92 protein-coding genes, 3 pseudogenes and 2 riboswitches (1 of these 97 running past the window's edge) are annotated in these 107,564 nt (G+C 33.4%); of the genes and pseudogenes, 33 read left to right on the top strand and 62 right to left on the bottom strand.

From position 1 onward, the window contains the following. Positions 1-429: 429 nt before the first annotated feature. Both KA894_RS09170 and KA894_RS09165 read left to right on the top strand, forming a co-directional pair. On the top strand, positions 430-753 hold the full coding sequence (locus tag KA894_RS09170) for a hypothetical protein (RefSeq protein WP_096808396.1): 324 nt from the start codon (positions 430-432) through the stop codon (positions 751-753). 155 nt (positions 754-908) lie between these two features. Further along, entirely contained in the window at positions 909-2,066 is a 1,158-nt protein-coding gene (locus KA894_RS09165) for an ArgE/DapE family deacylase (protein WP_119487717.1), read from the top strand. Between the two features lie 169 nt (positions 2,067-2,235). On the opposite strand, the gene KA894_RS09160 is transcribed toward KA894_RS09165, so the two are convergent. The 15 genes from KA894_RS09160 to KA894_RS09090 all read right to left on the bottom strand — a co-directional run bounded on the left by KA894_RS09160 (position 2,236) and on the right by KA894_RS09090 (position 19,049). Beyond that, positions 2,236-3,204 (bottom strand): alpha/beta hydrolase fold domain-containing protein, encoded by a 969-nt coding sequence (locus KA894_RS09160; protein ID WP_115341927.1) that lies wholly within the window; start codon positions 3,202-3,204, stop codon positions 2,236-2,238. 279 nt (positions 3,205-3,483) lie between these two features. Then, positions 3,484-3,999, bottom strand: a complete 516-nt coding sequence (locus tag KA894_RS09155) for a GNAT family N-acetyltransferase (protein ID WP_096808393.1) — start codon at positions 3,997-3,999, stop codon at positions 3,484-3,486. Positions 4,000-4,217: 218 nt separating this feature from the next. Continuing rightward, a complete protein-coding gene (locus KA894_RS09150; RefSeq protein WP_096808392.1) occupies positions 4,218-4,547 on the bottom strand; it encodes a thioredoxin family protein in 330 nt (109 codons plus the stop codon). 119 nt (positions 4,548-4,666) lie between these two features. Beyond that, on the bottom strand, positions 4,667-5,650 hold the full coding sequence (locus KA894_RS09145) for a D-cysteine desulfhydrase family protein (RefSeq protein ID WP_210133896.1): 984 nt from the start codon (positions 5,648-5,650) through the stop codon (positions 4,667-4,669). Positions 5,651-5,676: 26 nt separating this feature from the next. Further along, a complete protein-coding gene (locus KA894_RS09140) occupies positions 5,677-6,195 on the bottom strand; it encodes a VOC family protein (protein WP_115341926.1) in 519 nt (172 codons plus the stop codon). A gap of 138 nt (positions 6,196-6,333) precedes the next feature. Further along, complete coding sequence (locus KA894_RS09135) at positions 6,334-6,897, bottom strand: GNAT family N-acetyltransferase (RefSeq protein ID WP_096808389.1); 564 nt, start codon at positions 6,895-6,897, stop codon at positions 6,334-6,336. A gap of 274 nt (positions 6,898-7,171) precedes the next feature. Next, a complete protein-coding gene (locus KA894_RS09130) occupies positions 7,172-8,566 on the bottom strand; it encodes a YfcC family protein (protein ID WP_096808388.1) in 1,395 nt (464 codons plus the stop codon). Positions 8,567-9,131: 565 nt separating this feature from the next. After that, positions 9,132-10,874: a pyruvate oxidase gene (locus KA894_RS09125; RefSeq protein ID WP_096808387.1), complete on the bottom strand. Its 1,743-nt coding sequence runs from the start codon at positions 10,872-10,874 to the stop codon at positions 9,132-9,134. Positions 10,875-10,961: 87 nt separating this feature from the next. Beyond that, positions 10,962-11,648 (bottom strand): LrgB family protein, encoded by a 687-nt coding sequence (locus KA894_RS09120; RefSeq protein WP_096808386.1) that lies wholly within the window; start codon positions 11,646-11,648, stop codon positions 10,962-10,964. Then, a complete protein-coding gene (locus KA894_RS09115) occupies positions 11,649-12,035 on the bottom strand; it encodes a CidA/LrgA family protein (RefSeq protein ID WP_096808385.1) in 387 nt (128 codons plus the stop codon). A 445-nt stretch (positions 12,036-12,480) separates the two neighbouring features. After that, a complete protein-coding gene (cidR, locus tag KA894_RS09110) occupies positions 12,481-13,356 on the bottom strand; it encodes a cidABC operon transcriptional activator CidR (protein ID WP_115341924.1) in 876 nt (291 codons plus the stop codon). Between the two features lie 330 nt (positions 13,357-13,686). Beyond that, on the bottom strand, positions 13,687-15,147 hold the full coding sequence (nhaC, locus tag KA894_RS09105; protein ID WP_103372500.1) for a Na+/H+ antiporter NhaC: 1,461 nt from the start codon (positions 15,145-15,147) through the stop codon (positions 13,687-13,689). 307 nt (positions 15,148-15,454) lie between these two features. Then, on the bottom strand, positions 15,455-16,429 hold the full coding sequence (locus KA894_RS09100; protein WP_207606311.1) for an SMP-30/gluconolactonase/LRE family protein: 975 nt from the start codon (positions 16,427-16,429) through the stop codon (positions 15,455-15,457). Positions 16,430-16,611: 182 nt separating this feature from the next. Next, positions 16,612-17,895: a hydroxymethylglutaryl-CoA reductase, degradative gene (locus KA894_RS09095; RefSeq protein ID WP_103373437.1), complete on the bottom strand. Its 1,284-nt coding sequence runs from the start codon at positions 17,893-17,895 to the stop codon at positions 16,612-16,614. Next, a complete protein-coding gene (locus tag KA894_RS09090) occupies positions 17,895-19,049 on the bottom strand; it encodes a thiolase family protein (protein ID WP_119487715.1) in 1,155 nt (384 codons plus the stop codon). Before KA894_RS09090 ends, KA894_RS09095 begins: the two co-directional genes overlap by 1 nt. 103 nt (positions 19,050-19,152) lie before the next feature. Between KA894_RS09090 and KA894_RS09085 the strand changes: the two genes are divergently transcribed. After that, positions 19,153-20,325: a hydroxymethylglutaryl-CoA synthase gene (locus KA894_RS09085; RefSeq protein WP_096808379.1), complete on the top strand. Its 1,173-nt coding sequence runs from the start codon at positions 19,153-19,155 to the stop codon at positions 20,323-20,325. Positions 20,326-20,791: 466 nt separating this feature from the next. Here KA894_RS09085 and KA894_RS09080 read toward each other — a convergent pair whose 3' ends face one another. The 9 genes and pseudogenes from KA894_RS09080 to KA894_RS09040 all read right to left on the bottom strand — a co-directional run bounded on the left by KA894_RS09080 (position 20,792) and on the right by KA894_RS09040 (position 34,744). After that, a complete protein-coding gene (locus KA894_RS09080; protein WP_119487714.1) occupies positions 20,792-22,336 on the bottom strand; it encodes a BCCT family transporter in 1,545 nt (514 codons plus the stop codon). 286 nt (positions 22,337-22,622) lie between these two features. Then, a complete protein-coding gene (locus KA894_RS09075) occupies positions 22,623-23,156 on the bottom strand; it encodes a methylated-DNA--[protein]-cysteine S-methyltransferase (protein ID WP_119487713.1) in 534 nt (177 codons plus the stop codon). Positions 23,157-23,443: 287 nt separating this feature from the next. Then, positions 23,444-24,826, bottom strand: a complete 1,383-nt coding sequence (locus KA894_RS09070; protein ID WP_103372687.1) for an MFS transporter — start codon at positions 24,824-24,826, stop codon at positions 23,444-23,446. Between the two features lie 219 nt (positions 24,827-25,045). Then, the gene (locus KA894_RS09065; protein ID WP_119487712.1) at positions 25,046-25,738 is read right to left on the bottom strand and encodes an alpha/beta hydrolase; all 693 of its coding nucleotides are present in this window, start codon (positions 25,736-25,738) and stop codon (positions 25,046-25,048) included. 47 nt (positions 25,739-25,785) lie between these two features. Beyond that, positions 25,786-26,250, bottom strand: a complete 465-nt coding sequence (locus KA894_RS09060; protein ID WP_119487711.1) for a hypothetical protein — start codon at positions 26,248-26,250, stop codon at positions 25,786-25,788. A 348-nt stretch (positions 26,251-26,598) separates the two neighbouring features. After that, positions 26,599-27,774, bottom strand: a pseudogene (locus tag KA894_RS09055) (M20 family metallopeptidase). 78 nt (positions 27,775-27,852) lie between these two features. Beyond that, positions 27,853-29,250 carry an MFS transporter gene (locus KA894_RS09050; RefSeq protein ID WP_096808373.1) on the bottom strand — a complete coding sequence of 466 codons (1,398 nt, stop codon included), beginning with the start codon at positions 29,248-29,250 and terminating at the stop codon, positions 27,853-27,855. Between the two features lie 443 nt (positions 29,251-29,693). Then, positions 29,694-31,976, bottom strand: coding sequence for a transcriptional regulator AryK (gene aryK / locus KA894_RS09045; RefSeq protein WP_119487709.1), 2,283 nt, complete (start codon positions 31,974-31,976; stop codon positions 29,694-29,696). A 227-nt stretch (positions 31,977-32,203) separates the two neighbouring features. After that, entirely contained in the window at positions 32,204-34,744 is a 2,541-nt protein-coding gene (locus KA894_RS09040; protein ID WP_119487708.1) for an MMPL family transporter, read from the bottom strand. Positions 34,745-34,892: 148 nt separating this feature from the next. Between KA894_RS09040 and KA894_RS09035 the strand changes: the two genes are divergently transcribed. Next, positions 34,893-35,447: a TetR/AcrR family transcriptional regulator gene (locus tag KA894_RS09035; RefSeq protein WP_096808370.1), complete on the top strand. Its 555-nt coding sequence runs from the start codon at positions 34,893-34,895 to the stop codon at positions 35,445-35,447. Between the two features lie 49 nt (positions 35,448-35,496). On the opposite strand, the gene pruA is transcribed toward KA894_RS09035, so the two are convergent. Together pruA and KA894_RS09025 are read right to left on the bottom strand one after the other, a co-directional pair. Next, a complete protein-coding gene (gene pruA, locus KA894_RS09030; RefSeq protein WP_096808369.1) occupies positions 35,497-37,041 on the bottom strand; it encodes an L-glutamate gamma-semialdehyde dehydrogenase in 1,545 nt (514 codons plus the stop codon). Between the two features lie 416 nt (positions 37,042-37,457). After that, a complete protein-coding gene (locus KA894_RS09025) occupies positions 37,458-37,895 on the bottom strand; it encodes a DUF4064 domain-containing protein (protein ID WP_096808368.1) in 438 nt (145 codons plus the stop codon). A 185-nt stretch (positions 37,896-38,080) separates the two neighbouring features. On the opposite strand from KA894_RS09025, the gene KA894_RS09020 reads away from it, so the two are divergent. Together KA894_RS09020 and KA894_RS09015 are read left to right on the top strand one after the other, a co-directional pair. After that, entirely contained in the window at positions 38,081-39,772 is a 1,692-nt protein-coding gene (locus KA894_RS09020) for a BCCT family transporter (RefSeq protein WP_096808367.1), read from the top strand. A 252-nt stretch (positions 39,773-40,024) separates the two neighbouring features. Further along, positions 40,025-40,810: a putative hydro-lyase gene (locus KA894_RS09015; protein WP_119487707.1), complete on the top strand. Its 786-nt coding sequence runs from the start codon at positions 40,025-40,027 to the stop codon at positions 40,808-40,810. A 203-nt stretch (positions 40,811-41,013) separates the two neighbouring features. Here KA894_RS09015 and KA894_RS09010 read toward each other — a convergent pair whose 3' ends face one another. From KA894_RS09010 to KA894_RS09000, 3 genes are all read right to left on the bottom strand, one after another. Continuing rightward, positions 41,014-42,030 (bottom strand): PTS sugar transporter subunit IIC, encoded by a 1,017-nt coding sequence (locus tag KA894_RS09010; RefSeq protein ID WP_096808365.1) that lies wholly within the window; start codon positions 42,028-42,030, stop codon positions 41,014-41,016. Between the two features lie 435 nt (positions 42,031-42,465). After that, the gene (locus KA894_RS09005) at positions 42,466-43,029 is read right to left on the bottom strand and encodes a sugar O-acetyltransferase (protein WP_115341917.1); all 564 of its coding nucleotides are present in this window, start codon (positions 43,027-43,029) and stop codon (positions 42,466-42,468) included. Between the two features lie 88 nt (positions 43,030-43,117). Then, positions 43,118-44,314 (bottom strand): DUF819 family protein, encoded by a 1,197-nt coding sequence (locus KA894_RS09000; protein WP_119487706.1) that lies wholly within the window; start codon positions 44,312-44,314, stop codon positions 43,118-43,120. Positions 44,315-44,463: 149 nt separating this feature from the next. Here KA894_RS09000 and KA894_RS08995 point away from each other — a divergent pair, with 149 nt between their 5' ends. Then, entirely contained in the window at positions 44,464-45,885 is a 1,422-nt protein-coding gene (locus KA894_RS08995; protein WP_119487705.1) for an SLC13 family permease, read from the top strand. 146 nt (positions 45,886-46,031) lie between these two features. Then, positions 46,032-46,238, top strand: coding sequence for a hypothetical protein (locus KA894_RS08990; RefSeq protein ID WP_115341915.1), 207 nt, complete (start codon positions 46,032-46,034; stop codon positions 46,236-46,238). A 627-nt stretch (positions 46,239-46,865) separates the two neighbouring features. On the opposite strand, the gene KA894_RS08985 is transcribed toward KA894_RS08990, so the two are convergent. The 3 genes from KA894_RS08985 to KA894_RS08975 all read right to left on the bottom strand — a co-directional run bounded on the left by KA894_RS08985 (position 46,866) and on the right by KA894_RS08975 (position 50,714). Next, a complete protein-coding gene (locus KA894_RS08985) occupies positions 46,866-47,735 on the bottom strand; it encodes an SDR family oxidoreductase (protein ID WP_096808359.1) in 870 nt (289 codons plus the stop codon). Positions 47,736-48,076: 341 nt separating this feature from the next. Further along, complete coding sequence (locus KA894_RS08980) at positions 48,077-49,963, bottom strand: ABC transporter permease (RefSeq protein ID WP_119487703.1); 1,887 nt, start codon at positions 49,961-49,963, stop codon at positions 48,077-48,079. Continuing rightward, positions 49,953-50,714: an ABC transporter ATP-binding protein gene (locus KA894_RS08975; protein ID WP_103373060.1), complete on the bottom strand. Its 762-nt coding sequence runs from the start codon at positions 50,712-50,714 to the stop codon at positions 49,953-49,955. The genes KA894_RS08980 and KA894_RS08975 overlap by 11 nt, the downstream gene beginning before the upstream one ends. A gap of 233 nt (positions 50,715-50,947) precedes the next feature. Here KA894_RS08975 and KA894_RS08970 point away from each other — a divergent pair, with 233 nt between their 5' ends. From KA894_RS08970 to copZ, 3 genes are all read left to right on the top strand, one after another. After that, entirely contained in the window at positions 50,948-52,399 is a 1,452-nt protein-coding gene (locus tag KA894_RS08970; RefSeq protein ID WP_119487702.1) for a SulP family inorganic anion transporter, read from the top strand. Positions 52,400-52,573: 174 nt separating this feature from the next. Continuing rightward, the gene (locus KA894_RS08965) at positions 52,574-54,958 is read left to right on the top strand and encodes a heavy metal translocating P-type ATPase (protein WP_119487701.1); all 2,385 of its coding nucleotides are present in this window, start codon (positions 52,574-52,576) and stop codon (positions 54,956-54,958) included. 54 nt (positions 54,959-55,012) lie between these two features. After that, complete coding sequence (gene copZ, locus KA894_RS08960) at positions 55,013-55,219, top strand: copper chaperone CopZ (RefSeq protein WP_096808354.1); 207 nt, start codon at positions 55,013-55,015, stop codon at positions 55,217-55,219. A gap of 190 nt (positions 55,220-55,409) precedes the next feature. Here the strand turns inward: copZ and KA894_RS08955 are convergent, their stop codons facing one another. From KA894_RS08955 to KA894_RS08935, 5 genes and pseudogenes are all read right to left on the bottom strand, one after another. After that, positions 55,410-56,408 (bottom strand): D-lactate dehydrogenase, encoded by a 999-nt coding sequence (locus tag KA894_RS08955; RefSeq protein ID WP_103373056.1) that lies wholly within the window; start codon positions 56,406-56,408, stop codon positions 55,410-55,412. A 22-nt stretch (positions 56,409-56,430) separates the two neighbouring features. Continuing rightward, the gene (locus tag KA894_RS08950; RefSeq protein WP_119487700.1) at positions 56,431-57,588 is read right to left on the bottom strand and encodes an aminotransferase class I/II-fold pyridoxal phosphate-dependent enzyme; all 1,158 of its coding nucleotides are present in this window, start codon (positions 57,586-57,588) and stop codon (positions 56,431-56,433) included. Positions 57,589-57,650: 62 nt separating this feature from the next. Continuing rightward, a riboswitch (SAM riboswitch) is annotated at positions 57,651-57,759 on the bottom strand. A 148-nt stretch (positions 57,760-57,907) separates the two neighbouring features. Then, the gene (locus KA894_RS08945; RefSeq protein WP_119487699.1) at positions 57,908-58,648 is read right to left on the bottom strand and encodes an aggregation-promoting factor C-terminal-like domain-containing protein; all 741 of its coding nucleotides are present in this window, start codon (positions 58,646-58,648) and stop codon (positions 57,908-57,910) included. 519 nt (positions 58,649-59,167) lie between these two features. Beyond that, positions 59,168-60,210, bottom strand: a pseudogene (locus KA894_RS08940) (PTS sugar transporter subunit IIC). A gap of 334 nt (positions 60,211-60,544) precedes the next feature. Then, a complete protein-coding gene (locus tag KA894_RS08935) occupies positions 60,545-60,976 on the bottom strand; it encodes a 6-pyruvoyl trahydropterin synthase family protein (RefSeq protein WP_096811192.1) in 432 nt (143 codons plus the stop codon). A 129-nt stretch (positions 60,977-61,105) separates the two neighbouring features. Here KA894_RS08935 and KA894_RS08930 point away from each other — a divergent pair, with 129 nt between their 5' ends. Both KA894_RS08930 and KA894_RS08925 read left to right on the top strand, forming a co-directional pair. Further along, a complete protein-coding gene (locus KA894_RS08930) occupies positions 61,106-61,459 on the top strand; it encodes a DUF488 domain-containing protein (protein ID WP_119487698.1) in 354 nt (117 codons plus the stop codon). A gap of 13 nt (positions 61,460-61,472) precedes the next feature. Further along, the gene (locus KA894_RS08925) at positions 61,473-62,129 is read left to right on the top strand and encodes a DNA-3-methyladenine glycosylase family protein (RefSeq protein WP_096808348.1); all 657 of its coding nucleotides are present in this window, start codon (positions 61,473-61,475) and stop codon (positions 62,127-62,129) included. A gap of 342 nt (positions 62,130-62,471) precedes the next feature. On the opposite strand, the gene KA894_RS08920 is transcribed toward KA894_RS08925, so the two are convergent. Together KA894_RS08920 and KA894_RS08915 are read right to left on the bottom strand one after the other, a co-directional pair. Next, a complete protein-coding gene (locus KA894_RS08920; RefSeq protein WP_229718989.1) occupies positions 62,472-62,993 on the bottom strand; it encodes a M23 family metallopeptidase in 522 nt (173 codons plus the stop codon). 319 nt (positions 62,994-63,312) lie between these two features. Next, on the bottom strand, positions 63,313-64,251 hold the full coding sequence (locus tag KA894_RS08915) for a nucleoside hydrolase (protein WP_096808346.1): 939 nt from the start codon (positions 64,249-64,251) through the stop codon (positions 63,313-63,315). Positions 64,252-64,548: 297 nt separating this feature from the next. Here KA894_RS08915 and KA894_RS14935 point away from each other — a divergent pair. The 3 genes and pseudogenes from KA894_RS14935 to KA894_RS08900 all read left to right on the top strand — a co-directional run bounded on the left by KA894_RS14935 (position 64,549) and on the right by KA894_RS08900 (position 67,702). Then, positions 64,549-65,544 (top strand): annotated as a pseudogene (locus KA894_RS14935) (DMT family transporter). Positions 65,545-65,603: 59 nt separating this feature from the next. Further along, complete coding sequence (locus KA894_RS08905) at positions 65,604-66,173, top strand: TetR/AcrR family transcriptional regulator (RefSeq protein WP_210133894.1); 570 nt, start codon at positions 65,604-65,606, stop codon at positions 66,171-66,173. Between the two features lie 155 nt (positions 66,174-66,328). Then, positions 66,329-67,702: an MFS transporter gene (locus KA894_RS08900; RefSeq protein WP_182478018.1), complete on the top strand. Its 1,374-nt coding sequence runs from the start codon at positions 66,329-66,331 to the stop codon at positions 67,700-67,702. Positions 67,703-67,831: 129 nt separating this feature from the next. Here the strand turns inward: KA894_RS08900 and KA894_RS08895 are convergent, their stop codons facing one another. Then, a complete protein-coding gene (locus tag KA894_RS08895) occupies positions 67,832-68,614 on the bottom strand; it encodes a trypsin-like serine peptidase (protein WP_229718978.1) in 783 nt (260 codons plus the stop codon). A gap of 307 nt (positions 68,615-68,921) precedes the next feature. Here KA894_RS08895 and KA894_RS08890 point away from each other — a divergent pair, with 307 nt between their 5' ends. Together KA894_RS08890 and KA894_RS08885 are read left to right on the top strand one after the other, a co-directional pair. Then, the gene (locus KA894_RS08890) at positions 68,922-69,893 is read left to right on the top strand and encodes an LLM class oxidoreductase (RefSeq protein WP_210133892.1); all 972 of its coding nucleotides are present in this window, start codon (positions 68,922-68,924) and stop codon (positions 69,891-69,893) included. Beyond that, positions 69,877-70,110, top strand: a complete 234-nt coding sequence (locus tag KA894_RS08885; protein WP_096808342.1) for a DUF896 domain-containing protein — start codon at positions 69,877-69,879, stop codon at positions 70,108-70,110. Before KA894_RS08890 ends, KA894_RS08885 begins: the two co-directional genes overlap by 17 nt. A gap of 203 nt (positions 70,111-70,313) precedes the next feature. Here KA894_RS08885 and KA894_RS08880 read toward each other — a convergent pair whose 3' ends face one another. After that, the gene (locus KA894_RS08880; RefSeq protein WP_096808341.1) at positions 70,314-71,171 is read right to left on the bottom strand and encodes a fructosamine kinase family protein; all 858 of its coding nucleotides are present in this window, start codon (positions 71,169-71,171) and stop codon (positions 70,314-70,316) included. 231 nt (positions 71,172-71,402) lie between these two features. On the opposite strand from KA894_RS08880, the gene KA894_RS08875 reads away from it, so the two are divergent. Beyond that, on the top strand, positions 71,403-72,467 hold the full coding sequence (locus tag KA894_RS08875; protein WP_096808340.1) for a quinone-dependent dihydroorotate dehydrogenase: 1,065 nt from the start codon (positions 71,403-71,405) through the stop codon (positions 72,465-72,467). 103 nt (positions 72,468-72,570) lie between these two features. After that, positions 72,571-72,993, top strand: a complete 423-nt coding sequence (locus tag KA894_RS08870) for a universal stress protein (RefSeq protein WP_096808339.1) — start codon at positions 72,571-72,573, stop codon at positions 72,991-72,993. A gap of 117 nt (positions 72,994-73,110) precedes the next feature. Here KA894_RS08870 and KA894_RS08865 read toward each other — a convergent pair whose 3' ends face one another. From KA894_RS08865 to yut, 10 genes are all read right to left on the bottom strand, one after another. Then, positions 73,111-73,926 (bottom strand): Cof-type HAD-IIB family hydrolase, encoded by an 816-nt coding sequence (locus KA894_RS08865; protein WP_096808338.1) that lies wholly within the window; start codon positions 73,924-73,926, stop codon positions 73,111-73,113. Positions 73,927-74,180: 254 nt separating this feature from the next. After that, positions 74,181-74,594, bottom strand: a complete 414-nt coding sequence (locus KA894_RS08860) for a transcriptional regulator, SarA/Rot family (RefSeq protein WP_096808337.1) — start codon at positions 74,592-74,594, stop codon at positions 74,181-74,183. Positions 74,595-74,649: 55 nt separating this feature from the next. Continuing rightward, positions 74,650-76,116 carry a ribosomal protection-like ABC-F family protein gene (gene abc-f, locus KA894_RS08855; RefSeq protein WP_119487697.1) on the bottom strand — a complete coding sequence of 489 codons (1,467 nt, stop codon included), beginning with the start codon at positions 76,114-76,116 and terminating at the stop codon, positions 74,650-74,652. Between the two features lie 462 nt (positions 76,117-76,578). Next, entirely contained in the window at positions 76,579-77,490 is a 912-nt protein-coding gene (locus tag KA894_RS08850; protein WP_119487696.1) for an ABC transporter substrate-binding protein, read from the bottom strand. 250 nt (positions 77,491-77,740) lie between these two features. Further along, on the bottom strand, positions 77,741-78,433 hold the full coding sequence (locus tag KA894_RS08845; RefSeq protein ID WP_096808334.1) for an ABC transporter ATP-binding protein: 693 nt from the start codon (positions 78,431-78,433) through the stop codon (positions 77,741-77,743). Continuing rightward, positions 78,426-79,211 (bottom strand): ATP-binding cassette domain-containing protein, encoded by a 786-nt coding sequence (locus KA894_RS08840; RefSeq protein ID WP_107644148.1) that lies wholly within the window; start codon positions 79,209-79,211, stop codon positions 78,426-78,428. The genes KA894_RS08845 and KA894_RS08840 overlap by 8 nt, the downstream gene beginning before the upstream one ends. Next, positions 79,204-80,025, bottom strand: coding sequence for a nickel transporter permease (gene nikC / locus KA894_RS08835; RefSeq protein ID WP_115341869.1), 822 nt, complete (start codon positions 80,023-80,025; stop codon positions 79,204-79,206). Before nikC ends, KA894_RS08840 begins: the two co-directional genes overlap by 8 nt. Continuing rightward, complete coding sequence (gene nikB, locus KA894_RS08830; protein ID WP_096808331.1) at positions 80,025-81,002, bottom strand: nickel ABC transporter permease; 978 nt, start codon at positions 81,000-81,002, stop codon at positions 80,025-80,027. The genes nikC and nikB overlap by 1 nt, the downstream gene beginning before the upstream one ends. Beyond that, the gene (nikA, locus tag KA894_RS08825) at positions 80,999-82,483 is read right to left on the bottom strand and encodes a nickel ABC transporter substrate-binding protein (protein WP_369967501.1); all 1,485 of its coding nucleotides are present in this window, start codon (positions 82,481-82,483) and stop codon (positions 80,999-81,001) included. The genes nikB and nikA overlap by 4 nt, the downstream gene beginning before the upstream one ends. A 92-nt stretch (positions 82,484-82,575) precedes the next feature. Then, positions 82,576-83,493, bottom strand: a complete 918-nt coding sequence (gene yut / locus KA894_RS08820) for an urea transporter (protein ID WP_103372806.1) — start codon at positions 83,491-83,493, stop codon at positions 82,576-82,578. Between the two features lie 220 nt (positions 83,494-83,713). Between yut and KA894_RS08815 the strand changes: the two genes are divergently transcribed. Genes KA894_RS08815 through KA894_RS08785 form a run of 7 tightly spaced genes read left to right on the top strand, consistent with a single transcriptional unit; the run spans position 83,714 to position 88,771 of the window. Beyond that, positions 83,714-84,016, top strand: coding sequence for an urease subunit gamma (locus tag KA894_RS08815; RefSeq protein WP_046206693.1), 303 nt, complete (start codon positions 83,714-83,716; stop codon positions 84,014-84,016). Positions 84,017-84,029: 13 nt separating this feature from the next. After that, positions 84,030-84,443, top strand: coding sequence for an urease subunit beta (locus tag KA894_RS08810; protein ID WP_096808328.1), 414 nt, complete (start codon positions 84,030-84,032; stop codon positions 84,441-84,443). Then, positions 84,440-86,155 (top strand): urease subunit alpha, encoded by a 1,716-nt coding sequence (ureC, locus tag KA894_RS08805; protein ID WP_096808327.1) that lies wholly within the window; start codon positions 84,440-84,442, stop codon positions 86,153-86,155. Before KA894_RS08810 ends, ureC begins: the two co-directional genes overlap by 4 nt. Positions 86,156-86,166: 11 nt before the next feature. After that, complete coding sequence (gene ureE / locus KA894_RS08800) at positions 86,167-86,619, top strand: urease accessory protein UreE (protein WP_103372807.1); 453 nt, start codon at positions 86,167-86,169, stop codon at positions 86,617-86,619. Further along, entirely contained in the window at positions 86,612-87,301 is a 690-nt protein-coding gene (locus KA894_RS08795) for an urease accessory protein UreF (protein WP_096808325.1), read from the top strand. The genes ureE and KA894_RS08795 overlap by 8 nt, the downstream gene beginning before the upstream one ends. A 13-nt stretch (positions 87,302-87,314) precedes the next feature. Further along, positions 87,315-87,929: an urease accessory protein UreG gene (ureG, locus tag KA894_RS08790; RefSeq protein WP_096808324.1), complete on the top strand. Its 615-nt coding sequence runs from the start codon at positions 87,315-87,317 to the stop codon at positions 87,927-87,929. Next, the gene (locus KA894_RS08785) at positions 87,929-88,771 is read left to right on the top strand and encodes an urease accessory protein UreD (RefSeq protein ID WP_107644145.1); all 843 of its coding nucleotides are present in this window, start codon (positions 87,929-87,931) and stop codon (positions 88,769-88,771) included. The genes ureG and KA894_RS08785 overlap by 1 nt, the downstream gene beginning before the upstream one ends. A 271-nt stretch (positions 88,772-89,042) precedes the next feature. On the opposite strand, the gene KA894_RS08780 is transcribed toward KA894_RS08785, so the two are convergent. Together KA894_RS08780 and KA894_RS08775 are read right to left on the bottom strand one after the other, a co-directional pair. Then, a complete protein-coding gene (locus KA894_RS08780; RefSeq protein ID WP_096808322.1) occupies positions 89,043-89,249 on the bottom strand; it encodes a hypothetical protein in 207 nt (68 codons plus the stop codon). Between the two features lie 100 nt (positions 89,250-89,349). After that, positions 89,350-90,441, bottom strand: coding sequence for a YkvI family membrane protein (locus tag KA894_RS08775; RefSeq protein ID WP_096808321.1), 1,092 nt, complete (start codon positions 90,439-90,441; stop codon positions 89,350-89,352). A gap of 504 nt (positions 90,442-90,945) precedes the next feature. Between KA894_RS08775 and KA894_RS08770 the strand changes: the two genes are divergently transcribed. After that, the gene (locus KA894_RS08770; RefSeq protein WP_107644144.1) at positions 90,946-91,416 is read left to right on the top strand and encodes a thioesterase family protein; all 471 of its coding nucleotides are present in this window, start codon (positions 90,946-90,948) and stop codon (positions 91,414-91,416) included. A 102-nt stretch (positions 91,417-91,518) separates the two neighbouring features. On the opposite strand, the gene KA894_RS08765 is transcribed toward KA894_RS08770, so the two are convergent. The 3 genes from KA894_RS08765 to KA894_RS08755 are packed head-to-tail and all read right to left on the bottom strand — an operon-like array spanning position 91,519 to position 94,037. Next, positions 91,519-92,166: a TetR/AcrR family transcriptional regulator gene (locus KA894_RS08765; RefSeq protein WP_096808319.1), complete on the bottom strand. Its 648-nt coding sequence runs from the start codon at positions 92,164-92,166 to the stop codon at positions 91,519-91,521. A gap of 18 nt (positions 92,167-92,184) precedes the next feature. After that, complete coding sequence (locus tag KA894_RS08760; protein WP_107644143.1) at positions 92,185-93,330, bottom strand: ABC transporter permease; 1,146 nt, start codon at positions 93,328-93,330, stop codon at positions 92,185-92,187. Between the two features lie 2 nt (positions 93,331-93,332). Next, a complete protein-coding gene (locus tag KA894_RS08755; RefSeq protein ID WP_096811190.1) occupies positions 93,333-94,037 on the bottom strand; it encodes an ABC transporter ATP-binding protein in 705 nt (234 codons plus the stop codon). Between the two features lie 183 nt (positions 94,038-94,220). Here KA894_RS08755 and KA894_RS08750 point away from each other — a divergent pair, with 183 nt between their 5' ends. The 5 genes from KA894_RS08750 (at position 94,221) to KA894_RS08730 (ending at position 99,450) form a co-directional block, all read left to right on the top strand. Further along, positions 94,221-94,778 (top strand): TetR/AcrR family transcriptional regulator, encoded by a 558-nt coding sequence (locus KA894_RS08750; RefSeq protein ID WP_096808317.1) that lies wholly within the window; start codon positions 94,221-94,223, stop codon positions 94,776-94,778. Positions 94,779-94,879: 101 nt separating this feature from the next. Further along, positions 94,880-96,124, top strand: a complete 1,245-nt coding sequence (locus KA894_RS08745; protein WP_096808316.1) for an MFS transporter — start codon at positions 94,880-94,882, stop codon at positions 96,122-96,124. Positions 96,125-96,483: 359 nt separating this feature from the next. Beyond that, positions 96,484-97,773: a homocysteine synthase gene (locus KA894_RS08740; RefSeq protein ID WP_096808315.1), complete on the top strand. Its 1,290-nt coding sequence runs from the start codon at positions 96,484-96,486 to the stop codon at positions 97,771-97,773. A 453-nt stretch (positions 97,774-98,226) separates the two neighbouring features. Further along, positions 98,227-98,979, top strand: a complete 753-nt coding sequence (locus KA894_RS08735; protein ID WP_210133890.1) for a threonine/serine exporter family protein — start codon at positions 98,227-98,229, stop codon at positions 98,977-98,979. A 12-nt stretch (positions 98,980-98,991) separates the two neighbouring features. Next, on the top strand, positions 98,992-99,450 hold the full coding sequence (locus KA894_RS08730; RefSeq protein ID WP_096808313.1) for a threonine/serine exporter family protein: 459 nt from the start codon (positions 98,992-98,994) through the stop codon (positions 99,448-99,450). A 105-nt stretch (positions 99,451-99,555) separates the two neighbouring features. On the opposite strand, the gene KA894_RS08725 is transcribed toward KA894_RS08730, so the two are convergent. The 6 genes from KA894_RS08725 to KA894_RS08700 form a co-directional block, all read right to left on the bottom strand. After that, a complete protein-coding gene (locus tag KA894_RS08725; RefSeq protein ID WP_115341866.1) occupies positions 99,556-100,452 on the bottom strand; it encodes an ROK family protein in 897 nt (298 codons plus the stop codon). A 106-nt stretch (positions 100,453-100,558) separates the two neighbouring features. After that, positions 100,559-101,494, bottom strand: coding sequence for a mannose-6-phosphate isomerase, class I (gene manA, locus KA894_RS08720; RefSeq protein WP_096808311.1), 936 nt, complete (start codon positions 101,492-101,494; stop codon positions 100,559-100,561). Between the two features lie 16 nt (positions 101,495-101,510). Further along, positions 101,511-103,454, bottom strand: coding sequence for a PTS fructose transporter subunit IIABC (locus tag KA894_RS08715; protein ID WP_096808310.1), 1,944 nt, complete (start codon positions 103,452-103,454; stop codon positions 101,511-101,513). A 78-nt stretch (positions 103,455-103,532) separates the two neighbouring features. Next, entirely contained in the window at positions 103,533-105,395 is a 1,863-nt protein-coding gene (locus KA894_RS08710; RefSeq protein WP_103372811.1) for a BglG family transcription antiterminator, read from the bottom strand. A 265-nt stretch (positions 105,396-105,660) separates the two neighbouring features. Next, on the bottom strand, positions 105,661-106,593 hold the full coding sequence (locus KA894_RS08705; protein WP_096808308.1) for a lactate/malate family dehydrogenase: 933 nt from the start codon (positions 106,591-106,593) through the stop codon (positions 105,661-105,663). 53 nt (positions 106,594-106,646) lie between these two features. Next, on the bottom strand, positions 106,647-107,462 hold the full coding sequence (locus tag KA894_RS08700) for a MetQ/NlpA family ABC transporter substrate-binding protein (protein ID WP_107644363.1): 816 nt from the start codon (positions 107,460-107,462) through the stop codon (positions 106,647-106,649). An 86-nt stretch (positions 107,463-107,548) separates the two neighbouring features. Further along, positions 107,549-107,564, bottom strand: a riboswitch (SAM riboswitch) (it continues 91 nt past the right edge of the window).

Here is a 107,564-nt window from a genome sequence, read left to right as displayed (position 1 = left end):
CCTGTGTAAGTTTTTGTCGTTAAAAACATTGTACCGTAAAAGGACTGTTATATGGCCATTTTACTTTTACACAATTATACCGACTTTATCCAATAAACTCTTTTATAAAATTATATTTAATATAACAACAGTTCCTTTTATAACATTGATTTAATATAAAGTCTATAAGATATCTATAGATTAAATATGAAACACTATCTACATTTTATAAAAAGTTATATTTAATGCAATAACAATTCCTTTTATAACAATGATTGCATACTTTTATTAAAAAATAAATTTGAATGAAAAATTTTATAAAAATTTTTAACAACAAGTATTCACTCTTAAAAGAAATAAATACAATATTTACTTGAAATTTACATAGTATTAAAATTCAAATGTTATCTTGAAGTTGAAAGTAATCATAGGTTGTTTAGGAGGATGGATATGAGCAAGCCAGTAAAGTTAACTGTCTCACTGTATCTTATTGTCGTTGCACTTTTATGTTGTAGTTATTTAATTATGATTTTAGTAGGAAGTTTTCAAGGTAATGATATGCGCGGCGCAGTGCTTGATACAGATAACACAAGACATATTGAAAACGTGAATGAAACAAATAACGCATCGCAATCTACAAAATCATCTACACAACAAAATCGCTCTATTCCTAAAAATTGGCAGTCTCAACACATGAATCAACCTACAACTAATCAATTCGATACTATAAAAACATGGTCTTTAGATAACGCATCCTCTAAAAACCATGTTTAATTTTTAATAAAATCACTCGGCATATATTTTTAACAATACGTTCAAAATTCCTATAAAGATGCCTTTTTCAAATGTGTCTAATTTCAAAGTGTCTGATTTTTCAGATATAATAAAAGCGATAGATGTTTTATTAATTTTGGAAAAGGGGTTTTATGATGAGTAAATTTACTAAACAAGAAAGAATTCAAATCTTAGAAGATTTAGTAAGTATTAAATCAGTTAATGACAATGAAATGGAAGTATGTAAATATCTACAGAATTTATTATCAGAGCATGGTATTAAATCTGAAATTATTAAAATAAGTGATAGTCGCGCTAACCTAGTGGCTGAAATTGGTGAAGGCGCACCCGTGCTTGGTATATCTGGCCATATGGATGTTGTATCTGCTGGCGATGAAAACAAATGGACATACGATCCATTCAAACTTACAGAAGTAGACGGCAAACTTTATGGTCGTGGCTCAGCTGATATGAAATCAGGCTTAGCCGCGTTAGTACTCAGCATGATTGATATTCACGACCAAGGTTTATTAACACATGGGAAAATACGCTTACTTGCAACTGCTGGTGAAGAGATTGTTGGAGAAGGCGCAAAAGCATTTCATGATAAAGGTTATATGAAAGACGTGGATGCATTAGTTATTGCTGAACCTTCCCAAGATAGAATTATTTATGCTCATAAAGGATCAATGGATATTCGTGTCACTTCTCATGGTAAAGCTTCACACAGTTCTATGCCACAACTTGGTTTTAACGCTATTTCACCACTTGTTAAATTTGTTTACAAAGCAGATGAAGGGTTTAACAAGTTTAATAAAAATAATGACTTATTAGGTAATGCGATTATGAATGCAACGATTTTCAATGGAGGCAATCAAGTGAACTCCATTCCCGAACACGCAACATCCGAATTTAATATTCGTACCATTCCTGAACATGATAACGATCAATTTATTTCTTATTTCAATGAAATCTTAAAACAAGTTGCTACTGAAGAAACTGATATTGAAATTGACACTTATATGTCTAGACCCCCTGTTTACACTACAGGCCAAAATAAATTAATAGCACTTGCTGTTGAAATGGGTGAAAAATATCTCAATACAACATTACCAACAGAAGCTTCGCCTGGTGTGACGGATGCCTCAGATCTATTAGTAGATAAAGACGAAAACTTTTCATTTATTATGTATGGTCCAGGTACTGTCAGTCAGGCTCACCAAGTAGATGAGCATGTAGACAAAGAAGCATATTTAACATTCGTTGATCTATTTACGGACTTCTTCCCAGCTTATTTAAACGGTTCAAAATAATTCAACATGCTTATATCCTTTTTAAGGCCAAGCCATGATTTTTTATATCAGTCTCAATATAAAAAGAGCGAAGATACGCAACCACTATTTGATTGCATATCTTCGCTCTTTACTTTATAACTTTAATGATTCAATTGTAATTTCATCGCTGTAAAACAAAGTTTAAAATTTAATCTATAATTTCTTTTAATTTATGAATCAATTGTTCTCTTTCAGGAATAGGAAAAATAGGGTGAATGTGAAACAACTGATATCCAGGAATAAACGAATGCTGAATACCTTGTTCATTTAACATTTGAGATAATTTTACAGCATCTGGATAAAGTGTCTCTTTCGTTCCAATGGAAATCGTAATGCGCCCTAGACCATTGAAATCTCCGTAAATTGGTGAAACTCTCCAATCTGTTAAAGGTAATTTATCAGCCCACAAATTAATTAAATATTTACTCCCCTCAATTCCTAGCATTGGATCAATCTTTTCATACACACGTGCTTCAGGATGGCTTAAAGTGCCGTCTAATACAGGTGAAATCAGCACAATATCACTTGGTTGTGTTAAGTTAACCGTTTTTAAATACTGCGCAAATGATAATGCTATTTGACCGCCTGCAGAATCACCTATAATAGTAAGTTTTTGTGCATTCACTTTTTGTTCCAATTCGTTTCGATATATAGCTTCTAATAATTCAAATGTTTCTTTATATGTGGCATGCGGTATTTTTGGATAGATAGGCATGATGACTTTAGCATTAAAAGCCGTAGCGAGTTTATCTATATATTCAAAATGGTATTTAAGTGGATTTTGGAACCAAGCGCCGCCATGAACATAGATTAATGATCTTTGTTGATTATCTTCTTTATCATTTACCACATAAGTTGTGACATTTTGTATCATTTTTGTATAAACTGTATTTTCAAAATGATAATCTGTTCCTTCATATTTACCTTGAGTTTGATGCTTAACTGCCTCAAGTGCTTCTTGTGCGTATGTTGCCTTTTCAAATGCACGCTTCATCTTCGTAACTCTAAGCAGCATTTCATATAAAAAACTTTTATAACTACGTTTTTCTACAATTTCAGCGTACAAATATGAAGTAGCCACACCCATACTTGTAATAGTAGCTATTTTTTTTAACATCTCATATGACCTCCAATATATCATTATCTGAGAGCAAGACATAAGTTTTATTTCATAATAACAATGACATGCATCGCTTTACTTGGTATTCATAACTAGAAAAAACGGATATAAATAGATTTCAAATTTGCTATCTGCTGCCAGTAAAAATTTAATGCATCCTATTTATAAATCACTTTATTTTTTAGTAAAGTGTTTATCCTAAATTATATTAGTATGTATGAAATACACGAGTTATAAATGCTCTACATACAAAACCACATTTATCATGACGCAGTTTCATCCTATAGTTGAATCTAATAAAGATGCTTGATTAATCATCATGGACATATATAATTCATCATAATAATGATCATCCATAAAAATAGATTCGTGTTTAATGCCTTCAATTTTAAAACCCAATTTTTCATAAAATTTTACTGCTGGCGTGTTCGTTGTTATTACAGTTAACTCTAACCGTCTTAACCCTTTACGTTCTGCCCATTTTATCGTTTCTTGAAACATCTTAGTCGCCAAACCTTGATGATGCATTTCATTAATTACACCCGTTAAGATATAACCTATGTGTTTTATTTTAGCTAATCTACTAATGTGCACTGATAAATAGCCAACAATGTCATTTGTTTCTGTTTTTACACCGATATAAAAATTTTGCTTAATATCTTCTATTAATTTTTCTTTATTAAAACTTCTTTCATCCGGTAAATAGAGCATATATTGTGTTTCTTGATCAATCTTTTTCATACAAGTATACAGCGCTTCTGCTTCATCTGGGCAAATTCTTTCTATGCGCATAAATACTCCCCCTTTGACTCTATAGATTAATCTTATCATACAATATTTTTATTATAGATGACACTTATAATTTAATTTAACCCGTTTTTATTTCGAACTATTCATTTTCACTCAATAGTTTTAGCATAAATTGAAACATCCTATTATTACTTTTACAATAGTAAGCGAATAACAGGATGTCTAAGTGCGTTACGTGCATATTTATTTACTTTATAGTCTTATGTTTTTAAACTTTCGTACATCATTGTTAATTGGTGTTCTATTTGTTGCATATCAATAAATCTGCCTTGACGATGCATTTCTTTACCATTTAAAAAAATCAAATCTACCGGTACAGTGAAAATAGATAATTCACCTGCTATTGCTTCTACTTTGCTTTGATTAATTACACCTAATGGCACGCCAGGAAATCCACGTACTAAATCTTCTATTTGGGGCAAAACTGCATGACAAACACTGCAATTATCTCTCATTACGTGGACTACTGCGAGTGGGTTTTGCTCAATAAATGATTGGTATTCATCAATTGAAGTTAATATTTGAGTCATTTAGAATACCCTCCTTAAATATAAAGTGTTTTATATTATGAATCATATGCACTAGAATTAGCAATATTTATGCTCTAAACTGCAGATGGCATATTTCAATCAGCTATCTTTCCAGTCGTTTATAAATCTTTATTAAAAGTCGGGAGTAAACGTTGGATACGTGCTCTAGTTTCTTCAGTGTAACCTTGTAGACCACCTGTATGAATAAATAAAATCGCTTTTTGATCGTCATACTTTCCTTGTTTGATTTCTTCTACTAAACCACGAAATGCTTTTCCAGTATATGTTGGATCTAACACAACGCCTTCTTGTTGTGCGATATCAATATAAAATTGTAACTCTTCATCTGTTGCTTGAGCGTATCCTAATACGATATATTGATCATTAATCGATAGCGTATCAAATGTTGTTATATCTTCATCTAATTCATTAATGATTTCAATCACCTTATTTTTGAAAATAGACGCACTCTCATTGACAGCATATCCAATAATTTGAGTTGATAAATTATGTATATACTTTCCATACCACAAACCTGCATATGTGCCCCCAGAACCGACAGCTAGATTGATAGAATCAAATTGAACATTTAATTCATCTGCTTGCTTTACAATTTCTTCAAAAGCATTGATATAGCCATGAGCGCCAATCCAATCTGATGCACCGCTTGGTACTATAAAAGGCGTTTTATTTTCGCTTTCTAAATCTTTACTTAATCGTTCCATCGCTTTTTCCCGAGACTGATGTTCATCAATCACATGTATATGCGCACCTAACATAGCATCTAAGAATAAATTCCCTTCAAATGCTTTTAGCGCTCCTCTTAAAACAAGATGACATTCAATATTGTATTTAGCGCACAAAGCTGCTGTTGCTCTAGCATGATTAGAGGTAATGGCGCCCGTAGTAATAATCGTATCATAACCATTATCTAACACGTATTGTATGGTATATTCTAGCTTTCTCACTTTATTACCTGATATTTCAGTTCCAGTATAATCGTCTCTTTTAATATATATATCTTTACCTAATGTTTGGCTTAATGTTTCTAATTTTTGAATAGGTGTACTTAAATTGGCCACGTTTAATTTTCTTTGTAACATATCATTTCCTCCTTTATCTACATTATTCATGGTCTTGGTATAAATACTGTTGATTCACTATCTGATGGATAATAATAACCGTTAGGTATCGTCTGTAACTCGATTAAACTTCCCCATGGTGCTCTAACATATACTGTGCGGTTATCTTCAGTATCTTCGTACTTCGTATTACTATGCGGTTTTGATAATGGTTGACCACCAGCTTGCTTTATGCTTCTAAATGCCGCTTCAAAATCATCTACATAAAATGAGATGTGCGTAAAGCCAATATCTTGTAATGTATCTGCGTTGTTTTGTGTTGCACGCACAAATTCAAACATCTCTATATTCGGCCCATGATTAAACACCATCATTCTTTTTTTAATAATTTTGGCTCCATGTTCTAGTCCTAAGACGTGTTCAACAAATTCTCCACCTCTAGGATCATCCATCCTAGTTTGGCTGTCATAAGCAACCTGACCATCTAAAGCTTCTTTAAAGAAAGACGTTGCCTTTTCAATATCTGGAACAGTTAAACCAATATGGTTAATTCCTCTTGTTATCAAAACTTAAAGCCTCCTTTATACATTGCTGCTTACTTCATTTTCATATGTCATTTAATATAAAGATTACTTATTTAAAAACAACCTTATATAACCAACAATGATAGCGATTTAAAATATCTTTCATAAATATATATGATTTTAGTGATCTTGAGATAAATCAAAATCATCTTTCAATAACCTATACCGATTCATATCTCGGTAATGTTTGCCGTCATATATATCTTGAACATCCGTCGCGACAAAATGAAATCCGGCGTTTCTGGCTACTTTATTACTTGCCAAATTTCTAACGTCAGCAACAATTGTTAGTTTATTTAACCCTAGGTGGTGAAATGCATAACCACAAATAAATTTAACGCTTGCTGTAGTGATTCGTTTACCAGTATAACCTTTAGCAATCCAGTAACCAACTTCTGCTTTACTATTTTTAGTATCTATTTTATGTAAATCAATTGTACCAATGAGTGTATCTTCGTAATAAATTAAAAATAGTTGTCCTTTTTGTTCAGCTTGATGTTGAATCATCATTTTTAAATATGATTTTTCTTCATCTACTGTCATGTCTTCCGTTATAAAATCTAAAAATCTAGATAAATGTGAAAAGTTTTCTTGTATTGTTTGAAATAACGCTTTCGCCATTTGAAGATCCGGTGGTACTAGTGTGACTTTCGGCAAAATTGTTATAGATGGTCTGTAATGCATAGATTCACCTTCTTTAATAACGTCTTATTTATTATCATATTTGTAATTTCTGAATATTTCAACTTTTTAATGATTGATAACTTAAAAAATAAGAGCGACTTAGAAATCAAAAATCGTTGATTTCCAATTGCCGCTCCGCATAAGATTGACTTAATGCTATTATGAAAGTCATAAATTGATTTACAAATAAAATCTTTTATTTATATCATTTAACTTTTAACAACGTGTTCGCCTATAATTTGTTTCTAATAAGTTATCATTGGATATGTTACATTTAATAACCAATCATTAATGCAATAGACATGCCGATACAGCAAATAACTACCCAAACAACAATTAACTTCCAAGCAAATTTAAGCCATTGTGTATAAGTTATTTTCCCTACCGCTAATGCACCCATCAAGATGGCAGATGTCGGGAATAATACATTGCTAATCGCGTCTCCATATTGAAAGGCAAGTACCGTGATTTGTCTATTAATATTCAGTAAATCAGAGATAGGTACCATTAATGGCATAGTCGTTAATGCTTGTCCTGAACCGGATGGAATAAAGAAGTTTAAAAAGAATTGTAAAACAAACATAGTGATAATAACCATTGACGAAGGAACATCAGCAAGTAACGTGGTCATCCCGTGTACAATCGTATCGATAATGTGACCATTTTCTAAAATATAAATAATACCTTTAGCAAAGCCGACAATCATCGCGCCAAATAGAATATCCTTCATACCTTCTATCATCGCTTCAAACGTGCCATTAATACCTAAACCGCCTATTACGCCTGCAAGTAAGCCTGCCAATAAGAAATTTGCGCTCATTTCATTAAACGACCAACCATAAGTGAAAATGCCATATACATTTAACACTATCGCTGCAACAATAAGTAACAATCCTATGCCTTGACGCTTCGTAAAGCGAGGCGTTTCTATTGCTTTTCCTGACTGGCTTTCAGTTTGCTCTAATTCATACACAATACTTTTGCTTGAATCATGCTTAACTTTACGCGCATATAACATAACAGTTGTAACAGCTGCTAACAAAATAAAAACATAAATAACAGAACGCAAACCCCAACCTGAGAATAAAGTTAATTCCGCAACAGATTGAGCTACGCCCACTGTAAAAGGATTTAGCATACCTCCTATAAAGCCACTGGAGGCGCCTAATATAACCATTGCTGCGCCGGTCATCGCATCGTAACCTAAAGTTCTAGCAATAATAATACCAATAGGTACGAATATGATTGTTTCTTCTGCTAATCCGATAGAAAATCCTAATATTGAAAATATTGTCATCGTCAATGGAATCATTAACGCTTTGTATGAACCTAATACATTCATAGCTTTGTTCACACCATTTTCAAAGGCGCCTGTTTTATGTACAATACCAAACGCACCGCCGACTAAAAAAATGTAAAATACAATTTCGCCACCGCTGATTAGCCCTTCTGGTATCGCACGAAAAATATCAAAAAATGAGACACCTTGCTGTGATACTTCTTGATATGAGCCTGATACAACAAGCGTTTGTCCATCTTTTTTTTCGCGTGCATATTCTCCTGCCGGTATGATATATGTAAGTAAACTTGCTACTACTATAATGAATAGTAATAGTCCATATGTATGTGGTGTTTTAAATTTTAAATTTTTAAATAAAGATTTGAACATCTCAAATTACCCCTCACTTGGCGTTTCATATATTTGAAAAATTAACCCAAACTTCAACGAATGAATCCATCATTTCAATATAATTACTTATATCTATAATATTATACTTTATAGGTATTAAGCTGAATTTTCAATCAATTTTCAAATTATATCCTTATTTCATAGAACAAACTAACTTATAAAATAAATCAATAATAAAAAGAACCAAAATATCTTATGATGTCTTGCTCCTAATACTATATAAGCAGTAGACAACTAGACTAAAAATGTAAATAAAAAATTAATTCTAAAGCGTTACGCTTTTAGTTATTGCTTTGGGAGCACTTACGCATGCGCTTTACATGAGCTAAAGCTCATAATTCTTTTAACGTTTACCACACTTATGTATGAACTTGATTCATGTATCACTCTTAACTTAAATATCTTTGATATAAAAAAGAGACCCAGTTGGGTCTCTAATTGTTTTATAACCACTTCAACGTTTATACTTTGAGATTTTAACAAGACGCAAAGTCATTGAGCATAATATATTGTCTCTGCCACTCTGTCTACATTATCTACTTATTTAGAAGAAACGTTTAACAGCTGTAGAAATTGGAGGTAATTCATCTAAGTCTAATTTTTTATCTTCTGTAATAGATCTAAATGCCCATTTACCATAATTCATTGCTTCTTCATTTACAATTTTACCTGGTAATGGCGCTGCGGTTTCATCTACATAAACATTAACAATTGTTGGTCTATCTTCAGCCATAGCTGATTCGACAACTTCATCAATTCTGTTTGGATCTTTAAGTGTGTATCCTACGCCACCAAAGCTTTCAGCAAATTTTTCTAAATCAATATCAGTGAAGTCAATGGCATATTCTAATTCACCTGCAGCTTGTTGTTCATATTTAATGAATGAAAGTTGTTCATTGTTTAATACAAATAATGTCATTGGTAAATCATATTGCACTGCGGTAGCAAAATCTTGCATAACCATATCAAACGCGCCATCACCAATAATACCAACAACTTGACGATTTGGATATTCACGTTTTGCTGCTAATGCTGTAGGTAAAGCACAGCCCATTGTACCTAACCAACTTGAGATAATAAATTTATTATTTACTGTTAAGTTTAGATAACGCGTAGACCATACAGTCGCTGTTCCAACATCTATAGCAAATATAGCATCATCAGTTCTAACTTTATTAATTGCACCCATTAAACGTTCTGGTCTAATTGGTTTGCTGTCATTAGCCATGTCTTCAGCCATCCAAGCGTCCCATGTAGCTTTTCTTTCTAATATTTTATTTAAGAAATCGCGGTTAGCTACATGTTTAGCTGAATCAGTTAATTGTTGTAATGCGAGTTTACTATCACCTAGAATACCCACATTTATATCAAAACGATGTCCTATATTTTCTGGATTTGTATCAATTTGTATAGCTTTGATGTTTTTCTTAGGTAGATAATCTAAATACGGATAGTTAGTACCTACCATGATTAATAAATCTGCGTTTTGAATTGCTTGATATGAAGTTTTAGTACCAATTTTACCTAGGTTACCTAAATTATAAGGGTGTGCATCTGGCAGAATCGTTTTCGCTGGTAACGTTAAGATTGTTGGTATTTTGAATGCTTCTATAAATTCACGTACTTCATCTTTGGCATGTTTTGCACCAGTACCAAGTAGCACAACTGGTTTTTTACTTTTATTAATTAACTTAGCCGCTTTTTTAATACTGCGTGGTTTAGGCGCTACGCGTGCAGGTGGTGCAGTGTCTACTTTTTGGTCTGTAGTATCTTTTACTTTACGTGTTAATAAATTATTAGGCAAGATTAAAACGGCTACACCTTTTTTCTCATAAGCTGTACGGATTGCTTCATTTACAATACCAAATATATCTTTATCATCTTCAGATACTTGGTGTTTATACACAGCTACGTCATCAACCATTTTATTAATATTCGTTTCTTGGAATGCTTTTGTGCCTAATGCTGTACTATCTGTTTGCCCTGCTAGAATTAATTGCGGCACGTTATCCATTTTTGCATCATACATACCATTTAATAAGTGAATCACCCCTGGGCCACCAATACTGAGTGCAACACCGATTTTACCTGTTAATTTTGTATACCCTGCAGCAGCTAAACTAGCAACTTCTTCATGTCGCACATTAATAAATTCTATATTATTTCTTTCTGTTCTTAATCTATCCACTACTGCATCTATTGAATCACCAGGAATACCATATAAGTGATCTATATCCCATGCTTGTAATGCTTTTACTAATGCCTCATTTGCTTTAATTTTTGCCATTGTAAAAATTGCTCCTTCCGAATTTTAGCGATTTAATTTTTCATTACATAAAATAGTTAATATTTTTAATCATTGCTAGGCTTATACTTAGTATAAAAAGATCATGAGTATAGGCAGTACAATTGAACTCAATAACGCTGTCAAAATCATACCAATTGAACTAAAAGCACCTGCTTCTAAATCAATATCAAGCGCTTGTGCTGTACCAAATGCATGCGATGCGTTGCCAAATGTTAATCCCTTGGCAATTGATGTTTTAAACCTTCCAAATTTAATCAAATACGCGCCTAGAATACTACCTATTAAACCAGTAGCTATAATAAACAACACAGCAATTGCATCGACACCTCCCATTTGATGTGATACTTGAATACCAACTGCCGCCGTAATTGATCTTGGTAGCATCGTAACAATGACTTCTTTTGAATAGCCAAATGTTTTCAAAATGACGTATACAAATACGAAGTTCAATATCACAGCTGCAATAACGCTACTAAATATGATTTTTCCATTAGCTAATATTTTATGACGGTTTTGATACAGCGGATATGCCAAAGCGACCACTGTACAATTTAATAAATAGTGAATCCATTTACCGCCAATCATATATTGCTGATAATCTATATTAAATATTAATAGTACAATAATAATCCCAATGGATGACACTAGTGCTGGATTTAAAAATGGGCTTCTATATTTAAACTGTAATTTTTTTGCTCCAACGTACATACAAACTGTTAATACAATCATTATTATTGCTTTTAGAAATGTCATCTAATTTTGACCATTCCCGTATTGCTCAGTTTTAACCATTTTTTCAGCAATGTACCCTGAGATTAAAGCAACGCAACACGTGCCTATTACAATCATAATAAAGAATAAAATAAAATTGAGATTAATCATAGACGCAACATCCATAACACCTACTACAGATGGGACAAAGAAAAATACCATTGTTGCTAAGAAAAATTTAGAACCTTCTTCTACCCATTTTGTTGGAATTATTTTAAATTGAAGTAACAAAAAATATAAAATCAATCCAACAATACTACCTGCAATTGGAATATGGAAAATCATTTGAATCTTATTACCAATAAAAGTAATACCCATAATAATTAACGCTTGAAACATAATTTTGACTATCTTTAATGCTACCTGCAATACTCATCATCCTTTGTTCCTTTATTGTTTTATTCATTTCGTACTTTTATATATAACTATTTTATTGATTACATTATTAGTATAACGCGCCACAATTTATAATAAAAATATTGTTTTTTTATACTAGCTATTACTTTTATCTATGGAAACGTTTTTACATATTATGTAAGTCTATACTTTATCTAGAAATAGCCATATCTATCAAAATTATTTACGTTATGAACTATTTATAAATGAATGCTTATATCTAAAAAATAACGGGAGCAGCACGGGACCAAATAGCTTTAATTGGATTCCCGTTCCGACTCCCGCAAATTAACTAAATTACTGTAAAAAACGCTATAATCATTCAGTAATGATTAACCTCATTTGTATATACCTTTTTCATGCAACAAAATATCTACTTTAATAAAGCGGCTTGTTTGTTTTCTCGCTTGTCTATATATTATAGTCGTTGTTTCATAAAATCTATCCATTGCCTAGTTGCATAACTTAAATATTTGTCGCGCTTCCAAATCACGCCTAATTCCCAACGCATGCCAGGATCTTCAAGTGTTATATTTTTAAAATTACTATCCAATAAATTCACAATATTTTCAGGTAAAATACTCACACCTAAATGTGCGTTTAACAAGTTTTCAATAAAGTTCCATTGTGAAATCTTTGATACTGTATTAGGGATATAACCAGCATTTTTTGCTGCTTCAATTATTTTATCGTTTAAATAGAAATCTTCATTAAATAGTATAAAATCTTCATCTTTTAGCATGGCCATTTGCACTTTCTGGTAATTAGCTAAATGATGCTCTTGATTCAAAACCAATTTTAACTCTTCTTGATATAAAGGCAACGAATGAAAAATAGATTGGTCGACTGGCAACGTTGTAATACCAATATCTATTTCATCATTAATCAGTTGATGCTCAATCATTTTGCCACCATTTTCAACTAAATTATAAGTGACATTAGGATATTGTTGATGGAACTCACCTAATATATGAATAAATTTATTCATATTCATGACAGCAGATAAACCGATGCTAATATGTCCTGTTTCTAAGCCAACTAAACTATTGATTTCTCTAGGTAAATCTTTATATAGCGCTAATATTTCTTTACATTTTTGATAAAAAACCATTCCAGCATCCGTTAGCACAAGTTGACGATTACTTCGATCAAATAACGGCATATTTAATTCTTTTTCTATATCTTTAATCGCTTTACTAATCGTTGGTTGTGCAATATATAAAGATTTAGAAGCGTTCGTCATACCATGCTGGTTTACAACCTCAACAAAATATTTCATATGCTTAATATCCATATGCGTGCTCCTCTATACCTAACTTCAATTTGTACATTCTAGTATACGGCTAAATTCTAATTTTTCAATCTTTTTAATTCACAGATATCATAAAAAGAAATTGACGTGCTAAGTTATCATTGTAGATAACTTAGGTTAACACAATAAATCATTTGGTATGGCGTTCATTACTGTTATTTATCGTTTTAAGCTTCATCATTAAACTATAAATGTCTAGTTTCTACTATTGAAATAAAAATAACAATCACCTTTTTTGATTTACCTTGAATTTTTTGTAATTAACGATACGCTTCTAATACTCAACCACATCTTAGCTTATCATGTTAAGTTTTAAGCCAAGTTTGCATTATCTGAGTCTTCTTTATCTATTTCTTTTAATTTAATTATTTTAAAGCCAACATAACCAAAGATAACTGAAATAATTGGTACCGTATAATTAACAATCGCAAACGGTGCGTATTCCATTACAGATACGCCTAGTGTTGATGCTATAAACACACCACACGTATTCCAGGGTACAAATACGGACGTTAACGTGCCACCATCTTCGAGTGCCCTCGATAGGTTTTTAGGATGTAAATTCTTTTCTTTAAAAGCATTAGCGTACATTCTTGACGGTACAATAATAGATATGTATTGTTCTGAGCACGTAAAGTTAGTCCCAATACAAGATATAATGACAGATGCAATTAATGAACCAGTAGTTTGCGCTACTCTTAAAATCAGTGAAATCAATGCTGATAGCATGCCTGAGTATTCGAGCACACCACCAAAAGTCATCGCTACTAAAGTCAGTGATATAGTATAAAACATCGATTCTAATCCACCACGATTAAATAGTTCATCTACAAGTTTGTTTCCTGATTCGATCGTATAACCTGTTTGTAAAGCTGTTAATGCTTCTGTTATCGATCCACCTTGTACAAATATTTGAGCAAAGAAACCAAATATAATACCAACACAAATGGCGGGTATCGCTGGCACTTTAAATATGACTAGGACGATTACTATTAAAGGTATTAATAATAACCAAGGTGTTATGACAAAGTTATCTTGCATTGTGTTAAGGATTGCATCAATTCTTTTTGTATCAAAGTTTTTATTGCCATATTGCATACCCATAAAGAAAAAAGCGATTAACGCAATGATTACAGCTGGTATCGTCGTGTAAAACATATGCTTAATATGCTCGAATAATTCAACGCCTGATAAACCTGAAGCAAGATTTGTTGTATCAGACAGTGGACTCATTTTATCACCAAAATAAGCACCACAAATAACTGCGCCAGCAACCATGCCTGGAGAAATGCCCATGCTAATACCGATGCCCATTGACGCAACACCAACAGTTGCCATTGTGGACCAGCTACTGCCAATAGCTAATGCGACAACACTACATAAAATGACCACAACTGCTAAAAAATAACGTGGATCTATTAATTGTAAACCATAATAAATCATTGTCGCCACAACACCACTGCCAATCCATGAACCAATTACTAAACCTACAAGTATAATGATTACAATAGCTGGTAACGCATGCCGTATGCCTTTATACATCATTTCTTCTACTTCACGAAATTCATAGCCATGCATCATTGTCATTATAATTGCGACTGCAGTTCCTATCATTAATGGAATATGAGGTTCTTTTTCTAATACAGCCACTGTAAATAACATAGTAATAATCATAATTGATAAGGTAATTACTGCAGATGTCACACCTAATGGCTTCTTCGTATTTACGTTATCTTCGTCATTCTTATTTTTTCGCGTAAAAATAACGAACACCTCCCTTTGTTAATTAATATCATACTTAAAAATGAATACGCTTTCAATCGTGTATTTATAACTTTTTCATAAATTTTACCTTAAATATTTTACTATTACATCAAAATACCATGAAATTTTTTAATTACAACGTACTTATTTATTACATCTATTCTTACCTGATCCCCTAAAGTACTACCATACACTGACGTTGTCTTATATATTAAAATTTACTTTTTTTGAAAATTTTTTAAAATAAAAAAACCTGTAACTAAGCAATATCAAATGACTGCTCATTACAGGTAAATATTTTAAAGTTTGATTGTGTTTAATGAAATTGGTAGCTATGGTGTCCTTTAGCGAATCCTTTTACTGTATAAATCCAAGAGCCACCATCATTTTCAATATCATTTGAACAAATAATCAGTTGATCTGTTCCTGGAATAAATGCAGGATGCGTTGAACGAAGCATATGACCTTGATCCCTTCCTGGAATCAATATTTGCCCTATTGGATAACCTCTCTTATTAAATACTAGCACTCTTCCTTGACCATACATTGCAACATATAAATTATCATCACTATCTATACAACACGAATCAGGACCTTCATGCCCTGTGAAATGATAAGGTATAGACGCTCCAAATGGTGCGATGGTCACACCGTCTTCTAATAAATCAATACGATGTAATCGGTTCGTATTCGTTTCTGTTACCCACAATGTTTTTTCATCCGTACTAAGTGCTACACCATTGGCAACCGCTAAGTTTTGTATAACAGGTGTAATAGATTGAAAGTCTGGTGAAACATAATACACGCCACCTTTAGGATTTGTAGAATAACCTCTGAAATCCGTAAAATAAAACCCGCCTTTACGATCAAATACTAAATCGTCCACACAATATTCTGTTTCAATATCTGATACAATTTCTTGAATCTTATTGCCATTTGCATCAACAGCGTAAATACCACCTGAACGATCAAAATCACCTAAATAACAGACAAATAAACGTCCGTCTTTATGTATTTTAACGGCTGCTGGATTTTCTTTATGTGACTTTAATAATCGAGTTATTTTTTTATCAGGCAGGGCTACATGAAAAATAGTTCCCCCAAAAACTTCGCAAAGTATCAAGTCTCCATTTCTGTCAAAGCAGAGTCCTTCGAGTTGTAATCCCTTATCAGAAATTTCTAACCATGGTTCTGCCGTAATAGTTTGTATCCCTTGTTCATGAGCAAGGATAGGCACCTCACTTTTAGCGTTCCCCGTATATAATAATGAAGGTAATTTATTATTTATCATTAATCATTTCCCCTTTTTTTAATTTCTTCATATTTTAATTATATGGTATACAAAGTTTCAAATAAATCAATTACTTTAAAATTTACTATCTAATTTACTTATATGCAAAAAGCCCCTAAAAGTTAGATTTTCAGTTCAACTTTTGGGGCACACATCAAAATCATTCAGGGGTTATTTTAATATTATTGTTTTTGCAATCTTAATTCTTCTAACAATTGTTGTGCAACGGCTGTATTTGCACGATCTTGTGTTTTTAAGCGTTCTGCTACTTGAGCAATTTCTTCACCTTGCGCACCTACTACAATTGCTAATGATTTATATTGTAAACTCATATGGCCTTGTTGAATACCTTCAGAAACCAATGCACGACATGCCGCAAAATTTTGTGCTAACCCCACGGCAGCAACGACGTGACCTAATTCTTGTGCAGAATCAACCTTCATTAATTCTAAAGACGCTTTTGCGATTGGTAATACTTTGGTGCCACCGCCTACAGTAGCCAATGTCATAGGCACTTCAATTGTCCCTACAAGCACTTGTTTTTCTTCATTATAATGCCACGTAGCTAGGCCACGATATTGACCGTCTTTACTTGCATATGCATGCGCTGTGGCTTCAGCCCCACGAGTATCATTACCTGTCGCCAACACTACAGCGTGAATGCCATTCATCACACCTTTATTATGTGTGGCTGCACGGTGAATATCAACTTGAGCCAATACAGATGCACGTTCCATTCTTTTGGCTACATCTTGACCATCACGCCCACCTTTTGACAATGCATCAACTGTGATTTCTCCCTGTACTTTAACGACAGATGCAGTTGCATGATTAGATAAAATGCTCATCAATATATCAACATGTTCTAATTCATTTTTTAAATATGCTGTTATCCCTTCTAAAATGGTATTCAACATATTTGCGCCCATTGCATCTTTTGTATCTACGTAAACTTTTAATGACAATAAGCCTTCCTCGGGGAATGTATCTATTTCAATTTTACGAAAACCACCGCCACGCTCAATTATTGAAGGATATACTTCATCCGCAATACGTTTCATTTGTGGTTCAAGTTGTTGAAGACGTTGTTCTAAAACTGCAGTATCTAACACACCATCAAATACAATTTGCCCAATCATTAAACGCTCACTAGAAACAACTTTAAAGCCCCCAGTTTGATTTACAAGCTTTGCACCATAACTGGCTGCTGCAACTACTGAAGGTTCTTCGACCATCATTGGCACAACATATGATTTATCGTCTACTTTGATTTCAGGTAATAAACCTACAGGTAATGTCCCTTGACCAATGACATTTTCTATAAGACTATTCGCAATCTCTTCTGAAATTAAAGGGTTATTGAGTAACACACTTTTATTTTCTTCAGATAACCATCCTTTAATTACTAATTCCTCTAACTTTTCTGTTCTGGACAAATGACGAAATGTCTTGCCTAATGGATCCATTAGTTATTCTCCTTTTCAATTTGGATTGCAATGCCTAAACCGCCACCGATACAGGCAGTTGCTACGCCCGATTGTTTATCTTCTTGAGCTAAAATATTAACTAAAGTTGTGACTAAGCGAGTACCGCTTGCACCAATAGGATGACCTAATGCAATCGCCCCACCATATAAATTTAACTTATCCTCAGATATACCTAAATGGTCTCTTACAGGAATACTTTGCGATGCGAAAGCTTCTGTCATTTCTACTACATCAAAGTCATCAATGACTTTATCTGTTTTATCTAATAATTTTGTCACAGCATGATATGGCGCATAGCCCATATACTCAGGATCACACCCGATTTCGGCATGCGCACCAACTATAGCTAAAATATCATAGCCTTCTTGTTTCGCATAGTCAGCATCCATTAAAATGATAGTTGATGCGCCATCGTTAATACTAGACGCATTACCACCTGTTACGGTACCATCTTTTTTAAATATCGTTTTTAATGTACTTAATTTCTCAACACTACTATTTCCGCGAATACCTTCATCCGTAGTCATCATTTCTCCATTTACATCTTCTAATGGAACGATTTCATTATTAAATTTACCTGCTGCTGACGCTTGTTGTGCTTTTTGTTGAGATTCATTAGCAAAATGGTCTTGTGCTTCACGTGATACATTGTACTTTTCAGCAATTTTTTCGGCTGTAATACCCATAGGCACGTTTAAAAATGCATCAGTAAGGCCATCGTGCATAAAACTATCTACAGGGGCTTCGTCTTCATTAAGTACTAACTTAGGCGCGTTTGTCATGCTTTCTACGCCACCTACAGCTATTACTTTAGCTTCACCTAATTGGATTAATTGCTTTCCTAAAATAATAGATTTCAAGCCAGACCCACACACTTCATTAATTGTCATAGCTGGAGTTGTATTTGGAACACCAGAATGGATTGCTATTTGACGGGCAGGATTTTGACCACTCCCACTTTGCAATACATTGCCATAAATCACTTGCTCTATCATTTCTGGTTTAATATTAATTGCTGACATAGCAGCCTCCAGTGTTTTTGTGCCTAATTCTACTGCGGTATAATTGCTTAATTTCCCTCTAAATCTCCCGATTGGTGTACGTTTGGCACTTACAATTGCTATTTTTTTCATTGTTCGTCTCCTTTATCACGTGTTATAAATTATTGTATTTTATACGTATCATTTGGTATGATACAGTTGCTTATTTATATAAAGAAAGGTGTCGTTATGCTTTATGACAGTTGGTATTGATCAAATCAATTTTTATGTTCCAAGTTTTTATGTAGACATGGCTAAACTTGCTGAATCTCGACAAGTTGATCCAAATAAATTCCTTATTGGTATTGGCCAAAATGAAATGGCAGTGAGTCCTATGAGTCAAGATATTGTATCTATGGGTGCAAATGCTGCCAAAGATATTATTACAGAAGATGATAAGAAACAAATCAGCATGGTTATTGTTGCAACTGAATCTGCTATCGATTCTGCTAAGGCTTCAGCAGTTCAAATACATAATCTATTAGGTATTCAACCTTTTGCGCGTTGTATTGAAATGAAAGAAGCATGCTATGCTGCAACACCTGCTATTCAACTCGCAAAAGATTACTTAGCAAACCGCCCTGATGAAAAAGTTTTAGTCATTGCTAGTGATACTGCACGTTATGGTTTAGAATCTGGTGGCGAGCCAACTCAAGGTGCAGGCGCAGTTGCTATGATGATAACACAAAATCCACGCATTCTTGAACTAAATGATGATGCTGTAGCATTTACTGAAGATGTATATGATTTCTGGCGCCCAAGTGGTCAATCATACCCACTTGTAGACGGCGCGTTATCAAAAGATGCTTATATTCATTCATTCCAAGAAAGTTGGAATGAGTATGCGCGTAGACATCATATTTCACTAGATTATTTTAAATCCTTATGTTTCCACGTGCCTTTTACAAAAATGGGTAAAAAAGCACTTGATTCAATTTTAACAGATGATATCGATGAACAAACCAAAGAACGATTAACATCAGGGTATGATGCAGCGACTTATTACAATCGTTATGTTGGTAATATCTATACTGGTTCATTATATCTAAGTTTAATTTCATTACTAGAAACGCATCATGAACTCAATGCTGGGGATACAATTGGCTTATTCAGCTATGGATCAGGCTCAGTTGGTGAATTCTTCAGTGGTAAAATAGTAGAAGGCTATCGAGATGCACTTGACATCGAAGGCCATAAAAATTTATTAAACCATCGTACAGAAATCTCTGTTGATACGTATGAAGCGTTCTTTAAACGTTTCGATAATCTTGAGTTTAATCACGAGGTTGAATTAGCAAATGAATCAAAAGGTATATTCTACCTTGAAAGCATTCATAATCATATCCGTAATTATAATACCTTAAATTAGAATTCAAATCACTTAATCTTATCTCATTCTTCATCATTAACCGAAAATATAAATATATAACAAAATAGTCTAGAATATCATTTCTAAGATTAAGTAAAATGCACCTTTATTTTTAAAAATAAAGGTGCATTATTATATTTAACATTTGTCGCTTATCAATCTATATACTTGCCTAGATGCCGTTTTCCTATCCTTTAAATTTAACGCTAAATATGACCATCACGCTCATAACCTAAATTTAAACATGTATGAATATAGTCTCTCAATTATTTTATATTTTAGTAATATATTTATCTCTATTGAAAGTTTTAGAAATGAACAAGTACACTGAAATATCTAAAATGATTAATATCACAATATTTCTATATAAAAATATTAAAAAGGATGGTTTTTACGTTATTTTTAGTAAAAACCATCCTTTTTTCTAATGTAACTGAGCTATACCTGTCCAATTCTTAGTAATTATTTAATCACGATCTTGGCTTTGGATATGTCTTTTTGGTTGTAAAGATAAGCCTAAATGTTTACGTTCTTTATTACCATCTTTGTATAAAGATATCATCATTAATATCACTACAAAACTGAAAGGTAAAGCAGAGATAATGGCTGCAGATTGTAATGCGTCTAACCCAGTATCTCCACCAGCAAGTAAGAGTACGTAAGCAATAGCTGCCAATGCAATGCCCCATACAATTTTTATAAAACCTGAAGGATTTAATGTGCCATAGGCTGTTTGCATGCCTAACACAAAAGTTGCTGAATCCGCAGATGTAATAAAAAATGAAGCAATTAAGGCTAGTGCGATAATTGATAGAATAAAACCGAACGGTAATTCATTAAAAATACCAAACAATTGCGTCTCGGGGGGCATTTTAAATATTTCATTATGAGATTGGCCAGTATCTATACCAGTCATACCGAATGCACTAAACCAGATAATACTAACCACTACTGGCACACCTAAAACTGCAATCACAAATTCACGAATACTACGCCCTTTTGAGATTCTCGCGATAAAAATACCAACGAATGGACTCCAACTCATCCACCAGCCCCAATAATAAATTGTCCAGCTTTGGAGCCACTCCGCTTTTTGCTCATTTAACGGTGCGACATCTAGACTATTAAAAATAAGTGAATTGAGATAATCCCCCGTGCCACTGGTCATCATATTTAATATAAGTACTGTAGGACCTACGATAAAAATAACAATAAGTAATAATGCTGCTAAAAACATATTTAAATTACTTAAATATTGAATGCCTTTACTCAAGCCGCTCCAGGCACTATATAAAAATAATACTGTAACTACAGCGATAATAATACCTTGAACTACAGCGTTATTCGGCACACCGAACAAATAATTCAAGCCACCGTTTATTTGTATTGCGCCAACACCTAAAGAAACTGCTACCCCTATGATCGTGGCAAATACAGCTAACACATCAACAATAACACCGATGGGACCATCTACTCTATCTCCAAGCACTGGTCTTAATGTCCTTGAAATTAATCCATTTTCTCCTTTACGAAATTGTGAATATGCTAAACCTAACGCAACTACGCCATAGACTGCCCACGGGTGAAAGCCATAGTCAATAAATGATGACCTAAAGGCTTGTGCCATTGCTTCCTTTGTTTCTGGATCTGCAGTCGGTGGAGATAGAAAGTGTGATATCGGTTCAGATGAACCATAGAATACGAGACCGATACCCATACCAGCGCTAAACAACATTGCTAACCAAGACACTGTATGAAATTCTGGTTTGTCTGTTGGTTTACCTAATTTCAACTTCCCAATCGGGCTAAACAACAAAAACACACAGAAACCTAAAATCACTGTGTATAACAACATATAATACCAACCAAATGTTTTCGTTACCCAAGTAGATATAACACCTGTAATTTCTCCAAATTTAGCTGGAAAAATAGCACCAATTATTACTAATATACCAACTACTAGTGCTGAATAAATAAACACACTAGAAAATGATTTTCTTGTATTTTCCAAATTTTCCACCCCTCTAGTATAAATAGGAAAGACGTTTTTTAGGATAACACAATGAGATTAATAAGCAACTTGGTGCTAAAATAATTTTTTATTTTTTAAAAATATAATTTTTTAAATAAAAAATGAAAGTGAATAGCATTTCTAGCTTTGGCTTTATCTTAATATCTAGTTACGCTAGCTCGACACTGATGAAATTGCATATATATACAATAATCTAACTTTCATATTTCTATGTTTTATACTTAATTGTTCTGAGCATAGAAAGCTACGCTATTTTGTGCGTCATTTATGGCTTAGTGCTATGTTTGGGTCTATAAAGTGGCTTCATATTGACTTGTTCAAGTTGTAATAGCTCAATTTTCGTATCGATGCCGCCTCCATAACCTGTAAGACTGCCATCTTTACCAACTACTCTATGGCAAGGGATCATTATAGAAATTGGATTGGTACCGACAGCACCGCCAACTGCTTGTGAAGACATTTTTTGTTTATTTCTTTTAATTGCTATTTTTTTCGCAATATCGCCATAAGTCACTGTTACGCCATATGGAATGTCTAATAAAATCTCCCAAACTTGTTCTCTAAATTCCGACCCTGTAGCTTTTAATTCAAAATCAATTTTGGGATTATTTCCTGCGAAATATGCATCAATCCATGTAATTGCTTTTGTAAATATGGGCAATTTTGCTTCTGTTAAAGGTTCATTATAATTTAATTCAAAATCGTTATGCTTAGGCAACCATAAACCTGTAATCGCCTCTCCATCTGAAGTAATTGCTATTTGACCGATTGGCGATTCATAATATGTTTTGTATTGCATAGAACCCCCCCCTTTCTCGTATATATTTGTATTAATCATAATCCTTTTAATTTTCTATGTAAAATTATGAAATGTAATTTAGTTTTATAACGTAAAAAATTAAATAAAGCGAGATAGAAATCTAATTAAAAGAATTAAATCTCTATCTCGCCCCTAACCAAAATGATTTGGGTAGTTAAAAGCTGGTATAAACATATGCCTAACGCATGCTTTCATATGTCGTTTATATAAAACTAGATCTTTTGTTTATATTCCAGAAACAGCTGGTAATTATACGTTAGCCATATTTAGTTTATTTTCCGTGTTGGTATTACAATCGCACTCGTTAGCACGCCGCATAATACTAGACAAGTACCCACAATAAAACCAATACCAGCAGCGCTGTGCACGCTTTGGCCACTCTCAATGATCCCAGTAAAAATAGAAGTCATAATCGCAATACCAAAGGCACCACCTAATGTAGAACCCATTTTAAAAATACCTGATGCCACGCCAACTTTTTCAGGAGGCGTCGTAGATACTGCTGTACTTAATGCCGGTGTAGCAAATAATCCTGTGCCCCCACCAAAGAATACGGCACCAATTAATGCAATCACCACGTAAACAGGTGTATCAAAAAACGTTAAGCTGAATAACAGAACACCTAATCCTGTAAATATCGGGCCAATAACCATTGCACGCTTTGCGCCAAATCGTTTAATACTTTTTTCTCCTAAACGTATAATAAGCAATAATGAAATTAAATACGGCAACGTCAGTAAGCCAGCTTGGAAAGCTGTTAGCTTTAACCCACCTTGCACATACATATTAAATAGTGCAATAACGCCAACCCCAGTATTTAATAAAAAGTTAGCTATGACTGCGCCAATATACGGTCTATTTTTAAATAAATCTAAATCTATAAATGGCGCTTTTTTGACACGTTCTACTTTGAAAAATATGTAAATACAAATTACAAATACAACAAATAAAATCACTGTTATAGCGTTAAGCCACCCTATTTTGTAACCTTGGGTTATTACAAAACTAATACTGCCAATCATTATAATAAAAATGGCTAAACCGATATAATCAAACGGATTAGATTCAGCTTTATTTATACGACTTTCTGGTAATTTATTCAATAAAAACAACGCTACGATTGATAATATAATTGATAATATAAAAATCGATTGCCAAAATATAAATGTAGCCATGGCTCCAGCAAAAAATGACGATAGTCCAGTGCCACCAAATGCGCCAATTGACCAAAAACTCAATGCTTTCTGCCTATCGTCTCCTTCGAAGAAATCATTTACAATTGAAATTGTTGCCGGCATAATAATCGCTGCCGAGAAACCTTGTACAATCCTACCGAGTAAAAGTAGTACAACGTTTCCTGAAACAATAAGCATAAGTGAGCCAATAATACTTAATACTAACGCTATCCTAGTCATTCTTACTTTTCCAAACTTATCTGAAATATTCCCTGCAACCACCATAAACACGCCGGTAACAAATGAAGTTAAACTCACTGAAATGTTTACGATATCTGGGCTCGCATCAAATGTCGTTTGGATCTTAGGCCCGATATTTAAAAAAGATTGGGCAAACAGCCAGTAAGTTAATATAGATAATACAATACCAGTCAATAACTTACTACCTGAAACCTTATTCGTTTTCACTGTCATAAAAACATCCCCTATGTTTTAAAATAATAATTACTTTGAACTTACTTATTAGGAATTTTATAGATGCATCATTATAAAGCAAATTATTCAATTTATAAAATCCATATAGTCCAAATTTTACCATTATTTTGTACAAAGGTCAGATTTTTATCGTTACTATTACGAATTTTCTGATAATTTTAGCCTTAAAGACTTAATTTCTTCTTAAAATTGACAAAATCAAAATAATTTTTTGATTGCTCTTGCAAAATACTTTTTAAAATAAGACATTTCATGGTTACCTCTTTTATTTGTCTCATAATAAAATGAAGCATTTTCCGAAATCATTAATTCGTTTAATATATCTACACCTAATTCTGTCTGAGTGAACATTTCTTGTTTTATGCTAATGTGTTGTCGTCCCTCTTGTTCACCCACATACCAATAGATACGCTTATCTTGTTTTATAATTTCTTGTTGTTTCATAAATTCAACAAATCTTGGATACCATATCGATGGAGATATCAATATATAATAGCCAAATGTTTCTGGATCTTTCAATAATGTATATAAAGTAAATAACCCACCTAAAGAAACGCCGCCAATCCCAATATCTTTATGTTCTTGTGATATATTAAAACATTTTCTTAAATAAGGGATCAATTGCTCTATTATCCACTTTTTATAAGTATCTGCCCCTCCATCATAATTGACGCCGTCTACTACTGCATGCCATGGTGTAAGTTCAAGTTTTCTATCATTCGGAACCAAGTCTGCAAATATCACATCTGCTTCAACGTCTTTAAATAATGCATAACCTTCTTGTACTAGCATAAGCGGATATGGATGATGACGCCTTTCGTCATAGCCTTTCGGTAGCTTCACTAGGATATCGTGTTGTTGAAAATGAATTTTAACTGTTTTCGTATTCATTTTAATCACTGCTTTCTTAACAGACCACAGAAATACAACATGGGTCATTATACAAAATTGAATAATTTTATATTATTATTTTTGGCGTATTCTAAAGCTAATATTTCTAAAATATTAATGAATGCTCTATTTTCTTTAACTTTAATATACTGAAATTTAAAATCTTTTTCTACTGCTTTAATATGTTTCAGTTCTGAATCATCTAATTCATGTTGTTCGATATAAGTTTTTCTAAATTTTGCAGTTCCAGTATCTGAAGCTAAATTAAATTGCCCTAATTTATCATATAAATCTTTTTGCGTTAATTTATAACCAGTCATAAATCCACCGGCTTGCCCAACAAAAATAGGTGTTTTGTTTTCAAAGATTACAAAAACGCCCTTTTGGTCTCTAACTTTACTTCGCTTATCATTATCAAATGTTAAAGCCTTAGAATGATCATATTTAAATAATTTTTTTAATTGCTTATTATAGTCTTCTAACAAGTCATTTATTTTTTTCTCGCCATTCAATGCAATCATCCCCTTCTATTTTTCATTTTACATATACACTAAATAGAGATATATTAAACCTTCATTTTTAATTGTTAGTTTAAATTGCATTCAAATTTATTACAACCATTTATTTCTGTTCCACAATATATGAAAGTGCAAAATCCCATACTTATCTCAAAAAAAGAGTGAGAAAGCGGCCTATGTTTAGGTCATAGGTTCCATTTTCTCACTCTCATAAATATCAATAGATGTTTAATCATTTGATTCAAATACATTGCTTAACCAAATATCTGTCACTTTAGTCTTCCTTCTATAGTAACTCCATTTTTATAACTTTCATCATTCAATATTTAGCAGGTATTGCTTTTATTTCAAATAATTTAATACAGCAATGCCTACCGCTTCAGCAGAAACACGCATCGCTTTTTCACTAATATTAAATTTAGGGTGATGATGCGGGTGGATATCACCGTTTTCAGGTGAAGCACCTGCGTAGATAAATGTGCTAGGAATTGCTTTAGCATAATACGCAAAATCTTCAGATGGTGGTTGTGGCTCACATCTTTCAACATTGTTAATCGCATCTGTTTCTGCATTTTCTAATGTATCTACCACAAATTGAGTAAACTCAGGATCATTGTACAGTGCTGGATAATCATCGTGATAGTCTAATTCACATTCGACACCGAACATTGCTTCTAAACCTGCTGATAAACGGTTCACTTCTTTTTTAATTGTATTTTTGGTCTTATCAGTCAACGCACGTACATCGCCTTCTATTTCGATACTATCTTTAATAACATTAAATTGACCTTTACCATCAAATGAACCTATCGTTACGACCCCAGTTTCAAACGGGTTTAAACGTCTAGATACGATTGTTTGTATGGCATTTACAAAGTAAGCACCTGCTACGATACTGTCATTTGCTGTGTGTGGCGATGAACCATGGCCGCCTTGGCCATTCACTTTTAATTTAAAGAAGTCACGTCCAGTTTGTACGTTGCCCTCTCTGTAATATATATTGCCAGCAGGCATATGACTCATGACATGAACACCTAATACATGGTCGACGCCATCTAAGACACCGTCTTTAATCATTGCTTGCGCGCCACCAGGTGGCACTTCTTCAGCTGGCTGATGGATGACAACTACTTTGCCATTAAAGTCGTCTTTCATTTCGATTAACGTTTCTGCGAGTATTAACATGTATGCTGTATGTGCGTCATGTCCACATGCATGCATAACACCTTCATTTTTTGAAGCAAATGCTAATCCTGTATCTTCTTGAATTGGTAAAGCATCAAAATCAGCGCGAATTGCAATCGTCTTACCTGGTTTTCCACTGTCAATCGTAACTTTCAACCCGTTAGGACCCACATTTGTTTCGACTTTACAATCTTTTCCTTCATAAAATGATTCAATATATTTTGGCGTTTCTTTTTCGTGGAAAGAGAGCTAAGGATGTTGATGTAAATAACGACGTATTTCAATCATACGCGGTTCTTTTTCTTTCAATTTTTCAATTAAATGTTTCATCATGGTTATTCCTCCTATTGTAAATATATAATATCTAATTGCTATTATATACTTTTTAAACTAAAGCGTTGTATTTTAGAATTATGCTTTCATTTGCTTTTTAAAAGATGGTACTGTCAATAAAATAATAACAAATGATAAAAGTGCCATGATGACGTTCAGCCATAAGCCTGCCAATGCACCGATTTGCACGTTTGTTGCTGCCGTAACAACACCATATAATGCACCAGATAAAGCTATACCAAATGCGCCGCCTAATGAAGAAGCCATTTTATAAATACCTGAAGCTACCCCCACTTTATCTTCAGGCGAATTAGATATCGCCATATCTGTAGAAGGTGTTGCATAAAAACCTAAGCCTAAACCATATAATAAATAACCAATAATACATACAATGACATATAATACACTTGGTAAAAACGTTAATGAGATTAAAATAATACCTATCATATTAAAAGTAGTTCCTAATAACATAGGTTTTTTTGCACCTACTTTTTGTAACACTTTTTCACCAACTCTAATCATCAATAATACAGTTACTAAATATGTGATTGATAAAAGCCCTGTTTGAAACGCATTAAAACCTAATCCCTTTTGAACAAAAGTATTTGCCACTAATAAGGCACCGGCCACGCCGTTAAGTAAGAAATTCGACAACGTTGCGCCTGTATATGCTTTATTTTTAAATAATTTAAAGTCAATAAGTGGGTTACGTTTTTTATTTTCAATTTTTATAAAGTACATTGTAGTTAATACAAATACAATAATCAGACCCAATATTAAAGGTGAAACGATGCCGAATGTACCACTTTGTGTAATAACAATATTAATACTTAACATCATCACTACAAAAAGTATGAGGCCTGTAAAATCAAATTTTAAATCGGTTGTATTATCTGATTTTGTTTCCGGCGTCCCTTTTATAAGTAACATCGCCATCAAAGCAATAATTATTGATAAGATAAAAATCCATCGCCATCCAATAAATGTGGCCACCATGCCACCAAATAATGATGCCAATCCTGAACCGCCCCATGAGCCGATAGACCAGTAACTTAATGCACGTTGTCTATCTTTGCCTTCAAAATATGTTTTCATAATTGCTAATGTTGATGGCATAATTGCAGCTGCTGATAAACCTTGAATCACTCTCCCTAAAATGAGTAATACTGGTAAGTTGCTAATAATGATTAATAGTGAGCCAATAATACTCAACCATAATCCAATATAAGTTATTTTCACACGTCCTACTTTATCAGCAAGACTGCCAGCTCCAACCACAAACATCCCTGAGAATAATGCTGTAATACTTACAGCGATACTGATTGTGCCAATATTACTATCAAACGATTGTTGTAACGTTGGCACTACATTTAATAATGATTGTGCAAATAACCAAAAAGTAACGACGCCTAATACAATACCTAATATTAATTTATTGTCGCCTCTATACGTTTGCACGTTTCCCTGTTGAGTCATTTGTTCGTCCTCCTAAATTATTTTGTTAAATGACAAATAGGGAAGATTAGCTCGATTGAAAAATGTGCTTGTTTATCGACATTTTCAATAAATGATACTCGCTATCCTCTCTACAAAACATCATAACGAGTACCATTTTTGAAAAATATAGAATATTTGTGTTTCTAGTATCTAATATTTTCTACTTATTTTTTTCATTTAAAGAAGACAAAAATGTAATATATCTTTTTTGTCTTTTCATTGATAACTAAAAAAGAGAGAAACATAAAAATCATTACTTACAATAAATAAATTGATTTCTATGTTTCTCTACCTGATAAATGATTGCAGTTCCAATAAATATGCTAAAGCATTTTATATTAACGGTTGTTCTAGGATGCGTTTTAAATTGTAACCCGCTATTTATATATAACAGATGGTATTCAAACGTTTTATGAAGATGATTAAAAGTATTTTTTAAACTCAATGATTTGTATCGCGTTGGTTTGTAACTTTAAATGATAAGACACTGTATCTACTATATCCACTTCGCTAACGTCTAATTTAGGGTAAGATACTCTATTCACATAATTAATAGTTTCTTCATCCATACCATGACGCGTATTGTATTGCTGCCAAACTTGATAAAGTGCACCATTATTTTTGTCCAGAGTTAAGTGTTTAACTTTGTAAGTGCCTTTGTCTGCATTCAAAATATTGAGTTGATACTCTTTATGTAGCAAATAATCCGATTTCTCATTTATAGTGTAGTATGGGTTATAATGTTCTGCATCCCATACCACGATTTGAAATTGATCATTACACCCTAAAACTATACAGTCTTCATTCTTAAATAGCACTTGTTTAAATAATTTCTTAAAAAACATACTTGTAAAAAATGCTGGTCTTTTTCCATCAAATTGGTGATATAAATCGATACCATTCAGCTCTGATATCACATCATTTGCATTATATTGGTGATGTAATTCGTGATTTAACCAATAACCAATTGCATGGATACGATGATTCATATCAATGAGTTGTTCAAAAATAATACCTGCTCTAAAGTATTCTCCGTTAGTGAGGTGCGTGTTACCAGTTAAAGTATTCCAATTAAGAAGCACCACTGGTATATTTTTATCCTTCACTCCTAATAATCGTGTCATGGTATTATATTGTGCGATGATATGTCTTTTTGCTAAATCATACTGTTTACTTTCTATAGATTTAAAATTAATAATATCATTTTGGTTTGCGTTAAACGCTATACTATCAATATTTGTGCTTGCTTCTGACAGTAGTTTTTTAGCTGTCGCTAACGCATTCATATTATCCATATCAATATTAAGTACAATATGGGCGAACTCAAAATATTGCTTAAACAAAGTGATAACGTTTAATATTTTCTGCGTATGGTTACACTTAAGATAAACAACAAGTTTAAAACAATCTCTATTAGGAACCGTATTATAAATATGTTCTAATAAGCACTTTAATTCTTTTGTGTATTTTTCAAATTGTGAAGGCAACGTTGGCGGATGCATTTCGATACCTAACCCTATTTGATGCTCATATAGAAAATTTAAACATTCATCCACTTTCATATAAGGGTGCATATTGGGAATCATTTCGTCACTTTCAATCACATTACGATCAATATAACCTTTTAATATAGGGTCTTTAATTAAAACATGATCTAATCCTAAATCGTGTTGTACTTCTATTAATTGTTTTCTATATCTTTGAATGAGTAACGTGTCAAAGCTCCCAATTTGAATAACATGTTGGTAATGTGATAATTGTTGGCTTAGATTATTTTCTAATGTAATATCAATTACTTTTTGATTATCAGGAGATTGAATGATGGTTCCAAGCGTTTGTTGTATATATGAAGATAAATAATATAAATACCTTTGATAGTTTTCAAATTCTGTTGTTTTTTTTATTTTCGTTGGGTGATCTTCACTTTGATATCGGGTTCTATATTGTGATGGTGTTAGCCCAGTATTTGCTTTAAAATACTTTAATAACATAGTCGAGTTGCTAAAACCATTTTTTAAAGCAATTTGTGTGATTGATGCATTTGTATGAACCAAATCATTTTTACAATGTTCTGTTCTAATATGATTAATATAATGATTAAAACCAATGCTCATGTGTTTCGTAAATAGTTTCGAAAGATACGTCGTACTCAAATGAACTTTTTCGGCTATTTCACTTAATGTAATAGGTGTATTAAAATATTTTTCAATATATTTACATACAAATTCCAAACGTTCATCGTTAATGTCATTTTCAAGCGTTGCATTGTCATGTGTTGGTAAATAACGCACAATAATAAATATCAAATCAATTAATTGCTGTTCTAAATATAAGCGATAAAATTTCCCTTTTCTAATATAGACAATACCAATTTTAGCAATTGCATTAATAATTTGTTTATAAATCACACCTTGTAACGTTTGCTGATTTAAAATATACATTTTACCATTAAAGTCGTTAATATATTGTCGTAAATAAGCTTCCGCTAAATGAATACTGATATATAAAGCATCATCCTCTTCTATAAATTGATAACGTTCTCTATGATTAATAATAAATACATCACCTGCTTGAAAAGTCTGAAATTGACTCCCTCTTACAACTTTCAACGTACTTTTAAGCACTAATACCATACGTACGCCATCGTTAAAATTCACTACTGAATTACCACTGTCATTAAATTCTATATCGTAAAAGATTTCCATATCACACCTCTTTATTTAAATACATTTTAATAAAGTAAATATGAATTTTCATGTTCTTTTTTGATTTGTCAGTAATTAGACATAAAAAAAGAGCAATGCAGAAACCAAAATACGAATTGGTTTTCTACACTTGCTCTTTTAAAATTACGTTTAGTTTTTTCAGAAATGTTTGTAGCACATACCACATTCAAATTTTAACTGTATGCTCAAACTTTAAAAACTAATGTCTATTTATTTTTATTAATCGCTTTTTCAATTAACTCATTTAAATGACGAATATTTTCACTTTGTTGCGATAACAATTCAACAATTTGATCATCTGCATTGCCTTGTTTATTCACTTGCTTATTACGAGGTTTACGTGCTACAGATGATTGTATTTCACTTTCATCTTGTGACGCTAATAAATCTTTTTTGTATGATTTTAAAGCTTCATACAAGAATTCAGGTTGTGTTGTTTGTTGCGCAATTTCGTTATATAATACTTTCGTTTTGTGATCAACGATAACCGTATGATTGTCTTCTTTAGCGTAACTTGGTTGCTTCTGAATACTAAATGAACGATCATAATTATCATGATGTGTGGACTGATTTATATTGGCATAATTGCTTGAAGGCATCTCACTTTGTAAAGCGTGTCCTTCAATATCTACATGCGGCAATATTCGGTTTAACCACGCTGGCATATACCAAGAAGCTTTACCAAATAATTGCGTTAATGCAGGAATTAATAATAGACGAACAATAAAGGCATCGAATAATATACCAAAGGCCAATGATAGCCCCATAGATTTAATCATCACGTCGTCTTGGAAGACAAATGCGATAAACACACTAAACATGATAAGCGCTGCAGCAACTACAACTGGACCACTTTCTTTAATACCTACTTTAATTGAATGCTCATTATTTCTTGTCTTACTGTATTCTTCGTGGATACGAGACATTAAGAAGACTTCGTAGTCCATAGCTAGACCAAATAGTAGACCTATTGTGATAACTGGTAAAAATGCTAATAACGGGCCGGTCGTATCTACACCAAATAAGCCTGACATAAATCCTTTTTGCATTACTAAGGTTGTGAATCCTAATGTCGCTACTAAGGACAGCACAAAACCTAATACTGCTTTTAACGGGATGATAATAGAACGGAATACTACCATTAATAGAACAAACGCTAATGCCACAATCACACCAGCAAATAATGGTATAGCTTCATTTAATTTTTGGGACATATCAATATTGATAACACTTTGTCCAGAAACTTCTGTTTTGAAATTATATTTATCTCTAGCATCGTCATCATAATCTCTTAAATCATGAACTAAATCATTTGTGGATTGTGCATTTGGTCCTTTTTCTGGGATGATTGCTACTAATGCATAATCTTTACTGTCGCTTAATTGGGGTGGCGTCGCCATATCCACATGATCCATATCATTAATATCTTTAGTTAAGCTTTGTAAATCTTTTTGTAAATCTTCTGGATTATCATTTTGGTCTTTCACATTCACAAGCATTGCGATTTGACCATTAAATCCTTCACCAAATTTATCTGAAACAATGTCATATGCTTTTTTCTGAGTAGTATCTTCTGGTTTCATACCGTCATCTGGGATACCAAGACGCATGTCATTAATCGGTATAGCAGCTACAACTAATATAATCAAGCCAATAAGCACAGCTGCTAAAGGTTTACCAACAACAAATTTAGACCATTTTGTGTCCACATCTCCATCAAACTCTGATTTCGTTTGTTTAGGATGAATTTTTTTATGGAAAATGCTAATTAATGCTGGTAATAATGTTAATGCACTAACTACTGCTACGAACACACTAATCGCTGAAGCAAATCCCATGACAGCTAAGAAATCGATACCTACAAGAGATAAACCACAAACAGCAATAATAACTGTCACACCAGCGAAAATAACTGCACTACCTGCAGTACCCACTGCTAAACCAATTGCTTTAATATGATTAGGTTCGCTCTTCACGATTTGTCGATATCTAAATAAAATAAATAATGCGTAATCAATACCCACTGCTAAACCAATCATTACAGACAGTGTTAAAGTCACATTCGGGATATCAAATGCGTATGTCAATAATGAGATGATGCCTACACCTGTACCTAAACCAAGTAAAGCGCTAATGATTGGCATGCCTGCTGCAATAAACGATCCAAATGTAATCAATAGAACAACAAATGCAACAATAACACCAATTATTTCAGAAGCGCCACCAATTTCAGTAGATTCCATGCCTGTACCCATGAGCTCAACTTGTACATTGTGATCCTCTTCTAATTTTTCAACTTGGTCTTTAACTTCATCTTTAGAGTCTTGTTTTAACGATGTTGCTGAAACATCATAATTAATGTCAGCAAACGCTGTAGACTTGTCTTCACTAATTTGTTTATTATCATAAGGATCTGTAATATCTTTAATATCCTTATCATTATCTTTAATATCTTTCAATGTATCTTTGACATCTTTTGTCATATCTTGTTTTACGATGCCATTATCGGAGTCACTTTTAAACACAACTCGTATTTGAGCTTTTTCACTATCTTGCCCAAACTCATCTTCTATCTTGTTATTCGTATCTAGTGACTGTAACCCGTTCATAGTAATATCATTATCAAACTTCGGCGAACTTATTGTAAGCGGTATAATAATTGCTGCGAGAATAACAACCCAAGCAACTATACTCCACCATTTGTACTTAGCAACAAATGAACCTAGTTTGTATAAAAATTTTGCCAAACTATTGCCTCCTTATTTAAACAACGTTATAGTTTATACATATAGTGTAGATTATTTCTATTAGTATCGTACATCTCTTTACCCTGTTTCAAAAAGAATTAAATATGCATTTCTGTATATTTAAACTACAAATTAGGAGAATTGTAGAATGAATGAAAAAGATTTACGTGTTATTAAAACAAAACGCGCACTCTCTCAAAGTTTATATGAATTATTAGAAAAACAACCATTTTCAACCATTTCAGTTAACCAAATATGTAATGAAGCGTTAGTGCACCGTACAACATTTTATAAACATTTTTATGACAAATACGATTTACTTATTTATTTAACAACTGATTTAACACAAGATTATTTTTCTACAGATTTGAAAGAACGAATCAATAATCCTTTTACGATTTTAAACAAATCGATAACTGATATAGAAGAATTCAGTAAAATTAAAAGTAAGCAAGAAGACGATAAAGAATTTGAACGTACGCTTGAGAATCATTTTATTCGCGTATTGCAAAATGATATTAAAAAGAATGAACACCGGATATCAGTAGATAAAATTGTCCCGATAGATTTAGTTTTTTATGTTTACGGCACTACCCTTTACGCATTTATGGAATGGATTCGCGAACATGATATCAAACTACCTTCAGAAGAAATTGATAAACTATTTCATAAAATGATTAATATACAAGTTAATGACATATAAAAAATAGAGCAAGATAGCAATGCTATCTTGCTCTATTTTACATTATGCCTTAAAACATTTCTGAAACAACTTTTTGTTCTAAGAAATTTAATAAGTAGTCTGGACTACCTGTTTTAGCATCAGTACCTGACATTTTGAAACCACCAAAAGGATGGTAGCCAACAACAGCTGCAGTACAGCCACGGTTAAGATATAAGTTCCCAACATCATATGCTTTCACAGCTTCAATCCAATTTTCACGATTATTAGTAATAACCGCCCCTGTTAAACCATAATCTGTATCATTTGCTATTTCTAGTAATTCATTAAAGTCTTTACCTTTCACAAAGCCAACAACTGGACCAAATATTTCTTCTTGCATGATTTGATCACTTGATTTAAGCCCAGAGAAAATAGTAGGTTCAACAAAGTAACCTGTAGCCCCATCAGTGCCTCCACCTTGTTCTAATTTGCCTTCTTTTTTACCAATTTCGATATAATTTTTAATCTTATCAAATTGTTTTTGGTTAATAACCGGGCCCATATATGTGTTATTTTCTGTATTACCTAATGTTAATGATTTTGTTAGTTTAACTGCTTTCTCTAACACTTCATCATATACATCTTTATGAACGATAGCGCGTGAACAAGCAGAACATTTTTGGCCAGAGAATCCAAAAGCTGATGTCACAATAGATTCTGCTGCTAAATCTGTATCTATATCTTTATCAACAACGATTGCGTCTTTACCACCCATTTCAGTGATGACACGTTTTAAAAATTGTTGTCCTTCTTGTACTTTTGCAGCTCTTTCAAAAATTCGTGTACCTGTGGCACGTGAACCTGTAAAGGTAACAAAATGCGTATGCACGCTGTCTACGAGATAATCGCCAATTTCTTTTGGATCACCTGGCACAAAGTTTACCACGCCTTTAGGTAAGCCAGCTTCTTCTAATACCTCCATTAATTTATAAGCTGTTAATGGTGTATCTTCAGCTGGTTTTAAAAGCACTGTATTCCCTGCAACCACTGGTGCTAATGTCGTACCAGCCATAATTGCGAACGGGAAGTTCCATGGTGGGATTGTAACACCAGTGCCGATAGGTTTATAAAAATATTGATTGTGTTCCCCTTCTCTATCTAAAACTGGTTTTCCATCTGCGAGTTCCATCATTGACCGAGCATAGTATTCAATAAAATCAATACCTTCAGTTGCATCGCCGACCGCTTCGTCCCATGGTTTGCCAGCTTCATACACCATCACTGCTGAAATTTCTTCTTTACGACGTCTAATAATAGCCGCAACTTTAATTAAAAACTCAGCACGCTCTCTATGCGTCCAACGCTTCCATGATTTATAAGCTTCGTCAGCAGCTTCAAATGCTTTGTCCACTTCTTTTGTTGTCGCTTTTGATACTTCTGCAATGACTTCAGAAGTGTTTGCAGGATTGATAGATTGGAATGTATCTTTAGTGAATATTTTCTCCCCGTTAATTACTAAGGGAAGTTTTTGATTTAATTCACCTTTCACTTTCTTTAAAGCTTCTTTGAATGATTCGACATTGTCATTGTTTGTAAAGTCAATGCCCGGTTCATTTTTATAATTAACAACCATTTTTCTACCCCCATGTTAAGTTTGTAAATAGAAAACTAAAATGGAAACTTTCCATTCTTGATTTCATTGTATAGGTATCACACAACAAATGCAATCGCTTACAATAACTTTTATAGAAATATATTGTATTTTGTCACTGTAGCCAATATGCTTTAATAATGGGTTTAATATGAAAAGTACGCGTTCTTATTTCATGGGTGAAACGTCCTTTTTCTTCATATACAAACTACCTTATTCCCTGTCAGAATGATTTATTATAATAACTGTATTTAAAAAACACTTTCGTTTAATTTCAGTCCAGCAACATGGTTGTAACGAAAGTGTTTTTAACTTATTTCCAAAATATGTCTATGACTAAACTAACTACTTCATAACTTATTTGCTTATAATAGGATCATGTAGAAAGTATAATTCACCTATTTCTTATGTATTTTTTTGGATTTACTCTTTTTATTTGGCTGTCTAACTAATAATATAATTCCAGCGATAAGCCATAATAATGCCGTGAGCAGATTTAAAGTAAATACAGTTACAATAGCTAGTAATACAAGTATAACGCCAACTGTTTTAGGTAACTTATTAATTAACAATACAAATATGAGTGCTAGAATTGTCGTTATAATAACAGTCCCTAAAGCGATGATAAATAACTGACTTATGTTATCTAGCAATTGCGAAGTCTCTGTTTGCGTTAAGTTGTCACGGATTATATCTTGGTTTTCGACCGAACGCATCAACGAACTTTTATAACTCTCATCATTTAAAAATGGCGCTGCAATGGCCATTAAAAAAATAACTACAAACTGTATGAGAATACCTAACCAAGCCAATACTTTTTCCACAGTTCGCTTCATATTTAACCTCCTTAAAAACATCTATTTTCATAGGTTGTATACCCAACACTATACAAATTATTCACGTTGGCCTACCCTATAGTATAATATTTAAAATATATTTACAAAATTTTAAGCGAATACAGTTATGATGTTAGGGTAATTGCTTAATATAAATAAAAACAAAGGGATGATTTAATACTATTATGAATGACAAGAATGCATACGACAGAAAGAAAAAACATCGGAATCTTGTTTATATGATATCCGTAGCAATCATTGTCATAATTACTGTAATCGCAGGAAGTTTTCCTACGGTTTTCGGAACACATGCACAACAAGTTTACGATTATATAGCGAATCATTTTGGTTGGCTGTTCTTAGTAATTATTTTTATTTTAGATATCTTTTTAATTGCTTTAGCTGTTTCACGCTATGGTCGTTTTAAATTGGGTAATGATAATGAAGCTCCAGAATTTTCAATGATGTCTTGGATTGGCATGCTTTTTTCAGCTGGTTTAGGCGTCGGCATTGTTTTTTGGGGAGTAGCCGAACCATTAACACATTATTTACATTCACCATTTCCTGGTAAAACACCTGATGAATCTGCAGAATCTGCCCGTGTTGCTATGGGTTATACTTTCTTCCACTGGGGAATTTCACAGTGGTCTATATTTGCGATTGCTGGTTTAACAGTGGCCTATTTTCAATTTCGAAAAAAACGTAATGGCCTTATTTCAACTGCAATGGAACCCGTATTTGGTGAATCTTATAAACGCCCATACAGAAACGTGATAGATATATTAGCTATCATAGCTACTGTTATGGGGATAGCTACATCAATTGGTCTAGGTATTATGCAAATTAGTGGTGGGCTCCATCATGTCTTTAATGTACCGAATAATAATATAACAAAAATATCCATTACTATTTTAATGGTCGCTATCTTTTTGACCTCAGCTGTTACAGGCCTCAATAGAGGGGTTAAGTGGTTAAGCAATGTCAACATCGGTTTAGGCGCAATATTACTTATCTTTATATTTATATTCGGAGATTTTAAATTTATTTTAGAATCGTATACATTAGCGGTCGGTGATTACTTACGTCATTTCGTTGAATATAGTTTAAGAATTAGTCCGTATACAGGAGATAATGGCTGGATACAACAATGGACTGTCTTTTATTGGGCTTGGGTTATCTCTTGGTCTCCATTTATAGGCGGATTTGTAGCTCGTGTCTCACGTGGTAGAACTATCAGAGAATTCGTCATTGGTGTATTAATTATCCCCCCTTTAATTTCTTTTACATGGATTGCAGGCTTTGGGGGCACAGCAGTTAAAATTGCATTAACTAGTAACGATAACATCGCAAATATTGTTGATAAAGACTATACCGTTGCTCTGTTTGAATTGCTATCTAAATTTCCTATTGCTGATATAACTAGTGCTTTAGCGATTGCACTTATTTTTATATTTATCATTACAAGCGCTGACTCTACTACCCATATCGTTGCTGGTATGGCTACTGGTGGTATTGCAAATCCTAAAATTAAGCATAAAATTGTTTGGGGTATATTGATTGGTGCCATATCAGTCGCTATGACAATTGCAGGCGGTCTAACAAGTTTACAAACAGCCTCTGTGGTTACTGGTTTACCTTTCTCACTTATTCTGTTGCTTATGATTTTCTCCCTAATGCGTGCCTTACGAAGAGAACCAACAGAACATTTTAAAATGACTTATATCGATGATGATAAGGATTACTCTATACCATTAGAAGAACGTGAACGTAAAAACCCAACCCATAATGATCATCATTCAGTAGAACAAGCAAACGTTAAAGATGATAAACCTAATCACAAAAACGAGAGTAATCACTCAAAAAATAAAGACGATTAAATTAACAACGCATTTAAAAATTATTGATAATACACGATGGCAAAAATAAATTGAGCCATTATCAGTGATATGATTAATAAAGTTCTGCTCGACCTTATAACTCAATATTGTGATTGTAGAAGTGAAAACAAAATTAGTTTCTCTTCTATAATCATTTTTTGAATTCGCACAATATTCAGAAGTATTTATACAACTTATCGTTTAATTTTTGCTAAAATATATCTATATCCAAATGAATGGGAGGCACACTTGATGAATTTACAAACAGAACATCCAAGTACATTAAGAAAATTGATAAGTGAAGGTACACTCACAGGTCATACAAGTGGCATGGCTAAAGGTTATATTCAAGCAAATGTAGTCATATTACCATCTGCTTACGCGTATGACTTTTTAAAATTTTGTTTTAGGAACCCTAAAACATGCCCACTTTTAGACGTATCTGAAAAAGGATCTACGCATTTTCCTTTTTATGGTAAAAACGCTAATATAACTAGCGAAGTTGCTCAATATAGAGTATATCGTTATGGAGAATTAGTAGAATCCCCGGTCAATATTAAACATTTATTTAATGACGATATGGTAAGCTTCTTGATTGGTTGTAGTTTCACCTTTGAACATGCCTTATTAGAAGCTGGGCTTCCAATCCGTCACATTGAAGAAGAACATAATGTACCGATGTATGTGACAAACATTCCAGCAGCGCCAAGCGGCCAATTTTCAGGAAATATCACCGTAAGTATGAGACCGATGACCATGCAACAAGCCATAAAAGCAACTGAAATTACGACACATTTCAAAAATGTTCATGGCGCACCTATTCATATCGGTGACCCATCAGAAATTGGCATTGAAAACATCACTCAACCTGACTTTGGAGAACCTGTTACGATTAAAGAAAATGAGGTCCCTGTATTTTGGGGATGTGGTGTAACACCACAATCTGTCGCTCTAGACGCTAAGCCCGAATTAATGGTTACACATGCACCTGGACACATGTTTATCACTGATGTACCAGATAGCCAATTAAGTGATTAAACCTATATACAAAGTTAATTAATTATTATAAAAAACGCGGGCATATAGATGTCACAAAACCCATTTGGCTCTATATGCTCGCGCTCCTATTTTTCTATAATCATTTGTTTTTTATAAAATGCACTTCATGTATCCATTTTACGTCAGTCATAAGTAATTTTAAAAATCTTGATGACATGCTTTGATTTTGACTATACTTAATTTTAACGTGCTTCAATATCCTCTTTTGTAACAATTGGATAATTCTTAAACCAAACGGAACATGCATAACCTACAATTAACCCTATAATACCTACAATTACACCATAGATAATTATTTTCATCGGATCATTGAACCCAAACATAACAAGGAAACCTGCAAGTGGCGTTGCCGTTCCGGTAGCATCATTGATCATGCCAGATGAAGCAATAACTGCCCCTGCTAAAGCACCTCCAATAAAGTTTGCTGTGTATACTGGGACTGGATTCGCAGAAACGACATCGGCTTGTGATAATGGCTCAATACAAACTGCAATCCTAGATTTACGATCTCCAAGTTTTAATTTATTAAACATCGTACCGTTAATAAAGGACGATGAAAATGAAACCATTGCCGCAATAGCCATTGGCATGCCTGTTAATCCTAATAATGCAGTTAACGCCATCGAACTTAAAGGCGCTGTGCCGACCACTGTAATTACGCCACCTAGTATGAGACCCATAATAATTGGATTAATCTCTGTAGAACTTTGAATAATATCGCCAATCTTCAGTAATGAATTGTTAACTAATGGTGTAATCACTGTTGCGACCAATCTTGCCAACGGAGCAATAATTAAAATACCCACAATTAAATCTACGCCATCTGGTACTTTATCTTCTGCAAATTTCATTAAATAACCAATTGCATAACCTGCGACAAATCCCGGTATTAAATCTAAACCGCCACAAGCTGCTGCAATCACTAAAGCATAGACTGGTGAAACACCTATAGCCAAGGCAACTAAACCAGCTGCTGCGACGCCACCTAGACCTCCAGCTGCATCACCGAGATCACCTAAAAATTGAATCCCAAACAAATCGCCACCAACATACTTATGGAAAGCTTCAACTAAAAATGTGGCTATCGCTGCATTCGCTAACGCCCCCATGGCACGCATACCGTTAGGAGCACGATATGTAAATAATGTAAATAGTACTAAGACTATTATTAAAAACAAGGTCCCTATTAAAATGTCCATGAATAATTCTCCTCTTCCTTTGAACTACTGATACGTTAAATTTGTGGAAATTAATAGTTCAACCCATTTCAAATAAGGCTATCAAATCTATTTATAACAAGTACATACAAAAATATTATAACTCACAAAAATCTAACCTTACCAATTTCCATATCTATATATTCTAACATAAATTTTTATTATATTCCGAACAATTTTATTATATTTAATTTAAGCTCCGCGGAACATTTTTTAAAACAGATTTAATTTATTTTAAAATTTTACACAATTTTTCGTTCTTTCTTTTTTATTAACTAAAACGCTTTTCATCCCACTCTCTCTAATTTCAATATAGTTAAACAGTCCGAGACATCTATTTATGCCCCGGACTGTCCTCACTACCATCCTAATCAAGTGATATATTTTTCATTATTTAACTTAAGGTATATAGCAATTTTATTCATTATCAATCGTCTTAATTGGCTTAGCTGGAGAACCCACTGCTAATACATTACTTGGGATATCTTTAGTTACTGCACTTCCAGCACCTATCACTGCGCCATTACCAATCGTCACTCCCGGCAAAACAATCACATTTGCTCCTATCCAAACATTGTCTCCGATATGTATAGGCAAGGCCTGTTCTAAACCAATATTTCTATCTTGATAATTTAATGGGTGTATTGCTGTATAAAAGCCACATTTAGGCCCAATAAAAACATGATCACCGATAAAGATTTTACCACCATCCATAAAATAACAATCATGATTAATAAATACGTGTTTTCCTAAAAATGTATTATAGCCATAATCAGTATAAAATGGGCTCAGTAATTCTAAATGATTAGGTTCATCATTTAATAATTCTTTCAAAATAGCATGACGTTTTTCTTTATTACTTGGTTTCGTTTGGTTCAATTCAAAACATAAATCGTTCGCTTTGCTTCTTTCTTTCTCTAAATCCTCATCATAATTAGCATCATACCATTCACCTGCTAGCATTTTGTCTTTTTCAGTCATAATAGCGCCTCCAAACATGAGTTATATTTCTAGTATTCTTACTATATCTATCTCACTAATACACCGTCAACACACTCACCTCATAGCACTAAGCAAGATAACTAAGCCATTGATACATTAATGTACCAGCATAATTGCCAATCACGTAACCTAGCGTTCCAATAATTAAGATTGGTCCCACTAAACTAGTCCATCCCTTACCTATAGCTAAGGCCGCAGCAGTAGTTGGTCCACCAGCTGTTGCATTGCTCGCTAGCAAAATCTCTTCTACATTAAATTTCAATAATTTTCCCAACATTAAACTTAAACCTAAATTAAAAATTAAAATGATAATTACAAAGATAAAAAGCAATGGCGCTGTTTTGATAATCGTTACAAATGAAGCAGGTGTCCCGATGACTACAAAGAAAATATAAATGAGGAATGTGCCAATTTCAGATGCACCAGCTAATTTTTCAAAGAAATCGCCCCATATAGCAACTACCACCAATGTTAAAGTAGTAAGTAACAGATAAAAATCGCCAAAAAATGATACTAGTATTACCAACCACACATTGCTTTGCGGGACCACATGTTGAATAAATTCTGAAAACTTAAAACTAACAGCAACGATTGCAATGGCTATAGCTAAAGAAAATGCAATATCTAACAATTGGATTTTTTTAGGTTGCCAAAATGCTTGTTGAGATCCTGAAGTATCTTTACCGCCATATTGTGTATTAAAATGTTTTTTAATATATGGTATGGATGGTATGGCGATTAATAATAAAAAATATAGTGCCATAACACTATTATCTGCTACGACAGTAGATGATATCATATCACTCGGCGCCTCTAATTTAGAGCTTAAAGCAGCAAAATTCACGCCACCACCTATATAGCTGCCTGTCATCATTGCGCCTAGTTTAGATAAATATGGCACCGAATGGTTCAGAATGATAAATGCTACGGTAGTTCCAATCATAGTGCCTACAGAAGCAATTAAAAAAATAAATAATAACCGACGACTTTCTTTCCAAATCTTTAAAATATTAGAACTAAAAAGTAACAATGGTATCGATAGAGGTACAACATAATCCCACACTGTATCGTAAACTGGAGAACTTGTTGGAATTACTTTAAAATTAGAAAGTAACATCGCACCGACTAACGCTATAATGGCTCCCGATATAGTACTTGCCCACTGATAACGTTGCTCTAAAAACAAACTCACTGTAGCCCACACAATGATAATTGCCCACAACACCCAAATATCATCTTTGGCTACGATTGTACCAAATTCCATAAAATCACTCCCTTTTATATTTCTAATCTGTTCGCTTATTCTAACAATAATTATAATACTTGTTTCAATTTTCTGAAAAATAAATTGTCATAGCTTTTCTGAATTGGTATTCTTACTATTGCAAGGGTACAAACAAGGGGGAAATTTCTATGAAACAAAAGATTGGTTTGGTACTAGGACCATTGCTCTTTTTAATTTTTTACTTTGTCCCAAGTATTACAGATTTAGACGATGCGCCTAGAGCTGTGCTTGCTGTAACACTTTTTGTCGCGACATGGTGGATTACAGAAGCTATTCCAATACCAGCTACATCATTAATCCCACTTATCTTACTACCTTTAAGTGGAGGTACAAATGAAACGGTAGCTGCAAGCGCATATGCTGACCCAATTGTTTTTATGTATATGGGTGGTTTTATTATTGCATTAGCGATTGAAAAATGGAATTTACATAAACGTATTGCAATGACCATTATTGCTATGATGGGTTCTAACAGTAATCGTATTATTTTAGGAACGATGATTGCAACAGCATTTATCTCGATGTGGATTTCAAATGCTGCAACGGCTTTAATGATGTTACCTATTGCATTAGCCTTAATCCAAGAAATTAAAGATGCACAATTTTTAAAACCCGAGTCAGCACATAAATTTGGTAAGGCACTGTTGCTTACAGTAGCCTATTCTGCTTCAATTGGTGGCTTAGCTACTTTGATTGGTTCAGTTCCAAACGCAGTATTCGCAGCCATCGCATCGTCAAGTCTAGACAGAACAGTTTCATTTGGGCAATGGATGGTTTTCGCCTTGCCATTGACGATTATTTTACTTTTTATATTATATTTCTTAATGACAAAATGGCTATTTAAAATTGAAGATGCAGACAAAATATCTTCTGATTTCGCTAGGAAATCTTTACATGATTTAGGACCAATGCGCTTAGAAGAAAAATTAACTGGCATTGTATTTTTATTTGTGAGTGTATTATGGATTGGAGGCGGCTTGCTTCCTACTTCTCTACATTTATCTGATACAGTGATTGCAATGACAGGCGCAGTACTATTGTTCTTAATTCCAGCCAAAATACATAAGGGCGGCTTACTCGTTTGGGATGATATGAACAAACTGCCCTGGGGTATATTACTATTATTTGGAGGCGGCCTTTCATTAGCAGCTGCATTCGAAGATTCTGGACTGACCAAGTGGTTCGGTGGTATGTTAGGTATTGTAAAACCACTGCCATTAATTTTAATTGTTATCGTGCTTACTACTGGTATCTTATTCCTCACAGAAGTAATGTCCAACACTGCAGTTTCAAATATGTTAATGCCAATTAGTATTGGGTTCGCTGCAGCTATTAGTCAAGATCCATTTATTATTATGGGGATTGTTGCAGTTTCATCAACTTGCGCTTTTATGTTGCCAATTTCAACACCGCCCAACGCAGCCGTGTTTAGTTCAGATGAGTTAGAAATGAAAGATATGGTAAAAGCAGGGTTTATCCTCAATATATTTACAATCATTGTCATATCATTCTTTGCTTACTTCTGGTTGCCGATTGCTTTCGGTCTCTAACTACCATTTAAGATATACTATAAAATGGACTACTTTGATTGATATATACTACTAAGGTACGATGATTTATAAATACTATAGACGTATGTCATCAATTAAAATTTCTATTATAATATATATATAATCATCAAAAGGAGTCATTTATTATGAAAACAATAATTAAAGGCGCCATAGCTATCTTAATTATACTAGGTGCGGTAAAAACGTTCCAAGAACATGACGTCGCAGCAGAAACAAAGCATTATTACCAACAATTTAAAGATGGTGAAATACTGCAAAATATCGAAAATGTTAACTTTGACTCATTTAAAAATATAAGTGTAGATGATTTCATCCCTGCTGATTTCTTTTAACACAAAAGCGATTCATTTATATAAATATGTTTCTTGATATTAAATATATTACTAGCTTTATATAATATAAAGGCAATTAACCAATACTTTTTCAGAGAGCAAAACATGATTTATATCTACTACTCTAAAAGTGAGCGTTGAGATAATAACGCTATAAAAGATTTGTGTAAGTTTACTTATATGCTGCCTATATCATATTTAAGAGGCTCGGGTGAATCCAACAGTTCAGCCCCAAAAAGATATCTTAAGTTAGAAATCTTTTTGGGGTTCATTTTATACCAATACTTCATATCATTTTGCTCCCTTACTTTAGGTACGTCTTGAGTCCGTAGCCTCAAGATGTATGATCTTTCTATAGGTGTGTCGCCATCAATGCTATGTTGTAGATTACACACCATAGATAAATTTAATAGAATTCCTTTAATCATATACAGTTTATTTCTTAAAGTTAAAACTAAAAAATATAATATTAATTTTTTCAATACGCAAAACTGGATTTAAGAAAATAGTAGTTCAATGAGCTACAAAATTTCACAAAACCAAAGAAAACGTCAACTTCTATATTTGTTCAATAGAAATTGGCGTTTGTTTTTAGTCAGAAGTGTTGAAGCCTCGCCCGCTTTTTTATTAAGAAGTAGTATAGTCACCACCATTAACATGAATCACTTGACCTGTAATATAAGAACTATCTGCATAAGATGCTAAAAACACATAAGATGGCGCAAGTTCTGCTGGTTGGCCACGTCTGCCCATTGGTGTATCTTCACCTTGATGTGCTACTTTTTCTTCTGAGAATGTAGCTGGAATCAGCGGTGTGTATATCGGACCTGGCGCAACTGCATTCACACGTATGCCTTGCTCCATAAGCGTAGTAGCTAAAGATCGTGTGAAAGCTACTATGGCGCCTTTTGTAGCTGAATAATCTATAAGATGCGCTGAACCTCTATATGCTGTGACACTTGTGGTATTAATAATAGCATCTCCGTCTTTTAAATGTGGCACTGCCGCTTGTGATAAAAACATCATACCAAAAATATTCGTTTCAAATGTTTCTTTAACTTGTTCTGGAGTGATTTCTTGGAAGTTATCTTGAGGAAATTGAACGCCACCGTTATTTACTAGGATATTCAAACCCCCAAAATCATTTACAACTTTATTAATGAGTTCTTTAGATGCTTCTACTTCCTTTAGATCATGTGCATATGCTTTTGCTGATACACCTATTGATTTCAAATTATCAACTACATTTTGTGCATCCTCATGTTCGTCGTAATAACCTATAGCAACATTTGCGCCTTCTCTCGCAAACAAAATAGCGACAGAACGACCAATACCAGAGTCACCACCTGTAATTAAAGCAACTTTACCAACTAATTTACCGCCACTTTTATAATTTTCCATTTCTGTTAGCGGCTGTGGTTCCATATCTTTTTGAATGCCAGGTTGTCTATTTTGAGTATAGCCTTTAATTTGTTTATGAAATTCTATTAAATTCATCGCATTACCTCCATATTTTATTACTCCCATCATTTAACAGTTCCCATGAATTATCTCAAACAAACATAAGAGATAGTAGCAGATACCACCCTTATGCTAAAAATGGTTGCTAATAAGCTAAACGTCACTACTTTAAAATAGAAGTAAGTTAACAATATAAAGTCGTAACCTAGATTTGAATATGGCTGTTAGCAATAGCCATATTCAAATACAAATGTACGAACGCCATGTTTTCAATCCCATTTATATTCAACAAAAAATGGAGCGAATCTTATTAAAAAATGATACGCTCCATCAGCTTTCGAATTTCACTATTTTTTATGATGAAATTGGTTCCAATTTTATATTGAGTGTTTCACAATTCGACTTGAATGAATAAAGGACATTATCGCAAATATACAATAAATGACTGAATATATAACCATTACAACATAAACTGGCGTCATATTAGCAGTATTATATAATCCCATAAATGCCTTTGCCGCAAAATACGCATGCAATAAGGAAACAACCAATGGCAATCCAAAATTAAAGATAATTTTGAGTCCGAGTCCTTTTAACATATCTTGATGCGTGTAACCAATTTTTCTTAAAATACGGAAATTAGGTATTTCATCCTCTGTTTCATCCATTTGCTTAATATAAATAATACACCCAGCTGCTACTAAAAATGCTAAACCTAAAAATGAAGTTAAAAATAATAGAATACCGATACTTTCATTTAATTGTTGTTTTACCATTTCTTTTGGTTGTATGTTTGAATCAATAGATTGGGCAATTTTGGTCGCTTTAGTCAAATCTGATTGATGTTTCACATCATAACCATACTGTTGTTTTGTATCTTCGCCGTAGTGTTTAAGCGCATCATATTTCTCTGGACTAACTAACAATACAGGGCCACCATAGCTTACTTGAGCCATAAATTCAGTTTCTTCACTATCATCAATAACTTCAAATGTTTCTTTACCATGACCTTTTAACTGAATATCTTTATTTAGTTCATATTTTACAACGCCGCTTCCAGCTGCTAAATTAATTAATTTGGCTTTATTACCAGATATTGCTTTATCATTAAAATATTCATTACTTGTTATAGATATGTCACGGATACTACTCATGCTGGTCTTTTGAAATACTTGATCTTCCAGTACTTCAGAACGTGTTATTTCCTTATAATCTTTCTTAACGTCAATATTGGATTGTTGTAATTTATGTTCAAATTGCGCTGACTTTTTACTATCGGTAAAATTTAAATCATGCGGCGCTGTCAATGCTACATTTTCATCTATAGTTGATTTACTAATAGCACCAAAACATAAAACCGTTACAGTAACTGCGGAAATTGTCGCAATAATCGTCAGTGACAATGCGTTTTTTTTCATTCTATGCATAATAGAAGAAGTGAATACAACATCTGTTATAGAAACATTTCCTTTTTTTGAACGCTTCAACGTCTTAAAAATAAGCGATACTGAGCTACGGAAAAATAGATATGCCCCTACAACCGTTAAAAACAAAATGATAAACGGTGTAAATACTAATAGATCCATAAATTTACCAAACATTTCCGTAGACATGTAATATCCAAAACCTATCATTACTATCCCAAGCACACCTGAAATGACTTCAAACACTGTAATTTTAGACTTTGTCATTTCTGTTTGCGCGCTATCATTCATCATCGTCAAAATGCTACGTTTACGTAAAAAAATAAAACTTTGTATTAATATTAATACAAACGATATTGCGATGAGCATCAATGTCTGCATAACAGCTGCAAATTCAAACGTTAGCGACACGCTTGTATCAAGGCTCAGCACTTTAAGCACGATCATCAACAGTAATTTCGAACCAAATATACCTATAATCATACCTATGATGCCAGTGCATATTAGCATGATTGCTTGTTCAATTAGAAGCATACGCATAATATTTCTTCTTGTTAAACCAATTAATTGATATAAAGCAAATTCTCTCGTTCTACGTTTAATAAATAGTTGGTTAGCATACATTAAAAATATGACGATAATAAAGAATAAAAATACTGCACCAATTTCTGAACCTTTTTGAATGGTTTTTAGCGAATCACCATTATTAATACTTTCTGTATATTTTAATGTTACAAAACTAAAATATAGAACAATGCTTACAATTAATGAAAATAAGTACATGGCGTAATGTCTTATATTTTGTCTTAAATTTTTTATGACGATTTGATTAAAACTCATTTGTTACACCACCTAAGGCAGTTTGCATATGAATAATATTTTTATAAAACGCTTGGTTGCTATCTTCTCCTTGATAAATTTCGGAATGAATATCACCATCTTTTAACATAATGACACGATTGGAATAGCTCGCTGCTACAGGATCATGTGTCACCATAACAATTGTGGCATTGATACTTTCATTTAAATCTTCTAGACGATTTAATAAATCTTGTGCACTTTTAGAATCTAATGCGCCTGTAGGTTCATCTGCAAATATAATGGCTGGTTTATGTACTGAAGCGCGTGCCGCTGCAGTACGTTGCTGTTGCCCTCCAGATATTTCAGTTGGATATTTATGACCTAATTCGCTAATACCTAATGCTTTCGTTACTTCATCATAATTCTGTTCTTTTTCTTGTTTAGATAGCTTTTGAATGGATAATGGAAGCATAATGTTTTCTTTAACTGTTAATGTATTCAGTACACTATAGTTTTGAAAAATAAAACCTATCTCTCGTTTACGAAAATCTGCTAATGCTTTATTACTCATTTTATTAATTTCATGGCCATTAATTTCTACAGTACCACTTGTAATATAATCAATAGAGCTAATAACATTCAGTAATGTCGTTTTCCCTGACCCAGATGGTCCCATAATTGTTACGAATTCACCTTTTTCGATTGTGAAATCTATCCCTTTTAGTACTTCTTGTTTTCTATGTTTGTTTCCATAATTTTTAGTTAATCCTTCTACTTTTAAAATGGACATGTTTGACACTCCTTTAATTACTGAACTTTTATTTATATTGCTATCATAACGTATCGACTTTATACTTTCGTTTGATTGTGCTAACAAATATAGCTTTTCAAATGACAAAACTGTCACATTTTATTTAGCAATAAATTATATTTTTAAAAATTTTTTAGTATAAAGTGCTATAAACTTTTACTATGCTATGTGCTATACTATTACAATTGACTTTTAATAAAGGAGCACAGATTATGTTAAATAAATTAAAAAGAGAATGGCTCACTGCTCCAGGAACAAATATATTAGCAGGTATCGTTGTAGCACTTGCGTTAATTCCTGAAGCAATTTCATTCTCTATTATTGCAGGTGTAGATCCGATGGTCGGTCTATACGCATCGTTTATCATCGCTGTCGTCATTTCATTCGTTGGCGGCAGACCCGCAATGATATCAGCTGCTACTGGCGCTGTTGCTTTAGTAATTGTGCCATTAGTCCGAGATCATGGCGTCCAATATTTACTGGCTGCAACCATTTTAATGGGTGTAATTCAAATTATCTTTGGTTTGTTAAAGGTAGGCAGATTAATGAAATTCATTCCAAATTCTGTAATGATTGGGTTTGTGAACGCATTAGCTATAATGATATTTATGACACAACTTAAACATATCTTTGGTATTTCATTACCCACATACTTATTTGTAATTATCACGCTATTAATTATTTATTTATTGCCACGTGTTTTCAATCGTATACCTGCACCCTTGATTGCTATTGTCTTACTAACTATTACATATTTAGTTACTGGTGCAGATGTTAAAACGGTTGGAGATTTAGGGGAAATTAAAAAAAGCTTACCGCAATTATTAATCCCTGACGTACCATTTAATATGGAGACTTTTAAAATTATATTTCCTTATTCTATATCAATGGCAATTGTAGGTCTTGTAGAAAGTTTATTAACTTCACGTATCGTCGATCAAGCGACTGATAGTTATAGTAACAAAAATCAAGAAGCTCGTGGACAAGGTATAGCAAACTTTATTACAGGCTTTTTCGGTGCAATGGGTGGTTGTGCTATGATTGGTCAGTCGGTTATTAATGTGCGTTCTGGTGCAACCACACGACTTTCCACATTCACAGCAGGTGTGTTTTTAATCATCTTGATTATGGTCTTTGGTGATTGGGTTGTCCAAATTCCAATGCCAATTCTAGCTGGTATCATGGTGATGGTCTCTGTAGGTACATTTAATTGGGGTTCATTTAAATTTATACAAAAAGCCCCGCGTTCTGATGCATTTGTGATGATTTTAACGGTGGTTATCGTTTTATTTACAAGTAATTTAGCGCTCGGCGTCATTGTAGGTGTCATCGTCAGTGCATTATGTTTTGCTACAAAGATATCAAATGTCTCTGTTCAATATGAAGCCCGTAATCATCACATCTATTATAAAATTGAAGGACAAATTTTCTTTGTGTCTATCGACTCCTTAATGAACCAATTAGATTTAGAATTACGAGATAAAACGATTTATCTCGATTTTAGCCAAGCGCATTTATGGGACGATTCAGCTGTCAATGCAGTAGATACTTTAATAGAAAATTATAAAAAGAAAAATAATATTATCTATGTACAGCACCTTAATAAAGATAGTCGTAAAATCGTTTCCGAACTCAGCAAGGTCAATCAACAACATCTAATATAAGCTTGGTTTAAATCCTAAGCTAGCATCGTTTGTTATATACATTCTGGTGTTAGCTTATTTTATTTTGAACAAACACGTTGACTTTTATACCTATAGGGGGTATATTAAATTTAACAAATGGCTTAGATTTAATCATGCTATATATATTTATCGTAAAAGGAGGTAATCACTGTAATGGATAATAAGAAAAAAACGACATTAGGTATAACGGGTATGACTTGTACGGCGTGTGCAAATCGTATCGAAAAGAATTTAAATAAAATGGATGGCGTAGAAGCAAACGTCAATGTGACAACAGAAAAAGCAACCGTTGCATATAATACTGATACTACTTCCATAGAATCATTAACTCAAAAAATCAAAGACACTGGTTACGATGTAGTATCAGAAAAGACTGAATTGGATGTTATTGGTATGACTTGTGCTGCATGTTCAAATAGGATTGAGAAAGTACTCAATCGAACTGATGGTGTTGAACAAGCTAATGTCAATCTGACAACTGAAAATGCAACAATTGCTTATAACCCTGAAGCGACTTCTATTGATGATCTCATCAAAAAAATACAAAATATCGGCTACGATGCACAACCTAAAAAAGAAGCTTCAGCCAAACATTCACAAAAAGAACAAGAATTAAAAGGAAAACGGAATAAATTAATTATTTCAGCTATTCTCTCCCTACCTTTACTGTTAACGATGTTTGTCCACTTATTCGGACTACCATTACCAGGACTTTTAATGAATCCATGGTTTCAATTCATATTAGCTACGCCTGTTCAATTTATCATTGGTTGGCAATTCTACGTAGGCGCTTATAAAAACCTGAGAAATGGGTCAGCTAATATGGATGTATTAGTTGCATTAGGTACTAGCGCTGCATTCTTTTACAGTATTTACGAAATGGCAAAATGGTTAGCTACTTCAAACTATACGCCACATTTATATTTTGAAACTAGTGCAGTATTAATAACACTTATCTTATTTGGTAAATATTTAGAAAGCCGTGCTAAAACGCAAACCACGAATGCTTTAAGTGAGTTATTAAGTTTACAAGCTAAGGAAGCTCGTGTAATCAGAAACGGCGAGGAACGTATGGTCCCTTTAAGTGAAGTTATTGTTGGAGATCATATACAAGTTAAACCAGGAGAAAAAATTCCAGTTGATGGACAAATTATCAAAGGCATGACTGCGATTGATGAATCTATGTTAACTGGCGAATCTATACCGATTGAAAAAACATTAAATGACAATGTGATAGGCTCAACTATGAATAAAAATGGTTCTATTACAATAGAAGCAACTAAAGTAGGCAAAGATACAGCGCTATCTTCAATTATCAAAGTAGTAGAAGAAGCACAAGGTTCAAAAGCGCCTATTCAACGTTTAGCTGATATTATCTCTGGTTATTTTGTACCTATTGTTGTCGGTATCGCTATTCTCACGTTTATTATTTGGATTGCTTTTGTACAATCTGGTCAATTTGAACCTGCACTTGTAGCCGCAATTGCTGTATTAGTTATAGCTTGTCCGTGTGCCTTAGGGCTTGCAACACCTACTTCAATTATGGTTGGTACTGGTAAAGCTGCTGAAAATGGTATTTTATTTAAAGGCGGCGAACATATAGAGCGTACACATCAAATAGATACAGTTGTCCTAGATAAAACCGGCACCATCACAAACGGTAAACCAATTGTGACTGACTTTGACGGTGACGATGAAACGTTACAACTATTAGCAAGTGCTGAAAAAGATTCAGAACATCCATTAGCTGAAGCAATTGTTAATTATGCAAATAATAAAGATGTTAATCTATTAGATGCCGAATCTTTTGAAGCTATACCTGGCCACGGTGTCAAAGCAACAATCAATAAAAAAGATATATTGATTGGAACACGTAAATTAATGACAGATTATCACATTGATGTAACAATGTCTGAAGATAACTTAATGAATTATGAATACGAAGGCAAAACTGCTATGTTAATTTCAATCAATCAAACATTGCGAGGTGTTGTAGCTGTAGCTGACACGGTCAAAGATTCTGCCAATGAAGCGATAAAACAATTACATGAATTAGGTATTTCAGTTACGATGCTTACAGGCGATAATGAACGAACAGCGCAAGCCATCGCTAAACAAGTTGGGATTGATTCAGTTATTTCTGAAGTATTGCCTGAACAAAAAGCTTCAAAAATTACATCACTTCAAGATGAAAATAAGGTTGTTGCAATGGTTGGTGATGGGGTTAACGATGCTCCAGCCCTAGTTCAAGCTGATATAGGCATTGCTATTGGTACTGGTACTGAAGTAGCTATAGAAGCAGCGGATGTTACAATATTAGGCGGAGAGTTACTATTAATACCGAAAGCAATCAAAGCGAGTAAATCAACTATAAGTAACATTAGACAAAATTTATTTTGGGCTTTCGGTTATAACGTCGCAGGTATTCCTATTGCAGCTTTAGGTTTACTTGCACCATGGGTAGCTGGTGCCGCTATGGCTTTAAGTTCAGTGAGCGTTGTAACAAATTCACTCAGATTAAAACGAATGAGATTATAATCAAACTTTGTGATAATAACTATATAATACCTTTAATTTAAGGAGGTGATTCATATGACAACAGAAACAATTAAAGTTGAGGGCATGAGCTGCGATCATTGTAAACATGCAGTAGAATCTGCACTTACAAACCTAGACGGTGTATCAACAGCTGATGTAAATCTTGATGCCGGAAATGTTAAAGTCGATTATGATGATAATAAAGTTTCCATGACAAACATGAAAGAGGCAATCGAAGACCAAGGTTACGACGCTAAATAAAAATTATATTTCTATCTGAAAATAATGAGAGGGAGCGAGACAGAAATCACAATTTCTAAGATGATTTCATTGTCCCGCTCCCTCTTCGTTGATTAGAAGAGTGGTGTACAAAAGCGGAAGTCCATATATAAGTGTGATTAACTCAAAAGAAAGTTTACAAGAGCTAAAGTACTTGCGCCCACTTCATATTTTAATTCACACGAAACTTACTATCACCTGTTTTTATTACTTCTAATGTTGCATCCAACGCATCGACAATTAAATTTTCAACCGCAGCATCCGTATAGAAAGCAATATGCGGCGATATAATTACATCTTGTCTTTCAATCAATTTAATTAATAATTCATCATCTAACTGCGTATGGCGTTGATCACTTGGAAACAAACCTTTTTCACCTTCATAAGTATCCAATGCAGCACCTTTTAGCTTCCCACTATTTAATGCATCTACAAGAGCTTGTGTATCAACGATTATACCACGTGCACAATTGACGAACACAGCACCTGTTTTCATTTGAGCAAATAAATCTGCATCAAATAAATATGTATTGTCCTCTGTTGCAGGAATATGCACTGTGACAATATCTGCGTCTTTGATAGCTTCATTTATACTTTCTTTGTATGTTAAATAAGTCTCGCATGATGATTGAGGTTCAATATCATAAGCCAATACTTCTGAACCAAAACCCTCTGCAAAGATCTTTCCAACAATAGACCCAATTCGCCCCGTGCCTATTATTGCGATTTTCAAATCTTTAATAGAGCGTGACATAATACTCGGTTGCCACCTAAAATCATATTGTGCAGTTTTATTTTGAATATCATTAAAATTCCTGATTAAGTTCAATGCTTGTGACACAGTATATTCTGCTATAGAATGTGGAGAATATGAAGGTACATTTGTTATAACTAATCCATATTGATTGGCTAGCTCGAGATCATAGCTATCATATCCAGCGCTTCTCTGTGCAATTTGTTGTATACCATAATCATGTAATTTCTTATAAACTACTTCATCTAATTCAATTTGTTGCGACAATGACAGCCCATCAAACCCTTTCACACGATCTACTGTTTCTGCTGACAACAAATCGCTATCTAAATCTACTTCAACTTGATTGCTTTCTGCCCAATTTTTAATAAAGGGTATATCTTCTTCTCTAACACCAAATAGTTTAATACTCGTCATAAATTGTTCCACTCTCACTTTCTTATTTATAAAGATGTTTTAAAGATTGAAGTCGCTCTGCCGCTTCCATTAACCTCTCGTCATCCACTGCTAATGAAATACGCACATAACCTCGCCCATGTTCGCCAAATGGTATACCAGGCGCAACTAAAATAGACTTTTCTTTTAATAAATAAGCCTCAAAACGTTCACTATCATAATTTTCAGGCATTTTTAGCCATAAAAATATACCACCTTGCATCGGTTCAAACGGGATACCCGCTTCAATTAATTTAGCTGTAAATTTATCTCTACGCGCTTTAAAAATTTCATTTTGATACACTAAAAAATCGTCATAATGATTTAAAGCAAATGTTGCTGCGTCTTGTAATGCACCAAACATACCTGCATGCGTATGTGTTTGATATTTTTTCAATGCTTGGATTATATCTTTATTTCCTACTGCAAAACCCACCCTGAAACCTGACATATTATATCCCTTAGACAAAGAGAAGACCTCTACTGCTAAATCTTTAGCACCTTCTGATTGTAAAATGCTAGGATTTTTATGATCAAAACCAAATGCACTATAAGCAAAATCATGAACAATCTTAGTTTTAGTTCCTTTAAATTGTGCAATTGCTTCATCAAATACATCTTTAGTAGCAACAGAGCCTGTTGGATTATTAGGATAAGTTAAGTAAACTAGGCGCGTATTTAATAAAACATCTGTATCTACGTTATGCCACTGTGGTAAATAATAAGGAGGCGTTAACACCAGCGGCTGCGGTTGTGCACCTGCTAATTGTACGCCTGCCAAATAATCTGTATAACCCGGATCAGGCAGGAGCACATTTTCACCTGGATTAACTATACAGGTAGGTAAAGCAACTAATCCATTTTTTGTACCATAAAGTATACAAACTTCATCTTCCTTATCTAGTTCAACACCAAACTGTCTTTGATAAAAATCAACAATGGCTTGTTTAAATGTTTCTTTGCCATGAAATGCTACATATTTTTGATTTTCTGGTTTTCGGATTGCTTCTGCAAAACAATCAAGGATACCTTTGGGCGTTTCACCATCAGGAATACCTACAGCCATATTAATCAATGGTAAAGGGCCATGTTCTATTGTACGTCCCATTGTTTTTCCAAAGTAGCTATCTGGAATTTGTGCTAATCGATCTGACATTACCATTAAAAAGCCCTCCTAAAATAAAAAACTATATGCCCCATTAAGTGGCATATAGTTTTACATGACACTTATCTTTCAAGCATTTCACTTGTTGAAAGTAGCACAGTACTCATAATGATAAGTCTGTTGCTGAAGTTTCTACGGGTCAACCCCCTCCACCTCTCTGGATAAGTTAATTTGTAATTAATTTACATTAATTTTATCAGAATATTCTAACATGTCAATTAGCATTCACCTTTTTTATTAAGATAAAAAAAGAGAGCAACTCATTTGAGTCACTCTCTTATATATCACCAAACTATCGAGTTCAGTGCTGTAGATTTTACCACCAACCGTGGCTTGCACGGAAAGCAAGGGCAGCTTCTTCAGAACCATAACGTTGTTTTGCATAGTTAAGCATACCTTTAGTTTGATCAGCTACTGAACCAGTTCCCCATGATTCTTTAGTTTGACCTAAGCCTCTGTAACCAGCTGGGTTAACCGCATTCGGGTTACCGCTTGATTCAGGCATTACGATTGAATTCCACATAGCTTCTGAACCACCAGCAGCTAAGAATTGAGCTTTTACTGAGCCACCAGTTGAAGCAGCTGATGTTTGCGCTACGTTATAAGCTTTTGTTGCTACGCTTGTTTGCGTAGTTCTCACGTTTGTAGACGCTGAAGCTTTTGGTGCTGCTACTGTTACTGGAGTAGCATATGATTGTTGTGAACGTACTTCACTTGCTGATTTTTCATTTGTATTTACACTTACTTCTGAGCTTACATCTTGTGTAGTGTTAGATGATGAAGCTTGTGTACCTGCTGCATGGTATCCCCATGACCACGTGTTACCGTCTGATGTAAAAGTAAATTCATTGCCATCTAATACGAAATTATAGTTATAGGCACCAGCATGTAACGGTTGTTGATCTAATTTAGCTGAACCGTTTAATGCTAACTCAGCTAAATGTGCTTTGTCGATGTTTTGTTCTGAAGCATGTGCTTGATTGTTGTCAGATGTTGCTGCGTAACCTGTTACGCCTAATGCTACTGCTAATGATGAAGCTAAAATTGTTTTTTTCATAGTAAAATAAATCCTCCAAATTTAAAATCTAATAAAATATATTTTTGATAGTTTTGTTGTCGTATTTGCTAAAATCTTTTAATATTTATGTCTTAATTTTTTACCATAGCTAATATATCATATAAATTTATCAATCGTATTACACTTATATAACAAAACTTTACAAAAATCATATTGCTTTGTAACATTGAAATATTTTGATTTATTTAGCGTAATACTTAAGAAAGTCTTTCTGAATCAGTTATATATCCATACTGTTATAGAAGGTCTTAAAATATAAAAAGCATTATAATTTCTATTATCTGAAAAATTACAAACCACACTGTTGTTACATCATTGTAATACGTATTTTCTATATATTTTTTATATTTTAGGGCAATACTTGCAATTTTTTTTGTTAAAAAAATAAAAAGACCTCTGATTTGAGGCCTTTTTACATTTCTTATGATACCAATAATTATATGTATACGATTAAATATTACAAAAACTTATTTCTTAACTCAGGTTTAGTTATCTGATTTACGCTAAAAATTTAAATATATCTTGGTGATATAACTTCAATACCCTCATATAAAATACATTAATTAAATAACCAATGATAAAAGGCACTACAAAGAACGCTATAAATACGATTACTAAATTCAGTAGTAATGAAGCTTCTATATGTCTAAATGCACTAATCGGCCCTACTAAACCGATGATACCAAAGCCTGCTGACTCTTTTGTACCAGCAATACCTAACAAAGCTCCAAAAAATCCTGTTATTAACGCGTTAGTAAATATAGGTAGTAAAATGATGGGGTGGCGTACCATATTCGGAATCATCATTTTAACGCCACCTAAAAATATCGTAAGCGGCACACCAGATCTATTTACTTTCAATGTTCCAGCAACAAGGACGCCTTCACATGCAACGATACCTAACGAAGCAGAGCCTGCAGCTAAGCCACTTATCCCAATAGCTAAAGCTGTTGCCACAGTAGAAATTGGCGAAATAATTAGAAAGCTGAAGACAAGCGCAATCAGCATTGACATCAATATGGGTTGTAATTCTGTAAATGTATTGACTAGGTTACCTATACCAGTAGTAATCATTTGTACATATGGAAGTATCGTTATACCTATTAAACCTGAAATAACACCTACTATCGTAGGTAAAATAATCAATGTTAAACTTCCAAAACGTTCGCCTATAACCAATATAAAAAATACTGCAATCTCAGCAGTAATCATTGTGTTAATTAAATCACTACACCAGCAAGCATCCAAACACCATTTTTAAATTGTGCTACACCACTTCCCACAAAAGCAGCACTCGCGACTACGGCTGTCGCTAATGGTGTTAAACTAAATCGCATTGCAATTAATGCGCCAACCAATAATGGCACGGTAAATTGAATACCTAACACGACTTGAAGTAATGTTTCAAAAATATCATGTTTTGGTGCTAAAAACTTAAATAATTCTCCTAAAATAGCATTAGGTATAAGACCAGCAACAATAGCAATTGCTACTCCTGATAATACGTTATTTATAAATTGTTTTGGGCTTACTTTTATCATAGTAGCGCCTCCTAAGATGTGATAACTAAAAATATAACATATTATCATAATTTTCAGAATATTTATTTTTAATTTAATGTACTTTTATTTCAAATGGTTGTTATAAAAAAGCAGCGGGCATAGAAACCATGCATTTTATTATGATACTTTTTAAACAATTAGCTTACAAAAATGCTAATTAAAAGCGGGTAACTGCGCGCCCGCTCTATTATGATATGCATAATTCATTCAATATTTGAATATATATCGGTTACAATGAAACATAAGGTATTGTTTTAATTTTGCTTAAACACATAAACCATATAAATTAAACGTTCATACTTAATTTCATCAACTAGTTTGCTTCCATTCGTTCTCTAGTAAGCACTAAACCTTGCGTTTCATTTTCAAAAAATTCTAGTTTTTGAAGTGTATTGTTTTCTGGTAAAAACTGTTCAAATTGTTCCCAGATCCAAAATGCAATATTCTCAGCAGTGGTATTCATCGGCGGCAAGGCCTCATTAATAAGTTGACCATCTAAATAGGTCGCTATTTTTGATTTATAAATTTTATCTACTTCATTAAAATCTAAAGCTAATCCATAATCATCAATTTGGGACAAAATTTCTATATTAAATTGATAACGTTGATTGGCTAAATCTTTATGCACCGTTTGCGTAAAATATATTCGGTTATCACAAGTGAACTCGTAGTAATTTTTAATAAGCACCGCGTTACTACGATATTTAAATTGCTTAGGTGGTTGAACATTTTCAAAATTTGTCATATCAAATTCTCCTTTATCCATTTTATACTCTTATACCCTTTACTATAGAATATATGGTTAATGTTTCTGTGGTTTTATTTAAGGCAATAGATATATAACTACATTTTATAAAAGGAGAAGATATATCTTATGACAATTCAAATCCAACGTATTTATGAAAAACCGCTTAAAGATGGTATACACATACTTGTTGATCGTGTTTGGCCAAGGGGTGTCTCAAAAGCAAAAGCAAACTTAGACCATTGGATCAAAGATATTGCACCAACAGCCGAATTAAGAAAGTGGTTTAACCATGACCCTCAACTTTACGCAGCCTTCAAAGAAAAATATGAAAAAGAACTACGTGAAAATAAGGATCAAAAACAAGCTTTCAATGATTTACAAGATATTATCGCTAACAGTAAGCAAGATGTGGTTTTATTATATAGCGCAAAAGACAAACAACATAATCAGGCCATTGTCCTACAAGAAATATTACAATAAGGTGTGATTCATTATGACTACGCAGTATATCAATATTCAAGATTACGCCGTTCAAGAACTCATGCAACAAGACCCTACTTTAGCAAAACTCATACAACATATTGGCAATATAGAAATACACCTACGCCCCGATCCATTAAAATCATTAATTCGCTCTATTATCGGCCAACAAATCACTGTTAAAGCTGCTGCTGCGATTTTCCAAAGATTTTCGATAGCTATTCATGACATTTGGTCTGTGCAAGTCATTTCAAATTTAAGTGAAACAGAAATGCGCAATTTAGGTTTATCTAAATCTAAAATAAGCTACGTTCAAAATTTATTATCCCATGTGGAACAAAATAAACTTGACTTCACAGCTTTAAGTCGTTTAAATGATTCGGATGCTAAACATGCATTAACTGAAATTAAAGGGATTGGGCAGTGGACAGCTGAAGTTTTTTTAATGTTCACATTGCAACGGCAAAATGTATTACCCATCTATGACGTTGGCTTACAAAAAGCTGCTCAATGGTTATATCAAACTTCAACTTTAGAAAGAAAAAAACAGCTCAAGCTCTGTAGAGAACGGTGGAGCCCCTATGCTTCCATAGGTGCTTTTTATTTATGGAAAGCCATTCATCAAAATCTTTTAAGTTATGATTCTATTGATTCACTTACAAATGAATGATTACGATTCAAACATAATATGACAAACATTTAACAGATTCAAATACAAGTTAATATCCGTTTTTCGAAATTTTGGAGTTCATACAGGACACAAATAACACCTCGTCAATCAATATAGTATATTCAAGAATTACTTAAAAATATAAAATCCCACTTCTCAAATAATCGAGTTAGTGGGATTTATACATGAATTTGGACAATTAATACTTAAATTAAACGCTATCTTCCTAGCCACCTTTTCTGAAATAGAGAACAAATGATTTGAGAAGTATGCGATAACTGTGCCATCTCAACGGTTTTACTTCATTTGTTATCATTATAATCACCCTTATATTCAAACCATTTATTTTTTATAAAGACTTTCTTCTCCTTGTGGTAAAGATTCTATAAATTCTCTCGGATCTTCAGCGTAATCATTCCCAACGCCACCTTTCATTCTTTGAAAATGCAAATGTGGCCCAGAAGTCTGCGAACCCGTATTACCTGAAAGCGCAATGATTTCACCAGCTTTCACTTTATCTCCTGCTTCCACTTTAAACTCGTTTAAATGCATATACCATTGATGATACACACCATCTTCTTCCCTAATTTGGACTACTTTGCCTCCTAATTCATTATCAAATGTTCTAGTTACCGTACCATTTGTCGCAGCAGTAACGGGTGTATCTTTCCTTAATCCATAGTCTATGCCGTAGTGTTTGCCTTCAAAATCATTATATTTATATTCTCCAAACGATTCGGTTTCTCTACTCATATTAAAAACATCTTTATATGACTCGTCTCCATCTTCATCACGTGTGCCATCATTTTGTTCAACTAAGTTTTCTCTTACAAATTGTTGTATTGTGTCTAAATTTGTAAGCATTAATATCAACGGAACTAATATGACAATTAACAATATGATTGTTTTTAATGTATTTTTCAAATTTGGACTCACCTTTTAATTATATATTAATACCATAGTATACGTTTTTGGCAATGTGTTGCTAATCATTCAACTTGATAAAGCCTCATACTTTTGTCTTAAACTTAGTTAGTGATCACATAAAAAACGAGCGATATAACACCTCTTTTTATCGGGTATATACGCTCGCTTACAATCATAATTCAATTTTTTAAAATATGAGTCTGCTTATAGCAGCATAACTTAATATAATGGTATTGAAGTGTTGGGTTATTTTAAATTATTGATTATAACTTCCTAATATATATTCAATTAAAGACCAAACACGTTCAACATCTACCGCTGTAGCAAAATAAGCATTTTTTTCTTTATTAGTGACATTGTTTAAATCAACAGACATCGTACCATAAGTTAATTGACTTTGATGTTCGATATCTATATGTGTTTGTTGCATTGTGAATAAATCAGGTTGTAATAAATACAAAATCGTGCATGCATCATGGATTGGACCGCCATCCATATCAAAATGTGTTTTATAAGTTGATTTGAAAAATTCTAATAATTCTACAACAAATCTAGATATTTCATTATCAATTCGACTAAATCTTTGAATCACTTCATCTGTCGCTAATACTTGGTGCGTGACATCTAAACCAAAGACATTAATTCTTATACCACTTTCAAAGACACGTTTAGCCGCTTCAGCATCAACCCAAATATTAAATTCTGCCGTAGGTGTCCAATTCCCGAATGTACCACCACCCATTATCGTAATAGATTCAATAGATTGAGAAATACTTGGATCTTTAATTAAAGCCGTTGCTATATTAGTGAGTGGCCCTGTTGCAACAATTGTTACAGGTTCTGAACTTTGTTTTAAAGTTTTAATAATAACATCTGCTGCATGATGCTGTGTTGGCTTCAACACAGGCACCTCTGGTAATTTAGGTCCATCTAAACCAGAATCACCATGAATTTCTGAAGCAAATGAAGCAGGCTTTATAAGTGGACGGGTTGCGCCTACAGACACTTCAACGTCTCCTCTCCCCATCACTTCCAATACGTTAAGTGCATTTTTAGTGTTTTTTTCAACAGATTGGTTCCCAGCTACAGTTGTAACTGCTAATATATCAAGCGAACTATTTTTAGCGCCAGCTAGTATTAAAGCAATCGCATCATCATGCCCAGGGTCGCAATCCATTATTATCTTTTTACTCATTTACTACACTCCATCCGTTGTATATATTTTTAGATTTCAATTTAAGTTTGTTTATCAAGTTTATACTTTACTATTCCAATAGATTTTTATTATAGCGTGAAAAACATGCTATCCATTCACTATAAATTTTAAAATTGTCTTTAAAATCATCATACTACTTTTTTACTTTATTTGCCTAATATTTTCCGAAAATTCAAACAAACAAATGTATACTATCCATTTTAAAGTTAACTATATTTGCTCAATTCAAAAAAACTGGTAAATTAATAGCATTATACAATTTGAAGGAGGACTTAAATGAAAGCAATCTCCATTGGCGTTTTGGGTGCTTTATTTTTCTCTATTACTTTTATATTAAACCATGCAATGTCTAGCGATGGTGGCAGTTGGCTTTTTAGTGCATCACTTCGTTTTATTTTTATGTTTCCTTTTCTATTTGTTATCGTGATGTTTAAACAACGCCATCACGTCATTGTATTACATATCAAACAACATTTTTGGATGTGGCTATTGTGGAGTTCCTTTGGTTTTGTTTTTTTTACGTACCAATCACTTTTGTATCCAACTATAGTCCAGGCTGGCTTATTTCTGCGACATGGCAATTTACCATTATCTGTGGGCTATTACTGGCTCCCTTTTTCTATGAATATATACAATATGAACAGAAAACGATCAAAGTCAGAGAACGTGTCTCATGGCGTTCACTAGGAACGTCAAGTATGACGGTTCTCGGCGTTATTATCGTACAAATCCTCATATTTCAAATATCGACGTCCAAACCTTTATCTTATCTATTATGCCTTTAGTCGTTGCAGCCTTTGCTTATCCATTAGGCAATCGTAAAATGATGGCGCTTGTAGACAATGATTTAAATACAATTGAACGCATATACGGAATGACCTTAGTCACGTTACTATTTGGTTTATTATCTTTTTTATTGGCATATTTACACAAGGTGTACCATCTTCAAATCAAATGGTACAAACTTTTTTCGTCGCTATATTCTCAGGCGTTATAGCAACAACGTTATTTTTCTACGCAACTCACACTGTGAAGCATAATCAAACTCAATTAGCTGCTGTTGAAGCAACACAATCAATGGAAATTGTTTTCACATTAGCTGGTGAAATGTTGTTACTAGGCTTGGTATTACCAGCATTAACAAGTTTAATTGGGATCGTCATTATAACTTTAGGTATTGTTGTTTATTGTTTCTTAAACAGTAAAATTAAAGAAAACACCCTAAAAAAGTATAATACTATAATCAAATTCGTTTTATTGACAACTTGTTAATAAAGCAAGATAATTTGACTGATAAAGATGCGCAAAGCACAAATTTGGAGGTTATTAAATTGACTACTACTCATATAGATCCTCGTATTATAAGAACAAAAAAATTATTAATGGACGCTTTTCGTGAGACCGCAAAGGAAAAAAAGTTAGCCTCTATTACTGTTAAAGATATTACTGAGCGCGCTACTGTTAATCGTGCTACTTTTTACGCTCATTTTTATGATAAGTATGACATTATGGATTATACATTGTCTGAAACTATCTTAAAAAATTTAAATCAATCTCTCAACATGGTCGCCGAGTTAGATGATATAGCATTATGTAAATGTTTCATTACGATTACCAGTTATATTCAAGACACTCATGAAGAATGCCGTCTAAACAGTGAGGCTTATGGAGAAATCGTAGAAAAGAAAATTAAAGAAGCATTGGAAGATATTTTCTTAAATTTAATGGTCGATAAACACCATAACATAGATAGAGAAACGCTTGCTACAAGTGCACGTTTTCTTTCGTGGGGTTTATATGGCATCGCCAAACATTGGTTCCATTCAAGTGATTTACCAGCTGAAACATATATCAATAATTCATTGGCTTTCATTACGTCTCAATTATCTAACTCAAAATAATATAATTTTTTAATTTTAATACTGCAAATCTCTGTTTTATATAATTTTCATTGTATTGAAAGCGTTTTATTTTACTGATATAGTTATTTTAAATTTAAAATAACTATATTTTTTAATAATTCTATACGAAGGCAGGGAGCAATTTGAATTCTAAAATGACTGTAGGCGGTAATAAATTAATTTTGGCACTAGTTTTATCTATTTTAACTTATTGGCTATTCGCTCAATCTTTTTTAAATATTGGGCCTCTCGTACAACAAACCTATACAACGAGTGATGCGTTACTTAATATTGCAGTTAGTTTAACATCTTTATTTACAGGGGTATTTATGGTGGCAGCAGGCGGATTCGCAGACAAATTTGGCCGTGTTAAAATCATGCGTATTGGGCTGACTTTAAGTATCATAGGCTCTATCTTAGTGATTATTTCTGATTTTACATTTTTACTATTACTTGGTAGGGCAATACAAGGATTTTCAGCAGCATGCTTAATGCCAGCAACGATTTCATTAATTAATACATATTACCATGATAAGGAACGACATAAAGCGTTAAGTATGTGGTCAATAGGTTCATACGGTGGGACTGGTTTATCATCTGTATTTGCAGGGCTTATTGCGACTTATATTGGTTGGCAATGGATTTTTATTGCGTCCATTATCGTGACACTCATTGTGCTTTTAATGATTAAAGATGTTCCTGAAGCAAAGGCTACGCAAAGTCATACTTCAAAATTTGATTTCTGGGGTCTTATTTTATTCGTTATAAGCACGTTGAGCATCAATATTGTGATTACTCAAGGCGGCGATATCGGATGGTATAATCCAACTATCATTATATTAGTGCTTGTGTTTGTTATCACATTAACCCTTTTTTATTTTTACGAAAAACGAAAAAGAGAACCACTTATTGATTTTTCTCTTTTTTCAAGTCGCTACTTTATCGGTACAGTGACATCTAATTTCTTACTTAATACATCTATAGGTGCCCTTGCGCTTTATAATATTTTTACACAGCAACATTTCCATCTTACTGGATTCGTTTCAGGATTAATTACCTTACCTTATATGTTTGGTGTATTAATAACGATAAGAATTGGTGAGCGTATGATGGAAACGCATGAAGCTAAGAAACCAATGAAGTTAGGTTCACTCATAGTCACTTTAGGTATCTTACTCTTATCATTATCTTTTTTACCTACACCTATATATATTATAGGTAGTCTAATCGGGTTTTTATGTTTTGGTATGGGTCTGGGCTTTTTTGCGACACCTGGTCTTAATACAGCAGTAGTACATACACCTAAAGAAAAATTAGGTATCGCTTCAGGTATTTACAAAATGGTTGCAACTATTGGTGCTGCATTTGGTATTACAATTTTCACAACGGTTTATCTCGTTATTGATGAACATGTGTCTCGTACAACTGGTAGTTTCATTGCATTTTTAGTGTGCGCATTATTTATGTTTTTATCATTTATTTCCACACGTTTTATTATTCCAGAAGTCAAAGAAAAAGAATTATTTTAAATTAGTACAATGTTCAGTTTTAACCATTCATATAACAGACACCTCGTTTAATACGCTACATGAGCGTAATTTTATTAAACGAGGTGTTTTTATAATTTCATATTTTTTTATATTTTCTAAGTCTATGAATTAACTATTATTATTGTTGATAAATTGTAATATATCACCAGTTAACGGTACGGCGCTATTACTTTCACCTTCAACGCCACCATAATGTAAACCGATTAATTCATTATTACTGTTAAATACAGGTGATCCTGAATTTCCACCATATGTACTTGCATTATATGTTAATGTCTCACTATTACCATTGATTATTTCGCCAGAACTTTCCCACATGGTTGCTAAAGGTTTATCTCCAGGGTAACCAGTCACTGTTATTGGATTATCTTTAGAAACAGTTGAAGCATCCTGAATCGTCGCAGGTTCAACCACTTCTCCTACAGATTGGCCGTCATCATTTTTATTTAAATGAACAAGCACTAAATCAGCATCTCCAGGATATGCTTGTGTATCTTTTTCAGAAAATGTACCATACGGGAACTGACTATCATTTTCAGCAGCTGGCGCAAAAGATAGATTTCCATTAGAAAGATCCGCAACGTGTTTATTCGTTAATATTGTGTTTTCACCAATAACAACACCTGTAGCTATACTTTCACCCGCCTCTATATAGCCAATCGATTGATAATGTCCTGTTTGAGTATTTTCAATTTGATGTCGATCTTCACCCGGTAAGACGACTCTAGGCGACATATTACCTGCAGGCTTATTATCGTTTGTTTGCTGTGTCTCTGATGATGTATGATTCAAAGTTTTATCTTGTGTTTGTGCATGTATAGATGAATTCACAGCACTTAAAAAAATGAGCAAGCTTCCTACGACTGTACTGACTATAAATTTTTTAATCAAAATGAACCTACCTCCTACAAAAGTGATTACGCTTTCAATTTACAGAACTTTTCAAACTTAATCAATTATTATTAATTCTTCATATCAATTTTATAGTTATTATAATATTTTCAAAATGAATTTATATCAAATTATTATATTTACGAAACAAGAATTAAACAACAACATCATCATAATGTTGCTTAAGCAATCAATCTATAAACATGTTGTTTGCATTATATTTGAAATGAGCATATAATCAATCTAAACAACACATGTTACTTAGTTAACTTTCGTTGTTTAATTTGATCAGATAGGAGGGATAGACATGACAACAATCCAAACACACAATGGTTTCAAACGGACTTTTCGAAAGGGCTATTTAACCTTAGGTTTAATGTTACCTTTTGATGACTCTGAAAATATCGCATTGTCGTTTGATAAACAAGTCGAGTTAACACAATATGCTGAAGCACTTGGATTCACGAGCCTTTTTGTTAGGGATAATCCTTTATATAGCCCACACTTAGGTAATGTAACGACAAACTACGATCCGTTTGTATTTTTAACTTTCATCGCTGCCAACACATCAAAAATTGCTCTCGGAACATCTAGCATTGTTGCTACATTACGTCATCCAATTCATATAGCTAAAGCAGCTACTTCTCTTGATTTGATCACAAACGAGCGATTGTTATTAGGTTTAGCAACAGGCGACCGTCAATTTGAATTTCCAGCATTTAAAATAGATTCAAATAACTTAAGTCAACATTTCCAATCAGCAGTTTCATCATTAAATGAACTATGGCAAACACACTCACCTCAAATTTCAAATGATTTATTTGATTTGTATGAGGACTCAGGGTTACAAATATTACCAAAGCATAAACATATTCCTATGTTTGCGACTGGTTATGCTAAACAAGACATTCATTGGCTTAAACAGCATATGGACGGATGGTTATTTTACCCACAGCCATTCCAACAGCAAAAAGATTTACTACAAAAATGGCATAACAATGGTATATTCAAACCTTTTATGCATCCATTAGTCATTGATTTATCAATAAATCCAGATGAACTTGTAAAGCCTGTTAAAGGCGGATATAGATTAGGTAGAAACACTTTATTAAAAATATTAAAAGCGTATGAACGTATTGGGACAAATCATATAATGATACAATTCATAACAAATGAAAGAACGTATAAAGATATATTAGCTGAGGTGGGTAATGAAATTATGCCACACTTTCCACCTCATCATACTCAGGAGGAATTAGTGAATGAAATTATTAGATAGAATTAATCATTTAGCAAATAAAGAAAAGTTACAACCTTTAACAGTTGAAGAAAAACAAGAGCAACACACTTTAAGACAAGAATATTTACAAATGATTCGTGGCCAAGTAGTGAATACATTTTCTGCCTTAAAAGTGGTTGATCCCCTAGGTGAAGATGTTACACCAGATAAAGTTTATAAATTACGTGAAGAAATGGGTACTTTAAACTTAGACTAAAGGTTAGAAAACAAGACAAATAGCGCATTTTTTTAAATGATTGTCTTGCCCGATCTGGCAAAGCAGACTGATAAAAACGTTTAGTTTGAGAGAATTACATGACTATAAGCTCATGTATTGCTTATATTATATTTGTGACCGAGACATCAATAATGTCTCGGCCGCTTTTATTTTAAATACAGTCATTGGTATCCTATAGTAATTTAATGATTTATTATTTTATCCATCGAACGTGCTACGCTATCAGCATACATACCACCAAATTTTAGTAAATGAACCATCAACAAATATAAGCGATAAAATTCAAGGCGTTCATTGACTCCATTACTTAACGGGTAATGTTTATCATATGCATGATAAAAATCTTGAGTAAATCCACCAAATACTGTAGTAATACCTAAATCAAATTCTCTATCACCGTATAAGGGCGCAGGGTCAAATAAAGCAGGGTCTCCATTTTCTAAAAACATGTAGTTCCCACCCCATAAATCACCATGTAATAAAGATGGTTTGCTTTTATGATTATCTAATGCGTTTACAATGACTGCTCTTACCTTGTAATATTTATCCACGTCCTCATCTGCCCATAAACCTTTATTTACCAAAGCTTCTTTTAAGTGATCTAAACGCTGCTCTACAAATATAGTCTTCCAATGATCTGACCAACTATTATCAAACGAAATATCTCCGCCTTCATAAGGCAGTCCAAAGCCAAATTTACCTTCTGGCTGTTGATAACTATGCATTTTAGCTACAAGCTTTCCTAATTCAGTTTGGCTGCCTTGCGTACCTTCATTTAAAAAGGTTAGTAAAAGATAAGCGTCACCGTTTACTTCTCCGTTATCGACAACTCTAGGCGCTGTGATTCCAGCTTGTTCGAATAAATCGAGTCCTGCTACTTCTGCATCAAAAAAGGTTTTACTTCTACCACGCTGTACTAATAAAAAATAAGGCTCTTGAGTTGTTTCTACTCTAAAGGCTTCATTGACGTCTCCACCACTCACTGGTGTAATTTTTTCTATATGTTCTAATGGGAGTTGTGACTGCCATTGCTCTTTCATAAAATATCCCTCCGTATTTTAAGCATCACTCTACTATTACCGTTTTTCGCTATATTTAATCAAATCTAACGCTTTTCGATTGATGTGAAACTTATATTAATTATTTTTATTTATACTAGGCATATGATTACTAAAATGCTAGTCTATTAAAGACAATTATTTTCATAATAAACGATAACTATTACATCATTTTTATCTATTACTAATTTCGATAAATGGAGCGATTATTACATGTATAAATTAATTAAACCACTTTTATTTCAATTCGATCCTGAAAAAGCACATGGTATGACTGTTAATGCGCTTAAAACTTCACAAAAACACTCTCAATTTTTACCGATACTAGAGAAATTATTTTATTATAAGCATGATATATTATCTCAAAATATTAAAGGCATCCATTTTGAGAACCCTGTTGGTTTAGCTGCTGGATTTGATAAATCTTGCGAAGTGCCAAAAGCGTTAGAAAAATTAGGTTTTGGCGCGCTCGAATTAGGCGGCATTACGCCTAAACCACAACCTGGCAACACTAAGCCACGTATGTATCGTTTAGTAGAAGACGATGCGCTAATCAACCGTATGGGGTTCAATAATTTGGGAATGCATAAAGCACTAAGTAATTTACGAAAATTTAATTATGAAACGCCTATCGGTCTTAATGTAGGTGTCAATAAAGCAACGCCGTATGAACAACGTTATGAAGATTACATAAAAGTCATCGATACATTCAAACATGATGTTGCTTTTTTCACTGTTAATATCAGTTCTCCAAATACAGAAAACTTGCAAAGCTTTCATGATAAAGATGAATTTTCTCAATTATGTTCAGCTATTCAAACTTATAAAATTCAATATGAAATTGACGTTCCTATTTTTATCAAGTTAACATCTGACCTTAGTGTAGGAACTTTAACACGCATGCTTGAATCCATCACACAAACTTTCGACGGCATTATGTTAGCTAATACGACTCAAAAACGTGAGCATTTGCAATCTGCTAATCAAAAAGAAACTGGCGGTTTAAGTGGCCGTCCTCTATTTGAACGCAATTTGCAATTGATTGCTCATACCTACCAAAAAACACAAGGCAAATTTTTAATTATTGGTACAGGCGGTATATTTAATGTAGATGATACGATTAAAATGTTACGCCACGGTGCTTCGCTTGTACAAATTTACAGTGCCTTAGTATTTGAAGGGCCGGGCTTACCAAAAAAAATTAATAAACAGCTTGCTCAATACTTACAAGCGCATGGCTACCGTCATATTAATGATATTATTGGACTAGACGTATAATGTATTTTTATTTTGCAATCAAATGACTTATTTAAAATATTAGTAGTGATATTGTGATAGTTTTTATATTATAGGGTAAACAAATATTGAAGGAGGCGCTACAATGTATAAAAATATATTACTAGCTTATGATTTTGATAATTCATTTAATAACGTCCCAAATGAATTACAAAATTTAACTACTGGTGTTGATGACGCCAAAATCACTATTTTCAATGTTATTCCTGAAGGAGATTTACAAACTTCTGTGCGTTATGATGGCGTACATTTTAAAGAATTAGCAGATGAAAAAGGAAAAACGTTAACACCCTTTGTTGAAAAATTAGAAGAACTGGGGTTAAAAACGCAAGTAAAATTCAGTAGCGGTTATATTAAACAAGCCATACTGAAAGAAATCGAAATGCATCATTATGATATTATTGTTATGAGTAATAAACGCGCGAAGTCAGATATTAAAAATGTGTTAGGAAACGTAACACACAAGATTGCTAATAGCGCAAATATTCCTGTCCTTATCGTAAAATAATAACCTATAATAAATTAAAAACTCATTGTTCATATAAATAACGTCTCATATGACGTTACTTAAAGACCAATGAGTTTTTTTTATATAGTGAAAGAAATCAAACGACGCCTGACTTAGCTATCCTTGGGGCATTTGTGTTAAATAAGTTTCAATAACTTGTAACACCCCTGACTCGTCATTAGAGGGTGCGCGGTAATTTGCAGTTGCAGCAACTTCTGGGCTGCAGTTTGCCATCGCATAACTGTAAGGTGTTAAGGCTAACATTTCAATATCATTATTAGCATCTCCAAAAGCTAGCAATTCATTCGTTTGTATTCCCCAGCTGTCCAAAAGTGCTTCAATCGCGACGCCTTTATTCACTTTAGGAAGTATGATATCCAAACTATCATTGCCACTTGTCACAGCTCTTAGTTTCTCGCCATATTTGTTTTTCAAGCCTTGCATTACATTTTCTAAAAGTGTTTGATCTTTAATTCTAAGTGCCATTTTAACAAATTCATCTTGATTAATACTTTTAAAATCTGAAACCTTTTTTATATGATAATAATATTTATATAAAAATGACAAGAAATCATCGCTAACATAATCCAACACATACGCCGTGTTTAGGCCACTTAATACTACGTCTTGAATATGGTAATGGTTTATAATTAAATCTAAGACGTCAGCCACAAGGTGTTTATCAAAATAATGCGCTGTCACTAACGCCTCATTTTGATAAGTCACTGCGCCATTTTCAGCTACATAGGTTATCTGATTGTCTTTTTCAGGAAAAAATGAACGTAATTGTGCGTATTGATTACCACTCGCAACTATAAATTTAATATGTTTTTCTATCATTATTTCAAAAAGTTGATTAAAATAACGTTCATCAAATGTATTATCAGATTTAAAAAACGTGCCATCTTTATCGACTGCTATTGCTTTTATCACATGCTACACCTTCCATTCTTGTACAAATCCTTATGACTTTGATTTTCTCACATTCCCAGACACACCACAACAACATTAAATAAACAAAGCACCATAGCAGCATGCATCTATGATTCACACTTTTTCTAATCTTTCCATTATTATTTAATACACAATCACTTGCTTTCCCTTAGCAGTTACACCACATAACATTCATTTTAGTATGAATGATGTGCGTCGATATGTGACATGCTATGATTCATTCATGATGCCTATTAATCGTGCGCTTCCATTTTTGTTAACGTTCTAATGCTTTCTAAATTCACTTGTTTTAAAAGTTGTTCGTAAGTGTTAAGTGCTTTTTTAGTTTCTATCTCACCTGCATCTGTTAAATAAATATACATGGCTCTTTGATCTTCTATACATTCTTGTCTATAAACAAACGCAATTTCTGTTTTTTCCATTCTGACAATCAGTCTAGACATAGCGCTTTGGCTTAAATCTACCACTTTAATTAAGTCATTTATTTTATACTTTTTATTTTCTGATTTATAAATTTCATATAAAACGTAAAATTCTTTAAGACTTAAATGGTATTGCTCTTTTAATTTTCTTTCAATCATCATTTCAATATAGTGTATATATTTGGTCATTTTAATCCAGTTGTCTATCTTTTGTTCTTTGTTCATCGTACATCTCCCCTAATTCAATCGAAACTTACCATTATTAAATCATACATTTCAATTATGTTATATCAAAAACAGCTTTGTTTTTAATTTGCCATTTTCTATCAGCAACATTTTTTATAAAATTCGAATCATGTGATGTAAATAATATAATTCCCGGATACTTATTCATAAACTGCTCTAATGCTGTGATTGTTTTTATATCTAAAAAATTAGTCGGTTCATCTAAAATAAGCATATTGGCTTTGGTAGAAAATAATATAGCTAAAGATAACTTAGTTCTTTCACCACCACTTAAATCTACACAAGAACGATCTAACGCTTCATTTAGTCCTAGATTATTTAAAATAGCACGTGCAAACGATGAGGTTGCGCCCGTTTTTTCAATTAAATATTGTAATAATGGTACATCATACATATCTTGGTAAGAAAGCTGTTGATAATATGCCATCTCAATTTTAGGTGAACAATCAATACTTGGGTCGCGCTGGTAAATCGTTTCAAATAAAGATGTTTTACCACTACCATTTTCCCCAATAATCGCTATATTTTTCGCATAAGGTATCTGAAAACGAGCATGTGATAATATGTCGTTACCTTCTTTGATAATATTCAAGTCTTGTGCAACGATCGGGTAATGATTATGCACATCATAGATTTTACTATGTGGAAATTGAAACTGATTTTCAGCTTGTGGTTTTTCGATTTTTTCTAATTGCGCCATGCGTTTTTCAATATGTTTAGCTTGCTTCTGTGTTGCTTTTTCAACTGTATCTTTTTGTTTAGAGCCGCTTAAACGGTCAGGTGACATACTTTTACTTTTATGTTTTGCAGAAGCCGTTTGGATTTGTTGCGCTTTTTTACGTTTATTATCGCTTGCGTGCGCTAATCGTTTCTTTTCATTTATATAATTGTCATATTGCCTTTGTTTCTCCATATTTTCTAGTCCCAACTGACGCTCATACTGCGAATAGTTCCCTTTAAATACGCGTATTGTACCATCATTTTGTATGTCCCATATCGTGTCTACAACTTCATCAAGTACGTCTCTATCATGACTCACTATAATTAAAGTGCCATAATAAAATTTTAGTGTCTGAATCAGATAATCAACACTCGCATAATCCAAATGATTGGTCGGTTCATCTAACAGTAGTATTGGGCTATAATTTGAAATAACAGTTGCGAGTTTGTACTTCGCCTTTTCGCCGCCGCTCATTTTATCAATTTCTGCCATAGGTAGCTGAAGTTCACTTAAAATACTGCCATCTAACGTATTTATCTCAATATTTTCTGGCGTATCTATTTGTTTGAAATATTGTATCTCTTCCTTAACATCAACGCTACCCTTTTCTACTAGGCTAGGTTGTGTGATCATATTGAGTAATGTTGTCTTCCCAGTACCATTATTGCCAATCACTCCAATTTTTTCAAATTGATAAGCATATAAATTTTCTATTTTTAAAAAACGAGTATCAGTCAGTGATTGGTTAATCTGATGTAATTTGATTGTATATTGTTCCATGTTTAATTAATACACTCCTTAAAATTAAAGAGCGTGTACGCAAAAAAGAGACAGGTTTCTCCCGTCTCATCCGCTATATAAATCATAAATGTTCTTTTAAAAAGATACTGAAATTTATAACTTATATTTAATTTTAGGAAAAAATGACATACTTCTCCCTATGAGATATCCTTGCGAACAAGACCTTTTTGAATGATTTAAATTATGCGTTATTCAAAAAGGCAATTCTTAGTCTCATAGAAGCTGTCATTTTAATCCTCCTTTTTCCATCAATTTATATAATGTAATATAACATTTTACATTATATTTCTCAATCAATGTACACATTTTGTTTTCATTTCACTTTAAATATCATTAAAAAACCATTCCAGCGTGTGTATCACCTAACCTAAAAACAATCGTGCGTCTACAAATGTTTGAGTTGATAATCACTACTAAAATGGTTTTATAATTTTTAATTAACTATTGTTTCAATAATTGTTCTTTCAAATCTTTACGCTCGTATTCTAAAGAATATGGATCATTTAACCAATAAATACCTTCATCTACTTTAATTGTATGTCCATTTTTGACAGCTTCGGTATTTTTCCATATATCTTTGTTTTCAAATGATAATTTACTTCCTTTGGCGACTGGCGTTACAACGTAATCTCCTGCCATGTCTGGAAGTTCTTCTTCAGATATATCAGCTAAATCATTTTTCTTAGTCGCTTGTTCTACGGTTTTTGGCATGGTTAAACCGAATGCATCATATAATACTTCACTACCGTGACCATATGTTTTACCAAGCGCATACACTTTTTTATCAAAATCTTTAATGATTGATACAGTCGTATCTTCCCCTATTGCATCTTTAATAGCTTTACCATCATTTTCTGTCTTTTTATTCCACTTATCAATCCATGCATTCGCTTTATCTTCTTTACCTACTATTTTTCCTAATGCCTGATGTTGTTCTTTATAATCATGTTTCATATAATCAAAGGCGATGGTTGGTGCTACTTTATTTAATTTTTTCAGGTGTTTATCCGTATTGTACGTAATAATTAAATCTGGTTTTAACTTTGCGACGCTTTCTACGTTTTCAGCATCTACTTTTTCTACATCTTTAAATTTATCTTTTAATACTTTACTATCATCTACAATATCTGCAACACCAACAATATTTGCATCGAGTTGTTCTAAACCACCCGCGTATGTTGCGCCAAGTACAACAATACGTTTAGGGTTTTTTGGAATTTTTACTTTATCGCCTGAATCTTGAACGTACGTTTTTGTTTCGCCCTCATTTTTAGATGACTTGTTATCAGACTGATTACTACATGCTGACAATACCAAAATAAGCGCGAGCAATGGTAATAATATTTTTTTCATTCTTAAATACTCCCCTTTTCGATATATTTATAATTGAGTCAGAGACAGATGTCTAAGCCTTGAATCATGTTTCGTTCTCATATCCAAGCGATAATTGTTTTGAGATCATAGTCGGTTACTATGTACGTTACATTTCCAACTTTCTCTAGTTTCTATCCATAGGTTTTTGAGGCTAAGACAATTCATTATGTCCGATGTGCTTATCTCAATTGAATGGCTTTTACTTGTTAATCATAAAACAGCATACGCTTTAATAAATAGAGAGTAACTCTTTTGTATACTTATCACGTTGGTCATCAAACAAATCACCTATAGGAAAATCATCGACGATTTCGCCATCTTTCATAACAATCATACGCTCAACAAATTGATTTAAAAATGCAATATCATGAGAAATCATAAGTATACCTTTATTTGTTTGGTCGTAGTAATCTTTTAATACTTTAATCATTCTTTGTTCCGCTATAACGTCTAAACTTGCTGTAATTTCATCACAGATTAACATATCCGGCTCTAACATTAAGGTCCGTATCGTGTTAAAGCGTTGCAGTTGGCCTCCACTTAATTCGTCTGGAAATTTTTCTAGTAATGCATTTTCTAATTGCATATACGCCATTAAGTGCTCAAGTTTCTTACGAATAGATGCCGGGGAGTGTGTACCTTTATAATATTGTATAGGTTCTTCTAATGCTGTGCGTATTTTAAATTTAGGGTTAAAGCTATCATATGCATGTTGAAATATCGGAAGCATACTTAAGCCTTGCGTTGAAAAGTGGCCTTGGTAATGAGTTAACAAACCTAACATGACATGTGCTAAAGTGGTTTTACCAGAACCGCTTTCGCCGACAACGCCCACCTTTTCGTTTGGTGCTATGGTTAAATTGATATCTTTTAAAATTGGGGCTTGTTTATAAGCAAAGCGAATATGTTTCAACTCAATCATAGGCGCCATCCTTTCTTAATTGACTCCGTGCATCAAATAGTTCCAGGCTATACGGCTTCACATGCCGATTTTTAAAAGCCTGAACATGATTAAAATCTATTAATTTACCGTGTTGAATGACATTAATCCAATCACTAAAACCAAGAACATGAGATAAATTATGCGTGATAATCAATAAAGTCACTTGGTGAACGTCGGCTAAGTGTTTGATTAAATGCATCAAATTATAACCAGTTATTGCATCTAAAGATGACGTAGGTTCGTCAGCAATAATAACACTTGGGTTCAGCATTAAGACACTCGCTATTTGCACCCTTGCTAGTTGCCCGCCAGATAAACTAAAACGGTAGCGTTTCATCACGTGTTCTGGATTTAAATCTACCCATTTAAGCGCTTGTGTTACAAACTTATAAGCCACCGTTTTATCTACTTTGTAATGCATTTTATAAATCGCAAGTAATTGTTTTCCTAATTTGGTATGGTCATTAAAACTATGTGTGTAATCTTGGGATATAAATCCTATTTCTTTGCCTAATAAATGATGCATATTAGTAATTATTTCACCTTTATAATGTAATGCATCAAATCGCGTCGTTAATGTATCAGGTACTTGTTGTACTAATGCCTTTGCAGTCAAACTCTTACCAGAACCACTTTCACCAACCAATACATTTACCTTACTCTTACGTAATGCTAAATCAAGATGGTGTATAAGTGTTTTGCCCTCTCGTTCTTTTATAGTTAGGTTTAAGATTTCCAAAACGTTAATATTAGCCATCTATATCACGCTTTCCTTTTAATAATTTATCTCTTAATGCGTCACCAGCTAAATTAAACAATAAGATAGTGATTGTAATTAAAAATGCCGGCACAATCAATAGTAACGGGTAAGCATCAATATAATCTCTACCTGCATTGAGCATTGCACCCCATTCTGGAGAAGGTGGTTGTGCACCTAAACCTAAAAAGGATAGAGAAGAAATATAAAGAATAATTTTACCAAAATCTACTGTCATCAACACAATCATTGATGGCATCACTTGTGGTAAAAAATGTTTAAAGATAATGATGTGGGTTGGCACGTTAAACAACCTAGCCATTTGTATATAAGGTTTTTCAACTTCACTACTCACAATCGATCGTGTGAGGCGAGTATACGTCATCCATTTTATAATCGTGATTGCTATAACTAAATTCCAAATACTTGGTTTAAAGAAACTTGCCATGGCAATCATTAAGACAAATTCTGGGATACTCAATCCGATGTCAATAATTCGCATAATGATAGTATCAACGATACCTCTTTTATATCCTGCTAAAAGTCCAAGTGGTACACCAATAATTACAGTGATTAATAAAGTGATTAAACTGATCACTAACGTATATCTAGCCCCCACAATCACTCTCGATAGTAAATCACGTCCATAGTCATCTGTACCTAACCAATGTGTACTACTTGGTAACTCTAATGCATTTCCGAGATTCACCTCTAGTGCGCTATTCATCGATACAAAAAACTGAGCTACAACTAATACCAAGAGATACAGCAAGAATATATATAAAATTAAATTTCGTTTATTTATTCTTTTCATTAAATTTCACCATCCTGTTGGTGACGTTTTAATGCATCCTTTGTCCTATTAAAACGACGTTTAGGATCAAGCCATAATAGTAATAAATCACTAATCGTGTTGGCCAGCACAACAAAGAAACCAATCATAATAACTGCACCTTGTACTACTGGATAATCTCTCGCTCTAATACTGTCTACAAGAAAATGACCTACACCAGGGATACCAAATAAATTTTCAATAACCACAGTGCCTCCAATCAAACTTCCTACAGACATACCTAACACAGTAATGACAGGTATAATGGCAGGTTTAAATAAATCTTTCCATAAAATGTAGCGCTCGGACATACCTCTTAACCTTGCCGCTTCCACTTCTTTTGAATTATAAAGTTCTATCAAAGTGGAACGCATCAACCTTACATAATAGGCACTCATGCCTATACTTAATGCTATGACAGGCAAAATATAACCAGCCATTGAATCTAAACCAGATGACGGTAATACATCTAATTTTTGAGCAAATACATAAATAAATATGGTTCCTAAAAAGAAGGAAGGAATACTGACCGTAAATGAAGTCAATATTCTGATCCAAGTATCCAACCACGTATGATAATATTTCGCAGCCACAATACCCAATGGTAGCGCAACTACAAACACAACAATAATAGTTAGTACTGCTATAAATACTGTCGGTGGCGTGTAGAAAACTAATTCTTTAATTACAGGTTCGCCAGTCTGATAACTCGTACCAAAGTTTAATTGTACGATTTGTCCTAACCATTGAAAGTATTGAACTATAGGAGATTGGTTAAGTCCTAATCGTTCTTTAGTTTCTTCTATTTGGTCATTTGAAACATTTGCTACATCTAAATGTAAAACTTTATCAACTGGATCGCCAGGCGTAAGCTTCATTAAAATAAAAGTGATAGTAGAAAGGACAAATAATACGATGATCATTTGTCCAATCCTAGAAAGTATATTTTTTAATATCATTCTTTTTTATCTACCTTATAATCAATAAGATAAATACCTTCTGGTGTTGCTTTTAAGTTTTCTACATCTTTACTCATACCGACGATATTATCGTTGTAAGAAATATAGCTATTTGCTAAATCTTCATGTGTAATATCTAAGATTTGATTTGTGATTTGATGACGTTCATCTTTACCTACCGTTTTATTTAATTCATCAATTAATGCTGTGACTTTTTCATTATCATAACCACCTGCATTGATTGCACCTTCAGGTTTATATGCTTGGTTAAAGAAATATCCTGTGTCGCCTCTTGGAATCGTACCAAAACTATAAAGCGACGCATCCCATTGGCTTTGGTCGTCAAGATATCCTTGAATGTCGTCTACATTACGCAATTGGATATCTATATTCGCTTTTTTAGCGTCAGATTGTATAACTTGTGCCATTTTCGGTAGTTCTGGTCGACCATTATAAGTTGACACCGTCAATTTCAATGGATGTTCTTTCGTATAGCCTGCATCTTCCATTATTTTCTTAGCTTGAGCAATGTCTTGTTTTTGTACTTTTTGGCTTTGAATAAAGTCTAATTTAGTATTAAATGGACCTGTGGCAGGCTCTGCGTAGCCTTTCGACACATTTTTTGTAATACTTTCACGATCAATGACTTTATCTAATGCTTCCCGAACTTGTTTAGTCATTTTATCGCTTGAATGATTATATAATAATAGCGCTGTTCTAAATCCAGAGACAGAAGAAACTTTTGTCTTATCACTATCTTTGAGTGACTTCACTTTTTCGACTGGTAAATCTGTGATTACATCTGCTTTTCCAGAATCTAAATTACTTGTACGTGCATTACCGTCTTCTTGGTATGTAACGTTGATATGGTCTAATTTAGGTTTACCTTGCCAATAGTCCTCATAACGATCTAGCTGTATCTTTTGTGATTGTTTATAATTTTTAATTTGATATGGCCCTGTACCTACAGGTGTTTTATTAACGTCACCTTTTGCTTTGGTATCATAAATAGCTGAGAAAGGACTAGCTAATTCTGAAATTAATTCAGGGTACGCTTCTTTCGTGTTTATCTGCAGTTTCTGCCCATCTACTTTAATATCTTTGATAGGCAATGAACCTTTGACTAAATCACTTTTTTTAATACTTTCTTCTAAACTCGCTTTAACGGCTTCTCCAGTCACTTTTTTACCGTTTTGGAATTTAATATCGTCTTTTAAAGTTAAATTTAACTGTGTTGGTGATGTTTGTTCGTATGATTCAACTAGCAATTTTTGCACTTTTCCGTCTGCTGTAGCTTTAAACAGAGACTCTGCAGCGCCTATTTTCACTGGGACATCCGTTTCATATGGTGCGATTGATGTGGTCTTGAGTGGCAACTCCACATCTAAAGTCTTACCTTTAGATTGGCTACCAGAACCGCTACAACCAGCTAAAATAACTGCTGTCGAAGCTAATACTGTGATGAGTTTCTTCATAAGCATACCTCTTTCCAAAAAAATTTATATTCAATTAATATCTTTTAATCAATCATATCTATGATTATTATACTGCCATCGATAATTTAATTAAACACTCATTCTTCACTTTCTTCTGCTTTCTGGACACTCATACTATTACCTGCAAACAGCATAATCCATGTTGCTATAATAAACGGCAATGTAAAGACCGGTAAGCCAAATGGTGTTAGCAATGTAGTCATGCCTGCATGTATAACAACGGTGAGTAATACACCAAGTATAATACTCATATAACGAGGGATTCTCGTTTTAAATGCAATTCCCAATGCTAATACAGTAAGGATGACATTATAACCAAATAAACCATCATTAATTTGATCATGGTTCGCACCCAGCACTGTTACTGCTGCAAAGCCAATAACATTGGCAATGATAGCGAACATGCCAGCTTTTCTTGAAGCAATCAATATACCAATTAATATTAAGGCACCTGCTAAAACATTTTTTAATAAAAACACTTCACTAAAGCCTGATAAAAAAGCACTTACGAACTGAATACTATGGCCTGAAAAAGTAATTTCTTGTACTGTATCAGGTAATATTTTGACGTCTGCATTTACAAATCTAAATTGAAAGGACATCAATAAGACGACCCAACTAACAAAGACGTATGGCATCGTCAACATCGGTACTCCAAAGGGTTTAAAAAATTCTCTGAATGCAGAACCTAACGGCATAGTAATAATGACAGCTATTAAGACAATCAATAAGCTATACCATGCTGGCACTAAAAACAATGTCAATGCAATTGCTGTAAGTACTGGATTAAATCCGGCTAAACCAGTATTTATTTCTTCTTTCGAATAATTTGTATGCTTAGCTAACAATAAAGATATGATACTAGCTATTAATGCCATTAAGCCTACTTGCCAACTTCCTATAAAAAGGCCTAATAAAATAAACAAACCTGTCCATGCATTGTTTAACAATAAGACCTGCGCGATATTTTTCAGTAAAATCTGAATCGCATTCACAATGTCACCCGATTTCTATAAAATTTACGTTAACAATGATATACCAAACAACCTAAAATGAAAAGTCTCGCAATTAATTGTGCAATTTTTCAGTTATATCATTTGAAATGAATGTGTAATCCTTGTAGTTGCTTATTTTTACGTTTATTATTGAATTTGTAAGCACATAAAAAGATTATATTTATCATTTTTTATCATTTTTTGAAAGGTAGTGAAAATTGTGCATTTTACACAACGTGAACAAGATAAGTTAATGCTAGTCATTGCATCTGATTTAGCACGTAGACGTCAACAAAGAGGCTTGAAATTAAACTATCCTGAAGCAGCCGCAATCATCAGTTTTGAATTACTAGAAGGCGCAAGAGATGGAAAATCTGTTGCAGAGTTGATGAGTTACGGTAAACAAATATTAAGTGAAGATGATGTAATGGAAGGTGTTGCTGACATGTTAACTGATTTAGAAATTGAAGCAACCTTCCCTGATGGTACAAAACTAATTACTGTCCATCATCCAATAGTCTAAAGGGGGTTATATGATGAAACCAGGTGAAATTATTGTTAAACGCACAGAAATCGATGTTAACAAAGGCCTACACGCTACAGTAATTAATGTTAAAAATACAGGAGACCGTCCTATACAAGTAGGTTCTCATTATCACTTTTTCGAAGTAAATCCTGCATTAGATTTTGATCGTGAACAAGCGTACGGGAAACGTTTAGATATTCCTGCAGGTGCTGCGGTTCGTTTTGAACCAGGCGATGAAAAGGAAATTCAATTAGTTGAATATAAAGGAAAACGCAATATTTTTGGTTTCCACGGAGAAGTAAATGGCCCTATCGATGAAACACGTGTGTATAAACCAGAAGACGATTCCAAAGAAACAGAAATTATCGATGAGTCTAATTTATCAGAGGAAAATGCTAATAAAGAAAGTGGGTATAACAGATGAGTTTTAAAATGACGCAATCTCAATATACGAGTCTTTATGGTCCGACTATCGGTGATTCAGTTAGACTCGGTGATACAAACCTATTTGCAAGAGTCGAAAAAGATTATGCTACGTATGGTGATGAAGCTACATTTGGTGGAGGTAAATCCATCAGAGATGGTATGGCTCAAAATCCTAACGTAACAAGAGACGACAAAAAAGTAGCAGACTTAGTTATTACCAATGCGCTTATTCTCGATTACGACAAAGTAGTCAAAGCAGATATTGGTGTTAAAAACGGGTATATTATGAAAGTTGGTAAAGCGGGTAACCCTGATATCATGGACAATGTGGATATTGTGATTGGTGCAACAACGGATGTTATTGCTGCAGAAGGTAAAATCATAACTGCTGGTGCTATTGATACACACGTTCACTTTGTTAACCCAGAACAGTCGCTCGTAGCACTAGAAAGTGGTACAACGACTTTAATCGGTGGTGGTACAGGTGCTTCTGAAGGTTCTAAAGCAACCACTGCTACGCCAGGACCATGGTATATCCATCGTATGTTAGAAGCTGCAGAACAAATCCCGTTAAACGTTGGGTTTACTGGTAAAGGCCAAGCTGTGAACCATACAGCATTGGTTGAACAAATCCATGCTGGCGTTATCGGACTTAAAGTCCATGAAGACTGGGGTGCAACACCTTCTGCTTTAGATCATGCATTACAAGTTGCAGATGATTATGACGTGCAAGTGGCACTACACGCAGACACATTAAACGAAGCTGGATTTATGGAAGAAACGATGGCTGCTGTTAAAGACCGTGTATTACACATGTATCACACAGAAGGCGCTGGTGGTGGTCACGCACCTGACTTAATTAAATCAGCTGCTTACTCAAATATCTTACCTTCCTCAACTAACCCAACTTTACCATTCACACATAACACGGTTGATGAACATTTGGATATGGTTATGATTACCCACCATCTTAACGCTTCTATTCCAGAGGACGTTGCCTTCGCAGATTCTCGTATCCGTAAAGAAACGATTGCTGCAGAAGACGTATTACAAGATATAGGTGTATTTAGTATGGTAAGTTCTGACTCTCAAGCTATGGGCCGTGTTGGCGAGATTATCACACGTACTTGGCAAGTCGCTCACCGCATGAAAGAACAACGTGGTGCACTCGAAGGAGACAGCGAATATAACGATAATAACCGTATTAAGCGTTATATTGCTAAATATACAATTAACCCAGCAATTACGCATGGTATTTCAGACTATGTTGGCTCTATCGATGAAGGTAAGCTTGCAGACATTATTATGTGGGAACCAGCGTTCTTTGGTGTTAAACCTGATGTAGTACTTAAAGGTGGTATGATTAGTACTGCTATTAACGGTGATGCTAATGGTTCTATCCCAATTTCTGAGCCTTTAAAATATCGTAATATGTATGGTCAATTAGGTGGCAACATGCAAAGTACATCAATCACTTTTGTTTCATCAACTGCTTACGAAAACGATATCGGCAGAACATTGGGATTAAATCGTAAATTAAGACCTGTTAAAAACATTCGTAATTTAACTAAAGCAGATATGAAAAATAATAACGCTATGCCTGATTTAGATGTAGATCCGCAAACTTATGAAGTATTTGTCGATGGTGAAAAAATAACAAGTGAACCAGCTACTGAATTACCATTAACGCAACGTTATTTCTTATTCTAGGAGGATAAAATATGATCATCGAAGAAATTAAAGGTAATATCGCAAATCTTCCGCAAGATGAAAAAAATAAACATGTTGAAAAAGTTTACCTTGAAAATTCCGACTTAGTTAAACGTATTCAACGTGTAACTACAGATCATGGTAATGAAATTGGTATTCGTTTAAAACAACCAATTGATTTACAATATGGCGATATCTTGTATCAAGACGATACCAATATGATTATTATTGATGTCAATTCGGAAGATCTTTTAGTGATCAAGCCACGTACCTTACAAGAAATGGGCGATATCGCGCATCAATTAGGTAATAGACACTTACCTGCTCAATTTACAGAAACAGAAATGCTTGTACAATATGACTATTTAGTAGAATCATTGCTGAAAGATCTCGGCATACCTTATAGTCACGAAGACCGAAAAGTAAACCAAGCATTCAGACATATAGGTCATTCTCATGATTAATCACGCATATTTACGCCTATTTCAATTTTGTGATTCTCAATTTCCGACTGGTGCTTTTAGCCACTCATTCGGACTTGAAACATATATTCAGCGAGATATTGTTCATGATGAAGCATCATTTAAACAATGGCTTGAATTGTTCTTAACTGAACAACTTTCGTTTGCTGACGGTTTAACTATGCGTCTTGTCTATGATGCGCTTAATGAAAATGATACAGAAAAGATATTATATTTAGATAAAATACTTTTCGTACAAAATTTGCCTAAAGAGACTAGGCAAGGTTCAAAACAAATGGGCAACCGCATGGTCAAGCTAGCAGCAGAGCTTTATGATAGTGAATGGATAACGTGGTACCAAAAACAAAACAAAGAGAAGAAAGCCAAATTGCATCCCGCAATTTGCTTTACGATGCTCGGCCATTATCTTGGTGTCGATATAGAAATGATTATAGATTATTATTTATATCAAAACGTATCGAGCTTAACTCAAAACGCTGTTCGTGCCATTCCTTTAGGACAAACGGCCGGACAACGTATCGTCCATGATATGATTCCTTTCATGAAAGAAACAAGAGATCATATTATGACGTTAGACAAGTCACAATTAGGTATCACTGCACCCGGATTAGAAATCAACCAAATGGAACATGAAAATGTAAACGTAAGAATTTTCATATCTTAGGAGGGCAATTTAAATGACAGAGACAGTTAAAATAGGTGTCGGTGGCCCTGTAGGTGCAGGGAAAACGCAACTTATTGAAAAATTAGTAAAACAATTATCTAAAGAGTTTAGTATTGGTGTAATTACTAATGATATTTATACAAAAGAAGATGAAAAAATCTTAGTTAACTCAGGCGTATTGCCTGCAGATCGCATTATTGGCGTTGAAACTGGAGGATGTCCACACACAGCGATTCGTGAAGACGCCTCTATGAACTTCGCTGCAATCGATGAATTAAAAGAACGTAATGAAGATATTGATTTAATCTTTATTGAATCTGGCGGAGACAACCTAGCTGCAACGTTCAGTCCAGAGCTTGTTGATTTTTCAATTTACATTATCGACGTTGCTCAAGGGGAAAAAATCCCTCGTAAAGGTGGGCAAGGTATGATTAAATCAGATTTCTTTGTAATTAATAAAACTGATTTAGCGCCTTATGTTGGTGCATCCTTAGATCGTATGGCAGAAGATACAGAAACATTCAGAGGCAAACGTCCATTTGCATTTACTAACCTTAAAACAGATGAAGGGCTAGATAAAGTAATCGAGTGGATTGACCAAGATGTCTTTCTTAAAGGTTTAGCTTAATGGCTGATTCAAAACAAAAATGGACTGGTGAACTTGATTTAACCGTTTTTCATAACGGAAAAAAATCAGTTGCACGTGATATCTTTTTTGAAAAAGCGTTAAAAGTCATACGACCAGTCTACTTAAACGGCTCGGATATCCCTACATTTTATATCGTGAATGTGGGCGGCGGTTATTTAGATGGTGACCGTTATAAGATGGATGTCACTGCAGAAGAAAATGCAAGTGTGATTTTAACATCACAAGGTGCTACAAAAATCTATAAAACATTAAATGATCATGTCGAGCAATATCAGAACTTTACGATTAAGGATAATGGCTATATTGAATATGTAGGTGACCCAATTATTGCATTTGAAAATGCTAAATTTTATCAACATAACACATTTAATCTAAGCCCTAAAGCGTCATTATTCTATACAGATATATTGACGCCAGGTTATTCAAAAGAAGACAAAGATTTCACATACACTTATATGCACTTGTTAAATGAAATTTATGTGGATGATGAACTCATTACCTTTGATAATATGTTGCTTGATCCAACTAAAAATAAAGTTGGTGGTTTAGGATATATGGAAAACTATACGCACTTAGGTTCATGTTATTTCATACATCCTGAAGTTAACCAAAATCTTATAGACGATGTGTACGATCAAATTAAACATTATCAAAAAGAATATGATTGCCGTTTTGGTATTACTCAAATACCGACACACGGTTTTAGTATTCGAATATTAGCAAATAAAACGCAAATCATCGAGCGTGTTTTAAATACAGTACAAACGTATGTTGGAAACCATATTTTCGATCGAGAAGTCAATTTCTTAAGAAAATATTAACTTTTATGTTTTAAATATGCATGAAGGATAACAATGTTATATAAAAAAAACAGTCCGAGACATCTATGTGTGTCTTGGACTGTTTTCATATAGTCAGTAGCTGACTAGGATAAAAAACATTTATATTAAACTTTTAAGCATCGCTTCTTAATTTATGAATTAGTATGCCTCATGCAATGCTTCAATGCTTACATTTTTCCTACTTATCCTTCTCGGAATGGTACAACGAAATCATTTTAGCAACAATTGATTTCTGCCCCGTTCCTGCTTTTTAAATTATATTAAGCAACCACACTAAACTAATGACTAACAATACAATTGTCACAATATAAATAGCTAACTTTTCCGCTTTATTTAACGACTTTTCTTTATGTGTAAATAAACTAAATAAAGATCCGTCTTTACCCATAAGTAACGCTATGGAATAAACAAGTAAAATTATAGCTATAATTAACACTAAAAACGCGACGTATACCATTCACTTTTACTCCTTTGGATTTAATATTTTTAGTTTCATATACATTCATTTTACCTTAATATTTATGCTACAAAAATATATAGCTATTACAGACTATCCTTTACATATCTTGAAATGATTTACCTTGTTTTTTGATACGTTTCATCTTAAATGGTGCATAAATTAATACGATGATAATAATAATTCCCATATATCCTATGACTGGATAGAAGAATGTCATTAAATCTGTAAAACCTGCAAAACTAATGACGAAACCAATTAAAGTGAATATCGTATAAAATATTTTAAATTGATTCGTTTCAATTTCAGTGAAACGTGTAGCTAACGAATAAAACATACCTAAACAAGTATTAAATATCATTAAATAAACAACAATTGACATAAATACACCTAAAATAGGGGAAATATCATTGACTAAGCCGAGCATTGGTAATGGTAAATGCCCCACTGTTTCAATTTTAGAAAAAATTGCTAAGTGGCTTACCATAATCATTAATCCTAATACAAAACCACCAGCTAAACCGCCCCATGCAGCAACTTTACTATTTCTCTCATTACCACCCATAACGATGGACATAGACGCGCCTAGTCCCACATTAAGTGAGACATAATTAACGCCTGCAATAAACCAATGTGGTACAGCTGATTTATGACTTTTAGCTAATGTATCTAATTCACTAAACGAACCTGACATCGTAAATAAACAATATATAGCAACGATGATAATGCAAATAATCAATAGCGGAGTAATGTTACCAATTACTTTCACCACGCTATCTACGCGTAGCATACCAAATAGCAGCACTAATATAACCATGAGCGCAGTACCATACACGGCTGGTATACCAAATTGTTGTTCAAAATTTGAGCCTCCGCCTGCAAGCATAACGACACCAAATCCAAATAAAGCAATGATTAGTACAATATCTACTAGCCATGCAATGACTTTGCCAAATACTGTACCACCAGTCAATTTATGTATAACGTCATTGTGTCCCTCAGCTTTAAATTTACTACCTAACCAAACCAACATCATACCTACATAGGCGAATAACACGGTAGAAACAACGCCTGCAAGTATACCAGCAGTTCCGAAACTCGTAAAATACTGTAATATTTCTTGCCCTGAGGCAAATCCTGCACCCACGATAATACCAATGAATGCACTACCTATTAAAAATATCCTTTTCATATAAATCCCCTTCGCTAATGTTAAGTTAAAACCACTTTCAAGCATTCACAAACGTTTGGAATATAAATAAATATTCTCTATACTCTTTTGATATTAGCTATAATAACTGAATTGATTATACACTTTAAGTTTTTAAAACGCTATTTGTAAAGCACTTCACGCTTATATCATTTTCTAGTTACTGAAGCCTTAGCAGGACAACACAAGCTTTAAAAGTATAGGATTTCTATTCCTTTCCATCTCCCCTTTGATTCCATACTTATAAATGATTATATAAATAACAAACATTTAAATTTGCAAGCGTTTACATTATTATAATAACTCACTTAATATTCTTTATCAATTTACTTCATTTTTAATGATGTATATTAAAATATAGAAATGATGTTAACATGTTTGTTGCATGCAATCATTCCTGAATTCAATCAATTTACTAACTTAAACTGTTGATTACTGTTACAATAATATAGGTTACGATTAAATTTATATTATAGGAGTGATCTTGTGACAGAGGAATACATTTATAAAAACACGGTGCAACCATCTTGGATAGATCATAATAACCATATGCATGATGCACAATATTATTCCATTTTCAGTGATGTAGTCGTTGGGTTTTTTGAATCAGTCGACCTATATGTTTCTTATCGACAGACGCACGAAATTACTATTTTCAGTTTAGAATCACATATATCATTTTTGAAAGAACTTTTATTAGATGATGCGTTTTACGTTAAAGTACACATTTATGATTATGATACAAAAAGAGTACATTTATTTCTCACTATGTATAATGACAAAGATGAGCGCGTCGCTACATATGAAGTCATAATGATCGGTGTTAGTCGTGTTACACGTCGTAGTATGTCATTCCCTCAGGCCATCTTAGACAAAATCGAATCAGCTTATCATGTTCAACCAACTTTTGAAGCACCTACACAATTAGGCCATGTCATTGGTATTACTAGAAAATAAAAGATACTACTTGAAACTTTTTAACTAAAACAAGCGTAACACAGACGTCCATACTTTAATTTCTGTGTTACGCTTGTTATTCTAGCTAATCAAACATATTTATTACGCTTTAAACATATAATAAAGACTTTCTTTGGTAAATGATAGATGTTGGTCATATGATCCACCACGATGGCCGTTCAAATCGATTAAATAGCCAATATTTAAATTCATTAACTGCGCAATTAATGTACGTACAAAATATTCTATTTTAACATCACGCATTTCACCTTGATCAATCAGTCGTTGGACCATTGGTTTTAAATTACTTACAAGACGTTTATTAAATATTTCAAGCACCACAGATTGAAATACTTCGCTCGTCATTGCTTCATTTAATATTACCTTCAGCAGTAACCTATTTTTATACATGAATTCAGAACGATTATCCACGAACGTGTTTATAAACGAACTCAAAGTATTTGTAGCTTTCAACTCATTCATAAATTCCATAGCGACAGTTGGGGCTATATTATCTTTGATTACAGGAAGCAACCCTGCATATAGAAGTGATTCTTTATTTTTAAATTGTTTATATACTGTACCTTCAGCTACACCTGCTCTTTTAGCGATATCACTTGTACTCGTCTTGTTATACCCTTTTTCACTAAAAAGTAAGAGTGCGCTTTCGATAACTGAGCGTTGCTTTTCAGTTAAATGATTTAATTTAGGTACAATTTCTTCAACTATAGCTTTAATATTTCGATTCATGTTCATTCCCACCTATACTTAAACTTTTCTATACCGTTTCATACCTAGCACGTTTAAAATCAATAACAACACAAAAATGCCAAATAGTATGCATAAATGGATATAAATATCTTGTATTCCAAAGCCTTTAATCATTACATCTTGAATAGCTTGTCCTGTATAAAACAGCGGCATGACATGTGCCAAGTATTGTAACCCTATATTCATTGATGACACAGGTATTAACCCTGCAAATAGCACTTGAGGAACGATTACAAGTGGTATAAATTGTATCATTTGAAATTCTGAAGATGCGAACGTTGATAAGAGTATACCGAATGTTAATGCTACGAGTGCAGTTAATATAGTTGTAGCTAGCACTAACCAAACCGAGCCCTCTACAGCGATGTTTAATACATATATTGCATATATGACCACTACAAACGTTTGAATCACGCTAAACATGCCGTATCCCATAATATAGCCATAAATAATATGACTCCGTTTAATAGGTGAAGCTAATAAACGTTCTAAGGTGCCTGATGTTCGTTCTTTTAATAAACCAATACCAGAAATTAAAAAAGTAAAGAAGAACACGAAAAATCCTATTAAAATTGGGTTTATCATATCAAAATAAGTAGCATCGTCACTACCATATAAATAATGCGTATTCATTCCTATTGGCTTACCTACATTTTGTTCATTACCTGATAAACTTTGCGCCATTTCAGGGTTATTAGCTGCTTGTGATTTGATATGATTTAAAGCTTCTTTTAATGATTCTGTATTTTCTTTCATTTGATTCATATTATGATTCATAAGCCATTGTTGATTAGCTGAGCTCATTACACCTCTATCTGTTGGATTATCATTTGCAAAGGTAACTTCTAACTGATCATTTTCCATATAAATAAACCCTGTTAAGTTATCTTCTTTAATTTTGTGTGCAATATTTTGGCTATTGTTAAATGATTCAGTAGTGATATCTTGACCATGCAATTCGTTTACCAGTGATTGGGGGACGTCATGCAGCCCTACCTTGACGCCATTTGTATTATCTGAAACCGTAAATATATAATATAATAGCGTTAATATTAAAAGTGGTGCTACAAGGAGTAACATTAGCGTACGCACATCCCTAATCGTCTGTTTAAAAATACGCTTAGCAATATAAAAGGCATTCATATTTAATCCTCCATTTTCAAGAATACTTCTTCAATCGTATCTGCTTGGTATTGATCTTTAATATGCTGTGGTGTACCCATAGCAATAATTTCGCCGTGGTTCATAAGTAAAAGTTTGTCACAGCGCGTTGCTTCATCCAATACATGTGTAGTGACAAGAATACTTTTTCCTTCTAATTTTGCTGCGTTTAAATCTTCCCATACGGCTTGCCTTAGTTTAGGATCGATGCCTACTGTCGGTTCATCTAGAATCAATATCTTAGGATTTTGTAAAAAACTAATAGCTAAAGACAACCTACGTTTCATTCCACCAGAATAGGTTGAAACTTTTTTATCTAATGACGCTTGTAATTTCACCATATCACTACATATTTTCACACGCGCTTTAATGTCTTTTCTTTTTTTGATATAAATACTACCAAAGAATTCCAAATTCTCTCTTCCAGTTAAGTCTTCATAAAGCGCATCACTTTGTGCCATATAACCAATATCCATTAAAGTTTTCCTGTTTGGCATTTCAACACCATCTATTGTCACTCCGCCGCCATCTAGGTTTTCCATGCCCAACATACACTGAATTAAAGTTGTTTTACCAGTCCCAGATGGACCAATCAAACCAACAATTTCACCCTTTTCAAATGAAATATTTATATCTTTGAGCACTTTTTTATCACCAAAATTTTTACTTACGTGATTCACTTCAATCATCATCAACACCCCACTTCTTTCTTAATGAGTAAACGCTCACTTTGAAAGCATCTTACCTCTTTTTTTACAAAGTGTCAAAATAGCAATGTTTTTCATGACGAATTTAGCATTGACTTTGACAATCAACGATATAATTGTTATTTTTAGATAGAACGGTCATTCTACTAAGAAAGTGTGAGATTATTGTCACAAAAAAGGCAAGATATATTATCAACTGCTGAACGTTTGTTTTATGAATATGGGTTTCGTGGCGTAGGCTTAAAACAAATTATTCAAGAAGCTAATGTCGCCACTATGACTTTATATAATCACTTTGATTCTAAGGACAATTTAGTCGAAGCAGTATTAAAACAACGTGAAGCTAGATATTGGTACTATTTAGACAGTTACGTAGAGAAGCAACCAAATCAGCCTTTTATCTCAGCAGTGAAAGCACATTGCGAATGGCTCAACGACCATTCATATAAGGGTGATATGTTTATGAGAGCGATTGAAGATTATGCATACACAGATAATGAAATCGAAAACATAGCTCGAGGGCATAAACAACGTTTATTAAATTATTTAGAAAAACTTGCGAATGATGCAGGCATCGTTAACGGTTTAGATCTAGCAATTCAATTTACACTATTACTTGAGGGCACAACGTCCATGACAGCCTTACTTGGCTCTAAAAAAGCAACATCACATGCTATAACAATGGCTGATTTATTACTTAACGAGGCTCATAAAGGCGTTTAATTTTTAAACGAGATCGAGAATAATTTATTTTATAACTCATCTCGTATTTTTTAAACCGGAAAATAGAATGAACATTCTATCTAATAAAGGAGGAATTTGTAATGAAGTTTTCTAAACTTGTGTTCCCTGGTATCGCTATGATAGCGACAACATATGGTTTAGGCCGTTTTAGTTTTGGGTTATTTCTACCAGAAGTCACTAATGATTTACATTTAACTGCTTCACAATCTGGTGTTATTTCATCTTTATTTTATTTAGCCTATTGTTTTACTATTATTTATTCTACGCTACAAACAGATAAAATTGGCCCTAAACGTATGATTATGCTTGCCGGTTTTTCTGTATTGATTGGTTTGGTCGGTATTGGATTTTCACCGAACGCAATCATTCTATCCATCGGCGTTATTTTTGCAGGTGCAAGTACAGGATTAATTTCCCCACCTTATGGTTATACCATTTCTTTATGGATTAAAGTCCATGAACAAGGGAAAGCGAATACTTGGATTAATTCAGGTACAAGTATTGGTTTGATGTTCACTGGTATTACAGCAATGTTTGCTTTTATAGATTGGAGACAAACTTACTTTGTTTACGCAATATTAGCGCTCGCTGTTTTAATTTGGAACTACCTTATTATTCCTTCATTGAAAGAAGATATAAATATTCATACCGGTTCATTTAATATACGGGATATATCAGCTAGTACACGTATCGTGATAACCTCCACGTTGTTAGGAATTTCAACAGCTACTTTTTGGACATTTTCTAAATCATTTGTGCAAAATACAGGAAATTATTCTGATTTCGCCCTTTCTATCTTTTGGATTCTAATTGGATTATTTGGCATGATAGGTGGTATATCTGGCGCAATAATTGATAAACGAGGTCTTCATTATGCGTTTAATTTAGGTGTCATTGCACTCGCAATTGCAACGATTGCGCTTGCTTTCACTCCAAACATTTGGTTAATTCCATTTGTATCTGCCTCTTTATTTGGAATGAGCTATATATTCTTAACGGGTGTACTTCTAGTTTGGGGTATTAAAATATTTGTTAAAAACGCTTCTCTTGGTATAGGTATCCCTTTTTTAATGTTAGCTGTTGGACAAGTTATTGGTGCCTCATTGGCAGGGTTATTAATTGATGCATTTAATTTTATGTATACTTTTATTATTTATGGTGTCATTGGATTTATTCCACTTTTCATTTATCCTAAAGTTAAATTAGAAGAAAACCAATTACCAAAAGGAGACTACAGCCAACTCCAACACCAAAACCCCGAAATTATAAACCATGAACATATAGAGGACAGTGAAACGCACCATACAGATCATCAATATTACTAATTAAGCATAACCCAGGAAATATTAATCAATAAATGGTTTTATGGGTCATAGATAACAATATTCTTATTCCAAGCAACGCGCCTTCATTTGAAATGAAGGCGTATGTTTATATTTGAAACGCTTGATGGATATGTTACTTAGTTTAGTTGCTTGCGCAAAACTACAATCCGATCCTATTACCTGTCAATTTTCCGCTTTTTATGAATTCTGACTTTATGATATTTAATCATTTTTTGTAACATACTTTGAAATAGGCCCAAAATAATCCTTACTTTTTCAGTAAGGATACTTGAAATAGAAGAAACCCTCTTGTATAGTGTTAATTATCAGAAAATTCAATTTTATAGGAGGACTTATATATGTCTCAAAATAATTGGCATTTAGACACTTTATCTATTCACGCTGGGCAAGAGGTAGATGACTTTTCAAAATCACGTGCAGTACCTATTTACCAGACTTCTAGTTATGTGTTTGATGATACAGAACATGCAAGAAAACTTTTTGCTTTAGAAGAACCAGGAAATATTTACACTAGAATTATGAATCCAACACAAAATGTTTTTGAGGAACGTATCGCCGCACTTGAAGGTGGTATTGGGGCTTTAGCTACCTCATCTGGCCAAGCCGCAATTCATTTAGCATTGCTCAACATTGTAGAAAATGGTGATGAAATTGTCGCCTCTTCTAATCTATACGGCGGTACATATAACTTATTAAATGTCACTTTCAAAAAATTAGGGATTAAAGTACACTTCGTAGATCCTAGTAATCCAGATAATTTTAAATCGGCAATTACAGATAAAACTAAAGTTGTATATGCTGAAACAATTGGTAATCCTAGAATAGATGTTTTAGACATTGAGACAGTAGCTGATATCGCACATGCACATAACATTCCGTTAATTGTAGATAATACTTTCCCTACGCCATATTTATTACGTCCTTTTGAATATGGTGCAGATATCATTGTTCATTCTGCAACAAAATTTATAGGCGGTCACGGTACTTCAATTGGTGGCATTATTGTTGATAGTGGGAAGTTTAATTGGAACAATGGAAAATTCCCTGGTTTAGTTGAACCAGACCCAAGTTATCACGGTGTATCATATGCCAATGACGTGGGTGAAGCTGCTTATATCACAAAAGCACGTGTTCAATTATTACGCGATTTAGGTTCTGCAGTTTCGCCTTTTAATGTGCATGAATTTTTAATTGGTTTAGAAACATTACACCTTCGTCTCGAACGCCATTCAGAAAACGCACTTAAAGTAGCTCAATTTTTAGAAAACCATCCAAATGTCTCTTGGGTCAATTATCCTGGTTTAGAAAGCAATGCGTACCACGACCTCGCTCAAAAATATTTACCGAATGGTCAAGGCGCTATTTTAACATTTGGTGTAGATGGTTCTGTTGAAGATATTGCTAAATTTGTAGAATCTTTACATTTATTCTCTCATCTAGCAAATGTAGGAGATTCAAAATCATTAGTAATCCATCCGGCGAGCACTACACATTTACAGTTATCACCAGAAGAACAACAAGCTTCTGGAGTACTACCAGAATTAGTCAGACTGTCAGTAGGTACAGAAAATATTGATGATATCATTTCAGATCTTGAGCAAGGCTTATCAGAAGCTCTTGGAAAATAATTTTTTAAGTATGCTAATATTTAAAATAAATAGTGTTTAAATGAGGCGAGACATCAATGATGTCTCGCTCTCTTTTAGTATAAAGGCAGTATTTGTAAAGTATCGCCTTTAAATAACTACGTTTAAAGCGCTATTTTTCAAATTATTAGAACAGCCGTGTTTATGCATGAGCATATGCGCATGTTACCCATTTGCCATTATAGTTCTTATACAAAACTGCAACCCTTTCATTTTTTTCCTTATACGTGCGTGACAAGGGACTCTTTTCGAGAAATATTATGGCTATCCCACCTTTTAAGACGTCCTGGTAATCTAACCTCACACAAACCGAAGACTACTGGCAGCGTAATGTTTCTTATGTATATATTTTCTGGTTTCTGAAAATTTCTCTTTGAAATTACATATTAATATTGCGATAATAACTATAATTATTTAATGAGTTGGAGGTGCCGTTTGGATAACTATAAAGATAAAACAACCATGAATGTGATATTACTTGCAGGCAAAATCTTGTTATCTTCTGGAGCAGAGATCGCTCGTATAGAAGATACGATGAGACGTATAGCAATTTGTATGGGTTACTATAACAGTCAAGGATATGTAATTAACGTATTTATTAACTTTTCATTAAGTGAAGCACATGATACTCGCATTTTACGTATTGATAAGAACAGCACTAACTTACTTAAAATATTTCAAGTCAATGCCATTTCACGTAAACTTACAGGCAATCAACTTTCTATCGAAGAAGCGTTTCACTCACTTCAACATATTGATAGATCCAATTTAAGCATTCCTCTATGGAAAAAAGTCATTGCTGCAGGTATTATTTCATTAAGTTTTTTATACTTACAAGGTGGCACGTGGGCTGATGCGCTTACAACCATTGTTGCTGGTGCAGTAGGATTTTTGATAGTCGAATATATGCAAAGTAAATCTTTAACGATGTTTATACCTGAATTTATAGGTTCCTTTATTTTAGGGACGATAGTTATATTTGGCTCTGAATTATTTCATGTGAAGCAATCATTTGGCCCAGCTATGATTGCTTCTGTTATGCCCATCGTACCAGGCGTACTGATAACTACTGCTATTCAAGATTTATTTAGTAGGCATATGTTAATGTTTACTGCAAAATTCTTAGAAGCGTTAGTGATTGCTTTTGCAATTGGCTCTGGCATTGCAATCGCTTATTCCATTTTTTAAGGAGGCCGTATTTTGACGATTTTATTCACATTTTTATGTAGTTTTAGCGCATCCTATTTCTTTAATGTCATATACGACGCGCCTAAAAAATTATTTATTCCTGCTGGCTTTGCTGGTTCAATGGGTTACTTTGTCAGTTATATTTTAGAACAATCATTCGAAATAGATGCTATATATTCAAGTTTAGTTGGTAGTTTAACTTTAGGATTAATTGCGCAAATGATGAGCCGGATTTTTAAAGCGCCTGTTGTACTTTTTATGATTCCAGGCATTATCCCTCTAGTGCCAGGTAGTATTGCTTTTAGGGCTACACAACAACTTGTCACTTTAAATTTTACAGATGCAACAAATACCTTTATAAGAGCTATTTTAATCGCTGGTTCTATTGCCTTAGGCTTATTGCTTTCTGATCAATTATCTAAAACTTTAAATATTAGAAAATACATTTCAATTAAGCGAAATAGGTTATAGTTTTAGCGATTCAATACCACTACGATTCAAAAAAGCGAGACCCCAAAACCTTAATTAAAAATCAGTTGGGTTCTCGCTATCTATATTTAATAATAAGCTTATTTCTTATTGCGGATTAACAAAATAAAGCCCTGTTAATACATTTACTTTTAAATCACTTACTTTAATGTGAAATGGTTTCTTTTGGATTAAATGGTGCTTTTGTGTATAATCTTCAATCATTTCTTTATATGGTAATACACTTTGAGTCACCCCGCCACCAAGCACAATATGATAAACATTAAATATGTTATATAAGTTATTGCACAATTGTTGCGTTAATAATAATACTTCATCCATCATCCTCGTGATATTTTCATCTGCTTTATTCATGAAAATATCGATAGCTTCTCTCGTACTCACCTTTCTTTCTAATATATCACTCGCTTTTCGACTAATAGCTAATCCTGAAAGTTCATTTTCAACACAACCAAATTGATGACAAACAGGACATTGATAATTGCTGTCATTTTTTATAATCGTATGGCCAATCTCACCAAAATTGCCATCAACACCTGTGATAAGCTGGCCATTTCTGATATATGCCATCCCAATGCCAGTGCTTATCGTTAAATAGATGATATCTTTGGTCTCCGATTTGATGTATTGATATTCAGCTAATATAGCAGCATCTGTATCGTTTACAAAATGAGGTGTAAATTCACTGTGTTGTTTTATGTAATCTCCTGCGTTGAAGCCAATATAATCTTGCAAATTGGGTGGATTTAAAAATAATCCCTTCGTATAGTCACACGGCCCTGGCATAGCGATATTTAATGTATTTTGATCGATGTTTTTATAATTTTCTTTATATTTATTTGCGATACTCATAATTTCCGAAAACTCTGCTTCTGGATCATTTATATAAGTATCGAATTTTTGGCTTTCAATCACTGCTAAATGTTCATCTATAATTCCAACAATTGTTTTGGTACCACCTATATCTGTACAAATTTTTAACATTCAGAACAACTCCATCATTCATTTTATAATTTTAATTATGAATAAATAGAGGTGGAGTTAAAACTAATTTGCCTTAAACTAAATCAGTCTTTCCCACCTCTTCATTTTATACGTAACTTATAATCATTGTCATTTCACCGTTAAATATTATGGCTTGATCTGTTGCTGTTAAGATAAAATGGGTCCCCTTTTCTAAAGTATAAACGTCGTTATTGATACTTATCTCACCGTTTCCGTCCACAATTGATACAAGGCAATACGTGTTAGGCTTTTCATAAGTCAACTTACCGTTCATTACCCAACGCTCAACAGTAAAGAAACTGTTCGAAACAAATTGCGTGTAATTTTGACCTTGAATCACTTCGTGTTTAGGCGTTGTGTTAGGCGAATTAGTTGAAAGATTAATCACTGATTTACTTTGTTCTAAATGTAAATCACGTTTATTACCTGCTTTATCTGTACGATCATAATCATATATTCTATATGTTGTATCCGAAGATTGCTGCGTTTCTAATATTAAGATACCTTCTCCAATGGCATGAACTGTACCAGCAGGCACATAGAAAAAATCTCCTGGTTTGACTTTAACTCTATTAAACAACGCATCAAACTGTTGGTGGTCTATCATTTCATCTAATTCCTCTTGGTCTTTCGCATGAACACCGTAAATAATTTCAGCATCTTCTTTAGCATCTAATATATACCAGCATTCCGTCTTACCATATTCACCTTCATATTTTTGTGCGTAAGTATCATCTGGATGAACTTGTACTGATAATTTATCATTTGCATCTAATATTTTGGTTAACAATGGAAACTTTGCATCTCCTGATACACCAAATAACGATTTATCTTCATCCCATACTGCTTCTAACGTCTTCCCTTTATGTTTTCCATTTTCTATTATATTCGTACCATTTGGATGTGCCGAAATCGCCCAACACTCTCCTGTATTCTCATAGGGGATGTGATAATTGAATGCTTTTAGAGCTGTCCCACCCCATATGCGTTCTTGAAATACTGGTTTTAAAAATAATGGCATGTCAATGAACCTCCATCTAAATATCTTTTAATATATTATAAATCTGTTCCTTACGTGTCGCATTTATTAAACTCTGACGAATGTCATCGTCCATTAAGGCTCTTGATAGTCTTTGTAATAATTTTAAGTGTGTGTCACTACTATCACTTGGGACAGTGATTAAAAATATCATTTGTGGTGATGTACCATCTAAACTTTCCCACTCTACACCTTGCTTATTGTTCATCACTGCTACAATAGGTGCTTTAACCGCATCTGACTTGGCATGAGGAATCGCTACATTCATACCAATAGCTGTTGTTGATTCTGATTCTCGTTTTAAAACATCTGTTTTTAATTGTGCTTTATCAGTTATATAACCATGTTCATTTAAATTTTCTATCAGTTGATCAATCGCTTCGTCTCTAGACAATGATTGTTCAGAAATATGAATTACTTTTTCATTAAAGACGCTATTGGCTTCTGATGTTTGCTCCTCTTCTTCTAACTTGTCATCCTCTTTACCTTGAGTTGTTTTATCAGGACTAGCCATGCTTGTTTCTACATTATCAGCCTCAACTGCAAGTGTTGGTGTTTTTCTTCTTAAAATTAAAACTACACTCATTGTAACAATACTACCAATGATTACTGCGATAAAGAACCATAATATTTGATCGATGCCTCCTAAAACTGCAACGATCGGGCCACCGTGTGCCACTCTATCACCTACGCCGCCAATGGCAGCAACTACAGCAGCAACCATAGCACCAATCATATTGGCAGGTATCATTCTAAATGGGTCTTGTGCAGCAAAGGGAATTGCGCCTTCCGTAATACCAAATAATCCCATTGTAAATGAAGCTTTCCCCATTTCTATTTCACCTTGATTGAACTTATGTTTATTTACAAATGTAGCAAGTCCCAGACCAAGGGGCGGCGTACATACCGCTACTGCAACCATTCCCATAACTGCATAATTTCCTTCTGCAATTAAAGCTGAGCCAAATAAAAATGCTACTTTGTTGACTGGGCCGCCCATATCAAAGGCAATCATAGCACCAACAATTAAAGCTAAAATAACAATATTAGTTCCTTGCATACTTTTCAACCAAGTAGTCAGTCCTTCAAAAATACTTGCAATCGGCGCACCAATTAAGAAAATAAAAATCAGTCCGACAATTAATGACGAAATAATAGGTATGATAATGATAGGCATAATCGGCGCCATCGCTTTAGGTACTTTAATATTTTTAACCCACTTCGCAATATAACCTGCAATAAAACCAGCAACGATACCTCCCAAGAAGCCTGCACCTGCATCACTACCATAAAAACTACCATCTGCAGCAATCGCACCACCGATCATACCAGGCACTAAACCAGGCTTATCCGCAATACTAACCGCGATATAGCCTGCTAATATAGGAACCATAAAGCTAAATGCTAAGTTACCAATATTTTCAATAGATTTCCAAAATGAATCTTCTGGTATCACTAAACCTTTAGATGTTGCTTCTCCGCCTAACGTTAATGCAATAGCCATTAACAATCCACCTACTACGATGAAAGGCACCATAAAAGAGACACCATTCATTAAATGTTGATAAAACATTTGCATGCCACTTTTTTGTTCTTCATCTTCTTGATTCGTGTTCCCACTACGATCATGATGAATATGTCCATCTCTATCAATTATACGTTGGATTAATTCTTTTGGCTTATGAATACCTTCTCTCACGCTTTCGTTGATAATTAATTTCCCGTCAAAACGTGATAAATCCACTTGGCGATCTGCCGCTATAATAATACCATCCGCTTCTTTTATTTCTTTTGCTGTTAAAACATTTTCGGCCCCAACGCCGCCTTGGGTCTCTACTTTTATATTGACGCCCATCTCTTCAGCAGCCTGTTCTAGTTTTTCTTGCGCCATATAAGTATGCGCTATGCCGTTTGGACACGATGTAATTGCTAAAATTTTCATAATGTCATCCTCCTTACACCTCATTGTAAACGCTTGCTTATATAGATAAAAAAGCATAATTGCCGTTGCTAGTGGCAATTATGCTTTAATTAATTTTATAATATGTTGTTTTAACTTTTGTGTTTCCATCGTCATTATTTGATCGACATCATGTTCACTTAATTTCGCAATGAGGTGTATTAATTTTTTCATAACAGGCGCATCGTTTTCTGTTATTACTAAAAAGAATACTAATTTAACTTTATGTTGTTTCCATATAAATCCTTGAGGGTTTTTGAATATCAGCACATGAGACTTCATAACTTCTTTTGGATTACCATGTGGGATGCTGATGCCATTACCAATATATGTAGAAGAAAATTGTTCGCGTTCTATTGCGCTCTGCATATAAGTTTCAGTAATCGCATATTGTTGCGTTAAAAATTCCTGAGCCTTTTCAAAAACATGTGAGGCAGCAACTTCACTTGTAATCGTCTGAACATCAAATTGAATATCAGATATTTCACTTTGCTTTAATACAGGATTTCGCTTGTGATTTATAAACGTTTTAATTTCGTTGACGTCACCATCAGAAAGTAACGGAGACACTTCAATTACTTTTAGTGTGTCTGGTAAATTCGTAGTATCTATTGGATGCGTTGTGATAAGTGCATCTATATTTGAAAAATCGTATGTTGCTAGTAACTCCAATCTTAAAGTATCAATAATTTTAATATGATCATCCAGGTTTGCAATCTTCGCTTCTAACAAACTAGATATACCTAATCCGTAATAACATGTAATTACAATATTAATTTCCTCTCTATTATTCCGATCAATAGAGGATTGAAAATGTAAAGCTAAAAAAGCAATTTCATCTTCGACCAAGCTTAATTTTGAATCTTTTTCAAGGTGATAGACTGTTTCATACAAAGCATTAAAAACAAATGGATAATATTTCTTTATTTCGTCCGTTAATGGGTTGTTGATATATACATTTTTAACAATACGCAAGTAAGTTCTGCTGAAATGTGCATAAACATTTTCTCTTAATATGTCATCGTTTGTAAAGTTAATACCGATATGCTGCTCCATTTGATAAATCATACGATCAATATAACTTTCAACAAAAATGGTTTCTAAACCTAAATCATATTTATTAAAATAATAGCTAATAAAAAATGAAAACAATTGGGCAGTTTCATTAGATAAACGATAGGCTAATTTATAATTGATATCTTTGATACATTGTTCAGCTATTTCTTGCGCCTCTTCATTTACAACCCACGATGTTTCACTTGCCCTTTCTCTTTTTATAATAATAATCAAATGAATGAGCAATTGCTCAATGCGTAAATCAGAAGTCTGAATATCATGTTGCTTTAAAGTTGCTTTAATAATATGGAATATTGTTTTAATATGTGCTTGTGGCATTTCATTAAATATAAGTGCTTCGACTGTTTTATTTTTCGTAGATAACTGATTCAAATGTAATATCGCATTTCTGACATCCATTTCGTTACCGATTATTGTAATACCTTTTTTCTTTTTAATATCTACTTCTATTCCAAATGAACGACACCATGCTTGTATTCTGTTCACATAATCATGAGCTTCTTTTTTGGTAATTGTAAATTCTGTTTCTATTTGTTCAATTGTAATAGGTTTTTGATACATCAATAGCTCATACCCAAGTTTCAATAATATCTCATTTTCCTGAGTCAAAAATGTCTGAATCAACGTTTCTAATGTTTCCTCGCTATAACGATTATAATTGATTTTATATCCTTTTCCTTTAACGCTTGTAATCAAACTATTGATAATTTCACTATTGATGTATTGTATATCGTTTCTCACAGTTCTATTAGAAACATTTAAATAACTTGCAATCTCATCCCCACTTAGATAATAATTTTTGTTACTCATAAACAACTGTATAAGTTTTGTATGTCTTTTTAACATATATACACCACACTTTTCTTTTACTACCTACGTCTTCTGTAGTGATTATCCCTTATAATATCAAGTCAATTGTAGTCATAACTTATCATTTAAGCAAGATATCTTGATATAATTTGGTTTTTAATGATGTATATAAAGACGGGAATATAACATTAAATTTAACGTTATATTCCCGCCCTATAAAAACATATCTTGTTATCGTACGAAACAAGACATTTTTTAAACTATGCTTTCTTTCTACGTACTATAATTACGTCTTCAAAAATTATTCACTTGCTTTAGCAATGGTTTGTTGAATGTATTGATGTGCTTCAGTTAGTTGTTCAAGTTCTACATCACTCAACTGAACTTCAAAACGTTGCTGAATACCATCACGAGTTACTAAAGTGGGTAAACTAAAGGCGCTTTCTGCCAATCCATATTCATTGCTAATTGAAGTTAATGGCATAATTGTTTTTTGGTTTAAATATATGGATTGAATAACATAATTGACTACTTTAGCAATCGCCGCATTCGTCCATCCTTTTTGATAAAAAACATCCATAGATACCTTATCAATAATTTCAATGATTTTCTCTTTATCAATGGGCGGTATACCAGCCAATTTTTCAAACTCATGTAGTTCCATGCCATGCACCCTTACTTTACTCCATACTGGTACTGCGTGTACACCATGTTCGCCAATTACAAAAGCTTCAATATTTTTAGGGTCTACTTGATAATATTTTGATATTAACGTTTTAAAACGTGACGTTTCTAAAGCTGTTCCTGTCCCGATTATCTTATGTGTTGGATAATCTACTTGATTGCTTAAATAAGTCATTGTATCTACTGGGTTAGAAACTAAAATAATAATCGCGTCTTGTGTTACTTGACTAATTTGTTCCATGACTGCTTTTATCATTTTACGGTTTCCTTGCGCCAAAGCAACACGGTCACCTACTTCAGGATCAGTCGGTACACTTGATGTGACTACAATAAATGCCGCGTCAGCTAATGTTTCATATCCTCCGGTATGTATGTCAATATGATTGGAATTAGGTAAACCTTGTATATGTTCGTGGTCCAACGCTTCTCCACTCGCTCTTTGTTCATTTGTATCAATTAATACAATTTCTGAAAAAATATTTAAACTCTGCACATCTGTTAAAACTTGACTTCCAACTCTACCAAGTCCAATGATGCCTAATTTTGTCATATATCCTTGCCCCCTATGTCTTTATATCATATATTAATTATCTCACTCTTTGGTTATTTTTCATACGGAACCACATCTTGGTTATACTCTTTTTCAATAAATTGCTTCATATCGTCAGACTGTAAAATTTTCAATAATGTTTGATATTCCTCATCATCTTTATGACCTTTTTGAACTGCAATAATATTTGCAAATGGAGATGATTTCCCTTCAATTGCGATGGCATCTTTATGCGGTGTTAAACCGTTATCAATAGCATAATTCGAGTTCATAATAACAGCTGCGCCTTCTTTGCTCTTATATGTTTTAGGTAAAAATTCTGCGCCTTGCTTATTATTAAATTTAAGGTTCTTTTTATTCTCTACAATATCATCGAATTTAGCGTCTTCAATGTTGACGCCTTTTTTAATTTTAATTAATCCTTTATCTACGAAAAAAGATAAGAAACGCCCTTCTTCTGCCGGATTATTCGAAACATAAATCGTAGACCCATTAGGAATATCTTTGATATCTTTATACTTTTTACTATAAACTCCCATTGGCGTCGTAAATACTTTTCCCACTTCTTCTATATTATAATTGTGATCATTTTTCTCCGCTTTTAAATAAGGGACATGTTGGAAAAAGTTCGCATCTACGTCGCCTTTATCTAAAAGTTTATTAGGTACTTTATAATCATTAACCACTTTAATTTCCAAATCATAACCTTCTTTTTTCATTTCATCTTTAGCATGTTTTAATACTTCTCCATGCGGTGCTGGTGATGTGGCGATTGTAACTTTTTTATTTTCTTTACCATTGGATGAACTACACGCTACGAGTATTATTGTAAAAAACACTAATATAGCTAAGCTGATTAACTTTTTCATAACATCTCTCCTTAATATGTTTTAAAACAAAATGAACTCATATGTAAAAAAATACTTCCTCTTAAATAAGAGAAAGTATCCACCTTCTCTCATCTCCGAAAG

It is taken from the genome of Staphylococcus sp. GDY8P131P (assembly GCF_017891975.1).
Classification (GTDB): Bacteria; Bacillota; Bacilli; order Staphylococcales; family Staphylococcaceae; genus Staphylococcus; species Staphylococcus nepalensis.
This window is presented reverse-complemented; position numbering and strand designations above follow the sequence as displayed.

Coding starts and splice junctions, on each gene's coding strand:
- manA (WP_096808311.1), bottom strand. CDS start 101,494: ATGCCATTATTTTTAAAACCAGTATTTCAAGAACGCATATGGGGTGGG.
- KA894_RS08885 (WP_096808342.1), top strand. CDS start 69,877: ATGAAATTATTAGATAGAATTAATCATTTAGCAAATAAAGAAAAGTTA.
- KA894_RS08795 (WP_096808325.1), top strand. CDS start 86,612: ATGATTAATCACGCATATTTACGCCTATTTCAATTTTGTGATTCTCAA.
- KA894_RS09145 (WP_210133896.1), bottom strand. CDS start 5,650: ATGTTACAAAGAAAATTAAACGTGGCCAATTTAAGTACACCTATTCAA.
- KA894_RS09000 (WP_119487706.1), bottom strand. CDS start 44,314: ATGGAATTTGGTACAATCGTAGCCAAAGATGATATTTGGGTGTTGTGG.
- KA894_RS09085 (WP_096808379.1), top strand. CDS start 19,153: ATGACAGTTGGTATTGATCAAATCAATTTTTATGTTCCAAGTTTTTAT.
- KA894_RS08955 (WP_103373056.1), bottom strand. CDS start 56,408: ATGACGAGTATTAAACTATTTGGTGTTAGAGAAGAAGATATACCCTTT.
- ureC (WP_096808327.1), top strand. CDS start 84,440: ATGAGTTTTAAAATGACGCAATCTCAATATACGAGTCTTTATGGTCCG.
- nikB (WP_096808331.1), bottom strand. CDS start 81,002: ATGATATTAAAAAATATACTTTCTAGGATTGGACAAATGATCATCGTA.
- KA894_RS08845 (WP_096808334.1), bottom strand. CDS start 78,433: ATGATTGAGTTGAAACATATTCGCTTTGCTTATAAACAAGCCCCAATT.
- KA894_RS09070 (WP_103372687.1), bottom strand. CDS start 24,826: ATGACAGTGAAAACGAATAAGGTTTCAGGTAGTAAGTTATTGACTGGT.
- KA894_RS08965 (WP_119487701.1), top strand. CDS start 52,574: ATGGATAATAAGAAAAAAACGACATTAGGTATAACGGGTATGACTTGT.
- KA894_RS08925 (WP_096808348.1), top strand. CDS start 61,473: ATGACTACGCAGTATATCAATATTCAAGATTACGCCGTTCAAGAACTC.
- KA894_RS08840 (WP_107644148.1), bottom strand. CDS start 79,211: ATGGCTAATATTAACGTTTTGGAAATCTTAAACCTAACTATAAAAGAA.
- KA894_RS08780 (WP_096808322.1), bottom strand. CDS start 89,249: ATGGTATACGTCGCGTTTTTAGTGTTAATTATAGCTATAATTTTACTT.
- KA894_RS09130 (WP_096808388.1), bottom strand. CDS start 8,566: ATGTTCAAATCTTTATTTAAAAATTTAAAATTTAAAACACCACATACA.
- KA894_RS08900 (WP_182478018.1), top strand. CDS start 66,329: ATGACTGTAGGCGGTAATAAATTAATTTTGGCACTAGTTTTATCTATT.
- KA894_RS08700 (WP_107644363.1), bottom strand. CDS start 107,462: ATGAAAAAGTTAATCAGCTTAGCTATATTAGTGTTTTTTACAATAATA.
- KA894_RS09035 (WP_096808370.1), top strand. CDS start 34,893: ATGAATGAAAAAGATTTACGTGTTATTAAAACAAAACGCGCACTCTCT.
- KA894_RS08775 (WP_096808321.1), bottom strand. CDS start 90,441: ATGAAAAGGATATTTTTAATAGGTAGTGCATTCATTGGTATTATCGTG.
- KA894_RS08950 (WP_119487700.1), bottom strand. CDS start 57,588: ATGGTAATGTCAGATCGATTAGCACAAATTCCAGATAGCTACTTTGGA.
- KA894_RS08850 (WP_119487696.1), bottom strand. CDS start 77,490: ATGAAAAAAATATTATTACCATTGCTCGCGCTTATTTTGGTATTGTCA.
- KA894_RS08760 (WP_107644143.1), bottom strand. CDS start 93,330: ATGAATGCCTTTTATATTGCTAAGCGTATTTTTAAACAGACGATTAGG.
- KA894_RS09100 (WP_207606311.1), bottom strand. CDS start 16,429: ATGATAAATAATAAATTACCTTCATTATTATATACGGGGAACGCTAAA.
- pruA (WP_096808369.1), bottom strand. CDS start 37,041: ATGGTTGTTAATTATAAAAATGAACCGGGCATTGACTTTACAAACAAT.
- copZ (WP_096808354.1), top strand. CDS start 55,013: ATGACAACAGAAACAATTAAAGTTGAGGGCATGAGCTGCGATCATTGT.
- KA894_RS08715 (WP_096808310.1), bottom strand. CDS start 103,454: ATGAAAATTTTAGCAATTACATCGTGTCCAAACGGCATAGCGCATACT.
- KA894_RS09150 (WP_096808392.1), bottom strand. CDS start 4,547: ATGACTCAAATATTAACTTCAATTGATGAATACCAATCATTTATTGAG.
- KA894_RS08920 (WP_229718989.1), bottom strand. CDS start 62,993: ATGCTTACAAATTTAGACACAATACAACAATTTGTAAGAGAAAACTTA.
- KA894_RS08945 (WP_119487699.1), bottom strand. CDS start 58,648: ATGAAAAAAACAATTTTAGCTTCATCATTAGCAGTAGCATTAGGCGTA.
- ureE (WP_103372807.1), top strand. CDS start 86,167: ATGATCATCGAAGAAATTAAAGGTAATATCGCAAATCTTCCGCAAGAT.
- cidR (WP_115341924.1), bottom strand. CDS start 13,356: ATGGATATTAAGCATATGAAATATTTTGTTGAGGTTGTAAACCAGCAT.
- KA894_RS08995 (WP_119487705.1), top strand. CDS start 44,464: ATGAAACAAAAGATTGGTTTGGTACTAGGACCATTGCTCTTTTTAATT.
- KA894_RS09025 (WP_096808368.1), bottom strand. CDS start 37,895: ATGAAGCGAACTGTGGAAAAAGTATTGGCTTGGTTAGGTATTCTCATA.
- KA894_RS08930 (WP_119487698.1), top strand. CDS start 61,106: ATGACAATTCAAATCCAACGTATTTATGAAAAACCGCTTAAAGATGGT.
- KA894_RS09050 (WP_096808373.1), bottom strand. CDS start 29,250: ATGACTCAACAGGGAAACGTGCAAACGTATAGAGGCGACAATAAATTA.
- KA894_RS08875 (WP_096808340.1), top strand. CDS start 71,403: ATGTATAAATTAATTAAACCACTTTTATTTCAATTCGATCCTGAAAAA.
- KA894_RS08980 (WP_119487703.1), bottom strand. CDS start 49,963: ATGAGTTTTAATCAAATCGTCATAAAAAATTTAAGACAAAATATAAGA.
- KA894_RS09120 (WP_096808386.1), bottom strand. CDS start 11,648: ATGACATTTCTAAAAGCAATAATAATGATTGTATTAACAGTTTGTATG.
- KA894_RS08860 (WP_096808337.1), bottom strand. CDS start 74,594: ATGAACAAAGAACAAAAGATAGACAACTGGATTAAAATGACCAAATAT.
- KA894_RS08890 (WP_210133892.1), top strand. CDS start 68,922: ATGACAACAATCCAAACACACAATGGTTTCAAACGGACTTTTCGAAAG.
- KA894_RS09155 (WP_096808393.1), bottom strand. CDS start 3,999: ATGCGCATAGAAAGAATTTGCCCAGATGAAGCAGAAGCGCTGTATACT.
- KA894_RS08725 (WP_115341866.1), bottom strand. CDS start 100,452: ATGTTAAAAATTTGTACAGATATAGGTGGTACCAAAACAATTGTTGGA.
- abc-f (WP_119487697.1), bottom strand. CDS start 76,116: ATGGAACAATATACAATCAAATTACATCAGATTAACCAATCACTGACT.
- KA894_RS09020 (WP_096808367.1), top strand. CDS start 38,081: ATGAATGACAAGAATGCATACGACAGAAAGAAAAAACATCGGAATCTT.
- KA894_RS09090 (WP_119487715.1), bottom strand. CDS start 19,049: ATGAAAAAAATAGCAATTGTAAGTGCCAAACGTACACCAATCGGGAGA.
- KA894_RS08985 (WP_096808359.1), bottom strand. CDS start 47,735: ATGAATTTAATAGAATTTCATAAACAAATTAAAGGCTATACTCAAAAT.
- KA894_RS09010 (WP_096808365.1), bottom strand. CDS start 42,030: ATGGACATTTTAATAGGGACCTTGTTTTTAATAATAGTCTTAGTACTA.
- KA894_RS08785 (WP_107644145.1), top strand. CDS start 87,929: ATGGCTGATTCAAAACAAAAATGGACTGGTGAACTTGATTTAACCGTT.
- KA894_RS09170 (WP_096808396.1), top strand. CDS start 430: ATGAGCAAGCCAGTAAAGTTAACTGTCTCACTGTATCTTATTGTCGTT.
- KA894_RS09165 (WP_119487717.1), top strand. CDS start 909: ATGAGTAAATTTACTAAACAAGAAAGAATTCAAATCTTAGAAGATTTA.
- nikC (WP_115341869.1), bottom strand. CDS start 80,025: ATGAAAAGAATAAATAAACGAAATTTAATTTTATATATATTCTTGCTG.
- KA894_RS09075 (WP_119487713.1), bottom strand. CDS start 23,156: ATGCAATACAAAACATATTATGAATCGCCAATCGGTCAAATAGCAATT.
- KA894_RS08990 (WP_115341915.1), top strand. CDS start 46,032: ATGAAAACAATAATTAAAGGCGCCATAGCTATCTTAATTATACTAGGT.
- KA894_RS08915 (WP_096808346.1), bottom strand. CDS start 64,251: ATGAGTAAAAAGATAATAATGGATTGCGACCCTGGGCATGATGATGCG.
- KA894_RS08870 (WP_096808339.1), top strand. CDS start 72,571: ATGTATAAAAATATATTACTAGCTTATGATTTTGATAATTCATTTAAT.
- KA894_RS08880 (WP_096808341.1), bottom strand. CDS start 71,171: ATGAAAGAGCAATGGCAGTCACAACTCCCATTAGAACATATAGAAAAA.
- KA894_RS09160 (WP_115341927.1), bottom strand. CDS start 3,204: ATGTTAAAAAAAATAGCTACTATTACAAGTATGGGTGTGGCTACTTCA.
- KA894_RS09005 (WP_115341917.1), bottom strand. CDS start 43,029: ATGACTGAAAAAGACAAAATGCTAGCAGGTGAATGGTATGATGCTAAT.
- KA894_RS09135 (WP_096808389.1), bottom strand. CDS start 6,897: ATGCATTACAGACCATCTATAACAATTTTGCCGAAAGTCACACTAGTA.
- KA894_RS09095 (WP_103373437.1), bottom strand. CDS start 17,895: ATGGATCCATTAGGCAAGACATTTCGTCATTTGTCCAGAACAGAAAAG.
- KA894_RS08710 (WP_103372811.1), bottom strand. CDS start 105,395: ATGTTAAAAAGACATACAAAACTTATACAGTTGTTTATGAGTAACAAA.
- KA894_RS09125 (WP_096808387.1), bottom strand. CDS start 10,874: ATGGCAAAAATTAAAGCAAATGAGGCATTAGTAAAAGCATTACAAGCA.
- KA894_RS08810 (WP_096808328.1), top strand. CDS start 84,030: ATGAAACCAGGTGAAATTATTGTTAAACGCACAGAAATCGATGTTAAC.
- aryK (WP_119487709.1), bottom strand. CDS start 31,976: ATGGAAATCTTTTACGATATAGAATTTAATGACAGTGGTAATTCAGTA.
- KA894_RS08740 (WP_096808315.1), top strand. CDS start 96,484: ATGTCTCAAAATAATTGGCATTTAGACACTTTATCTATTCACGCTGGG.
- KA894_RS08745 (WP_096808316.1), top strand. CDS start 94,880: ATGAAGTTTTCTAAACTTGTGTTCCCTGGTATCGCTATGATAGCGACA.
- KA894_RS08975 (WP_103373060.1), bottom strand. CDS start 50,714: ATGTCCATTTTAAAAGTAGAAGGATTAACTAAAAATTATGGAAACAAA.
- ureG (WP_096808324.1), top strand. CDS start 87,315: ATGACAGAGACAGTTAAAATAGGTGTCGGTGGCCCTGTAGGTGCAGGG.
- KA894_RS08755 (WP_096811190.1), bottom strand. CDS start 94,037: ATGATTGAAGTGAATCACGTAAGTAAAAATTTTGGTGATAAAAAAGTG.
- KA894_RS09065 (WP_119487712.1), bottom strand. CDS start 25,738: ATGAATACGAAAACAGTTAAAATTCATTTTCAACAACACGATATCCTA.
- KA894_RS08935 (WP_096811192.1), bottom strand. CDS start 60,976: ATGACAAATTTTGAAAATGTTCAACCACCTAAGCAATTTAAATATCGT.
- KA894_RS08970 (WP_119487702.1), top strand. CDS start 50,948: ATGTTAAATAAATTAAAAAGAGAATGGCTCACTGCTCCAGGAACAAAT.
- KA894_RS08765 (WP_096808319.1), bottom strand. CDS start 92,166: ATGAATCGAAATATTAAAGCTATAGTTGAAGAAATTGTACCTAAATTA.
- KA894_RS08705 (WP_096808308.1), bottom strand. CDS start 106,593: ATGACAAAATTAGGCATCATTGGACTTGGTAGAGTTGGAAGTCAAGTT.
- nikA (WP_369967501.1), bottom strand. CDS start 82,483: ATGCTTATGAAGAAACTCATCACAGTATTAGCTTCGACAGCAGTTATT.
- KA894_RS09015 (WP_119487707.1), top strand. CDS start 40,025: ATGAATTTACAAACAGAACATCCAAGTACATTAAGAAAATTGATAAGT.